Annotated in this window: 108 protein-coding genes, 1 tRNA gene and 1 pseudogene (1 of these 110 cut by a window edge); 49 read left to right on the top strand and 61 right to left on the bottom strand. The window is 69.2% G+C overall.

Going from position 1 to position 112,072, the window contains the following annotated elements; all coding sequences use genetic code 11:
* The 8 genes from ASC98_RS06005 to ASC98_RS05970 all read left to right on the top strand — a co-directional run.
* Window positions 1–176, top strand: the 3' portion of a protein-coding gene (locus ASC98_RS06005) for a VirB4 family type IV secretion system protein (RefSeq protein ID WP_056807538.1). 2,359 nt of this gene lie to the left of the window's left edge; the window shows 176 of its 2,535 coding nt (coding positions 2,360–2,535); its start codon lies beyond the left edge, outside the window; it ends in the stop codon at window positions 174–176.
* Between the two features lie 107 nt (window positions 177–283).
* Window positions 284–1,384, top strand: coding sequence for a hypothetical protein (locus tag ASC98_RS31015; protein ID WP_056819741.1), 1,101 nt, complete (start codon window positions 284–286; stop codon window positions 1,382–1,384).
* A complete protein-coding gene (locus ASC98_RS05995) occupies window positions 1,371–2,366 on the top strand; it encodes a type IV secretion system protein (protein ID WP_056807533.1) in 996 nt (331 codons plus the stop codon). Before ASC98_RS31015 ends, ASC98_RS05995 begins: the two co-directional genes overlap by 14 nt.
* Window positions 2,363–3,367, top strand: coding sequence for a type IV secretion system protein (locus ASC98_RS05990; RefSeq protein WP_056807526.1), 1,005 nt, complete (start codon window positions 2,363–2,365; stop codon window positions 3,365–3,367). Before ASC98_RS05995 ends, ASC98_RS05990 begins: the two co-directional genes overlap by 4 nt.
* Window positions 3,364–4,326: a type IV secretion system protein gene (locus ASC98_RS05985; RefSeq protein WP_056807522.1), complete on the top strand. Its 963-nt coding sequence runs from the start codon at window positions 3,364–3,366 to the stop codon at window positions 4,324–4,326. The genes ASC98_RS05990 and ASC98_RS05985 overlap by 4 nt, the downstream gene beginning before the upstream one ends.
* 138 nt (window positions 4,327–4,464) lie before the next feature.
* Window positions 4,465–4,743, top strand: a complete 279-nt coding sequence (locus ASC98_RS05980) for a helix-turn-helix domain-containing protein (RefSeq protein ID WP_082541713.1) — start codon at window positions 4,465–4,467, stop codon at window positions 4,741–4,743.
* Complete coding sequence (locus ASC98_RS05975; protein ID WP_056807520.1) at window positions 4,743–6,062, top strand: type II toxin-antitoxin system HipA family toxin; 1,320 nt, start codon at window positions 4,743–4,745, stop codon at window positions 6,060–6,062. The genes ASC98_RS05980 and ASC98_RS05975 overlap by 1 nt, the downstream gene beginning before the upstream one ends.
* A gap of 153 nt (window positions 6,063–6,215) precedes the next feature.
* Window positions 6,216–7,016 (top strand): CHAP domain-containing protein, encoded by an 801-nt coding sequence (locus tag ASC98_RS05970; protein WP_056807517.1) that lies wholly within the window; start codon window positions 6,216–6,218, stop codon window positions 7,014–7,016.
* Window positions 7,017–7,140: 124 nt separating this feature from the next.
* Here the strand turns inward: ASC98_RS05970 and ASC98_RS05965 are convergent, their stop codons facing one another.
* The 8 genes from ASC98_RS05965 to ASC98_RS05930 form a co-directional block, all read right to left on the bottom strand.
* Window positions 7,141–8,118 carry an isoaspartyl peptidase/L-asparaginase family protein gene (locus ASC98_RS05965; protein WP_056807514.1) on the bottom strand — a complete coding sequence of 326 codons (978 nt, stop codon included), beginning with the start codon at window positions 8,116–8,118 and terminating at the stop codon, window positions 7,141–7,143.
* A 2-nt stretch (window positions 8,119–8,120) separates the two neighbouring features.
* Window positions 8,121–8,864 carry an amino acid ABC transporter ATP-binding protein gene (locus tag ASC98_RS05960; RefSeq protein ID WP_056807642.1) on the bottom strand — a complete coding sequence of 248 codons (744 nt, stop codon included), beginning with the start codon at window positions 8,862–8,864 and terminating at the stop codon, window positions 8,121–8,123.
* Window positions 8,865–8,869: 5 nt separating this feature from the next.
* Window positions 8,870–9,943 (bottom strand): amino acid ABC transporter permease, encoded by a 1,074-nt coding sequence (locus ASC98_RS05955; protein ID WP_056807511.1) that lies wholly within the window; start codon window positions 9,941–9,943, stop codon window positions 8,870–8,872.
* Window positions 9,944–11,074: an amino acid ABC transporter permease gene (locus tag ASC98_RS05950; protein WP_056807508.1), complete on the bottom strand. Its 1,131-nt coding sequence runs from the start codon at window positions 11,072–11,074 to the stop codon at window positions 9,944–9,946.
* 40 nt (window positions 11,075–11,114) lie between these two features.
* Window positions 11,115–12,137 carry an amino acid ABC transporter substrate-binding protein gene (locus ASC98_RS05945; protein ID WP_056807640.1) on the bottom strand — a complete coding sequence of 341 codons (1,023 nt, stop codon included), beginning with the start codon at window positions 12,135–12,137 and terminating at the stop codon, window positions 11,115–11,117.
* A 20-nt stretch (window positions 12,138–12,157) separates the two neighbouring features.
* On the bottom strand, window positions 12,158–13,081 hold the full coding sequence (locus tag ASC98_RS05940) for a MurR/RpiR family transcriptional regulator (protein WP_056807505.1): 924 nt from the start codon (window positions 13,079–13,081) through the stop codon (window positions 12,158–12,160).
* A 155-nt stretch (window positions 13,082–13,236) separates the two neighbouring features.
* The gene (locus tag ASC98_RS05935) at window positions 13,237–14,343 is read right to left on the bottom strand and encodes a hypothetical protein (protein ID WP_056807502.1); all 1,107 of its coding nucleotides are present in this window, start codon (window positions 14,341–14,343) and stop codon (window positions 13,237–13,239) included.
* A gap of 261 nt (window positions 14,344–14,604) precedes the next feature.
* On the bottom strand, window positions 14,605–15,630 hold the full coding sequence (locus ASC98_RS05930; RefSeq protein WP_157597780.1) for a hypothetical protein: 1,026 nt from the start codon (window positions 15,628–15,630) through the stop codon (window positions 14,605–14,607).
* Window positions 15,631–15,802: 172 nt separating this feature from the next.
* Here ASC98_RS05930 and ASC98_RS05925 point away from each other — a divergent pair, with 172 nt between their 5' ends.
* The 4 genes from ASC98_RS05925 to ASC98_RS05915 all read left to right on the top strand — a co-directional run bounded on the left by ASC98_RS05925 (window position 15,803) and on the right by ASC98_RS05915 (window position 17,565).
* A complete protein-coding gene (locus ASC98_RS05925; protein WP_157597779.1) occupies window positions 15,803–16,054 on the top strand; it encodes a hypothetical protein in 252 nt (83 codons plus the stop codon).
* Between the two features lie 140 nt (window positions 16,055–16,194).
* Window positions 16,195–16,650: a hypothetical protein gene (locus ASC98_RS05920; RefSeq protein ID WP_056807493.1), complete on the top strand. Its 456-nt coding sequence runs from the start codon at window positions 16,195–16,197 to the stop codon at window positions 16,648–16,650.
* Complete coding sequence (locus tag ASC98_RS30120; RefSeq protein ID WP_157597778.1) at window positions 16,647–16,823, top strand: hypothetical protein; 177 nt, start codon at window positions 16,647–16,649, stop codon at window positions 16,821–16,823. Before ASC98_RS05920 ends, ASC98_RS30120 begins: the two co-directional genes overlap by 4 nt.
* On the top strand, window positions 16,795–17,565 hold the full coding sequence (locus ASC98_RS05915; RefSeq protein WP_056807490.1) for a sigma-70 family RNA polymerase sigma factor: 771 nt from the start codon (window positions 16,795–16,797) through the stop codon (window positions 17,563–17,565). The genes ASC98_RS30120 and ASC98_RS05915 overlap by 29 nt, the downstream gene beginning before the upstream one ends.
* Before the next feature lie 120 nt (window positions 17,566–17,685).
* Here ASC98_RS05915 and ASC98_RS05910 read toward each other — a convergent pair whose 3' ends face one another.
* On the bottom strand, window positions 17,686–19,089 hold the full coding sequence (locus ASC98_RS05910; RefSeq protein ID WP_082541711.1) for a sigma-54 dependent transcriptional regulator: 1,404 nt from the start codon (window positions 19,087–19,089) through the stop codon (window positions 17,686–17,688).
* 317 nt (window positions 19,090–19,406) lie between these two features.
* On the opposite strand from ASC98_RS05910, the gene ASC98_RS30115 reads away from it, so the two are divergent.
* The 8 genes from ASC98_RS30115 to ASC98_RS05870 all read left to right on the top strand — a co-directional run bounded on the left by ASC98_RS30115 (window position 19,407) and on the right by ASC98_RS05870 (window position 26,839).
* Entirely contained in the window at window positions 19,407–20,255 is an 849-nt protein-coding gene (locus tag ASC98_RS30115) for a VirB8/TrbF family protein (RefSeq protein ID WP_157597777.1), read from the top strand.
* A 44-nt stretch (window positions 20,256–20,299) separates the two neighbouring features.
* Window positions 20,300–21,319: a TrbG/VirB9 family P-type conjugative transfer protein gene (locus ASC98_RS30110; RefSeq protein WP_056807480.1), complete on the top strand. Its 1,020-nt coding sequence runs from the start codon at window positions 20,300–20,302 to the stop codon at window positions 21,317–21,319.
* Window positions 21,320–21,388: 69 nt separating this feature from the next.
* Window positions 21,389–22,768 (top strand): TrbI/VirB10 family protein, encoded by a 1,380-nt coding sequence (locus ASC98_RS05895; RefSeq protein ID WP_056807477.1) that lies wholly within the window; start codon window positions 21,389–21,391, stop codon window positions 22,766–22,768.
* 32 nt (window positions 22,769–22,800) lie between these two features.
* Entirely contained in the window at window positions 22,801–23,037 is a 237-nt protein-coding gene (locus ASC98_RS05890; protein ID WP_056807474.1) for a hypothetical protein, read from the top strand.
* On the top strand, window positions 23,034–23,519 hold the full coding sequence (locus ASC98_RS05885; protein ID WP_056807471.1) for a hypothetical protein: 486 nt from the start codon (window positions 23,034–23,036) through the stop codon (window positions 23,517–23,519). The genes ASC98_RS05890 and ASC98_RS05885 overlap by 4 nt, the downstream gene beginning before the upstream one ends.
* Window positions 23,516–23,995 carry a hypothetical protein gene (locus tag ASC98_RS05880; RefSeq protein ID WP_082596115.1) on the top strand — a complete coding sequence of 160 codons (480 nt, stop codon included), beginning with the start codon at window positions 23,516–23,518 and terminating at the stop codon, window positions 23,993–23,995. Before ASC98_RS05885 ends, ASC98_RS05880 begins: the two co-directional genes overlap by 4 nt.
* Window position 23,996: 1 nt before the next feature.
* Window positions 23,997–25,067 carry a CpaF family protein gene (locus ASC98_RS05875; protein ID WP_056807462.1) on the top strand — a complete coding sequence of 357 codons (1,071 nt, stop codon included), beginning with the start codon at window positions 23,997–23,999 and terminating at the stop codon, window positions 25,065–25,067.
* Window positions 25,068–25,072: 5 nt separating this feature from the next.
* Window positions 25,073–26,839, top strand: a complete 1,767-nt coding sequence (locus ASC98_RS05870; RefSeq protein WP_162249242.1) for a type IV secretory system conjugative DNA transfer family protein — start codon at window positions 25,073–25,075, stop codon at window positions 26,837–26,839.
* 343 nt (window positions 26,840–27,182) lie between these two features.
* On the opposite strand, the gene ASC98_RS05865 is transcribed toward ASC98_RS05870, so the two are convergent.
* From ASC98_RS05865 to ASC98_RS05815, 11 genes are all read right to left on the bottom strand, one after another.
* Window positions 27,183–27,707, bottom strand: a complete 525-nt coding sequence (locus ASC98_RS05865) for a class IV adenylate cyclase (RefSeq protein ID WP_056807456.1) — start codon at window positions 27,705–27,707, stop codon at window positions 27,183–27,185.
* Entirely contained in the window at window positions 27,707–28,204 is a 498-nt protein-coding gene (locus tag ASC98_RS05860; protein ID WP_056807453.1) for a GNAT family N-acetyltransferase, read from the bottom strand. The genes ASC98_RS05865 and ASC98_RS05860 overlap by 1 nt, the downstream gene beginning before the upstream one ends.
* The gene (locus ASC98_RS05855; RefSeq protein WP_056807450.1) at window positions 28,201–28,590 is read right to left on the bottom strand and encodes a VOC family protein; all 390 of its coding nucleotides are present in this window, start codon (window positions 28,588–28,590) and stop codon (window positions 28,201–28,203) included. Before ASC98_RS05855 ends, ASC98_RS05860 begins: the two co-directional genes overlap by 4 nt.
* An 82-nt stretch (window positions 28,591–28,672) precedes the next feature.
* Complete coding sequence (locus ASC98_RS05850; protein WP_056807447.1) at window positions 28,673–29,155, bottom strand: hypothetical protein; 483 nt, start codon at window positions 29,153–29,155, stop codon at window positions 28,673–28,675.
* A gap of 117 nt (window positions 29,156–29,272) precedes the next feature.
* Window positions 29,273–30,289 carry a DUF4034 domain-containing protein gene (locus ASC98_RS05845; protein WP_056807443.1) on the bottom strand — a complete coding sequence of 339 codons (1,017 nt, stop codon included), beginning with the start codon at window positions 30,287–30,289 and terminating at the stop codon, window positions 29,273–29,275.
* Between the two features lie 99 nt (window positions 30,290–30,388).
* The gene (locus tag ASC98_RS05840; RefSeq protein WP_056807439.1) at window positions 30,389–31,957 is read right to left on the bottom strand and encodes a methyl-accepting chemotaxis protein; all 1,569 of its coding nucleotides are present in this window, start codon (window positions 31,955–31,957) and stop codon (window positions 30,389–30,391) included.
* 108 nt (window positions 31,958–32,065) lie between these two features.
* On the bottom strand, window positions 32,066–33,391 hold the full coding sequence (gene gudD, locus ASC98_RS05835) for a glucarate dehydratase (RefSeq protein ID WP_056807437.1): 1,326 nt from the start codon (window positions 33,389–33,391) through the stop codon (window positions 32,066–32,068).
* Window positions 33,392–33,480: 89 nt separating this feature from the next.
* Window positions 33,481–34,455, bottom strand: coding sequence for a tripartite tricarboxylate transporter substrate binding protein (locus tag ASC98_RS05830; RefSeq protein ID WP_056807432.1), 975 nt, complete (start codon window positions 34,453–34,455; stop codon window positions 33,481–33,483).
* A gap of 83 nt (window positions 34,456–34,538) precedes the next feature.
* On the bottom strand, window positions 34,539–35,555 hold the full coding sequence (locus tag ASC98_RS05825; RefSeq protein ID WP_056807429.1) for a LacI family DNA-binding transcriptional regulator: 1,017 nt from the start codon (window positions 35,553–35,555) through the stop codon (window positions 34,539–34,541).
* A gap of 7 nt (window positions 35,556–35,562) precedes the next feature.
* Window positions 35,563–36,078, bottom strand: coding sequence for a hypothetical protein (locus ASC98_RS05820; RefSeq protein WP_056807425.1), 516 nt, complete (start codon window positions 36,076–36,078; stop codon window positions 35,563–35,565).
* A gap of 52 nt (window positions 36,079–36,130) precedes the next feature.
* A complete protein-coding gene (locus ASC98_RS05815; protein WP_157597774.1) occupies window positions 36,131–36,961 on the bottom strand; it encodes a hypothetical protein in 831 nt (276 codons plus the stop codon).
* A 118-nt stretch (window positions 36,962–37,079) separates the two neighbouring features.
* On the opposite strand from ASC98_RS05815, the gene ASC98_RS05810 reads away from it, so the two are divergent.
* Genes ASC98_RS05810 through ASC98_RS05800 form a run of 3 tightly spaced genes read left to right on the top strand, consistent with a single transcriptional unit; the run spans window position 37,080 to window position 39,252 of the window.
* Window positions 37,080–37,274 carry a type II toxin-antitoxin system VapB family antitoxin gene (locus ASC98_RS05810; RefSeq protein WP_056807420.1) on the top strand — a complete coding sequence of 65 codons (195 nt, stop codon included), beginning with the start codon at window positions 37,080–37,082 and terminating at the stop codon, window positions 37,272–37,274.
* Window positions 37,271–37,678 (top strand): PIN domain nuclease, encoded by a 408-nt coding sequence (locus ASC98_RS05805; RefSeq protein WP_056807417.1) that lies wholly within the window; start codon window positions 37,271–37,273, stop codon window positions 37,676–37,678. Before ASC98_RS05810 ends, ASC98_RS05805 begins: the two co-directional genes overlap by 4 nt.
* Window positions 37,675–39,252, top strand: a complete 1,578-nt coding sequence (locus ASC98_RS05800; protein ID WP_056807414.1) for a DHA2 family efflux MFS transporter permease subunit — start codon at window positions 37,675–37,677, stop codon at window positions 39,250–39,252. The genes ASC98_RS05805 and ASC98_RS05800 overlap by 4 nt, the downstream gene beginning before the upstream one ends.
* Before the next feature lie 63 nt (window positions 39,253–39,315).
* Here the strand turns inward: ASC98_RS05800 and ASC98_RS30105 are convergent, their stop codons facing one another.
* The gene (locus tag ASC98_RS30105; protein WP_157597773.1) at window positions 39,316–39,540 is read right to left on the bottom strand and encodes a hypothetical protein; all 225 of its coding nucleotides are present in this window, start codon (window positions 39,538–39,540) and stop codon (window positions 39,316–39,318) included.
* 17 nt (window positions 39,541–39,557) lie between these two features.
* Here ASC98_RS30105 and ASC98_RS05795 point away from each other — a divergent pair, with 17 nt between their 5' ends.
* Window positions 39,558–40,148, top strand: coding sequence for a helix-turn-helix domain-containing protein (locus tag ASC98_RS05795; RefSeq protein ID WP_056807412.1), 591 nt, complete (start codon window positions 39,558–39,560; stop codon window positions 40,146–40,148).
* A gap of 1 nt (window position 40,149) precedes the next feature.
* Window positions 40,150–40,677 (top strand): GNAT family N-acetyltransferase, encoded by a 528-nt coding sequence (locus tag ASC98_RS05790; protein ID WP_056807409.1) that lies wholly within the window; start codon window positions 40,150–40,152, stop codon window positions 40,675–40,677.
* Window positions 40,678–40,696: 19 nt separating this feature from the next.
* Here ASC98_RS05790 and ASC98_RS05785 read toward each other — a convergent pair whose 3' ends face one another.
* From ASC98_RS05785 to ASC98_RS05770, 4 genes are all read right to left on the bottom strand, one after another.
* Window positions 40,697–41,011: a hypothetical protein gene (locus ASC98_RS05785; RefSeq protein ID WP_056807406.1), complete on the bottom strand. Its 315-nt coding sequence runs from the start codon at window positions 41,009–41,011 to the stop codon at window positions 40,697–40,699.
* Between the two features lie 110 nt (window positions 41,012–41,121).
* Window positions 41,122–43,878 (bottom strand): bifunctional diguanylate cyclase/phosphodiesterase, encoded by a 2,757-nt coding sequence (locus tag ASC98_RS05780; RefSeq protein WP_157597772.1) that lies wholly within the window; start codon window positions 43,876–43,878, stop codon window positions 41,122–41,124.
* 98 nt (window positions 43,879–43,976) lie between these two features.
* A complete protein-coding gene (locus ASC98_RS05775) occupies window positions 43,977–44,279 on the bottom strand; it encodes a DUF1330 domain-containing protein (protein ID WP_056807401.1) in 303 nt (100 codons plus the stop codon).
* A gap of 53 nt (window positions 44,280–44,332) precedes the next feature.
* Complete coding sequence (locus ASC98_RS05770) at window positions 44,333–46,468, bottom strand: metallophosphoesterase (protein WP_056807398.1); 2,136 nt, start codon at window positions 46,466–46,468, stop codon at window positions 44,333–44,335.
* Window positions 46,469–46,600: 132 nt separating this feature from the next.
* Here ASC98_RS05770 and ASC98_RS05765 point away from each other — a divergent pair, with 132 nt between their 5' ends.
* A complete protein-coding gene (locus ASC98_RS05765) occupies window positions 46,601–47,056 on the top strand; it encodes a helix-turn-helix domain-containing protein (protein ID WP_056807395.1) in 456 nt (151 codons plus the stop codon).
* Between the two features lie 304 nt (window positions 47,057–47,360).
* On the opposite strand, the gene ASC98_RS05760 is transcribed toward ASC98_RS05765, so the two are convergent.
* Window positions 47,361–48,743: a glycerophosphodiester phosphodiesterase family protein gene (locus tag ASC98_RS05760; protein ID WP_056807392.1), complete on the bottom strand. Its 1,383-nt coding sequence runs from the start codon at window positions 48,741–48,743 to the stop codon at window positions 47,361–47,363.
* Window positions 48,744–48,891: 148 nt separating this feature from the next.
* Between ASC98_RS05760 and ASC98_RS05755 the strand changes: the two genes are divergently transcribed.
* Window positions 48,892–49,599 carry a glutathione S-transferase N-terminal domain-containing protein gene (locus tag ASC98_RS05755; RefSeq protein WP_056807389.1) on the top strand — a complete coding sequence of 236 codons (708 nt, stop codon included), beginning with the start codon at window positions 48,892–48,894 and terminating at the stop codon, window positions 49,597–49,599.
* A 114-nt stretch (window positions 49,600–49,713) separates the two neighbouring features.
* Window positions 49,714–49,887: a hypothetical protein gene (locus ASC98_RS31245; RefSeq protein ID WP_056807386.1), complete on the top strand. Its 174-nt coding sequence runs from the start codon at window positions 49,714–49,716 to the stop codon at window positions 49,885–49,887.
* On the opposite strand, the gene ASC98_RS05745 is transcribed toward ASC98_RS31245, so the two are convergent.
* From ASC98_RS05745 to ASC98_RS05715, 7 genes are all read right to left on the bottom strand, one after another.
* Window positions 49,888–50,169, bottom strand: a complete 282-nt coding sequence (locus ASC98_RS05745; protein WP_056807383.1) for a DUF3297 family protein — start codon at window positions 50,167–50,169, stop codon at window positions 49,888–49,890.
* 61 nt (window positions 50,170–50,230) lie between these two features.
* Entirely contained in the window at window positions 50,231–50,908 is a 678-nt protein-coding gene (locus ASC98_RS05740) for a response regulator transcription factor (RefSeq protein ID WP_082541709.1), read from the bottom strand.
* Window positions 50,909–51,209: 301 nt separating this feature from the next.
* On the bottom strand, window positions 51,210–52,082 hold the full coding sequence (locus ASC98_RS05735) for an oxaloacetate decarboxylase (protein ID WP_056807376.1): 873 nt from the start codon (window positions 52,080–52,082) through the stop codon (window positions 51,210–51,212).
* Window positions 52,083–52,096: 14 nt separating this feature from the next.
* The gene (gene prpF, locus ASC98_RS05730) at window positions 52,097–53,290 is read right to left on the bottom strand and encodes a 2-methylaconitate cis-trans isomerase PrpF (RefSeq protein WP_056807373.1); all 1,194 of its coding nucleotides are present in this window, start codon (window positions 53,288–53,290) and stop codon (window positions 52,097–52,099) included.
* A gap of 28 nt (window positions 53,291–53,318) precedes the next feature.
* Window positions 53,319–55,949, bottom strand: a complete 2,631-nt coding sequence (gene acnD / locus ASC98_RS05725; protein ID WP_056807370.1) for a Fe/S-dependent 2-methylisocitrate dehydratase AcnD — start codon at window positions 55,947–55,949, stop codon at window positions 53,319–53,321.
* Window positions 55,950–56,070: 121 nt separating this feature from the next.
* The gene (locus tag ASC98_RS05720) at window positions 56,071–56,940 is read right to left on the bottom strand and encodes an NmrA family NAD(P)-binding protein (RefSeq protein ID WP_056807367.1); all 870 of its coding nucleotides are present in this window, start codon (window positions 56,938–56,940) and stop codon (window positions 56,071–56,073) included.
* 41 nt (window positions 56,941–56,981) lie between these two features.
* Window positions 56,982–57,914 carry an NADP-dependent oxidoreductase gene (locus tag ASC98_RS05715; RefSeq protein WP_056807365.1) on the bottom strand — a complete coding sequence of 311 codons (933 nt, stop codon included), beginning with the start codon at window positions 57,912–57,914 and terminating at the stop codon, window positions 56,982–56,984.
* A gap of 103 nt (window positions 57,915–58,017) precedes the next feature.
* Here ASC98_RS05715 and ASC98_RS05710 point away from each other — a divergent pair, with 103 nt between their 5' ends.
* Window positions 58,018–58,893, top strand: a complete 876-nt coding sequence (locus ASC98_RS05710) for a LysR family transcriptional regulator (RefSeq protein ID WP_056807362.1) — start codon at window positions 58,018–58,020, stop codon at window positions 58,891–58,893.
* A 57-nt stretch (window positions 58,894–58,950) separates the two neighbouring features.
* Here ASC98_RS05710 and ASC98_RS05705 read toward each other — a convergent pair whose 3' ends face one another.
* The 14 genes from ASC98_RS05705 to ASC98_RS05640 all read right to left on the bottom strand — a co-directional run bounded on the left by ASC98_RS05705 (window position 58,951) and on the right by ASC98_RS05640 (window position 72,281).
* Window positions 58,951–59,331, bottom strand: coding sequence for an Hsp20/alpha crystallin family protein (locus ASC98_RS05705; RefSeq protein WP_056807360.1), 381 nt, complete (start codon window positions 59,329–59,331; stop codon window positions 58,951–58,953).
* 39 nt (window positions 59,332–59,370) lie between these two features.
* The gene (locus ASC98_RS05700) at window positions 59,371–59,823 is read right to left on the bottom strand and encodes an Hsp20/alpha crystallin family protein (RefSeq protein WP_056807357.1); all 453 of its coding nucleotides are present in this window, start codon (window positions 59,821–59,823) and stop codon (window positions 59,371–59,373) included.
* A gap of 363 nt (window positions 59,824–60,186) precedes the next feature.
* Window positions 60,187–60,759: an outer membrane beta-barrel protein gene (locus tag ASC98_RS05695; protein ID WP_056807354.1), complete on the bottom strand. Its 573-nt coding sequence runs from the start codon at window positions 60,757–60,759 to the stop codon at window positions 60,187–60,189.
* A gap of 51 nt (window positions 60,760–60,810) precedes the next feature.
* On the bottom strand, window positions 60,811–61,956 hold the full coding sequence (locus tag ASC98_RS05690) for a sensor histidine kinase KdpD (protein ID WP_056819734.1): 1,146 nt from the start codon (window positions 61,954–61,956) through the stop codon (window positions 60,811–60,813).
* Window positions 61,947–62,435: a MarR family winged helix-turn-helix transcriptional regulator gene (locus ASC98_RS05685; protein ID WP_056812859.1), complete on the bottom strand. Its 489-nt coding sequence runs from the start codon at window positions 62,433–62,435 to the stop codon at window positions 61,947–61,949. Before ASC98_RS05685 ends, ASC98_RS05690 begins: the two co-directional genes overlap by 10 nt.
* Before the next feature lie 110 nt (window positions 62,436–62,545).
* A complete protein-coding gene (arsH, locus tag ASC98_RS05680; protein WP_056812862.1) occupies window positions 62,546–63,280 on the bottom strand; it encodes an arsenical resistance protein ArsH in 735 nt (244 codons plus the stop codon).
* A gap of 2 nt (window positions 63,281–63,282) precedes the next feature.
* Entirely contained in the window at window positions 63,283–64,362 is a 1,080-nt protein-coding gene (gene arsB / locus ASC98_RS05675; protein WP_056812866.1) for an ACR3 family arsenite efflux transporter, read from the bottom strand.
* Window positions 64,363–64,364: 2 nt separating this feature from the next.
* Window positions 64,365–64,853 (bottom strand): arsenate reductase ArsC, encoded by a 489-nt coding sequence (locus ASC98_RS05670; RefSeq protein ID WP_056812869.1) that lies wholly within the window; start codon window positions 64,851–64,853, stop codon window positions 64,365–64,367.
* A 22-nt stretch (window positions 64,854–64,875) separates the two neighbouring features.
* Window positions 64,876–65,295, bottom strand: a complete 420-nt coding sequence (locus ASC98_RS05665) for a c-type cytochrome (protein WP_235581184.1) — start codon at window positions 65,293–65,295, stop codon at window positions 64,876–64,878.
* 133 nt (window positions 65,296–65,428) lie between these two features.
* Window positions 65,429–66,616, bottom strand: coding sequence for a sulfite dehydrogenase (gene soxC / locus ASC98_RS05660; RefSeq protein ID WP_082541708.1), 1,188 nt, complete (start codon window positions 66,614–66,616; stop codon window positions 65,429–65,431).
* A gap of 2 nt (window positions 66,617–66,618) precedes the next feature.
* On the bottom strand, window positions 66,619–67,113 hold the full coding sequence (locus ASC98_RS05655; RefSeq protein WP_056819730.1) for an arsenate reductase ArsC: 495 nt from the start codon (window positions 67,111–67,113) through the stop codon (window positions 66,619–66,621).
* Between the two features lie 27 nt (window positions 67,114–67,140).
* Window positions 67,141–67,470: a helix-turn-helix transcriptional regulator gene (locus ASC98_RS05650; RefSeq protein WP_056812961.1), complete on the bottom strand. Its 330-nt coding sequence runs from the start codon at window positions 67,468–67,470 to the stop codon at window positions 67,141–67,143.
* Window positions 67,471–67,759: 289 nt separating this feature from the next.
* A complete protein-coding gene (locus ASC98_RS05645; RefSeq protein ID WP_056819727.1) occupies window positions 67,760–69,694 on the bottom strand; it encodes a cytochrome c/FTR1 family iron permease in 1,935 nt (644 codons plus the stop codon).
* 55 nt (window positions 69,695–69,749) lie between these two features.
* On the bottom strand, window positions 69,750–72,281 hold the full coding sequence (locus tag ASC98_RS05640) for a heavy metal translocating P-type ATPase (protein ID WP_157597770.1): 2,532 nt from the start codon (window positions 72,279–72,281) through the stop codon (window positions 69,750–69,752).
* Window positions 72,282–72,364: 83 nt separating this feature from the next.
* On the opposite strand from ASC98_RS05640, the gene cadR reads away from it, so the two are divergent.
* The 6 genes from cadR to ASC98_RS05610 all read left to right on the top strand — a co-directional run bounded on the left by cadR (window position 72,365) and on the right by ASC98_RS05610 (window position 80,050).
* Entirely contained in the window at window positions 72,365–72,817 is a 453-nt protein-coding gene (gene cadR / locus ASC98_RS05635) for a Cd(II)/Pb(II)-responsive transcriptional regulator (RefSeq protein ID WP_056812882.1), read from the top strand.
* Window positions 72,818–72,970: 153 nt separating this feature from the next.
* Window positions 72,971–73,375, top strand: a complete 405-nt coding sequence (locus ASC98_RS05630; RefSeq protein WP_157597769.1) for a hypothetical protein — start codon at window positions 72,971–72,973, stop codon at window positions 73,373–73,375.
* A gap of 216 nt (window positions 73,376–73,591) precedes the next feature.
* Window positions 73,592–74,791, top strand: coding sequence for a TolC family protein (locus ASC98_RS05625; protein WP_235581183.1), 1,200 nt, complete (start codon window positions 73,592–73,594; stop codon window positions 74,789–74,791).
* A gap of 19 nt (window positions 74,792–74,810) precedes the next feature.
* Window positions 74,811–76,475 (top strand): efflux RND transporter periplasmic adaptor subunit, encoded by a 1,665-nt coding sequence (locus ASC98_RS05620; RefSeq protein WP_056812892.1) that lies wholly within the window; start codon window positions 74,811–74,813, stop codon window positions 76,473–76,475.
* Window positions 76,472–79,618, top strand: coding sequence for an efflux RND transporter permease subunit (locus tag ASC98_RS05615; RefSeq protein ID WP_056812895.1), 3,147 nt, complete (start codon window positions 76,472–76,474; stop codon window positions 79,616–79,618). The genes ASC98_RS05620 and ASC98_RS05615 overlap by 4 nt, the downstream gene beginning before the upstream one ends.
* 84 nt (window positions 79,619–79,702) lie before the next feature.
* The gene (locus tag ASC98_RS05610) at window positions 79,703–80,050 is read left to right on the top strand and encodes a copper-binding protein (RefSeq protein WP_056812898.1); all 348 of its coding nucleotides are present in this window, start codon (window positions 79,703–79,705) and stop codon (window positions 80,048–80,050) included.
* A 120-nt stretch (window positions 80,051–80,170) separates the two neighbouring features.
* On the opposite strand, the gene ASC98_RS05605 is transcribed toward ASC98_RS05610, so the two are convergent.
* From ASC98_RS05605 to ASC98_RS32295, 3 genes and pseudogenes are all read right to left on the bottom strand, one after another.
* Window positions 80,171–80,512 carry a Mor transcription activator family protein gene (locus ASC98_RS05605; RefSeq protein ID WP_056812900.1) on the bottom strand — a complete coding sequence of 114 codons (342 nt, stop codon included), beginning with the start codon at window positions 80,510–80,512 and terminating at the stop codon, window positions 80,171–80,173.
* A pseudogene (locus ASC98_RS32300) lies at window positions 80,509–81,166 on the bottom strand (terminase gpA endonuclease subunit); the annotation flags it as partial. The gene ASC98_RS05605 and the pseudogene ASC98_RS32300, both read right to left, overlap by 4 nt.
* Window position 81,167: 1 nt before the next feature.
* Window positions 81,168–81,592, bottom strand: a 425-nt coding sequence (locus ASC98_RS32295; RefSeq protein ID WP_369821157.1) for a terminase gpA endonuclease subunit, incomplete at its 3' end; no start/stop codon positions are given.
* Window positions 81,593–81,944: 352 nt separating this feature from the next.
* On the opposite strand from ASC98_RS32295, the gene ASC98_RS05590 reads away from it, so the two are divergent.
* The 5 genes from ASC98_RS05590 (at window position 81,945) to ASC98_RS05575 (ending at window position 85,040) form a co-directional block, all read left to right on the top strand.
* Window positions 81,945–82,343 (top strand): hypothetical protein, encoded by a 399-nt coding sequence (locus ASC98_RS05590; protein WP_056812909.1) that lies wholly within the window; start codon window positions 81,945–81,947, stop codon window positions 82,341–82,343.
* Window positions 82,340–82,549: a hypothetical protein gene (locus tag ASC98_RS05585; protein ID WP_056812912.1), complete on the top strand. Its 210-nt coding sequence runs from the start codon at window positions 82,340–82,342 to the stop codon at window positions 82,547–82,549. The genes ASC98_RS05590 and ASC98_RS05585 overlap by 4 nt, the downstream gene beginning before the upstream one ends.
* A gap of 38 nt (window positions 82,550–82,587) precedes the next feature.
* A complete protein-coding gene (locus tag ASC98_RS05580; RefSeq protein WP_056812915.1) occupies window positions 82,588–83,187 on the top strand; it encodes a hypothetical protein in 600 nt (199 codons plus the stop codon).
* Between the two features lie 22 nt (window positions 83,188–83,209).
* Window positions 83,210–83,557, top strand: coding sequence for a hypothetical protein (locus tag ASC98_RS30095; RefSeq protein WP_157597767.1), 348 nt, complete (start codon window positions 83,210–83,212; stop codon window positions 83,555–83,557).
* A gap of 307 nt (window positions 83,558–83,864) precedes the next feature.
* The gene (locus ASC98_RS05575; RefSeq protein WP_056812919.1) at window positions 83,865–85,040 is read left to right on the top strand and encodes a site-specific integrase; all 1,176 of its coding nucleotides are present in this window, start codon (window positions 83,865–83,867) and stop codon (window positions 85,038–85,040) included.
* A gap of 40 nt (window positions 85,041–85,080) precedes the next feature.
* On the opposite strand, the gene ASC98_RS05570 is transcribed toward ASC98_RS05575, so the two are convergent.
* The 5 genes from ASC98_RS05570 to hemC all read right to left on the bottom strand — a co-directional run bounded on the left by ASC98_RS05570 (window position 85,081) and on the right by hemC (window position 89,307).
* Window positions 85,081–85,157 (bottom strand) — tRNA-Arg (locus ASC98_RS05570).
* 27 nt (window positions 85,158–85,184) lie between these two features.
* Window positions 85,185–86,438 (bottom strand): heme biosynthesis HemY N-terminal domain-containing protein, encoded by a 1,254-nt coding sequence (locus ASC98_RS05565; RefSeq protein WP_056812922.1) that lies wholly within the window; start codon window positions 86,436–86,438, stop codon window positions 85,185–85,187.
* Window positions 86,439–86,457: 19 nt separating this feature from the next.
* The gene (locus ASC98_RS05560; RefSeq protein ID WP_082541706.1) at window positions 86,458–87,591 is read right to left on the bottom strand and encodes a uroporphyrinogen-III C-methyltransferase; all 1,134 of its coding nucleotides are present in this window, start codon (window positions 87,589–87,591) and stop codon (window positions 86,458–86,460) included.
* Window positions 87,588–88,376 (bottom strand): uroporphyrinogen-III synthase, encoded by a 789-nt coding sequence (locus ASC98_RS05555; protein ID WP_200952975.1) that lies wholly within the window; start codon window positions 88,374–88,376, stop codon window positions 87,588–87,590. Before ASC98_RS05555 ends, ASC98_RS05560 begins: the two co-directional genes overlap by 4 nt.
* The gene (gene hemC / locus ASC98_RS05550; protein WP_056812925.1) at window positions 88,354–89,307 is read right to left on the bottom strand and encodes a hydroxymethylbilane synthase; all 954 of its coding nucleotides are present in this window, start codon (window positions 89,305–89,307) and stop codon (window positions 88,354–88,356) included. The genes ASC98_RS05555 and hemC overlap by 23 nt, the downstream gene beginning before the upstream one ends.
* A 117-nt stretch (window positions 89,308–89,424) precedes the next feature.
* On the opposite strand from hemC, the gene ppc reads away from it, so the two are divergent.
* Window positions 89,425–92,298 (top strand): phosphoenolpyruvate carboxylase, encoded by a 2,874-nt coding sequence (gene ppc / locus ASC98_RS05545; RefSeq protein WP_056819721.1) that lies wholly within the window; start codon window positions 89,425–89,427, stop codon window positions 92,296–92,298.
* A 468-nt stretch (window positions 92,299–92,766) separates the two neighbouring features.
* Here the strand turns inward: ppc and ASC98_RS05535 are convergent, their stop codons facing one another.
* The gene (locus ASC98_RS05535) at window positions 92,767–93,681 is read right to left on the bottom strand and encodes a glutaminase (RefSeq protein ID WP_056812975.1); all 915 of its coding nucleotides are present in this window, start codon (window positions 93,679–93,681) and stop codon (window positions 92,767–92,769) included.
* A 20-nt stretch (window positions 93,682–93,701) separates the two neighbouring features.
* Between ASC98_RS05535 and ASC98_RS05530 the strand changes: the two genes are divergently transcribed.
* On the top strand, window positions 93,702–95,003 hold the full coding sequence (locus ASC98_RS05530) for a glycerate kinase (RefSeq protein ID WP_056812934.1): 1,302 nt from the start codon (window positions 93,702–93,704) through the stop codon (window positions 95,001–95,003).
* Between the two features lie 37 nt (window positions 95,004–95,040).
* Here ASC98_RS05530 and ASC98_RS05525 read toward each other — a convergent pair whose 3' ends face one another.
* The 5 genes from ASC98_RS05525 to xdhA form a co-directional block, all read right to left on the bottom strand.
* On the bottom strand, window positions 95,041–95,601 hold the full coding sequence (locus tag ASC98_RS05525) for a bacterioferritin (protein ID WP_056812979.1): 561 nt from the start codon (window positions 95,599–95,601) through the stop codon (window positions 95,041–95,043).
* A 118-nt stretch (window positions 95,602–95,719) separates the two neighbouring features.
* Complete coding sequence (xdhC, locus tag ASC98_RS05520) at window positions 95,720–96,508, bottom strand: xanthine dehydrogenase accessory protein XdhC (RefSeq protein ID WP_056812937.1); 789 nt, start codon at window positions 96,506–96,508, stop codon at window positions 95,720–95,722.
* Between the two features lie 76 nt (window positions 96,509–96,584).
* Window positions 96,585–97,838 (bottom strand): GNAT family N-acetyltransferase, encoded by a 1,254-nt coding sequence (locus ASC98_RS05515; protein WP_157597766.1) that lies wholly within the window; start codon window positions 97,836–97,838, stop codon window positions 96,585–96,587.
* A 189-nt stretch (window positions 97,839–98,027) separates the two neighbouring features.
* On the bottom strand, window positions 98,028–100,415 hold the full coding sequence (gene xdhB / locus ASC98_RS05510) for a xanthine dehydrogenase molybdopterin binding subunit (RefSeq protein ID WP_056812943.1): 2,388 nt from the start codon (window positions 100,413–100,415) through the stop codon (window positions 98,028–98,030).
* Complete coding sequence (gene xdhA / locus ASC98_RS05505; RefSeq protein ID WP_056812946.1) at window positions 100,412–101,962, bottom strand: xanthine dehydrogenase small subunit; 1,551 nt, start codon at window positions 101,960–101,962, stop codon at window positions 100,412–100,414. Before xdhA ends, xdhB begins: the two co-directional genes overlap by 4 nt.
* A gap of 135 nt (window positions 101,963–102,097) precedes the next feature.
* On the opposite strand from xdhA, the gene guaD reads away from it, so the two are divergent.
* From guaD to ASC98_RS05470, 7 genes are all read left to right on the top strand, one after another.
* Complete coding sequence (guaD, locus tag ASC98_RS05500; protein ID WP_056812948.1) at window positions 102,098–103,396, top strand: guanine deaminase; 1,299 nt, start codon at window positions 102,098–102,100, stop codon at window positions 103,394–103,396.
* A gap of 10 nt (window positions 103,397–103,406) precedes the next feature.
* Window positions 103,407–104,942, top strand: coding sequence for an ABC transporter ATP-binding protein (locus tag ASC98_RS05495; protein WP_056812982.1), 1,536 nt, complete (start codon window positions 103,407–103,409; stop codon window positions 104,940–104,942).
* Window positions 104,929–106,074, top strand: a complete 1,146-nt coding sequence (locus ASC98_RS05490; RefSeq protein ID WP_082541705.1) for an ABC transporter permease — start codon at window positions 104,929–104,931, stop codon at window positions 106,072–106,074. The genes ASC98_RS05495 and ASC98_RS05490 overlap by 14 nt, the downstream gene beginning before the upstream one ends.
* Window positions 106,074–106,994, top strand: a complete 921-nt coding sequence (locus tag ASC98_RS05485; RefSeq protein WP_056812951.1) for an ABC transporter permease — start codon at window positions 106,074–106,076, stop codon at window positions 106,992–106,994. Before ASC98_RS05490 ends, ASC98_RS05485 begins: the two co-directional genes overlap by 1 nt.
* A 35-nt stretch (window positions 106,995–107,029) precedes the next feature.
* The gene (locus ASC98_RS05480) at window positions 107,030–108,196 is read left to right on the top strand and encodes a BMP family ABC transporter substrate-binding protein (protein ID WP_056812953.1); all 1,167 of its coding nucleotides are present in this window, start codon (window positions 107,030–107,032) and stop codon (window positions 108,194–108,196) included.
* A 128-nt stretch (window positions 108,197–108,324) separates the two neighbouring features.
* Window positions 108,325–109,302 (top strand): aromatic ring-hydroxylating dioxygenase subunit alpha, encoded by a 978-nt coding sequence (locus ASC98_RS05475; RefSeq protein ID WP_056812985.1) that lies wholly within the window; start codon window positions 108,325–108,327, stop codon window positions 109,300–109,302.
* Window positions 109,299–110,330, top strand: coding sequence for an adenosine deaminase (locus ASC98_RS05470; protein ID WP_056812955.1), 1,032 nt, complete (start codon window positions 109,299–109,301; stop codon window positions 110,328–110,330). Before ASC98_RS05475 ends, ASC98_RS05470 begins: the two co-directional genes overlap by 4 nt.
* Window positions 110,331–112,072 lie beyond the last annotated feature (1,742 nt).

The following is a 112,072-nucleotide window of genomic DNA, read 5'->3' as shown; positions in this document are numbered from 1 at the left end:
AGCAGGAGCTGGGCGTCGCGAAGATCGTCAACCTGGTGGTGGAGCCGGAGCAGTACGTGATGAACACCTCGCACCCGCGCGAGGCGGCGATCCGCACCGCGCTGATCGAGGAGCACGGCTACCAGCGCGGCATGCAGCTGACGCTGGCCCGCTTCAAGGAAGAGGGGATCCTGTGATGGACAGCCCACCCCCGCAACGCCTTCGGCGCTCCCCCTCAAGGAGGCGTCGCCAGCGGCCCGGCGAAGCCGGTTCCGCGGCGACCGCCTGGTTGCTCGCTGCGGCCATGATGGGTGCCTGCGTCGGCGCGCGCGCGGCCGCCGACCCGGAGATCGACGCGCTGGTGCGCGAGATCGAGGGCCTGCCGCCGCAGGCCTTCGAGCAGGACCCGCAGGGCTGGCAGGAAGTGCTGGAGCTGCTGGAGAACTACGCCGCCTCGCAGGCCGGCAGCCCGAAGGCGGCACCACGCCGCGCCGCCGCCGCGAACGGCGCTGCCGGCATGACGGCCGCCCAGCAACGCGATGCGTTCGGCCAGTTGCTGGCCGGCGTGCGCGAGCTGCCGGTCAGCGACCTGGCGAGCCTGATGGTGTCGGCCGGGCTCGCGCAGGTGGACCCGCCGCGCGGTCCGAACGAGGCGATCGACCCGCGCGCCGCGGTGCAGCTCGGCCGCTGGGCCGAAGCGGCGCGCGGCGTGCCGGCAGGCGCCGCATCGTTCGCGGTGCTGCCGCTGTTCCAGCCGGATGCGCTGCGGCTGCTGGCGCGCCGCGTCGAGCTTGCGAACGCCGGCCAGCCGCGCGCGGCCGCGTTGAACGACACGATGCAGGCCAGCATCGCGACGCTGAGCCGCCGCGCTGATGAAGAAAGCCGCACGCTGCTCGAGCTGCGGCGCGCCGGCCAGGCCAGTGCGCAGCGGCTGGGCGCGCTCGACGGGCTGATGCAGGCCGCCACCGCCGCGCCGCTGGCCGATCCCGCGGCCGAATCGGCCCAGCTGGCCGGCCTGCGCGGCACGCTCGCCGGCGTGCAGGCGCAGCAGACGCAGGCGCTGATGCAGCTCGGCGGACCCGATTTCAGCGGCGGTGCCGCGCCGCTGGCGATGCCGCGCAGCGCGCTCGCGTCGCGCGCCGCGGCGTCGGCGCTGGCCGACGACCTGAAGCGCCGCATCGCCGCCGGCCAGGTGGTCGGCGACGAACCGCAGCGCCAGGCGGCGCAGCTCGGGCGCGACACGCTGGCGCTCGCGCTGCTCGATGCGCTGGCGCGCGAAGAGGCGGTCAAGGATGCGGCGCTGCGCTACGGCTGGCAGCTGCAGGCCCAGCTGCTGCAGACCGGCGCCGAGATGCGCCGCCTGGCCGACGCGGTGGAACGGGCGCCCGGCCATGCGGCGCTCTGAGCGCGCGGCGCTCGGCCTCATCGGCGCGCTGCTGCTCGCCGGCTGGGCGCTGCCGGCGCACGCCGCATCGCTGCCGGCGCTGCACGAGGTGTTCCTGGTGTTCGACACCGTCACCGAGCAGATCACGCAGAAGATCGGCGACGCGCTCGGCACGCACGAGATCGAGATGGTCGTCAACGTGCTGTTCTCGGCGCTCGCGCTCGGGCTGTTCGTCTGGAAGTTCAGCGGCTACGCGCTGCGCGGCTTCGACCTGCTCGACATGATGGCGCTGATGATGACGCTGTTCTTCGTGTACCTGATCCTGAGCGCGTACAAGGCGATCTTCCCGGCCATCTTCGGCGCCGGCCGCTACGTGTCCGACGTGCTGGGGGCCGGCATCTCCGGCCGCGACCCGAAGGTGAGCCTGGCCGAGAACATCTTCGGCATGGTGGTGCAGGTCGACTTCCATTCGTCGTGCGACCTGTTCGACTGCCTGGGGCCCGGCATCATGTCGTGGATCGCGGCGATCTTCGCGTACATCATCGTGATCGCGCTCGGCGTCATCGCGACGCTGGTCGAGCTGTGGACGATGTGGGGTTTCCAGATCGCCTATGCGATCGGCTGGCTCACCGTGCCCTTCCTGCTGTTCGAGCGGCTGTCGTTCCTGTTCGACGGCTGGCTCAAGTTCTTCTTCGGCATGGTGGTCTACGTGATGGTCGCCAAGGTCAACCTGGCGCTGGTGCTGCTCGGGCTGGAGATCATGTTCGGCATCGCGCACGGCGGCGGCATCCCGGATTCGCAGACGGTCGACGTCGACGGCTTCTTCTCGATCGTCGGCATGCTGGTGTTCCTCGCGGTGGGCATCGCGACGCTGTACAGCACCGGCCGCTTCGCGTCGGCCATCGTGCAGAACGCGGCCGGCGGCGGGGTCGGTGACGTCGTGCAGCGGGCGGCGAGCGCCGCCGCCACCGCGGCCGGAACGGTGATGGCGGTGGCGCTGTGAAGGCGGCCCCCATCGCCCGGCGGCTGGCCGCGCTCGCTTTGCTGCTGGCGACGCCGCTTGCGCATGCGGCGCTCAGCGACGCGTTCAAGCGCATCGGCCAGTTCGAGGATGCGATCGTCGACCGCGTCAGCGCCGTCGTCTCGGGTGGCGCGATGCACTACGTCGCGACGCGGCTGTTCTTCGTGCTGGCGCTGGCGCTGTTCGTGCTGAAGTGCACCTCGTGGGCGCTGCGCGGCTTCAAGCTCGGCGAGATGGTCGAGACCGCGGTGCAGATCATGTTCACCGGGCTGATGCTGAGCATGTTCACGACGGTGGTGCCGGCGATCTTCAACGCGGCGCTGTTCGTCGGCGCGGCGCTGCTGGCCGGCATCATGGGGCTGGGCGGCGGCACCGCGGCGGCGATCAGCACGCCGGCCTCGCTGGTCGACATGCTGGTCACCTACGGCACGCAGATCTCGCCGAACTGCCACCTCGGATGGAACCCGCTGAACATCCTCGACTGCGTGCGCGGCGGCGCGGTGCAGATCGTCGCGGCGCTCGCGATCTCGCTGCTGCTGGCCGGGCTGTGCGTCGCGGTGCTGCTGGTCGACGTGTGGGGCTTCTGGCTGTACGGCATCGCGCTCGCGACCGGGCCGGTGCTGCTGCCGTTCACGCTGTACAAGCGGCTGTCGTTCCTGTTCGAAGGCTGGCTGCGCTTCTTCTTCGGCGCGGTCATCTACCTGATCCTCGCACGCGTCAACCTCGCGCTGGTGGTGGTCGCGCTGATGACCTACTGGGGCTCGACCGCGGCCGCGCTGAGCGGCGGCGGCTTCACGCCGCCGACGCTGGCGCCGATCGACGACGTGACGCAGGTGCTCGGGCTGATGCTGTTCGCCGGCGTCGGCATCTTCACGCTGCTGGCCACCGGCCGCTTCGCGAACGCGGTGGTGGCCGGGGCCGCGGCCGGCGGCATCAACTTCGGGCAGATGGCGCGCACCGTGACGCGCTGGGTGACGAAGTGAACCGGCGGACGTGGCTGGGAGCGGGCGCGCTGCTGCTGTGCGCCGCGCTGCCGGCCCATGCGGCGCCGCCGGCCGACATGCCGTGGCTGCACGACATCTTCGTCACGCTTCGCGAGGCCAACGACGCGATGACGGCGCATGTGTCGGCGGCGCTGACGTCCGACCGCATCGGCATGGTGGTGCACGTGCTGTTCGCGTCGCTGTCGCTGTTCCTGTTCGTCTGGAAGTTCATCGGCTTCGCGCTGCGCGGCTTCGACATCGTCGACCTGCTGGAGCTGAGCTTCACGGTCGGCTTCGTCTACCTGCTGCTGACCGGCTACGGCGGGCTGATGCCGGCGATCGCCGCGGCGACGCGTTTCGTCGGCGACCACCTGGGCGGCAGCATCGCCGGCATCGGCACCGACCGCACGCTCGCCGAGGAGATCTTCACGACCGTGCTGCAGCTGAGCCTGCACCCGGTGTGCGACGGCTTGATGGACTGCATCACGAACCGCGCCTACGCGATCTTCACGACGATGGTCGCAAGCCTGGCGATCCTGTTCCTCGGCGCGGTCGCGACGGTGGTGGAGCTGTGGATGCAGTGGTGCTTCGAGATCGCGTTCGGCATCGGCTGGTTCACGATCCCGTTCCTGCTGTTCCGCAAGCTGTCGTTCCTGTTCGACGGCTGGCTGAAGCTGTTCTTCAACGTGATGATGTACGACCTGATCGCGAAGGTGACGCTGTCGATGGTGCTGCTCGGCTTTCGCGCGATGAGCGCCAGTGCGACCGGCTCGATGGGCGCGACGATCGACGTGCACGGCCCGTACGACCTGGTCGCGCTGTTCCTGTTCCTGGTGCTCGGGATGCTGGCGATGGCCTGCACCGGGCGCTTCGCGACCTCGGTGGTGGCGGGAATGTCGGGCACCGGGGGATGGCTGCAGGATGTGGCGCGCGGCAGCGCGCGGGCAGCGGCCCGCTGAGCAACGCCGCGACGAGGTCGACGACACGCAGGTCTCAACGTCGATCGGCGATATTCTGGAAACATCGTCGATTGGCGATGTATTGACGATATTGCTGATGAGCGTTACTGTGCAACTATCGTCGATCGGCAATATCCCATGGACTTCCACATCGCCACCCTCGCCCAGTTGCCGGCTCAGCTGCGCGCCCTTCGCAAGGCGCGTCACCTGACGCAAGCCGAACTCGGTCGCCTGCTCGGGGTCAAGCAGTCGCGCATCGCCGACATCGAAAACGACCCGGGCTCCATCAGCGTCACCCAGTTTCACAAGCTGCTGTCGGCGTTGGGGACGCAACTGGTGCTGCGCGACTCGGGAGAAGGCTGGCAACCGGTGCGTCGCGATGCCGCGACGGCCCGGAAACCAGGTGGGAGCTGGTGATGGGGCAGTTGGCCGTCTGGATGAATGGCGAGTTCGTGGGCGTCTGGTCCAACGACCATGCGCACAGCTTCGAGTACGCCGCGAGCTGGCTCGAGTCCGAACGCGCCCGGCCGCTGTCGTTGTCGCTGCCGCTGACGTCCACGCGGCAATTGCGCGGCGCGATGGTGGAGAGCTATTTCGACAACCTGCTGCCCGACAACGACGCCATCCGCAAGCGCATCCGGGCGCGCTTCGGCACCCGCTCCACCGATGCCTTCGCGCTGTTGAGCGCCATCGGTCGGGACTGCGTCGGGGCCGCGCAGCTGCTGCCGGTGGGCCAGCAGCCGCACGACATCCGGCGTGTCGAGCACGAAGCGCTGAGCGAAGACGACATCGCGCGCCTGCTGCGCGACGTGCCGGTGATGCCGGCCTTCGGTGCCGCGGCCGACACCGACGACTTCCGGATCTCCATCGCCGGCGCGCAGGAGAAGACCGCCTTGCTGCGGTTCAACGGCCAGTGGTGCAAACCGCTGCACGCCACGCCCACCACGCACATCCTGAAGCTGCCGCTGGGCAAGGTGTCCCGATACAACGCCGACTTCGGCACCTCGGTCGAGAACGAGTGGTTGTGCGCACGGATTCTTCGAGAACTCGGCTTGGAGGTGGCGGACACCGGCATGGCCACCTTCGGCGACCAGCGCGTGCTGGTCGTGGAGCGCTTCGACCGCACATGGGTCGACACCGATGACGGCTCCGGGGCCTACCTCATCCGGCTGCCGCAGGAGGACATGTGCCAGGCCACCGGCACCGCGCCGGCCCGCAAGTACGAGAACGAAGGCGGGCCCGGCATCGACGCCTGCCTCGCGGTGCTGGGCAACAGCGAGACGCCGTGGCAGGCGCGCCGGGCCTTCGTGCTGGCGCAACTCGCCTTCTGGCTGCTGGCCGCGCCGGATGGCCACGCGAAGAACTTCTCGATCTTCATCCACCGCGGCGGCGCCTACTCGATGACGCCGCTGTACGACGTGCTGTCGGCCTGGCCCCTCATCGGCAAGGGCGCCAACCGCATGCCGTATCAGGACGCCGGGCTGGCGATGGCGCTGCGCTCGAAGAATGCGCACTCCAAGTTCGGCGAGATCGAAACGCGGCACTGGCACCAGCTGGCGCACGTGACGGCCGCGGATCTGTGGGTCGACATGATCGCCATGGTCGAGAGCGTCGGGCCGGCACTCGACCGGGTGCAGGCGGCGCTTCCTGGGGAATTCCCGGGCCGTGTCTGGGAGCCCATCGCCGCGGGGATGCGGCGCCACGCCCGGAAGTTTCTCCAGACAGCAGCGCCCTAGCGTGCGGTTGACCGCCCGCAGCCGAACGCCCATTGCGCCAAGCCGCACGCCGGGTTGAACCGGCACCCGGCAAATCAAGCACTTGGGGTCGAACGCCGCTGGCATGCGCCTCGCGATGCCTTCCGGCATCGACGACCGTTCACAGGAGACCCCATGGCGCTTTCGCTTGCCCACCGGTTCGCGCGCATCGTTGCGCTGCTGTCATTCGCCGCGCTGCCGCAGTTCGCATCCGCGTTCGCGTGCGGCGCGCCGCCGTCGGCCTACATCGATGGCCAGCGCGGCGGCTTCACCGACTTCACCGATTCGACCGGCTTCCCGATCTTCAACAAGGAGCACTGCTACGGCAACCCGATCTTCAGCACTAACGGGCACGACACCTACACCAGCAACCCGTTCAACAACCGCACGATGACCAACAGCGGCTTCGGGTACCAGTGCACCGAATTCCCGCAGCGCTACTACATCTTCCGCTTCCACAAGCGGCTGGTGGTGCCATCGGCGGCCGACCTGTGCACCTTCAACCTGCCGCAGGGCGTGTCGCGCTTCAAGCCCGGCCAGGGCACCCCGGTGCCGGGCGACATCTTCGTGTTCGGCCGCGGCATGTGCGGCGCGAGCGGGGAGCACGGGCACGTGTCGATCGTCACCAAGGTCTACAACCCGACGTCGATCCAGATCGCGCAGCAGAACATGCGCAGCGAGCGCTCGACGATCGCCAACGTGAAGACCAGCTGCGGCTGCGGCTTCCTGCATGCCGAGGACAACCTGGCCGCGAACATGCCGTGGACCGACACGCCGAGCGATGCGTGGGACCCGGACAACTTCCCGTGGGACGACCGGCCGATGGACACCAACGGCGGCAGCCTGATCGGCGACCCGGCCGACATGTGCACCTGCCGCTCGGACGACCCGACGCAGATCTGGCCGCTGTGCTGCAAATTTCCGAAGGAGAAGTGAGCCTTCCACCGGTCGAGCGCCTGCCCATCTCCGTTCGCCCTGAGCTTGTCGAAGGGCCTGCGCGCGGGGCACCAGGCTTCGACAAGCTCAGCCCGAACGGGCGGGGTGGCCGGGGCGGGCCAGCTCACTCGAACACGGCCGTCGCCTGCGGCACGCCCTCGCGCACCCAGGCCCGGTACATGCCCTGCGAATTGAACGGCATCGCGAGGCTGCCGTCGGCGCCGAGCGCGACCACGCCGCCGCGGCCGCCCAGCGGCTCCAGCGACTGCAGCATCGCGCCCTGTGCCGCCGCACCGACCGCCTGGCCGAGGTAGCGCATGCGCGCATGGATGTCGTGCGCCAGGCAGGCGCGGATGAAATGCTCGCCGCTGCCGGTGCACGACACCGCGCAGCTCGCATCGTTCGCATAGACCCCGGCGCCGACGATCGGCGAATCGCCGATGCGGCCCGGCGCCTTGTTGGTCATGCCGCCGGTCGACGTGGCCGCCGCCAGGTGCCCCTGCCGGTCGAGCGCGACCGCGCCGACCGTGCCGAACCGCGGCGCGTCGGGCGACAGCGGCACCGCGTCGTCGGCCAGCGCCGCCGCGTCATGGTCGAGCGCCGTCGCACCGGCCGCCTGCATGCGCAGGCGTCGCCATTGGGCGAGCCGCTGCGGCGTCGAGAAATAGCCGGGATCGACCATCGCCAGGCCGCGCGCTTCGGCAAAGCGATCGGCTCCATCGGCCCCCAACAGCACGCTGCCGCCGTCGCGCAGCAGCTCGCGCGCCGCCTGCACCGGATTGCGGGTGCGCCGCACGCCGGCCACTGCACCCGCCGCCAGCGTGTGGCCGTCCATCACGCCGGCGTCCAGCGTGTGGCGGGCATCCGCATCGAACACCGCACCATGGCCGGCATTGAACAACGGGTTGTCTTCGAGCGCGCACACCGCGGCCACCACCGCATCGAGCGCGCTGCCGCCGCGCGCCAGCACCGCCTGCCCGGCCGACAGCGCGGCGCGCAGCCCGGCGTGGTACGGCAGCTCGGCCTGCCGCATGTCGCGCGCAGGAGCGCGGGCGATGGTGCCGGCGCCGCCATGCAGCGCGAGAACGTAGGTCCGCTCCATGCTCAGTGCGCCATCAACTGGCCGAGGAAGGCACGCGTGCGCTCGTTCTGCGGCTGGTCGAAGAAGCGCGCGGTCGGCTGCAGCTCGACGATGCGCCCGGCTTCCATGAAGGCCACGCGGTCGGCCACCCGCCGCGCAAAGCCCATCTCGTGCGTGACGACGATCATCGTCATGCCGTCGCGCGCCAGCACCTGCATCGTCTCCAGCACCTCGCCGACCATCTCGGGGTCGAGCGCCGAGGTCGGCTCGTCGAACAGCATCAACCGCGGCTTCAGCGCCAGCGCCCGCGCGATCGCGACGCGCTGCTGCTGCCCGCCCGACAGCTGGCCGGGGAACTTGTCCGCCTGCTCGGCGATGCGCACCCGCGCGAGCAGGGCCTGCGCCTGCGCCCGCGAGGTCGACGCCGCCTCGCGCTGCACCAGTTGCGGCGCGAGCATCACGTTGTCGATCACGCTCAGGTGCGGGAACAGGTTGAACTGCTGGAACACCATGCCGATGCCCAGCCGCGCACGCGCCGCCTCGCGCGAATCGTCGAGCAGCGTCCCGTCGAACACGATGCGGCCGCGCTCGGGCCGCTCGATCGCGTTGATGCAGCGGATCAGCGTCGACTTGCCCGAGCCGGACGGCCCGCAGACCACGAGCTTCTCGCCCTCGGCCATCTGCAGGTCGCAACCGGCCAGCGCATGGAACGCGCCGAACCATTTGTGGAGGCCCGAGATCTCGAGCAGCGGAGTGGATGCAGTCATCAGGTTCACCTCACGGCATGGCGGCGGCCGAGCCAACGGCCGTACTGCGCGATCGAGATGCCGATCAGCAGGTAGACCGCACCGACCATCGTGTACATCTCGACGAAGAAGGGTTGCCACTGCGGATCGCCCATCGCGAGCCGCAGCGTGCCGGTCAGGTCATAGACATTGACGATCGCGACCAGCGAGGTGTCCTTCACCGCGCCGATGAAGTGGCTCATGGTCGGCGCGATCGTCACGCGCAGCGCCTGCGGCAGCACGATGTGACGCAGCCGCTGCCAGCGCGACAGCCCGAGCGCGTGCGCCGCCTCCAGCTGGCCGCGCGGCACCGCCTGCAGCCCGCCGCGGAAGATCTCGGCCAGGTAGGCGGCGCCGAACAGCGTCAGGCAGGCGGCGATGCGCAGCATCGGGTCGAGTCGCCAGGCCGGCGGCAGCAGCAGCGGCAGCACGAAGGCACCGAAGAACAGCAGCGTGATCAGCGGCACGCCGCGCACCGCCTCGATGTAGGCACCGCACAGCCAGCGCAGCAGCGGCAAGCCGGAGCGCCGGCCGAGTGCCAGCGCGATGCCCAGCGGCACGCCGAGCAGGCAGCCGGTGACGGCCAGCAGCAGCGTCAGCGGCAGCCCGCCCCACAGGTCGCTGCCGACCGGCGTGAGTCCGGCCACGCCGCCGGCCATCAGCACGCCGAACAGCAGCAGCGCGCCGGCCAGCAGCGCGACGCCGACGCGCCCGAACAGCCGCGGGTGCGCGGCACCGCACACGCCGATCAGCAAGGCTGCGCTGCCGAGCACCGGCCGCCATTGCTCGCCCTGCGGAAAGCGGCCCAGCAGCACCAACCGCGCCTTCTCGGAGACCACGCCCCAGCAGGCGCCGGCCGCCGCGCGGCAGGCTTCGGGATCGGGCTGCACGACGGCATCGAGCACGCCCCAGCGCAGCAGGCTCCAGCCGGCCCAGCCGAGCACCAGCAGCAGCGCGGTCGACACCAGCGAGGACAGCAGGTCGGCGAACAGCATGGCGCGCAGCCGCTGCACCGCGGGGGGTTGCGCCGGCGGGCGATCGAGATCGAGCGTCGCGTCCATCTAGCGCTCCTTCAGTTGCACCGCGGCGTTGACCGCGCCCATCGCCAGCGCGATCAGCAGGTTCAGCAGCAGGTAGACGCTGGCGATGATCGCGATGCATTCGATCGCCTGGCCGTTCTGGTTCAGCGAGGTCGTCGCGACCGAGACCAGGTCGGGGTAGCCGATCGCGACCGCGAGCGACGAGTTCTTGATGGTGTTCATCACCAGGCTCGCGAACGGCGGCACGATCACCCGCAGCGCCTGCGGCACGATCACGCGGCGCAGCGTTTGCGCCCGCGTCAGGCCGAGCGCATGCGCCGCCTCCCACTGGCCGCGCGGCACCGCCTGCAGGCCGGCGCGCACGATCTCGGCCCCGTAGGCGCCGGCGTAGACCGTCAACGCGCCGACCAGCGCCAGCCATTCGGGGCTGAGCGTCGCGCCGCCGGTCACGCCGAACGTGCCGAGCACCGGCCGGTCCCAGCTGCCGGGCTGCAGCAGCCACAGCGCCGCGACCAGCACCGGCGCCAGCGGCCAGGCCGCGGCACGCCGGCCGAGCAGCCGCCAGGTCATCCACGGCAACAGCAGGCTCAGCGCGAGCAGCCCGGCGGCCAGCAGCGCATCGAGCTGCGGCACCGCCACCGCCAGCCCGCCCTTGCTCAGGAAGACCAGGCCGCTCCACTGCATCGGTGCATCGGGCGCCGGCAGCAGCATCGTCAATGCGAAGTACCAGAGCAGCACCTGCACCAGCAGCGGCACGTTGCGCACCAGGTCGACGTAGGCGATGGCGCTCCAGCGCAGCAGCGCATGGCGGCTGAGCTGCGCGATGCCGACCGCGAAGCCGAGCAGGCTGACCAGCAGCACCGCCGGCAGCGCGGCGCGCAGCGTGTTGGCGATGCCGGCCGCGAAGGCGCGGGCGTAGGTGTCGCCGGCGTCGTAGGGGATGACGCCTTCGGAGATCGCGAAACCGGCGCTGTCGTCGAGGAAGCCGAAGCCCGATGCGACATGCCGCGCGGCGAGGTTCTGCGCCGCGTTGTGCGCGAGCCAGCCGGCGAGCAGGAGCACCGCGAGCAGCGCGATGAACTGGGGCACGACCGTGCGCCAGCGCAGCGGCGGGCGCGGCGGCGCATCCGCGACGACTTCGGGGACAGCCACGAGCGGTCCGAGGGGTGGGAATGCAGCGGACATCGCGACCTCAGCGCAGCGGCGGCGACATCAGCAGGCCGCCCTGCGTCCACAGGCCGTTGCGACCGCGCGGCAGCTTGACGGACGAGCGCGCGCCGAGGTTGCGCTCGAAGCTCTCGCCGAAGTTGCCGACCTGCTTGACGATGCGGTAGCTCCAGTCCTTGTCGAGACCGAGGAAACGCCCGAGGTCGTCGCCGCTGCCGGCGAAGCGGCGGACCGCCGGGTCGCTGCTGGTGGACTTGAGGCCGTCGATGTTGGCCGACGTGATCGCGAGCTCCTCGGCCTCGATCATCGCGTTGAGCGTCCACCGGGCCACCGCGAACCATTCGTCGTCGCCGCGCCGCACCGCCGGCCCGACCGGTTCCTTCGAGACCAGCTCGGGCAGGATCACGTAGTCGTCCGGGTTCTTCAGGTGCGTGGCCTTCAGCACCGCGAGCGCGCCGCTGTCGCCGGTGAAGGCCTGGCAGCGGCCGCTCGCGAAGGCCTGCTGCGCCGCCTCGGCCTGGTCGAACACGACCGCCTTGTACGACAGCTTGTGGGCGCGGAAGTAGTCGGCGAGGTTCTTCTCGGTGGTGGTGCCGGCATCGACGCAGATGGTGGCGCCGCCGAGCTGCTTCACGCTCGCGAGCCCGGGCTTCTTCTTCGCGATGAAGGCCTGGCCGTCGTAGAAGTTGATGCCGACCCACGCGAGGCCGAGCGACGCATCGCGGGTGAAGGTCCAGGTGGTGTTGCGCGACAGCACGTCGATCTCGCCGCTCTGCAGCGCGGTGATGCGCGTCTGCCCGCTGGTCGGCACGTACTTCACCTTCTCGGCGTCGCCGAGCACGGCGGCGGCCAGCGCGCGGCAGTAGTCGACGTCGAGCCCGCTCCACTTGCCGCTGCCGTCGGCCAGCGCGAAGCCGACGCGGCCGGTGTGCACGCCGCAGGTGACGACGCCCTTCTGCTTGATGCCGTCGAGCACCTTGCCGGCGTGGGCGGCCATCGGCAGCGCGAGGGCTGCAGCACCGATGGCGCACCGGGCGACCAGTGACATGAACGGGGCGGCGTACTGCTTCATATCTCGTCCTTGTTGCGGAAATTGCCGGATTGACCGGGGAATTGCGCGTCGGTGGTCAGGTGCGACAGCACCGATTCGGACAGCTCGCGCGCGATGCGCAGGCCGTCGGGATTGAGCCGCATCACCGCGGCGACCAGCGCCTCCATCACCGCCAGCGCGCCGAGCGCGGAACTCGGCAGCACCGCGTGCTGCGCGGGTGCGAGCAGCAGCGTGTCGGCCATCGTCGCGAGCGGCGCGGTGGGGCTGTCGGTGATCGCGATGACATGGGCGCCGCGCTTGCGGGCGAACTCGGCCAGCCGCACGGTGGCGATCGAATAGCGCGGCAGCGAGATCGCGATCAGCAGGTCGGTGTCGCTGCAGCGGGCCAGGCGGCGCGCCGCGACCTCGGTGCCGCCGCTGCCGGCGATCGCCCACACCTGCGGCAGGTAGGGCATCAGCACGTGCGCGCCGTAGCCGGCGACGAAGCTGCTGGTGCCCAGGCCGAGCAGCCAGACGTTGCGCGCCTTCAGCAGCCGGCCGGCGGCGCGCTGGATCTGCGGCACGCTGCCGGCCTGCGCGAGGGCGTCGCCATCGATCGGCGCGTCGCCATTCTTCGTCTTGCCGGCCTTGACCGGGCGGCCGGTGGCACCGCTGCGCGCGCCGTCGAGCTTGCGCACCGGATCGACCACCGATTCGAGCTCGCGGCCGAGCTGGCCCTTCAGGTGCGTGAAGCCCTCGAAGCCGGCCGCGACCGAGAAGCGGTTGATCGCCGCGACCGAGGTGCCGGTCAGCGACGCGATCTCGTCGGCGCTGCACGACAGCGTCTGGATCGGGTGCGCCGCCATCCAGTGGCCCACTCGCGCGAGCGACGGCGAGGCCTCTTGCGCGGCGGCGGCGATGCGCTGCTGCGCGGAAGCTTGTGAGGACGATGACGACGGCATGAATGAATGATGACATTCAATAAGTCATTTGTAAATCGTTTCATTCACTCAGGACTTTCCCTGAATGCACGCCCCAAAAGGAAACCGGGAGACAGTGCAGAAGCACTGTCCCCCGGTCTTGGTGCGGACGTGATGAAGCGTGTTGAACCGCGGAACTACGCGGCGAGCAGGATCCTGCTCACCTCGTCGTACCGTGCCCGGGCGTCGTCACCGTAGATGGCGATCCCGAGAGTGCGACCGGTCTTGAACCAGCCCCACAGGTAGGCGACAGCGCCGCCCGTGGAGTCCAGCTCGTGCCCGGTGTTCTTCAGCCGGTCGAGCGCCTGCGTGAGCGACAGCCTCGGGTTCACCTGGGTCTCCCGGATCAGGAAGACCTTGTCGAATCCGAACTGCACGCGCAGGTACTCCGGCACCGACGAGCCGTTGACACGGAGGTTGAACTCCGTGACACGCCCCGTCAGACCGTTGACGCGGAAGTCGATCCCGAAGAAGCCGCGCAGCCCGAGGGCCACCAGCTTCTGTGCGATCGCGTGGGTCAGCGGGCCCCAGTTGTCCGAAGACGTCTCGTTGCCCGCGTGGTGACCGTTGATCACCACCTGCTCGGTCGTCGCCAGGAAGCGCAACGTACCGTCGAACTCGGCGAAGTACTGGTTCGAGTAGTCGTCGCCGGGGACGTGCTCCTGCACCTGGAACGCCTCGTCGCGCCGCTGGAAGCGGCGGACGGTGGCGTCCAGATCGGCACGCCCGACGGGACCCTCGACGTTGATTCCGCCGGTGGTCTCGACGGTGCGCTTGAACCACACCGAGTCCATGTCCTGCGGGATGTCGACGGTGTCCCCGGGCCGGCACACCAGGGACCTCGGGATCAGACCCGAGAACCCCCAGTCCTTCATGACACCGGGGAACTCCGACTTCATCGACGCGGCCTCGATCACCATCTGCCAGTCCCGGGCCCAGTCGAGCTCCCGGACGTTCGGCGGAGCGTACGCGCGCTCGAACATGCAGGGCACGTACGTTTCGCGGCGCAGCATCGGAACCGCGCCCTGATTCCAGACGACGTTGGTCGTCGGGTTCAGGCCGCAGCGCCGCAGGTGGGCGATGGCCGGGCGGAACAGGGACCTGACGCTCGGGTCCAGCTGGATCCGGTCGCCGTTGGTGGAGATGGCGAGGTACTGCGTTCCGCCACCCTTCATGCGCTCCGGGTTGTCGCTCTGGAACCCCTGTCCCAGATACCCGTTGAGCAGTGCTCGTGCACCCTTCATGTTCCCTCTTCTCGTCCGTGAAGCGGCAACCACCCAGAGGGCGGACGCCGCTTCAACCGTGCGAGCCCCAACCGGGGTTCGCCTGCTGGGTGTAGGGCAGGCGGGGCGGCTGTCAAGTGCGCAGGCCCAAAAGGAGGAAGCGCCGGACGATCGAGCAGCGAGAGCTGCAGGACCGAACCGACGCTTCCGGGGTCGCGATGCGGCGCGCCAGGTGGACGACCACCCGGCGCGACCGCATCGCATCCGATTCAGGCCGACGTGCTACTGCACACCGGCGCCTTCATCGGGATTCTTCTTGGTGGTCGTCAGCAACCATCCGGCCCACATCGCGACCGGGACCAGCAGCAGTGCCTTGATCTGCACGGGCCCGGGAACGTCGTGGAACAGCCAGATGTCGAGCGCGGCGCCGAACATCACCTGGAAGCCGCGCAGCGTGTTGAGCCGCGCGACGGTGATGCCGGTGCCTTTGCTGGTGACGTAGGCGAGCTGCATCGCGAGTTGCTGCAACAGCGAGAACCCCGCGACACCGAGAACCAGCAGCACCCCCAGCAGCGACGACGGAACGGTGGCCCGCTCCAGCGACACCACCGGCACCGCCGTGAACCACAGCGGCACCGCCAGCACCGCGGCAGGACCGTTCTGCCACAACGCCTGGGTGAGCTTGCTCTCTTCGCGCCCGTCGCCGGCCGCCGCGTCCTTCTTCGACACGTCATCGGTCAGGTAGTGCAGCACGGTCGTGAACAACCCGCTGCCCAGCATGTACGCGATGCCGTGCCAGATCGAGCCTTCGGCCCTCGGAGCTTCCGAAGCCAGCAGGCTGGCCGCGATGGCGTAGATCGCCGGAGCGACCCACGCCGACGCATTGATCCGGTCGTGCTTGCCGAAACGGGAGAGGATCCCGCCGACCAGCAACGTCCAGACCGGCACCACAGCCATCGACACCGCCGACTGCAGCTGCCCCGCCATCTCGACCGACGCGAACAGGATGCAGACCGTCTGACCGGTCTGCGTGATCGCCTGCCCCACCCGGTTGACCAGGTAGTGCGGGCGGAACACATCCAGCGAACGCTTCCGCCAAGCCCTCTCGAATGCCACCACGAGCACCGCCAGGGACACACCCTGGAAGCGCACGGCCAGCACCGTCGAGTCGCCCGCGAGCGACAGCACGCCGATCGCGCGGCTGGACGTCTGCACGGCTTGGACACCCGCGCAGTACAGGACGAAGAACATCCCCGCGATCAGGACCTTGCGGCCCAGCAGTCCACTCAAGACTGCCACCTCCTCCATGTCAGGCGAGCCGGAGTTTCCGGACCCGCAGATTCCCGCGTGAGGTGCGGCGACCTTCCGCCTTTCACGCGTGCGGAATCGCCTGCTGGGTCTAGGGCGGCGCGCGCCCTTGTCAAGGCCGGCCCGGGGCTTGCACTGCATTCCCGGTTCATCACAGCGAGGCACACCGACCATGACACCCCCCACCTCCTCCACCGGGCGGCGCGACACGATGCGCTGGGTCCCGGTCCCCGAAGACCTGTTCCAGGCCGCGCTGAAGCTGCGCATGCAGGTGCAGAAGCAGCTGCAGATGCGCCCCGACCTCTCGGTGGTGGTCGGCGCGATGCTGGCCCGCGCGCTCGAAACCGAAGGCCTGGCCGACGCGGTGACGCGCCATGCGGTGGCGCAGCTGCAGCGCAGCGTCGACGCGACCGTCGAGCCCTGAGCGGTGTGTGGCGTGGCGCACGCCCGATGGCACCGAGCGCGACGTGCCGCACACGGCCGCGCGGTTCTGCCCCGGTGGCACGCTGCACGCAACGATGGCACGGCCATTGCGCAACACAGCCGCCACTGCCAGGAGTGCCGATGATGAAGATTCCGCTGCGCTTCCACCCGCTCGCGCGTTCGCCGCAACTCACCGCGTTGCTGCGCTGGTGCGTGCTCGGTCTCGTGTGTGCGCTGCTGCTGCTCGCGATGCTGCCGCAGCCGGTGCTCGCCGCCGGCGCGCCGCCCGGGGCCGCCTACCGGCTGAAGGTCGGCACGCTGGTCGAGTTCGATCCGCGCAGCGGCACCGTCGGCGATGCGATCAAGTCGCTGCTGGAGCCGGTGCAGTACCGCATCACCTACCGCACGGTCGACCCGGTCGACAGCGCCGCGGTGCTGCAGCGTCGCATCCCGGCGATCGCCGCGCATGCCGGCGTGATGAGCATCGAGCAGGCCTTGCTGCTGCTGATCGGCGAAGACAACCGGCTGGTCGTCGACCACGTGAACCGGCTGGTCGCGGTGGAACGCCTGCCGTACGACGCGAAGGAGACACCATGATGCCCGCTGCCCGCCGCCTGCTGCCCGTCCTGCTGGGCTTGTTGCTGACGGCCTGCGCCGCGACGCCGCGCCAGGCTGGCCACGCCACGTCGAACCCACGCATCGTCGAGCGCGACCTCGGTGCCGACGCGCTCACCAGCACCGATGAGCGCAAGCCCGCCGCCACGCGCTGACGCGTCGGCGCGCCGCGATGCGGCACTGCCGACGCTGATGACGCTGTACATGCGCGAGGTGCGCCGCTTCGCGCGGCTGCTGCCGCAGCACGAATCGGAGCTGCTGGCCGGCATCGACCGCGGCGACGGCGACGCCCGCGACGCGCTGATCTGCCACCACCTCGGCTTCGTGATCTCGATGGCACGCGGCTTCTCGAACCGCGGGCTGGAGCTGCTGGACCTGATCGAGGAAGGCAACGTCGGCATGCTGGTCGCGCTGCAGAAGTTCGAGTCCGCGCGCGGGCTGCGCTTCTCGACCTATGCCGGCTTCTGGATCCGCCACCACCTGCAGACGGCGCTCGCGATGCAGGTGCCGATCGTGCGGCCGCCGCTGCGGCTGCAGATGGCGCACGACGCGGCGCCGGTGACGCCGGTGCCGATGGACGACGAGGACGTCGAGCAGCAGCTGTCGGACGCCGGCTTCAGCGAACGTGACGTGGCCGACGAGGTGGCCGAGCAGCGCGATGCACCGCGGCTGGCCGAGTTGCTGCGGGCGCAGGTGGCGCAATTGCCGGAACGCCAGCGCGACATCATCGTCGCGCGCTTCGGGCTCGACGGCGGCGATGAATGCACGCTGCAGCAGCTGAGCAGCGAGCGCGGCGTGACGCGCGAGCGGATCCGCCAGCTGCAGGTGACGGCGCTGCAGACGCTGCGCGAGGCGCTGGAGAGCGCGGGGGTGACGCGGGATGTGGCGTTGATGTGATGGCACGCTGCGGAACCGACCCTTCGACACGGGCCTTCGACAGGCTCAGTCCCTGCTCAGGGCGAACGGAAATGATCCGTTCGGGCTGAGCCTGTCGAAGCCCTGGTCGCCGTGAGCCAGCTACACCGCGGCGAAATCCGACTGCGTCATCGGCGCGAAGCCCGACACCGCCGGCCCGTCGCCGCGGTAGTCCTGCGGATCCACGCTGAAACGCGTCAGCTTGTCGTACAGCGTCTTGCGCGGCACGTGCAACACCTCGCAGGCCCGCGTGACCGAGCCGCCGCACATGCGCAGGCATTGCTCGATCACCGTGCGCTCGAACGACGCCACCAGCTGCGGCAGCGACTGCTGCGGCGCGTCGTCGCCGCCCGCCAGCTCGGGCATGCCCAGCACGTGCCGCTCCACCGCATTGCGCAGCTCGCGCACGTTGCCGGGCCAGTCGCGCACCATCAGCCGGCAGACGAACTCGATGTCGAGCTCGGCGTCGGTCAACCCGTGGTGCTCGGCCGCCTCCAGCGCGAACGCATGCGCCAGCAGCGGGATGTCGTCGCGCCGCTCGCGCAGCGGCGGCAGCGACAGCTCGATCACGTTGATGCGGTAGTACAGGTCGATGCGGAAGCGCCCGGCACGCGACAGCTCCAGCAGGTCGTCCTTGGTCGCGGCGACCACGCGGCAGCTCAGCCGCACCGGCTCGTTGCCGCCGACGCGCTCGATCGTGCGCTGCTGCAGCGCGCGCAGCAGCTTCACCTGCATCGCCATCGGCATGCTCTCGATCTCGTCGAGGAACACCGTGCCGCCGGCCGCGTACTCCAGCTTGCCGATGCGCCGCTTGGTCGCGCCGGTGAAGGCGCCGGCCTCGTGGCCGAACAGCTCGCTCTCGAAGATGTTCTCGGGGATCGCGCCGCAGTTGATCGCGACGAAGCGCTTGTCGGCACGCGGCCCGTAGTCGTGCAGGCAGCGCGCGACCACCTCCTTGCCGCAGCCGGTCTCGGCCTTCACCAGCACGTCGGTGTCGACGCGCGCGAGCCGCAGCAGCACCTGGCGCAGCTTGCCGACCGCCGGGTGGTTGCCGCGCAGCACGTCCTGGATCGGCACGATGCCGCGCCGCACCGGTGCCAGCTCGCCATCGTGCAGCAACTCGGCCGCGCGCGTCTGCAGCGTCAGCTCGCGCGAGCGGATCGCCTGCCGGCACGCGGTGGCCAGGCGCGGCAGCCGGTCGGGCGCCAGCACGTCGCGCGCGCCGCGGTGCACCGCCTCGACCGCGGTCGCGGTGTCTTCCTGGTCGCTCAACGCGATCACGGTGAGCTGCGGGTCCATCGCATGGCACTGCGACAGCAGCTCCATGCCTTCGTGCACGCCGGGCAGGCGCAGGTCGGTGACCACCACGCCGGCCGCGCCCGACGCGATCAGCGTCAGCAGGTCCTCCGCGTTGGACACCGCGTGCACGTCGAGGCCACCGTCACGCAAATGGGCCGCGAGTTGTGCGCGGGTGCTGCCGAACAAGTGAAGCAATGCGACTTTCATGATGGGGTCTAGCGTAGTGATCTGCGGCCGGCGCGCAAGCTACGAGAACTCGTAGGGGCCATGCAGATCGCGCCAACACCCTCGGATCCGGCAGGTCGTCGTGCGTGCGGATTGCCGCCAGCACCGCCGCATGCCTTGCGGCATCGCGCACAGTCGCGGCGCGATGGATGCGGCCCGCGACGGCGCCGCGAGAAGGTCTAACTGCTTGGCGCGATTGAGATTTCGCGCCGTGCGACGGCGCGCCGCGCAAGCTGGCATCGGGGTTGCGCTGTTCAGGGCACGACCGCCCGCCACGACCGCCCGCGAGACCCACCACCATGACGCCTCTGCTGAAGAAGCCCCGATCCCCGAAGGACAGCGTGCGTGCCGGCGGGCCGCGGCCCGCCCACGACACCGAGCAGGGCCTGATCCCCGATGCGGTGATCACGAAGCTGCGCGCGCAGTCGCGCTTCGACCTGCTGGCCGCCGCGTCGGCCGACCGCGCGCGCTGGTTCGTCGCGTTCCTGCTGCTGTCGGGCATCACGCTGTTCTCGGCCATCGGCTGGTACACCGCCGACCAGCGCTTCGCGTCGAACGTGCGCGTGGCCTGGGTCAAGCTCGACCCGTCGGGCGCGTACACGGTGGAGTTCGCCGACCAGGCGCGGCCGGTCGAGTTCTTCCAGACCACGCTCGAATCGAAGCTCAGCGAATTCGTCGAGAAGCGCTACCGCAAGAATGCCGCGACCATCACCGGCGACTACCGCTTCGTCGGCTTCTTCCTGTCGCCCAAGCTGGTCGCGCAGTTCCTCGGCGCCGACGACTACCACGCGGCGCGCGTCGCCGCGGAACTGACCGACTGCAAGCAGCGCTGCCTGGAACGCGACGTGCGCGTGCGGGTGGTGCAGCACCGCACGCAGATCCCGTCGGTGATCCCCGACCAGGGCCGCACCACGCTGTACGAGACGCTGGTCTTCACCACCTTCACCGAACGCAAGCCCGACGGCACCGTCGTCGACCGGCGCAATGCCATCGTGCAGATGGGCTGGCGCATCAAGGGCAAGGACGAGATCGCCGCGAACAAGGGCGCGCTGATCGCCAACCCGCTCGGGCTGGAGATCCTGTCGCTCGACCTGAAGGAAGACCCGACGCCGGTGCCGCGCGACGACAAGGTCGCGCAAACCGGATGAGCGACCGGTTGAACACGTTGAGACCCGCCCGCAACCAGATTCCCATGGAGCCACGCGCCACGATGAACACCTTCACGCTGAACCGCGCCCCCCTCACGCTGGCCGGCCTGGTCGCTCTGGCGCTCGTCGCCGGCCCGGCCTGCGCGCAATCCACGCCGTTCGACGGCCCGGGGGATGCGCCGCGCAATGCGGTGTCGTCCGCCAATCCGGCAGCACCCGCCGCATCGGCCGCGGCGCCGGCCCCTGCACGCCGCGTGGCAGCCGCCACCCCGCGCATCCAGGCGCGCGCCGCCAACCAGGCGCGCCCGGGCGAGCCGGCGCTGAGCTGCCGCACGATCAACTGGCAGCGCGGCGACATCATCCGGCTGCAGGCGCAGCCCTTCAAGCAGATCCACGTCGCGCTGCCCGAAGCCGGCATCGACGTGATCATGGGCGACAAGGAGCTGTGGGCGCTCGACTGGATCAACAGCCGCATCTTCATCAAGCCGACCAGCCGTTCCAGCGAAGGCCGCTCGACGACGATTTCGGCCATCGGCCAGAGCGGCAACGCCTATGAGTTCCTGGTGACGCGCGTGCCGGAGAACCTGGAGATCTCGCACTGCGTCTACATCCAGGCCGACCCGGGGCTGATCTCGCGCGGCGCCTGGGCGCGCGCCGGCGAGCAGCGCAGCGACGGCTCGTACTCGCAGGACGCGCGGCAGGAGGTCAGCGCGCTGCGCGAGCGCAACGCCGGGCTGGAGCGCCAGGCGCGCGATTCGATGAAGGCCTACCGCAAGAAGCTGAACAGCAACTACGGCTGGGAGAGCGGGCTGTTCTCGCGCTGGACCGCCGGCGAGATCGAATCGGTGTACGACGACGGCCGCTTCACCTACGTGCGCATGAAGGAAGGCGCGCAGGGGCTCGCGTCGATCATGGCCGAGCTGGACGGCAAGGCGGTGCTGCTCGACTACGCCTACGACGAGCCGACGCGCACCTACCAGATCAGCGGCCTGTTCCCGAAGTTCACGCTGTACTCGGGCAAGCAGACCCTCAGCATCACCCGCAAGGGCGAACGGGAGTCGTGATGAGCCAACCCCCCACCCCCCCCTCGCAACACGCCGGCCGGCGCCCCTGCGCAAGCCTTCGACGACAGCGTGCCGCCGACCCAGCCGCCGGGTGCCGACGAGCAGGTCTCGCAGCACGGCAAGCGCGTGGTGATCGTCGGCGCGGTGCTCGGCGGCCTGATCGTCGGCGGGCTGCTGGTCGATTCGCTGCGCAGCCCGCCGAAGCCGGTCGCCGCGGTGGCCGATACCGGCAAGCCGCCGCCGCAGGATCCGTTCGTCGACTTCGAGGCCAAGCAGCGCGTCGAGGCGGCGCGGCTGGAGACCGAGCGGCAGAAGAAGCTCGCGCTGGAGCGCGCCCGCGCCGAAGCGCAGCGCGAGGCGCCGCCGCCGTCGTCGGCCGCCGCGCCGCGTTCGCCCGAGCAGGACCTGCGCGAGACCGCGCGCATGGAAGACCTGAAGCGCTCGCTCGCCGCGGTCAGCTCGCACGAGATGCTGGTGTCGAACCCGCGAGCGCCGCGCGATCCCCGTGACCCGAAGGACGCACCGCGCCGCACGGGGGCCACCACCGGATCGGGCGCCGGCCTGCCGTCGACCGGCACCGCCGCGGCCGGCAGCGTGGCCGCCGCCGCGGTGGGAGCCGATGCACAAGGCAGCCAGCCGCAGTCGACGCTGACGCGGCTGCGCCAGGCGATTGACCGCGTGCGCGGCGGCAGCGGTGCCGGCGACGAGGCGGCGCGCTACGTGCGCGACCTGGCCGGCGCGCAGGCCTCGGGCGCGATCGTCGGCCAGACGGCCACCGCGCGCCGCGAGAAGGGCGACGCGCAGCGCGAAGGCGAGTACCTGGTGCCGGTCGGCACGGTGATGGCGGCGGTGCTCGACATCGAGGTCAACTCCGACTGGGAAGGCCGCTGGCGCGCGCTGATCGCCCGCGACATCTACGACCTGAACCAGGACGTGATCCTGATCCCGAAGGGCACGCGCGTGCTCGGCAGCTCGGCACGGCCGAAGCCGGTCAATGAGGCGATCAACGAGCGCATGGCGCTGATCGCGCAGTGGCTGGTGCTGCCGAACGGCGCGCGCATCGACCTGTCGCGCAGCGCGATGCTCGACGGTGCCGGCGTCGCCGCGCTGGAGGGCGACGTGAACCGGCATTTCCTCGCGACGCTCGGCGGCGTCGCGGCCTACGGCGTGATCGGCGGGCTGGCCGCGACGCGTGCCGTGCGCTCGACCAGCAACGACACCAACCTCGCGGTCAGCGTGCTGGCCGGGCGCGACGCCGGTGCCGAGATCGCCGCCGGGCTGGCCGACGTGGGCCGGCGCGTCGCGTCGCGCTACCTGAACCTGGTGCCGACCATCGTCGTGAAGCCGGGCACGCCGATGAACGTGTTCCTCGACGACGAACTGTTCCTGCGCGCCTGGGCACCGATCGACGAGTTCGCGCCGGCGGTGGCACCGCAGTCGATGCGCTGAAATGACGGCTCCCACCTCGGTTCGCCCTGAGCATGTCGACGGGCCTGTGCACATCGAGCCAGGGCTTCGACAGGCTCAGCCCGAACGGGATGCGTTGCCCGTTCACCCTGAGCCTGTCGAAGGGCCCGATCATCCTGAGCTTGTCGAAGGACCTGAGCTTGTCGAAGGGCCCGATCATCCCGAGCTTGTCGACGCGCCTGCGCACATGGAACCAGGGCTTCGACAAGCTCGGCCCGACCCTTCGACAGGCTCAGGGCGAACGGGGGTGAAGCACCTGCGTGAGCTGCTGCTGCGCCTGGCCGACGGCGACTTCGCGCAGGCCCGCCTGCGCTGGTCGCTGCTGCCGTACATCACCGCGTGCGCACCGCTGATCGTCACGAGCGTGCTCGCACCGGCCTGGCTCGCGTGGCTGATGGCGCTGCCGTCGGTGCTCGCGCTGTACCGCGTCACGCAGGTCCTCGACCCCGGGTTGTTCGAGGTCGGTCCGCAACGCGGCGCGCTGGCCTATGCGCTCGCGCTGAACGCGCTGCTGGTGGTCTGGTGCCTGGCGCTTGCGCTGGCCGGGCGCGGCATCACCGTGCCGACCACCGCGTTCGCGCACGCCGCGCTGCTGGCGCTGGCCATCGCCCCGGCCTGCCGGCGCGATCGCGCGCGGCACACCCGCCGCTGGCCGCTGCAGTACACCTTCATCCCGCTCGCGGTCGTGGTGCTCGCGCTGCAGGGCGTGGCCACCTGGCGGGCCCCGTCATGAGGCCCGTGCTGCGCCTGTCGTGCGCGCTGTCGTGCGTGCTCCCCTGCCTGGCGTGCCTGCCGGCCCACGCCGCGCTGTACCGCTGCCCGTCGCTGCAGGAGCCGGGCCGCAGCATCGTCACCAACCTGGTCGGCGACGCCGAGGCCCGCCAGCGCGACTGCACGCCGCTCGCGACGCGCGCCTCCGCACTCGATGCGCCGGTGAAGCCGCCGCCGGCCGCCGCGCCGTCGCGCGTACAAGTCGCCCCGGCCGACCGCCGCATTCCGGTGGCGCTGCAACGCGAGCGCGACACCGACCGCCGCGCGATCATCGACGCCGAGCTGCGCACCGAACAGCAGCTGCTGGAACGCGCCCGCGAGATCGTGAAGGCCGCGCCGGCCGGCGATGCCGAGGCGCAGACCCAGGCCCGCCAGGCCGCGGCCCGCCACGCCGACAACGTCGACGCGCTGCAGCGAGAGCTGCAACGCCTGCGCTGACATGTCGGCCAACGACCCGCAAAGCCCGCAGGCGCAGAGCGCCGTCAAGCTCCAGTGGGAGCTGGTGCGGCACTACCTGAGCCCGATCGAGCCGTACTTCCGGCTCGAGGGCGTGACCGGCATCTTCGTGAACCGCTTCGACAGCGTCTACATCATGCGGTACGGCGAGTTCGCGCCGGTCGACGCGCGCTGGAGCAACGAATTCCACTTCGTCACCGCGATCGAGCAGATCGCCAACGCGCTCGGCCAGGAGGTGCACCCGACCGAGCGCCCGCTGCTCGACGCGCGGCTGGACGACGGCTCGCGCATCAACGCGGTGCTCGCGCCGACCGGCGTCAGCGGCAGCAACATGACGGTGCGGCTGTTCCCGAAGACCCGCTTCACCGCCGAGGCGCTGCTGGCCAGCGGCTCGTTCAACCGCGAGATGTTCCGCTACCTGCGGCTCGCGATGCTGAACCGCTTCAACGTGCTGGTCTCCGGCGGCACCGGCAGCGGCAAGACGACGCTGCTGAACGCGGTGTCGAACTTCATCCCGCCGGAGGACCGCATCGTCAGCATCGAGGACACCGCCGAGCTGCAGATCGACAGCCGGCACTGGGTGGCACTGGAGGCGCCGCACCGCTTCGCGAAGGACGTGGAGCCGCTGACGATGAGCCGGCTGGTGAAGAACGCGCTGCGCATGGAGCCGCAACGGCTGATCGTCGGCGAGGTGCGCGACGGCGCCGCCGCCGAGGCGCTGCTGACGGCGGCCAACACCGGCCATTCCGGCATCCTGTCGACCATCCACGCCAACAGCGCGCTCGACACCATCGACCGGCTGACCAACCTGGCCGCGGCCGGCTTCTCGGCCATTCCGTACGAGCACGTGCAGCGCCAGGTGCGCAACAACCTCGACGTGATCGTGCATGCGCAGAAGACGCCGCACCACGGCCGGCGCATCGTCGAGATCGCCGAGCTGGACGACGGCGAGTTCCACCTGCTGTGGCGCTGGAACCACCTCGAAGGCCGGCACGACCAGGTCAAGGCGCCGTCGATGCGCCGCATGCTCTACACCCGGGACGACGACGCATGAACGGCATGAACGGACTGCAGGATGCATTGAACGGCACGGTCTCGCAGGCGGTGATCGCGGCGATGCGCTGGTCCACGCCCTGGTGGTGGGTGTGCACCGCGGTCGCGCTGACGACGCTCGCGCTGATCAACGTGCTGCCGTGGCGAGTGCCGCCGGCCAAGGAGGCGGAGTACGGCATCTGGGAGGTGCTGAAGATCGCGCTGCGCCGCGCGGCGGTGTATGCGCTGGTCGCGCTGGTGCTGATCTTCTGGCCGGGCATGTACTTCGCCACCGTGGCAGCACTCGGCAACGCGCCCGGCCAGGGCCATGTGTGGTTCGTCGACTACGTGTCGCGCCAGGCCTGGCGCTGGGGCTGGCTGCTGCCGGCCGGCCTGCTGCTCGGCTGGACCGGGCGCATCGCGTCGGCGCGCTACCTGACGCCGAAGATGTCGCGCCTGGTGCAGCGCCTGGTGGTGCGGCAGGAGGACCACAAGCAGAGCGACATCCGCAACGAGGTCGGCCGGCTGAAGGCGCGCGATTTCGACCCGCGCCGCCACCGGCGCGATGGGCAGGTGTTCATCGGGCTCGATGCCGGCGGCAAGCCGATGTTCCTCGCGGCCGAGACCTTCCGCGCGACGCACATGCAGATCGTCGGCCCGACGCGCTTCGGCAAGGGCGTGGTGCTGGGCGTGACGCTGGAGCAGGCGATCGAGCAGGGCCATTCGGTGGTCTACATCGACCCGAAGGCCGATGCCTTCATCCCGTACATCATGGCCGAGGCCTGCGAGCGGGCGGGCCAGCGCTTCATCTACATCGACCTGGGCAACGAGGACACGCGCTGGGCGCCGTTCGAGGGCGGTGCGCCGCGCGACCGCCGCTCGCGCATCTGCGCCTGCTTCGGGCTCAACAACACCGGCGACGGCTCGGACTTCTACAAGTCGCGCGAGCGGGCCATCCTCGACACCATCATGCCGCGCTCGGGCACCAGCATCGCCGGGCTGCGCGCCGCGCTGGAGCAGCGCGGAGAAGACGGCAAGCCGCTGAAGGAGAGCGCGAGCCGGCTGTACGACAACCTGGTGGAGTTCGGCATGCTGCCGTCGCTGAACCCGAAGAAGGGCGGCGGCAACAAGATCGGCGAGGCGCTGAAGGCGGGTGCGACGATCTACGTGCGCGGCTCGCTGGACGACCCGACGATCCGGCGCGCGACGCAGGCCTTCGTGACCGAGGTGATCCAGGAGGCGCGGCGCCTCGCGCCCGAGCGCACGCGCCAGCTGACGCTCGCGATCGACGAGCTGAAGTTCATGATCTCGCAGGAGGTGAGCGACGCGCTCGCGACGATCGCCGGCTTCAAGGTGAACATGGTGTTGCTGCACCAGTCGATCCATGACCTGCGCAGCCCGGAGGACCGTTCGCTGAACGTGCAGGCGATCGAATCGGGCGTGTTGGTGAACTGCCAGGTGAAGCTGCTGTACCGCGCGAGCGACCCGGAGACCGCCGAATGGGCGAGCCTGTTGTCGGGCACGAAGATCGTGCGCGTGACCAAGTCGGCCAGCGTCGAATACAACCGTTTCGGTGGCGAGGCCTACACGCCGAAGCGGATGCTGTCGGACCTGGAGGTGCCGGTGATCTCGCCGAACGAGATGCTGAGCCTGTCGCCGCGGGTCGGCGTGCTGTATGCGCCGGAGCGGCTGGCCGAGGTGGTCTACACCTGCTTCGTGAAGGCCGACACGGCGCGCGTGCTGTACCGCAAGCCGGTGGCGAAGGCGGCCGAGGAGAGCGCGGCCGACGCATGAGCTGCACCTCGTTCATCGGTCGGTGCGGCAAAGGCGCGTGTGGGAGGCTGTAGCGCGCCGTCGGGGGCGGTCCTCGGCCCCTCCTTATTGGCGCGCCACAGCCTCCCACACGCGCCTTTGCGGCACCCCCACTCTGTTGCGAGGAAAGATTGAACAGACCGACGAATCCGTAGCCCGGATGGCGCGCAGCGGAATCCGGGGGGCGAGGTTCGATGTGATCGACCATTCACGGATTGGCATTCGGGCTACGACCAAAGGGACCAAGCAATGCCCAGGGAACCGGCTTCGCTGAGCCTTTGGTCCAGCCTCGCAGCGGCTGTCTGCGCGCACCACACCAGCCCCCTCAACGAAGAGGCGCCCGGTCGGCCAGCAGGTCGACATACGCGTGCTCGACCAATTGCCCGGCCGACACCTGCAGCTGCGCCATCAATGCATGCGCCTCGGCCACGCCGGCTTCGGCCGGCTCGCCGTCGCGCAGCACGACCTCCAGCTCCAGGAATTCGCCCAGCCCCTCGACGCGGTCGAGGTGCACCCGCGTGCGGCCCACCAGGTACAGCGTGCGCTGCTTGCGCACCCGGCCCGCCTGGCCGTGGGCCAGCGTCAGCAGGTCGCGCAGCACCGCCGGCTCGGTGGTCGTCGAGCGGACGTAGAACGATTCCTTCGGCCCGGCCTGGTCGGCGCGGCGGTAGAAGATCAGTTCTCCCGCGGTGTCGCTGAACGCGCGCAGCTTCAGCCGGCCGTTCGCGCATTGGAAGAAGGTGTCGTCCTGCGCGATCGGCTCGGGGCCGTGCTGTGCCAGCGTGGCCACGAGCGGCTCGATGCGTTCGATGCCGTCGATCCGCGCCTTGATCTCGATGTTGCGTGCCATCAGCCGGTCAGCACCGTCGGGTCCAGCGCCTTGTGCATGTTGACGCCGGTGACACCGTAGCCGAGCGACTCGTACAGGGCGCGTGCGCCGGCGTTGTGGGCATGCACATGCAGGCCGATGCTGGTGGCGCCGAACGCCGCGGCGAACGGCTCCATCGCGATGAAGGCCCGCCGCGCATGGCCCTGGCGGCGGTGCTCGGGCAACACCTCGATGTCGAACACATACGCGCCGACACCGGCGGGGTGGCGCTGCAGCGCGATCCACAGCGCGCCGACCGCTTGCGTGCCGTCGGCGGACCAGATCTCGCAGATGTGCTGGTCGGGCGTCGCGAGGCCCTGCGGCAGCAGCCGTTCGAACTCGGACCGCGAGCGCTCGACGGCACCGTCCGACGGCCAGCGGCCCGACGCGACGTTCAGTTCGGCATAGCCGCGCACGCTCGCCGCGACCCAGTCGGCATAGCGGTGCGGGCGCATCGGCGCGAGCGTGGCGGGCGTCATGCCGCCACCTCGCCTTCGGGACCGGCCAGCACCACGACGTAGCCGTCGGGATCGCGCAGCCAGATCTCGCGCTGGCCGACGTTCGGGTTCAGCTCGGGCCCTTCGAGCACCTGGGCGGCCTGCTGGCGCACGCGCAGCACGGCGGCGTCGAAATCGTCGGTGCGGAACCACAGCAGCATGCCGTTGCCGCGCGCGCGGACATCGGGCCGCCCGAGGTGCGGGTGGTGGCGGGTGTCCCAGGGGCGCAGCCGCATCACGACGCACTCGCCGCTCAGCAGCTTTTCATCGTTGACTCCGGCGGCACTGCTGCGCAGCCCCAGCACGGTCTGGTACCAGTGGCGACTCGATTCGAGATCGCGCACGGCGATCAGGGGCTCAGGAGACATGGGGAACGACGGGGCTGGCCTCGATCGGGTCACTATGTCACAGCCGTTCCGCCGGGGTCATGCGGATTTCGCAAGCCGCGCGTCAAAAGTAGTGCAGCGCGGCCCAGCCGAGCACCGCCGGCGCGGCCACCAGCAGCGCGGCCAGGCCCAGGCAGCCGCGCTTCGCGGCGGCGCCCGCCGACGCCGGCGCAGGCGGCTGCACGCGCTTGGCGGCTTCGGCCAGCTGTGCCTGCTTCGCGTGGTGGGCGTCGCGGCGGGCCAGCATCTCGCCGGGCCCGTGCGTGCGGTTCTGGATCACCGATTGCGAGCCGCGCCAGCGCGTGTGGCAGGCGCTGCAGAAGAACTGCCGGGCGCCTTGCTCGTAGGCGAGCAGCGTGCGGCGAGAGTGCGTGAACTGCTTGGTGCAGTTGGCGCAGGTGAAGCGCAGGTTGGCCGGGCCCCGGGCCGCACGGCCGCTGCCGCCGCGGGTGCGGGTCTGGCGGCGGCGGGCCCGCACGTACCACAGGCCGGCGGCAAAGGCGACTGCGGCGACCACCGCCGCGAACAGTTCGGGACTGAATTCCATGACGAACGCGATGCTAGCGGCTTGCGGGGCCGCGCGGCGCCACCGCGGGTTCGCACCGGTAAGGGGCGTGTCGAAATGCCTGCGGATGTGGCCCGGATGACTCGAACGCCTGTGCGATCAGCCTGCGCAGGCGGCCGGACTGGTGCCGCGTATCCACGCCGCTGGCCGCGCCTCGGCCGCCGCAATGCGACGCATCGACGCCTGGTGGTAAGCCACGTCGCCGTAGACGCAGGCGATGCTGGCCGCGGCATTCTTGAAGGCCGGGTCGGGGTATTGCCCAACCAGTTCTTCGAGGCCGGCTTTCATGCGCGGCCATGCAAGCCGAGTCTGCCGAGGGTCGGTGCCGGTGGTGTCGAGCACGCTGAGATAGAGCTGCGCATAACGGGCGCCGCCCGGCGCGGTGCCCGATGCCTTCGCCCAGCGATCGATGGCTGCATCCACCGTCTCCCAGCTGCCGCCCCATCGCGGAACGAGCCGTGTCAGCCGAAGTTCGTGGAGGTCGTAGAAGTCGGGCCACTTGCCGATGCCCTCCTGGAACACCGCGTCGGCCGTGCGGCGCGGAGAGCGCATGTCTTGCACGACGGCGAGCAGCAGGGTGTGCCAGATGGGTGTACCGCGCAGTTCGGCGCTCGCCTCGAGCATGCCCGCTTCCGCCTGCGTCAGCTGAGCGTCGAAGGACGCCCATGCGGTTTGCCCGACACGGTCTGCGGTGCTCATGCCACGTGCATCCCAGGCATTCGCGTACTGGAGCCGGTAGCCGGCGAACTCGGCGAACATCGACGCGGGAAGCTGCTGGCGCCAGCGCGCAATGCGGGCGGCCTCCATCGGGTCGGCTCCGGGCGCCGGCATCTGCCGGCGAAACATCCAGTAGACCGCCGCGCCGCCCGGCTTGCCGGAACTGAACCCGGCCGGCGCCGTCATCAGGCAGGCCATCGCCGCATCGAGCTTCGCGAACTGCTCTTGCCGGTAGAGCGTCTGCAGGCGTTGCAGCGCCTGATCCTGCTCGGCGGTTCCCATGCAGTCCGCGACCGCTTCGGCACGCGCGGTCTGTGCCGTCAGGCCGAACACGCACCCCACCAGCGCCAGCGCGCAGGCCCACGCATCCGCGCGTTGGCGAAATCTTCGTGCCGTCATTCGTTCTCTCCCGGTCCGGTCGATATGGATCGGCGCGATTCTGCCGCACGGCACGTCAGGGCCGGCGCATTCCATCAGGTCGTCGAAGCCCTGCCGCAATCACACCGTGGCCATTCGCGGCCCCGCCAGCCGGAACGTCCCGATGATCCCGCTCAGCCGCAGCGCCTGGTCCTTCAGGCTCTCGGCCGCGGCGGCCGACTCCTCGACCAGCGCGGCGTTCTGCTGCGTCATCTGGTCGAGCTGGTTCACCGCGACATTGACCTGGCCGATGCCCTGGCTCTGCTCGTTCGACGCGGCGCTGATCTCGCTGATCATGTCGGTCACCCGCTTCACGCTGACGACGATCTCGCCCATCGTGCTGCCGGCGTCCTGCACCAGCCGGCTGCCGGCCTCGACCTTGTCGACGCTCTGGCCGATCAGGCCCTTGATCTCGCGGGCCGCCTCGGCGCTGCGCTGCGCGAGGCTGCGCACCTCGCCGGCCACCACCGCGAAGCCGCGGCCCTGTTCGCCGGCGCGGGCCGCTTCCACTGCGGCGTTCAGCGCCAGGATGTTGGTCTGGAACGCGATGCCGTCGATCGTGCCGATGATGTCGGCGATCTTCTTCGAGCTGGCGTTGATCTCGTCCATCGTCGAGACGACCTGCGACACCACCGCGCCGCCGCGCTCGGCCACCTGGGCCGCCGACGACGCGAGCTGCGACGCCTGCGAGGCCGAATCGGCGCTCTGGCGCACGGTGCCGGTCAGCTGCTCCATCGACGCGGCCGATTGCTGCAAGCTGCTCGCGGCCTGCTCGGTGCGCGCGCTCAGGTCCTGGTTGCCGGTCGCGATCTGCGTGCTGGCGGTCGAGATGCCGTCGGCCACGCCGCGCACCTCGTTCAGCGTGCGCGTGAGCGCCGTGCGCATCGCGTCGATCGAGCGCAGCAGCTGGCCGGTCTCGTCGGGCGCGTAGCGGCTCTGCGCCGCGGCGCTCAGGTCCATGCGGGCGATCGCATCGGCCATCGCCACCGCACGGCGCAGCGGCGTCGTGATGCTGCGCGCCAGCGACACGGCCAGCGTCACGCCGACCAGCAGCGACAGCACCGCGCTGACGATCAGCAGCGTGGTCGCGCCGGCGCGGCGCGCTTCGGCGGCACGGCCGTTGGCGTCGAGCTGCTCCCGCTGCGCATTGCACAGCGCCTGCACCGCGGCGATGTACTCGCGCGCCTTCGGCTCGAACTGCTCGTTGAACGAGCGGCTCGCGCCGTCGGCGTCGCCGGCCTTCTTCAGCCTGCTGACCTCTTCGCGCGCGGCGAGGTAGCCCTTGCGCAATTCGCCGACCTGGTCGTACTGGCGCCGTTCGTCGGCCGTGTTCATCTGCGGCTCGATCTGCTTCTGCAGCTCGGTGGTCTGCTTGATCGACTCGGCGGTGGCGCCGGCGAAGTACTCGATCAGGCTCGGGTCGCTGCTCTTCGCGATCGCCGCGGCGCGCTGCACGCCGGAGGTGGTGAAGCGCAGCCAGTCCGACAGCGCGCGCTCGGTCTTCACGTTGTCGGCGATCATCACGTCGATCTCGGCGCTGGTGCGGTGCAGCGCGTGCACCGCATACAGGCTGCTCGCGACCGACAGCCCGAGGATCAGGCCGAGGACGACGGTGAGGCGCTTGCCGATGGAGAGGTTGTCGAGGAGCATGGTGCGTCGGATAGAGGAAGACGCTGGCTTATCGGCAACCGTTTGCGCCACTTGAGCGGAACCGGTCTCCCGGGCAGGCCGCGACGGGCCGCCCGGTTCGTGACATCTTCAACGATCCAGTGCGGGCCGCTTCGGGTCGAAGGTCCAGCCCGGCAGCAGGTACTGCATCGCGACGGCGTCGTCGCGCGAGCCCAGGCCGTGCTGCAGGTACAGGCGGTGCGCCTTGTCGACCTCGTCCATGTCGAGCTCGACACCGAGGCCGGGCTGCTTCGGCACCTGCACATGGCCGCCTTCGATGCGCAGCGGCTGTTTCGTCAGGCGCTGGCCGTCCTGCCAGATCCAGTGGGTGTCGATCGCGGTGACCTTGCCCGGCGCGGCGGCACCGACCTGCGTGAACATCGCGAGCGACACATCGAAGTGGTTGTTCGAATGCGAGCCCCAGGTGAGCCCCCAGTCGCGGCAGGTCTGCGCGACGCGCACCGAGCCGGCCATCGTCCAGAAGTGCGGGTCGGCCAGCGGGATGTCGACCGACTGCAGCGCGAGCGCGTGGCTGAGTTGGCGCCAGTCGGTGGCGATCATGTTGGTGGCGGTCGGCAGGCCGGTGGCGCGGCGGAATTCGGCCATCACCTCGCGGCCGGAGAAGCCGCCTTCGGCACCGCACGGGTCCTCGGCATAGGCGACCACGCCGCGCATGTCGCGCATCAGCCGGATCGCATCCTTCAGCAGCCAGCCGCCGTTCGGGTCGAGCGTGATGCGCGCGGTCGGAAAGCGCTCGTGCAGCGCGCGGATCACCTCGACCTCTTCATCGCCCCGCAGCACGCCGCCCTTCAGCTTGAAGTCGTTGAAGCCGTAGCGCGCCTGCGCGGCCTCGGCCAGGCGCACGATCGCGTCGGCGTCCATCGCCTTCTCGTGGCGCAGCCGGAACCAGTCGTCGGCGGCGTCGGGTTCTTGCGCATACGGCAGGTCGGTGCGCGTGCGGTCGCCGACGAAGAACAGGTAGCCGAGCATCTCCACCGCATCGCGCTGCTGGCCTTCGCCGAGCAGCGCCGCCACCGGCACGCCCAGGTGCTGGCCCAGCAGGTCGAGGAAGGCCGACTCGATCGCGGTGACCGCATGGATGGTGGTGCGCAGGTCGAAGGTCTGCAGCCCGCGGCCGCCGCTGTCGCGGTCGGCGAAGCCCTGCTGCACGCGCTGCAGCACCTGCTGGTGGTTGCCGATCGGTTGGCCGACGACGAGCGGCGCGGCGTCTTCGAGCGTCTGGCGGATCTTCTCGCCGCCCGGCACCTCGCCGACGCCGGTGCGGCCGGCACTGTCGGTCAGGATCAGCAGGTTGCGGGTGAAGAATGGGCCGTGCGCGCCGCTCAGGTTCAGCAGCATGTCGTCGCGGCCGGCAACGGGGATCGCGCGCAGCGCGGTGATGATGGGTGTTTGCATGATGAAGAGGGAATGTCGGTGGGCCACAGACTCCGTTCGCCCTGAGCCTGTCGAAGGGTCCGGCTGAGCCTGTCGAAGCCGGCGAATACTCAATCTGCGGTGATCTTGCCCGTCTCGATGACGCTCTTCCAGCGCGCGAATTCCTTCTGCTGGAAGGTGGTGAACTGTGCCGGCGTGTTGCCGACGATCTCCATGCCGACCGACACGAACTGCTGTCGGACCTGCGGGTCGTTCAGCGCCGCGACGATCGCCGCGTGCGCTTTCGCGCGCACGTCGGCCGGCAAGCCCTTCGGCGCGGCGATGCCCTGCCACGAGTAGACGGCGAGGTTCTTCACGCCGGCCTCGTCGAAGGTCGGCACCTCGGGCAGCACCGCCGATCGCTTGTCGCCGGTGACGGCCAGCGCGCGCAGCTTGCCGGCCTTGATGTGCTGCAGCACCGCGTTGACGTTCTGGAACGAAGCCTCGACCTGTCCGCCGAGCAGGTCGGAGATGGCCGGCGCGCCGCCCTTGTACGGGATGTGCGACCCGCTCGTGCCGGTGAGCTGCCAGAACAGCTCGGCCGTCAGGTGGTCGCTCGATCCGTTGCCTGACGACGCGAAGGTCATCTTGCCCGGGTTGGCCTTCTCGAACGCGATGACGTCGGCCACGCTCTTGTGCGGCGACGCGGCCGGCACCACCAGCACGTTGGGCGCCTGCACGGCAATCGTGATCAGGTCGAAATCCTTCAGCGCGTCGTACTGCACGTTCTTGATCAGGTGCGGCGCGATCACCAGCGGGCCGAGCGAGGTGACCAGGAAGGTGCTGCCGTCGGCCGGCGCGCGCTTGACCAGCGCCGCGCCGATGGTGCCGGTGGCGCCGGCCTTGTTGTCGACGATGAAGGTCTGGTGCAGCGCCTCGTTGAGCTTGGGCGCGATGGCCCGCGCGACGGTGTCGGTCGATCCGCCGGGCGGGAACGGCACCAGCAGCGTGACGGGCTTGTCGGGCCAGGGTTCGGCATGCGCGCCGGCAAGCGACGCGACGGTCAGGGCCAGCGACAGAGGCAATGCAGTGAACAGCTTGTGCACGGTTCGTCTCCGGTATTGTTAACGTTAACAATACGCGCTGAATCAGCCGACCGGGATGCGGGTTTACCCCAGCAATCGACGGATCAGCTGCTGTCCCGCTCGATGAGCGAAAAGCCGACATCGACCACGCGAGACGCCAGCGCCTCGCCATTGGCACGCGTGACGATGCACTGCGCCGCGAGGTCGCCGATCTGCCGCGGGTCGACGCGCACGCTGCTGAGCGCCGGCTCGAGATCGGCGGCGAAGTTCAGGTCGCCGAAGCCGACCACGGCGAGTTGCGACGGCACGCCGATGCCGCGCGCCAGCGCCTCGGTCAGCACGCCGAGCGCGACCAGGTCGGAGCTGCAGAACACCGCATCGACCTGCGGCTGCACCCGCAGCAGTTCGCGCAGCGCGGTACGGCCATGGCCCAGCCGCGTGGGCGCCGGCACGTACTGCAGCGCCGGCGCGGCGAGCCCGTGCGCCTGCGCCTCGGCGGCAAACGCCTCGGCACGACGCCGCGCGCGCGGGTCGTCGCCGCCGATCACCGCGAGCCGCTGCCGCCCGCGCCGCGCGAAGAACGCGGCCACCGCGCGTCCCACCGCCTCGTGCGAGAAGCCGACCAGCACGTCGATCGGATCGGGGATCAGGTCCCAGGTCTCGACGATCGGGATGCGCGAGGCGAGCAGCCGCTGCCGGCCCTGCGCGGTGTGCAGCACGCCGGTCAGCACGATGCCGTCGGGGCGGCGGCCGATGATGTCGGCCAGCAGCTCGTCCTCGCGCGCTTCGCTGTAGCCGCTCTGTCCCACCATCAGCTGGTAGCCGCGCTCGGCCAGACCGGTGGTCAGCGCCTCCAATGTCTCGAGGAACATCGGGCCCGACAGCGTCGGCACCACCGCGGCGACGAGCCGGCTGCGGCTGGAGCGCAGGGCGCCGGCCGCGCGGTTCGGCACGTAGCCGGTCTGTGCGACCGCGGCCCGCACCTTCTCGACGGTGCCGGCCGGCACGCTCTCCGGCCGGTTCAGCACGCGCGACACCGTCATCGCCGAGACGCCGGCGACGCGCGCCACGTCGTTGACGGTGATGCTGAGGTGCGAGGCCGCGGCGCGCTGCAGGGTCATCGGCAGGTCAGGCCGCGGGTGTGGCGGCCGCGAGGCCCGGGCGGCTGCGCGCGCGCAGTTGCAGGCACTGCCAGCCGGCGCCGATCACGAACAGCAGGAACAGCACGCCGGCCGCGGCCTGCAGTTCGGGCGCGTCGGCATTCGGAAGCAGCGGCTTGCCGAGCGGCAGCCGCGTCGTCGTCTCGGTGACGCCGGGGATCATGTGGAAGAAGAAGGTGAGCGAATAGCCGACGGTCTCGACGTAGGGCGACACGCCGCCGAACAGCTTGCGCCCGCCGGCCAGCGCCGCCACCGCCAGCACGACCAGCGTGAGGATGCCCAGCATGTGCGGCTTGCCGAAGCCGCCGTGCTGGAAGATGCCGAAGCCGGTGAGGCAGGTCAGCGCCGTCGCCCAGATGTAGACGCGGCCGGTGGTGTTGGTGGCGACGATGCGCTTGTCCTTGAAGAACGCCACCAGGCCGGCCGCGACCGCGACGAGCGAGATGACCGTGTGGATGACGCCTAGGGATGTCAAACCGAACATGGGTTCCTCCTGGGGTTTGTTGGAGCCCGAACAGTACACGCGCGGGCTGCGCTCAACAACCGCCAACCGCTTGCGCGTGCACCGCGGTCCAGCCGCCGGCATGGCGCTTCAGCACGCCGTAGCCCGTCCACTCGTAGCCGGCGTAGGCGTAGACGAGTTCGGCGATGCCGTCGTCGTCGAGATCGGCGTGGTCGACGAAGTCCATCTCCATCAGCGCGGACGCGCCGGCACCGCCGCGGAAGAACTCTTCGTAGGTCGCCGCATGGGTGCCCTGCGGCGTGCGCTCGGCGACGAAGAACAGGGTCTGCACGTTGTCCTGGTTCTCGATGTGCGACGACGCGACGAGGACCGGCGGGCCTGCGCGCTCGATGCGCACGACCGACACCCGCAGGGCCGCGAGCGTGTCGGCCAACGCAGCGGCCGGCGCCTGGTGGCGCGCCAGGATGGTGCGTGCCAGGTCGCGGGCAGCGGCCCGATCGGCGTCGGTGACGGCAGCACCGCGCTCGACGCCGAGGTCCTTCAGGGGCCGTGTCGTCACCAGTGCGGGCGTGCCGTTCGCCACCGGCAACGGCGTTGCGAGCACCGCATGGCTGCCTTCGGAACAGCCCTGCCGTTCCTCGACCTGCAGGCGATCGACGCGCGCCTCGCCGACATGTGCGCCGGCCTGGTGAAGCTGCACGCGCTGGCCCGGTTGCAGCGACTCCGCGGTCAGCTCGAACGGCGAGAACGCGCCGGCACGCACGAGGGTCAGCGGAAAGGCGCGGTCGGGCGCTTGCAGCACCAGCACGAGGTTCGGCGTCGCGGTGGAGCGGGCCGTCTGCGCAACGCCCGCGGTCGCGATGAGCAGGGACGTGAGGGCGAGCAGGCAACGGATGGGCGTCATGCGGGGATTGTCGGGCAGCGTGCCGCCGGTCACCGCCTGCATCCAGAAGTGCCTCGCAGAACCCATCTGCGCGCCAAGCATAGAATGTGTACGCATCGATTCCGAGATACACATCATCATGCGCACGAACATCGTGATCGACGACAAGCTCATGCGGGACGCGCTGCGGGTCAGCGGCGCGAAGACAAAGCGCGAGGTCGTCGAGCTGGCATTGCAGACGCTCCTGCAGCTGAATCGCCAAGCACAGGCACGGCAATTCAGGGGAAAGCTCCAGTGGGAGGGTGACCTCGACACGATGAGGACCGACAAGTGATCCTCGTCGACTCCAGCGTGTGGGTCGACTACTTTCGAGGCGCGCCGACACCCTCGGCGCAGACGCTCGATGCACTGCTGGATACCGAAAAGCTCGTTGTCGGCGATCTGATCCTGACGGAAGTCTTGCAAGGCTTCCGCACGGATGCCGACTTCAAGGCGGCAAGAAAGGCCCTGTCCGCCTTCACTGTGATCGAGATCTGCGGACGCGACATCGCGGTCCAGGCAGCCCAGAACTTTCGCAAGCTCCGAGCGCTCGGCGTGACGGTTCGCAAGACCATCGATACGCTGATTGCGACCCGGTGCATCGAAGACGGCCTGCACCTGCTGCACGCCGACCGCGACTTCGAGCCTTTCGAGAGACACTTGGGCCTCAAGGTCGTACAGAACCGATCATTGCCATGAACCCAGCCGGCCAGACCCCTTGCGACAAGGTCGCCATCCTGCATGGCGCGCCCTGCGCCGGCGCGTCGGCCGGTGGCCAGCGCTGGACGCTCGCCGCCGCGATCCTCGGCTCGGGCATGGCCTTCATCGACGGCAGCATCGTCAACGTCGCCTTGCCCGCGATCCAGCGCGAGCTGAACGCCAGCGCCGCGCAGCTGCAATGGATCGTCGAGGCCTATGCGCTGTTCCTCGCGTCGCTGCTGCTGGCCGGTGGCGCGCTCGGCGATCGGCTCGGCCGGCGGCGCATCTTCATGGCCGGGGTCGCGTTGTTCACCATCGCATCGGCCGCCTGCGCGCTGTCGCCGTCGGCCGACCTGCTGATCGCGGCGCGCGCGGTGCAAGGGATCGGCGCGGCCCTGCTGGTGCCGGGCAGCCTGTCGCTGATCGGCGCCAACTTCACGCAGGCCGACCGCGGCCGCGCGATCGGCACCTGGTCGGCGCTGAGCGGCGTCGCGGCCGCGATCGGCCCGGTGCTCGGCGGCTGGCTGGTCGAGCACTACCGCTGGACCTGGGCCTTCCTGGTGAACCTGCCGCTCGGCGCCGCGCTGCTGCTGATCTGCGCCACCCGCGTGCCCGAGAGCCGCAACACCGCCGACACCTCGGCGATCGACCTGCCCGGCGCCGCGCTCGCGACGCTCGGCCTCGCCGGCGTGGTCTTCGCGCTGGTGCAGGCGCCGTTGAACGGCTGGCGCTCGGCCGACGTGCTGGCAGCGCTCGCGATCGGCATCGCTGGCCTGGCGGCCTTTTTGCGTGTCGAGGCCCGCAGCGCCGCGCCGATGGTGCCGCTGCGCCTGTTCCGCATCGGCGACTTCGCCGGTGCCAACCTGCTGACGCTGCTGCTGTACGCCGCGCTTGGCGGCGGGTTGTACTTCCTGCCGCTCAACCTGATCCAGGTGCAGGGCTACGGTGCAGCGGCGGCGGGTGCCGCGATGCTGCCGTTCATCGCGATCATGTTCGCGCTGTCGCGGGCCGCGGGGCACCTGGTCGACCGCACCGGGCCGCGGCTGCCGTTGATCGTCGGTCCGCTGGTCGCCGCCGCCGGCTTCGCGCTGTTCATGCTGCCGGCGGTCGGCAGCGGCTACTGGACGGGCTTCTTCCCGGCCACCGTGGTGCTCGGCCTCGGCATGGCCATCACGGTGGCGCCGCTGACGACCACGGTGATGAACGCGGTGGGTGCCGAAGCGGCCGGCGTGGCCTCGGGCGTCAACAACGCGGTGTCGCGCGCGGCCGGCCTGCTGGCCATCGCCGGCTTCGGCGTGCTGATGGCGCATGGCTTCAACCACCACCTCGCCGAATCGCTGCAGGCCTTGTCGCTGCCGGCCGGCGTGGCCGATGCCGTGCGGCAGCAGCAGGACCGGCTCGCCGGCATCGCACTGCCCGACGGTCTGGACGCCACGCTGAAGGCGGCCCTGCAGCACGCCATCGGCGGTGCCTTCGTGGCCGGGTTCCGGCAGGTGATGGGCGTGTGTGCCGCGCTCGCGCTGCTCAGTGGCTTGAGCGCCGCCTGGATGATCGGCCGCGGGAAGCGCGGATGAACGTGCTGCGCGGCCTTGCCGGCTTGCAGGTGGTGCTGGCGGCCTGGGTGATGCCGCAGGTGTTCAGGTTCGTCGCGGGCTGAATTCGCGCTTGCGTGAACGCAGCAGGAGCATCGCCACGGCACCGGCGACCATGCCGGCCATTCCCGACGCATAGTCGGCATGCACCAGCGCGCACGACCCGCACATGAAGCCGGCGCTGAGGTAGAGGTTGTCCTCCTCGCGCCACTGGGCCCACAGCCCTGCTGCCGCGCCTGTTCTTCGATGCTTGACACATCCATCCAACATATTGGATGATTATTCCAATGGAAGACACACCGGCCGTTTCGCTCTCCGACCGCATCGCGCAGAACGTGCGCGAGCTGCGGGCCGCACGCGGCCTGTCGCTCGACGAGCTGGCCACGCAGTGCAGCGTCAGCCGCTCGATGATCTCGCTGATCGAGCGCGGCGAGAGCAGCCCGACCGCCGTGGTGCTGGAGAAGCTGGCGACCGGGCTCGGCGTGCCGCTTGCGTCGCTGTTCGAGGCGCCGGGTGCTGCACCCGCGCCGGTGTCGCGGCTGGCCGACCAGCTGCTGTGGCGCGACCCCGCTTCGGGCTATGTGCGGCGCAACGTCTCGCCACCGGGCTTCGCGTCGCCGATCCAGATCGTCGAGGTCGCCTTCCCCGCGGGGGCGCGCGTCAGCTACGAGACCGCCGCCCGCACGCCGCGCGTGCACCAGCAGGTCTGGGTGCTCGAAGGCAGCATCTCCATCGCGCTCGGCGACGAGCGCCACCGGTTGAATGCCGGCGACTGCCTCGCGATGGTGCTCGACCGCCCGATGAGTTACCACAACCCGACGCGCAAGCCGGCCCGCTATGCCGTCGTGATCACCACCGACACCGCCCCCTGGAGATGAGATGCCCTCCCCTGACCTGACCGTGCGCCGCCTCGCCGCGCTGACGCCGGCCGACATCGATGCGCTGTCCGCGGTGCTGATCGACTGCGTCGACGGCGGCGCCTCGGTCGGCTTCATGCAGCCGTTCGATCCGGCGCGCGCGCAGGCCTTCTGGCGCCGCGTGGCCGACGGCGTCGCCCGCGGCGAGCGCGCGCTGCTGGTCGCGGAAGACGCGCTCGGCATCGTCGGCACCGTGCAGTTGGTGCTCGACCAGCCGGACAACCAGCCGCACCGCGCCGACCTCTGCAAGATGCTGGTGCACCGGCGCTCGCGCCGCCAGGGCACCGGCGCCGCGCTGATGCGCGCGGCCGAAACGCTGGCACGAGAGAACGGCAAGACGCTGCTGGTGCTCGACACCGCGAACCCCGATGCCGAACGGCTGTACGAGCGCGAAGGCTGGCAGCGCGTCGGCACGGTGCCCGACTACGCGCTGCTGCCCGAGGGCGGGCTGTGCGCGACGACGTATTTCTATCGCCGCCTGAGCGCTTGAACAGCCAGCGGCTGAACGGCTAGCGCCCGACCGCCGCGCACAAGCGCGCCGACTGCCGCACATGCGGCGCAAGCAGCTGCGTTTCGGCGGCCTCGTCGCGCTTCAAGGCGTGCGACGCCGCGGCCTGCCATTCAGGCTCGGTCACGCTCTGCGCAAGGCTCTTGCTCCAGCAGCCGCACATCGCCTGGGCGTTCGACGGGGTCAGCCCGCCCGCCTTCGCGTCGGTCACGCAGCCGGCTTCGAGCTTCTGCCGGTAGGTGGCGATCTGATCGGGACGCAACTCGGCGGGCACCGGCTGCGCGCTCGCGCCACCGATGAAGAGCACTCCCGCCATCGCCAGAAGAATTCGGTTCGTCACCCGGCGATTGTGCGTGTCGATGCGGCGCCGGAGAAGCGCTGCATCCCCCCGAGTTCAGGGTGCCCCGGTCCACCGGAGTGAAACCCTCAGGCCGCGACCAGCGCCGGCTGCCGGTCGCCGACCAGCAGCGTGGTCGCTGTGGCGGCCGGCGCGGGCCGCGAGTGCAGGAAGCCCTGCACGATGTCGCAACCCCAGCCGTCGAGCAGGCTCTGCTGCGCCGGCGTCTCGACGCCTTCGGCGGTGACCGACAAGCCGAGGCTGTGCGCCAGCTCGATCACCGTGCGCACGATGGTGTCGTCCTGCTCGCTCGCGCCGAGCTGGCTGATGAACGAGCGGTCGATCTTCAGCCGGTTCAGCGGGAAGCGGCGCAGGTACGACAGGCTGGCGTAGCCGGTGCCGAAGTCGTCGATCGCCAGCTGCAGCCCGAGCGCGCGCAAGGCATGCAGCCGCGCGACGCTGGCCTCGGCATCGTCCATCACGCTGCCCTCGGTGATCTCGAGCTCGATCTGCGCCGGGTCGACCCCGGTCTCGGCCAGCGTTTCGCGCACCGTCGTCATGAACTCCGGGTGGTTGAACTGGCGCGGCGAGATGTTGACCGCGACCACCGGCGAGCCCAGCCCCGCGTCGGCCCAGGCCTTGGCCTGCAGGCACGACTGGCGCAGCACCCAGGTTCCGATGCGCACGATCAGCCCGGTCTCCTCGGCCAGCGGAATGAACTGCGCCGGCGACACCATCTTGCCGTCGTCGTGCCAGCGCAGCAGCGCCTCGAAGCCCTTGATGCCGCCGCCGCGCGCGCGCTGCCCCTGGTAGAAGACCTCGAAGTCGCCCGACTCCAGCGCCTTCTTCATGCGCGATTCCATGCGCAGCTTGTCGCGCTGGCCTTCGCCGATGCATGCGTTGTAGACCACGTGGCTGTTGCCCGGCTCGGCCTGCGCCTGCAGCTTGGCCAGCTCGGCCAGCCGCGCCACCTCGTCGTGGTTGCTCGCGTCCTTCGGGTATTCGGACGCACCGACGCCGATCGACACCATCAGGTCCTGGTGGCCGATCTCGAACGGCATGTCCATCGCCTCGGTCAGCGCTTCCAGCGAGCGGTGCAGGCGCGGCACGTCGGCGCCGAAGCGGTAGATCGCCGCGAAGGTCACGCCGTCGATGCGGTACAGGCGGCCGGCGTGGCGCGTCGCCGCATCGTCCAGCCGGGTCGCGATCTGGCACAGCAGCGTGTCGCCGAGCTGGTGGCCGACGCTGCCGACGATCAGGCCGAACTGCTTGACCGACAGCGTCACCGCGCAGTACGGCTGGCCGGCCATCGACGCGATGTCGGCCTCCATGGCGCGCCGGTTCAGCAGGCCGGTGACCTTGTCGTGCGTGCTCGCGAATTCCAGCGCCTCGTTGTTGAGGGCGAGCCGGCGGTTCGCGTCGAGCGAGCGCAGGTAGAGCCGCCAGGCCGCGACGACGCCGATCGCCATCGCCGCCACCAGCAGGAAGCCGAGCGCGCGCTCGTTCTTGCGCCGCGAGATCTCGACCGCCTGCAGTTCGTTGTCGTGTTGCAGCTGCTCCAGCTGGCGCTGGCGCTGCTGGAAGCTCGACTCGCGCTGCAGCGCGACGACGGTGCTGTGGCGGTCGCGGCGGTCGAGGTCGGTCTCGAGCAGCAGCGCTTCGCGCAGCCGGTCGAGCGCCAGCGTGGCCTGCCCGGCCCGCTCCAGTGCGGCGGCATAGCGGTTCAGCTGGATCAGGTATTCGGCATTGCGCCCGGCCTTGCCGAGCATCGCCAGGCCCTGGTCGGCGAGCTGCCGGCCGGTCAGCAGGTGACCGGCGCCGAGTTCGGCCAGGCCCTGGTTGACGAGGGCGCGCGCGGCGGTGCCGGTGTCCTGGCGGACGTCGGCCAGGCGCTGCGCCCGCAGTGCGAATTCGCGCGCCACCGGGTAGTCGCGATGGCCGAGGTACAGCGTCGACATCGTCAGCAAGGTGTCGAGCTCGGTGCTGAGCCAGCTGGAGCCGCCCATCTGCGAATTGACGCCCGACGCCGGCCGCAGCACGCTGCCGGTCAGCGCGGCCTGCTGGCGCGCGCGGTCGGCACGTTCGGGCTCGTGCGCCGCTTCGGCGGCCAGCGCCTCCATGATCCACCCCGACGTGATCAGCCCGACGTCGCCGGCGCGGCTGGCGAGCTCGCGCACCCGGCGCGATTCCGCCAGCGCCGAAGCGATGTCGCCCTTGACGATGCGCAGCGGCGTCAGCGCCTGGAAGGCCTGGGCCTCGCGGCGCGGGTTGCGGCCGGCGCGCGCGGCCTGCGCCGCGGCTTCGAGCAGGCGGATGCCTTCGTCGATCTGCCCGTTCGACGTGGCCAGGTCGCCGGCGGTCATGTCGACCCAGTAGCTGAGGTCGGGGCTGCGGACCTTCTCGGCCAGCGGCACCGCACTCTCGATCCAGCCGAATGCCGCGCGCACCTGGCCGGAGAACTGCAGCACGCTGGCCTTCAGCGTGTAGGCCGACGCGAGCGCCGCGGCGTCTTCGGTGCGGCGGCCGATGTCGGTGAGTTCCTCGATCGCGGCCTCGGCCACGGCCGGCTTGTCGATGGCGGCGTGGGCATAGCCCCAGGCGGCCAGGAAGATGCGCAGGTCGTCGCCACCGCTCGCCCGCGCCTGCGCCTCGATCGGGCGCAATTCGGTGATGACCGAGTTGGGTTCGTTGCCGTGGCGGGCTTCGATCGCGAACACCGACGAGCCGATCTCGCCGGCGTGTGCCGGGCGGGCCAGCATCAGCGCACCGCCCGCCAGCAGCCACAGGCAGCCGGCCACGACACAGCGTTGCCAGGGGGTGTTGTTGAAGCAGGCGAAGGAGACCACACGGTCTTATCGGCCCCGCCGGCGAGCGGCTTGAGATGGCCGGACCCGCGGCCGAAGCCGCGTGCCGTGTGCTAAGTCGCGGTTCGGCCGCCGCGTGCTCAGGGCTGCGGGCCGTCGTACCCCTCGATCACGACGATGTCGAGCGTCGACACCTTCTCGCGCAGCCGGATCGCGGCCTGGTAGTCCTCCGACTTCCAGCAGGCGAGCGCCGCTTCGTAGGTCGGGAATTCCAGGACGACGTGCCGGGCGCGGCTGCTGCCCTCGACCACCTCAAAGCCGCCGGCGCGCACCAGGAAGCGCGCACCGAAACGCTTGAACGGCGCGGCATTGGCCGCCTGGTAGGTCTTGTACACCTCGGGATCGGTGATGTCGGCACGCACGATCCAGTAGCCCTTGGGCATGGCAATCTCCAGAGTCTCGGGAAAGACCGGGAGCTTGCCACCAAACGACGCCGTCAGTTGAAAGTCACCGCCGCCGCGTCCGCATTCACCAGCTTCCTGTTCCTGAAGTCGATCGTGAAATGACCGCTCGGCTTGCCCGAGCCCAGGCCCTTGAAGATCGCGAAGACCTGCTTGAACTGGTTCTGGAACAGCACCTGCACCGCGTTCTGGTCCGACGGCTTGTCGGCGACCTTGACGATCGCCGCCGGTGCCGCCGGGAAGGCAGACATCAGCAGCTTGTACTGCCTGACCCGCAGCTCGCCCATGTCGCGCAGCGCCAGCTCGCCGGCATACACCGTGCGATGGAAGTCGCCGTAGAACTCGTACGGCGTCACCTTGGCCAGTGCATCGAAGTCGAGGCCGGCGGCGGTGGCCAGCGCGCGGGCCTTGGCGGCCGCGGCGGCCCAGTCGGCGGCCAGTTGCGTGGCCGGCGGCGTGCCGGCCGCGGCGCAGGCGGCGCTCAGCGGCACGATGCCCGGCGCGTCCTTCAGCTGGGCCAGCGTGACGGCGGTGTCCAGCTGCGACAGCACCAGCATCTGCTGCAGCGTCAGGCCGGTCGCGGCTTCCTTCATCTCGCACGGCCAGTACTCGTCCATGAAGCGCAGGCGCGACAGCTCGCCGAAGTAGTAGCGGGTGAACTCGCCGTAGCTCTTCGTGTCGAGCACGCCGTGGTTCCAGCGCTTGGCGATGTCGGCCGCCGCGGTGCTGGCCTGCAGGTAGTCGTACTCCACCTGGTACTGCGGGAACAGCTCCTTGAAGCGCGGCACGTCGTTCAGCGCGACGGTCTGCACGTCGGCGACGTCGGCGCTCTTGTAGGTGACGATCTTGTAGGCCGCGCCGTACACCGCGAGCGACGGCGACTGCACGTTGGCCAGGTAGCGGCCGTTGGCATCGGTGTACTCGTTGCTGCCGTTGAAGTGCATGTGGCCGCCGACGTGCAGCTGCAGCCCGGTGGCGGCCAGCGCCTGGGTGGTCGCCGATTCGGGCACGCGCGCCGTCTGGAACGCGCCCGACTTGAACACCGCCTTCATCGCGTCGGTCTGGTTCGCGTAGAAGTCCATCGTCGGGTAGTGCGAGAACGCGATCAGCTGCTTGCCCTCGGCCTTGGCGCGCGCGCTCACCTTGGTGATCCACTCGAGCAGGTGCTTCTTGTGCGTCAGCACCTTGTTCCAGCCCGCGTTGCCGGCGCCGTCGTAGCCCTTGAAGCTCTTCGGGTTGGCCGGGTCGAACCTGGCATTCGGGATGTAGACGTTGGCATCGATCGACAGCAGCCACAGGCCCTTGGTCGGCTCGACCAGGTAGCTCGCATCGACCAGGTTGCCGCACCTGGTGTAAGTGGTGCCGGCGACCTTGTAGGCACCGCCCTCGCCTTCGGCACAGATCTCGAACTGGCGGTTCGCGAGGGCCGACTGCGTCTTCGCGTCGGTGTAGTTGTAGCCATTGGCGTACTGGCTGAACGGCGTCTCCCACAGCACGTCGGTCGAGGTCGGCATGAAGCCGAAGTCGCCGAGGCGCGCGATGATGTTCTCGTAGCCGAGTTCCTTCAGCTGGTCGGTGCAGACCACGGTCGGGTCGGCGGCCTTGCAGGCGGCGTTGCCGGTGGCGAACACCTTCTGCTCCTTGCCGTCCTTCGTCAGGAAGTCGTTCTTGCCGGCCTCGTCGTCGTCGAACGGCTCGTTCGGATCGTGGTTGCCCGGCGCGATGAAGAAGCGCATGCCCTTCGCGCGGTACTCCTGCAGGATCGCAGCGATGCCGTCGACGTTGACCGGCTGCGCGTCGTCGGTGTAGTCGCCCGGCAGCGCGACGTACTTGATGCCCTTCGCGAAGGCATCGTCGAGCGCGGCGCGGAAGGCGAAGTAGTTCTCGTTGAACAGGCGCGTCGACGTGAGCTGCGCGTACATCGTGCGGATCGTCGCGTTCTTGCCGCTGGTGGTCGGGATGCCGCTGAAGCTGCTGCTCTTGAAGTCGCCGTACACGTCCTCGAAGTGCACGTCGGTCATCAGCGCGACCGACGGCGAGAACGCCGCCGGCGGGGCCGGCGCCGGCGCGGGGCTGCCGCTGTCGCCACCGCCGCAGGCCGTCACGGCGGCGAGGACGGCAAGGGTCGCGAACGCGGAAGGAATCAGGGTGTGGCGCAGGGAATGCGTCATGGGGAACAGCTCGTCGGTTGCGAAGCCGTCGATGGTGATGTCGGATGGTGACGCGAGCGTGACGCTGGATGTCTGTCGAAAGTGTTTCTCATGCTGGACAAATTTTAGATTTTGATCAGAATGAGAAACACCATGCCAGCGCGTGCACCCGCTCCCAGGCTTGCCAGCGCCGCCTTACTGAAGACGCTGGGCGCTAGCATCCGCGTGCATCGGAAGGCGCTGCGCATCAGCGCAATCACGGCAGCCGAAACCGCAGGAATGTCTCGCGTCACGCTGCACCGCATTGAGCTCGGAGAACCGTCGGTCTCGATCGGCGCCTACATCAACGCCTTGACCGCGCTTGGCTTGTCATTGGAGGTGAAGGACGCCGTCACCCCGCTCGACCGTCCGATCAAGCTGGCGCATTACCCGCAACTGGCTGCATTGACCTGGAGCACACCGCACCTCACGGAGTTGCGGCCGCAAGAAGCGATCGCGCTGTATGAGCGCAATTGGCGTCACGTCGATCCGACGACTCTGGAGTTGGCCGAGCGACGACTGATACGCCACCTGTGCCGCACATTCGGAGTTGGCCCGCTCATCGAGTAGCTCCCCACGTGTCCGCAAAGGCGGGCGCGGGGAGGCTGTGGAGCGCCAATCAGGACGGGGCGCCGGAGCTCGCTGGCTTCGTGGCCCGCGTGCGCAGCACGCTTCGTGATCTGACTGTCGCCGACTGTTTGACCACAGCGAGCGAAGCGAGCGGAGGGAGTTTCGGCGACGGGCCATGAAACCAGTCAGCGCAGGGCAGTCGTCATCCCGCCAGGGACGACGACCGCACCGGCCGGCGAGCCACAGCCTCCCCGCGTCCGCCTTTGCCGCACCGATGCGGGCACAACAAGGCGGGACCCAAGAATCAGCGCCCCAGCTCCTTCAGGTACGCCGCGCGCGCCGCGACGCCGGTGCCGGCGAAATCGGTGAACACGCCATCGATGCCGGCACGGAAGTACGGCAGGTACTCCGCGACCGGGTCGCCGTTGTAGAGGCCCGGCAGGTACTGCTTCTCGTTGCGGAAGGTGTAGCTGTGCACGAACAGCCCGGCCTTGTGCGCATCGGCGATCAGCGCGGTCGGCGTCACGCTGTTGATGTCGGCCATCTTCGTGCCGCCGGCATAGGGCACCTGCTTCCAGGCCATCACCTGCGGTTTCCACGGGCCGATGCCGTCGGCGTAGGTCTTGATCTCGGCCAGGCCGGCGGGCGTCAGCATCGCATCGAAGTAGCGGCCGTCGCCGTTGATCGTCCAGCTGTACGGGCGGCCGTCGACGAAGGTGTAGGCGTCGACCGTCGAGTAGGTGACGACGCCGGTGTCCAGGTGCGTGTCGTTGCCGTCGATCAGCTGGATCACGCGCGACTTCAGCCCGATGCTGCGCAGGTACTTCAGGCTGGCCGGGTCGAAGCTCTGCACGAAGATCGGCGCAGTTGGCGTGTTGAGGTTGTTGTCGACGACGAACTTCAGCACCGCGTCCTCGAACGGGTGGCCGGTCTTCGCGGTGTCGCAGCCGTTGGCGATCGCCTGCTGGTTGTTCCAGTACGGGTTCTTGACCTCCGGGTACACCGTCAGCGCGCGGCCGGTCGACGTGCTCTTCGCCTTCGCGATGGCCAGCACCTCCTGCATCGTCAGCACCGGCTGCGTGCCGTTCTCGGCGGTCGGCCGGTCGGCGCGCGCGTCGTAGGTCGTGCCCTTGATCCACTGCTTCAGCTCGGCCACCGTGAAGTCGGTGATCGACCAGTCGTTGGTGTGGTCCTCGCCGTCGACGACCAGCGACTTCAGCACCGACTTCGGATCGGCCGGGTCGGTCAGGTCGCTCAGGTACTGCTTCGGCTCGCTGGCGCTGGCCACCGTGTAGGTCACGTTGACCAGGCGACCCGGCACCGTGCGCTTGCGGGCCATGACCTCGGGCACGCTGGCGGCGACCGTGGCCACGGTGGTGTTGTCGCTCAGCCAGGGGTTGTGGCGCGCGACCAGCACGCAGTCCTTGCTGAGGTGCAGGTCTTCCTCGAGCGAATCGGCACCCACATCGGCCGCGGCTTCGTACGCCACTTGCGTCTCTTCCGGGTGCAGGCCCGGCAGGCCGCGGTGGCCGATCACCAGCGGCGCCTTGCCGTCCAGCGTCGCGAACGGCTTCGCGGCCGGTGCCGGGTCGTCATCGCTGCCGCCGCAGGCGGACAGCGCAGCGCCGGCGAGCAGCGTCAGCGCGAGGAGGCGGGCACGGGTGGGTCGAACTGCGGTGTGGGGCATGGCGTGTCTGGGTTTTGTCGTGACAGATGAGCCGCCGATGTTCGGCGGGGCGGGTGACAGCGCTGTGACCAAGATAGTTCACCCACCGGCACACGGAAAGCCGGACCGGGGCAGAATCGCCCGCTGCCCCCACTTCGCCCCCCGCGCCATGTCCGACCTGTCCGCCTTCCCGATCACCACCAAATGGCCTGCGCAGCACCCCGAGCGGCTGCAGCTCTATTCGCTGCCGACGCCCAACGGCGTGAAGGTGTCGATCATGCTGGAGGAGACCGGGCTGCCGTACGAGCCGCACCTGGTGCGCTTCGACACCAACGACCAGCTGTCGCCCGAGTTCCTGTCGCTGAACCCGAACAACAAGATCCCGGCGATCCTCGACCCGAACGGACCGGACGGCCGGCCGCTCGCGCTGTTCGAATCGGGTGCGATCCTCGTCTACCTGGCCAGCAAGACCGGGCAGCTGATGCCGGCCGACACCGCCGGCCGCTTCGAGACGCTGCAGTGGGTGATGTTCCAGATGGGCGGCATCGGGCCGATGTTCGGCCAGCTCGGCTTCTTCCACAAGTTCGCCGGCCGCGAGTACGAGGACAAGCGCCCGCGCGACCGCTACGTGGCCGAATCGAAGCGGCTGCTGAAGGTCGTCGACGACCGGCTGAAGGGCCGCGACTGGATCCTCGGCGATGCGTACACCATCGCCGACATCGCGATCTTTCCGTGGATCAACAACCTGTTCGGCTTCTACGAGGCGGGCGACCTGGTCGGCATGGCCGATTTCCCGGAGGTCGCGCGAGTGCTGGCGGCGTTCAAGGCGCGGCCGGCAGTGCAGCGCGGGCTGGGCATTCCGAAGCGGCCGGCCTGATCGCCCGGTAGGAAGGAGACTACGCGCAGCGACGGGGTCTTCCGATCGGCAGTGCGCGCGCCGGTGACTAGAGTGGCTCGAACCGGGCAGTGGTTGCCCGCAAGGAGCAACACCATGTCGTTCGCGCTCTACCTTGTCGGCCTCGTGCTGCTCGTCGGCGGCCTCGCCTGGGGCCTGGTGACCGCCGGGCTCGCGCCGGTCTATGTGGGCATCACCTGCCTGATCGTGCTGGGCATCGGCATCATGATGGCGGTGTCGCGCACCCGCACCAAGGACCCGTCGAACTGATCAGGCGCGGTAGAACGCCTCGACCTGGCCCTTCAGCTTCAGCATCAGCGGCTGGCCCTTGCGGTCGACCTTGCGGCCGGCGGGCACGCGGATCCAGCCTTCGCTGATGCAGTACTCCTCGACGTCGCCACGCTCCTTGCCGTTGAAGCGGATGCCGATCTCGCGCTCGAAGATCGCAGCGACATGGAACGGGCTGCGCGGATCGACCGACAGGCGGTCGGGCAACGCAGGGGGTCCGGCGGGAAGGTCGGCGGGAAGGTCGGCGGGATGGGCCTCGGTCATGGGCAGGTTCCTGTTCTGGAAAGGGAGAAACCCCGCATTTTGCGGCACGCGCCGACGCGGATCACGCCCGCAGCCGGTACCCCGAGGCGTAGACCGACTCGATGTGCAGCGGCGTGCCTTGCTGCTTCGAGACGAGCACGCACTTCTGCCGCAGCTTGTACAGGTGCTGCTCAATGGACCGCTTGTTGGCGAGCTCGGCGTTGCCGAACAGCGCGGCCGACAGCATCTCCACCGTCGCGAGCCGGCCCGGGTGCTCGAACAGCACCTGCGCGAGGCTGCATTCGCGCGCGGTCAGGCGCACGCGGTGGTTCGGTGACGCCAGCGTGGCCTGTGCCGTGTCGAGCGAGTACAGGCCGACCCGCAGCACCAGCCCCTGCGCCGGCGACGCGCCGGCACGCACGCGCGCCAACACGCGCTGGACCAGGCCGGTCGCACCTTCGGCCTCGGTGGCGTAGTCATCGGCACCGCGCATCAGGGCCTGCGCGATCGAATAGGTGTCGCCGGCACCGACCGCGACGATCGGCGCACGCGACGCGCCGCGCGTGCGCAGCACGTCGAGCCAGCCGCGGCTCAGCGCGGTGTCCCCCTGCACGAGGATCGCATCGAAGTCCGTCTCCTTCCAGGCCTCCAGCAAGGTCTCGGGTTCGCTGAACTGTTCGACGTCGATGGAACGGGAAGCAAAGGCGGTCGTCGCGCGGAGACTCTCCGCGCGAAGGGCCCACAGTGCGGCAATCCTCATAGGTCCGTTCGGTTTTTCGGGGGTGCGTGGTTCGGCAGCGGCACGCCTGTCGCTGCAGCTTCAATGCAGCGCAGGTTGCGTGCCCGTTGCCGAAAGGCTGGAACCGTTACCAGCTTCACGCCAATTCGATCGGCGGCCGACCAATCGCGTCAGATGCGGAAACGGGAGCGGTATCTGCCGGACAAAAATTGACGGAATCATGACCAAGCCGGTCGGGTGGTTCATCTCACGACAGTGTCTGTCGACCCATCGTGGCGCGCCATCGGTCGAATGACCGATACCCACCCAGGGCCTGTTGACACTACGGGCCCTGGCGCGCGTACCGCTTCTCCAACTCATCCCACCGCGCCTTGTCGACCAGCCGCTGCCGTTCTGCGAACGGCACGACGAGCGTCGGATCTTCATCGACGCGCCCGGCCTGCTGCAGCGCGCCCAGCACGCGCTGCATGCCGGCCACGGCGCCTTGCAGCGCGGCGTTGGCATACAGCACGAAGCCGTAGCCCAGTGCCTTCAGTTCCTCGGCGCCGACGATCGGCGTCTTGCCACCAATCACCATGTTGACCAGTTGCGGCGTGGCCAGCCGCCGCGGCAGCGCACGCACCTCGTCGGCCGTCGTCACCGCCTCGACGAACAGGATGTCGGCGCCCGCTTCGGCAAAGCGCTGCGCGCGCTCGACCGCCGCATCGAAGCCCTGCGTGGCCGCCGCATCGGTGCGCGCCATGATCAGCAGGTCCGGGTCGCGCCGCGCGTCGACGGCCGCCTTGATCTTGTCCACCGCTTCGTCGAGCGCGATCACGTCCTTGCCGGCGAAATGGCCGCAGCGCTTCGGCGCCACCTGGTCTTCGAGCTGGATGCAGTCGGCACCGGCGCGCTCCAGCGTGCGCACCGTGTGATACACGTTCAACGCATTGCCGAAGCCGGTGTCGGCGTCGACGATCAATGGCAGCTCGACCGCATCGCGGATGCGCGCCGTGTGGTCGGCGATCTCGGCCAGGCCCATGAAGCCCTGGTCCGGCATGCCGAACCACATGTTGGTGACGCCGGCGCCGGTGACGTAGATCGCCTCGAAACCCGCGTCGGCAATGACCCGGGCCGACAGCGCGTTGAACGCGCCGGGAACGATCACGCCGCGCCGGGCGGTGGCCAGGGCCTTGAGGTGTTGACGGGTCGACATGAGGATGCTCTCGTTCAGAAACTGTCGCCGGGCACGCGCACCCAGCCTTCCATCAGCACGCGGGCACTGCGGCTCATCAGGGCCTTCGTGACGGTCCAGCGCCCGTCGGCCTCGCGCGCTTCGGCACCGACGCGCAGCGTGCCCGACGGGTGGCCGAAGCGCACCGCGTTGCGCCTGCCGCCACCGGCCGCCAGGTTCACCAGCGTGCCGGGGATCGCCGCCGCGGTGCCGATCGCGACCGCGGCCGTGCCCATCATCGCGTGGTGCAGCTTGCCCATCGACAGCGCACGCACCAGCAGGTCGATGTCGGCGGCACGCACCAGCTTGCCGCTCGATGCCAGGTAGTCGGCCGGCGGCGCGACGAAGGCGATCTTCGGCGTGTGCTGGCGCGTCGCCGCATCGGCCGCGTCATCGATCAGGCCCATGCGGACGGCGCCCCAGGCGCGGATCGCCTCGAAGCGGGCCAGCGCCTGTGCATCGCCGTTGATCGCGTCCTGCAGTTCGGTGCCGGTGCGGCCGATGTCGCCCGCGTTGACGAAGATGGTCGGGATGCCGGCGTTGATCAGCGTTGCCTTCAGCGTGCCGACGCCGGGCACATCGAGGTCGTCGACGAGCCGCCCGGTCGGGAACATCGCCCCGCCGCCACCTTCGTCCGGCCCTTCGGCCGCCGGGTCCAGGAATTCGAGCTGCACTTCGGCCGCCGGGAAGGCGACGCCATCGAGCTCGAAGTCGCCGGTCTCCTGCACCTGCCCGTCCGCGACAGGCACGTGCGCGACGATGCTCTTGCCGATGTTGGCCTGCCAGATGCGCACGGTGCACAGTCCGTGCTCGGGCACGCGTGCAGCAGGCAGCAGGCCCTGCGCGACCGCGAACGGGCCGACCGCCGCCGACAGGTTGCCGCAGTTGCCCGACCAGTCGATGAAGGCCTGGTCGATGGACACCTGGCCGAACAGGTAGTCGACGTCATGGCCGGGCCGTGTGCTCGGCGACAGGATCACCACCTTCGAGGTCGACGAGGTCGCGCCGCCCAGGCCGTCGATCTGCTTGCCGTAGGGGTCGGGGCTGCCGATCACGCGCATCAGCAGCCGGTCGCGGGCCGGGCCCGGCACCTGGCAGCGCGACGGCAGGTCCTGCAGGCGGAAGAACACGCCCTTGCTGGTCCCCCCACGCAGGTAGACGGCCGGAATCCGAATCTGGGGAATGCTCATGCGCGTAGCCCGGATGCCCATCCGGGGATCAATGCTGCCTCGCGAGGAAATCCTGCGCAAACCGCTGCAGCACCCCACCCGCCCCGTAGACAGACACCTCCTCAGCGGTGTCGAGCCGGCAGCTGACGGCCACGTGCAGCGTCTCGCCATTCTTGCGCAGCACGCGCAGACCCAGCGCTGCGCGCGGTGCAGGTTCGCCCAGCACGTCGTACACCTCGGTGCCGTCGAGCCCGAGCGTCAGCCGGCTGGTGCCGGGCAGAAACTCCAGCGGCAGCACGCCCATGCCGATCAGGTTGGTGCGGTGGATGCGCTCGAAACCTTCGGCCACCACCACCTCGACGCCGGCGAGCCGCACGCCCTTCGCGGCCCAGTCGCGCGAGCTGCCCTGGCCGTAGTCGGCGCCGGCGATGATGATCAGCGGCTGCCGGCGCGCGAGGTAGGTCTCGATCGCCTCCCACATGCGCACCACGCGGCCTTCCGGTTCGATGCGGGCCAGCGAACCGGTGCGCACCATGCCGTCGTCGCCCCGCACCATCTCGTTCTTCAGCGAGGGGTTCGCGAAGGTGGCGCGCATCGCCGTCAGGTGGTCGCCGCGGTGCGTCGCGTACGAGTTGAAGTCGTCCTCCGGCACGCCCATGCGCGCGAGGTACTCGCCGGCCGCCGAGTCGGCGAGGATCGCGTTCGACGGCGACAGATGGTCGGTCGTGATGTTGTCGGGCAGCAGCGCCAGCGGCCGCATGCCGGCGAGCGTGCGCGGGTTCGCGGCGAGCGCGCCCATGCCGTCGCGGTCCCAGTACGGCGGGCGGCGGATGTAGGTCGATTGCGGCCGCCAGTCGTACTGCGGGTTCACGGGTCCGCTGCCGGACTCATGCACCGCGAACATCGGCTCGTAGACCTGCCGGAACATCGCCGGGCGGACCGACGACTGCACCAGCGCATCGATCTCCGCATCGTCCGGCCACAGGTCCTGCAGCCGGATCTCGCGGCCATTCACGACGGCCAGCACATCGCGCTCGATGTCGAAGCGGATCGTTCCGGCGATCGCATACGCCACCACCAGCGGCGGCGACGCGAGGAAGGCCTGCTTCGCCTGCGGGTGGATGCGGCCGTCGAAGTTGCGGTTGCCCGACAGCACCGCGGTGGTGTACAGGTCGCGCTCGACGATCTCGCGCCGGATCGCCGGGTCGAGCGCGCCGCTCATGCCGTTGCAGGTGGTGCAGGCGAAGCCGACGATGCCGAAGCCGAGCGCTTCCAGCTCGGACAGCAGCCCGGCCTGCTGCAGGTACAGCGCCACCGTCTTCGAGCCCGGCGCGAGCGAGGTCTTCACCCAGGGCTTGCGCACCAGGCCCAGCCGGTTCGCGTTGCGCGCCAGCAGCCCGGCGGCGATCACGTTGCGCGGGTTGCTGGTGTTGGTGCAGCTGGTGATCGCGGCGATGATCACCGCGCCCTCGGGCATCAGGCCTTGCGCCTCGTGCGCGCGGGCCTGGTCGAGGTTCGCCGCGATGCCGCGCTCGGCCAGCAGGCGGGTCGGCAGCCGGCGGTGCGGGTTCGACGGCCCGGCGAGGCTGCGCACCACGGTCGACAGGTCGAAGCGCAGCACCCGCTCGTAGCGCACATCGGCCAGCGTGTCGACCCAGAAACCGGCCGTCTTCGCGTAGGTCTCGACCAGCGCCACCTGCTCGCGTTCGCGCCCGGTCAGCCGCAGGTAGTCGAGCGTCTGGCCGTCGATGCAGAACAGCGCCGCGGTGGCGCCGTACTCGGGGCACATGTTCGAGATCGTCGCGCGGTCGCCGATGGTGAGGCCGCGCGTGCCGTCGCCGAAGAACTCGAGGTAGGCGCCGACCACCTTCTGCTGGCGCAGGAATTCGGTGAGCGCGAGCACGATGTCGGTGGCGGTGATGCCGGGCTGGCGGCGGCCGCCCAGCTCGACACCGACGATGTCCGGCAGGCGCATCCACGACGCGCGGCCGAGCATCACGTTCTCGGCCTCCAGCCCGCCGACGCCCACGGCGATCACGCCCAGCGCGTCGACATGCGGCGTGTGGCTGTCGGTGCCGACGCAGGTGTCGGGGTACGCCAGGCCGTCCTGCACCCACACCACCGGCGACATCTTCTCCAGGTTGATCTGGTGCATGATCCCGTTGCCCGGCGGGATCACGTCGACATTGCGGAAGGCGCGCTTCGTCCATTCGATGAAATGGAAGCGGTCTTCGTTGCGGCGGTCCTCGATCGCGCGGTTCTTCGCGAAGGCCTGCGGGTCGTCGCCACCGCACTCCACCGCGAGCGAATGGTCCACGATCAGCTGCACCGGCACCACCGGGTTCACCGCGGCCGGGTCGCCGCCCTGCGCGGCAATGGCATCGCGCAGGCCGGCCAGGTCGACCAGCGCGGTCTGGCCGAGGATGTCGTGGCAGACCACGCGCACCGGGTACCACGGGAAGTCGCGGTCGCGGCGGCGCTCGACGATCTGCAGCAGGCCTTCGTCGCGCAGCGCCGGGTCGCAGCGGCGCACCAGGTTCTCGGCATGCACGCGCGCGGTGTACGGCAGGCCGGCCCACGCGCCGGGGCGCAGCGCGTCGACGGCGGCGCGGGCATCGATGTAGTCGAGCGCGGTGCCGGGCAGGCGCTTGCGGAAAGACTCTGGAGAATGCGACGTCATGCGAAGGTGGCGGGGCGGCCGGGCCACGCGCTGGAGGACCCGTTGCGCAAGCCGCCGGACAGTGTAGACCCGGTGGCGCAGGCCGACGGCCGCTTGCGGCCTGCGCCACTCGGTCCGGCGATCAACCCGCCGCGGCGAGTTCCCGCACCAGCGCCGCGTAGCGCCGCAGCGGTCGGCCCAGCAGTGCCTCCAGCTGCCGCACCGTGCCGGCCGCCGGCTGCATGCCGTGCCGCTGGATCCGGCTCATCATCAGCCGCATGTCGTAGGCCATCCAGCCCGGCGCGGCGGTGGCCAGTTGCGCCTCGAAGGCCTGCAGGTCGTCGCCGCCGTAGCGGATCTCCCGCCCGAGCACCTGGCCCCACACCGCGGCGGCGGACTCGCCGGTGAACGCGTCCGGGCCGACCACCTCCAGGGTCAGGCGCGGCAGCGGCTGCTGCGCCCGATCGCGGCGCTGCAGCTCCGCCACCGCCACATCGGCAACGTCACGCGTGTCGACCATCGCCACGCCGGCCGACCCGATCGGCATCGGATAGACGCCGTAGCCTTCGATGACCGCCTGCACCTGCCGGTCGTTCTGCATGAAGTAGGCCGGCCGCAGCACCGTCGCCGGCAGGTCCAGGTCGTCGATCATCCGCTCCACCGTGTGCTTGCCGGTGAAGTGCGGCACGTCGGTGAACCGGTCCGCGTGGATCACCGACAGGTAGACGATGCGCTCGATGCCGGCCTCGCGGGCCAGGCTGAGCGCCAGCACGGCCTGGGTGACTTCGTCCGGCGTGACCGCATTGAGCAGGAACAGCGTGCGCACGCCGGCCAGGGCGGCACGCATGGACGGCACGTCGGTCATGTCGGCGACGACCTCGGTGACGCCGGCCGGCAGCGCGGCCTTGCCCGGGCTGCGGACCAGCGCCCGAACGGCGGCGCCATGGCGGGCGAGGCCCTGGACGACGAGGGAACCGATGGCGCCCGTGGCGCCGGAGACGAGGATGCTCATGGAAAACTCCTTGGAAGGGTGGGGACAGTGAGAAAGGGGATTCAGGCGGTGAAGTCGACGACCGCCTTGCCGCGGCTCGCGCCGGTGCGATTGCGCTCGATGGCGGCGGGCAGGTCCGCGAAAGGCACGACCTCGCCGACGCGGCCCTGCAGTTCGCCCCGCGACACCTGCTGCGCCAGCCGCTCCAGCAGCGCGGCGTCGGGTTTCATGACGAACCACAGCCCTCGCCGGCCCGCCGGTGTGCGGGCCAGGATCTCGGGCGACGTGGTCGCGACGACCACGCCGGTGCCGGACAACACCTGCCAGCTGCGGTCGAGGACCTCGCCGCCGACGTAGTCGAGCAACAGGTCGATGTCGTTCACCGCGGACTCGAAGCGCTGCGTCTGGTAGTCGATGACCAGGTCGGCACCCAAGGCGCGGACCGCATCGGCATCGCGGCCCGCGGCCGTGGCCACCACGAAGGCACCGGCCTGCTTCGCGAACTGCACCGCAAACGCGCCCAGGCCACCGGCAGCGCCGTGCACCAGCACGCGCCGGCCCGGCCCGATCGGGCCGGCCAGGTACAGGCTCTGCCACGCGGCCAGGGCGGCCACCGGCAGCGCGGCGGCCTGGACGTCATCGAGCGCATCGGGTGTCGGCGCCAGGTTGGTTTCGTCGACGGCCACCAGGTCGGCATAGGCGCCCAGGCGGCCAAGCGGACCCATCACGCGGTCGCCGGGCTGGAAGCGGGTGGCGCCCGGGCCGACCGCCGCCACGACGCCGGCGAGCTCGATGCCGAGCACGGCCGGCAACGTGATCGGGAAGGCGTCGCGGACGTAGCCCTCGCGAACCTTCCAGTCGATCCCGTTGACGCCGGCGGCGCGAACGCTCACCAGCACCTGTCCCGGCCCGGCCACGGGCGCCGCCAGCGTCGAGAGGCGAGCGGCATCGATGCCGCCATAGGTTTCGAGGCTCAGTGTGCGAACGGTTTTCATCTCGGTTCCTTTCCATCTGGGTTGCGATGGATGAACGATAGGCCGTTGCATTCAATAAACACAGACGCCAAACTCGAGACCTACCGTCTCAAATGTGGAACACATGGATCTCAATGCGCTGGCCGACTTCAACCTGGTGGCAACCCACGGCGGCTTCGGGCGTGCGAGCCGGGCCAGCCGCCGCTCGAAGGCCACGCTGTCGCGGCGCATCGCCGACCTGGAGGAGCAGCTGGGTGTGCGGCTGATCGAGCGCAGCGCACAGGGGCTGGAGCTCACCGAAGCGGGCCAGCTGCTGCTCAGCCGGACCGAAGGCCCGATGAACGAGGTGGCGGATGCCGTCACCTCGACGAAGGAGGGAAGCGGCCAGGTCCGCGGGCAGCTGCGCATCGCCGCGCCGCTGCTGTTCTCGCAGCTCGCGATGGGCCGCCTGTGCGCCGACTTCCGAAGCGTCTATCCCGACGTCACGCTGGAGGTGGTGTCCGACGACCGGATGGTGAGCTTGGTCGACGAACGGTTCGACGTGGCGATCCGCGTCAATCCCCCGCCCGACACGGCGCTCGTCGGGCGCTGCTTCGCGAAGGACCGGCTCGTCGTGGTGGCCGCGCCGTCCATCCCGATGCCCGCCGTGGGCGAACAGCCGGTGCGCGTGCCCGCCGTGATGTCGTCACGCGCCAGCGAGAGCTGGATCATCGACGGCGGCAGCCTGAAACTGGAACCGATTCCGGTGCTGCGGCTGTCGTCGATGCTGACGCTCAGGGATGCCGCGATCGCAGGGGCCGGCGCGGCCTTGCTGCCGCAGTCCATCGTCTGGAACCAGCTGACGCGCGGCGAACTCGTGCAATGGGGCGCGGTGGGCGGCGACGACGTGGCGCTGTGGGTGCTCCACGCGTCGCGCCGCCTGGCCAGCCCGAAGGTCAAGGCCTTCGTGGATTTCATCTGCGCGCGCTATCCCGACGGTTCGCTCGTGCTGCCCGGCTGACGCGGCGATGAATACGGCGGCAGGCCGTTGCGCACCTGCCGCCGCGTGCCGCGCGCGTCAGGCGGCGCTCACCTCGATGCGCCGCGGTTGCGCATGGGCCTGCTTTGGCACGCGCAAGGTCAGCACGCCGTCCTTCAGGTTGGCCTCGATGCGGCCGGTGTCGAGCTCGCGGCTCAGCGTGAAGTTGCGGCGGAAGCGCGGGACGCTGACCTCGGCCCACAGCGCACGCATGTCGGACGGCATGTCCAGCTCGACCCGGCCCTCGACGGACAGGGTGTCGCCGTCGAGCTTGACGTCGAGCCGGTCCTTCGACACGCCGGGCATGTCCGCCAGCAAGGTGATGCCGCCTGCGTCTTCGAAGATGTCCACCGCCGGCGACACCGGACGCTCGTTCGCGCCGGCAGACGTGGCAGTCGTCAGTTCAGTGTGGTCAGCCATGTCGGTACTCCTCGATGTTCGAGCCAGATGGAAATCGCGTCACTGCACGGCGATGCGTTGCGGCTGCGCCGCTGCACTCAACGCGATGCTGACGCGCAGGATGCCGTCGCGGTACTTCGCCTGGACCTTCAGCGGGTCGACGTCGTCCGGCAAGGTGACGGCGCGCGAAAAGCGCCCCTCGGGCCGCTCGTTCGCATACAGCTGGATCTGGACGTCGCGCTGCGGAATCGCAGAGGCCCTCGAGCCCGAGATCTTCAGCACGTTGCGCTCGATGGTCACGTCGATCGATGCGGCGTCGATGCCCGGTGCGAATGCGAACACCTCGATGCTGGTCGGCGTGCGCCCGACGTTGATCTCGGGAAACGCGCCATAGGCGACCGACCGGATGCTGCCCGGTGCTCCTTCGAGGCCGAACGACCTCGACAGCAGCCGCTGCATGGTTTCGAGTTGCTCCGACAGGCGCTGAGGCCGCGTGTGCATGTTTTCAAGCATGGTGAGCTCCTTCAGGTTGGGTTGATCCGGCTGCGAGGCAGCCGGGCGCGGAGGCAGAGGTCGCGCGGACGCGCCGCAAGGTGTCCCGCGTCAGCAGGTAGGCCGTCCACTGGCGTTCGCTCATCGCGGGCGACCGTCGAGTCGCGACGCGACGCGGGGAATGCGGTTGGCGATCAGGTGCGTGCGTATGAGCCATGATTCAGTCCTCTTCCGAATCGGTGGGTGGCGTGGGCTACGACGCATCAACTAGGAGCGCGGTTGACGCCTTTCAAGGCGCGGAAAAGTCAGTGAAAACCCTGATTCGCCGGTCGTGCGGTGCCCCCGGGCGTTGGATCGTTTCCGGCTCCAGGGTCCGCGGCCGCGCTAGAACTTGAAGACCAGGCCCACCTCGGCCTTTTGTTGCGTGAAGCGATCGCGGCCACTGCCGCGCGCGCCGTAGTGGGCGTACTCGACCGTTGCCGAGACCTGCGACGCGAGCTTCCATTCCAGGCCGCCGCCGACCATCGGCCGAACATACGTCTCGCGATCGGACTGGCCTGACGAGTCGTGCACGCCCAGCCGGTTCAGCGCCACGCCGAACTTGCCGAACAGCGCGAACGATTCGCCCAGGGGCATCTGGGCACGGGCGGCTGCATAGACGAGATCGGCGGAGAGCCTGACCTGGTAGGTCGAGCCTGGCGTGGGGTCGGCCGCGTGCCAGCTGCCGAAAGCGCCGTAGCCGAGCTCGGCCGCCCAGGTGGGCGTGAACTGCAGGCCGGCGTAGAGCTTCATCGCGCGCGGGTGGTTGTCGTTGGGCACGCTGCGGCCGTTGATATCGAAGTTCGCTTCGCCCGGCGTGGCGAGGTTGATGCCGACATAGTGGGCGGGCGAGGGGTCGGCGGCGTGGGCCGAGGCAGCAGCTGCGAGGACGGCAGCGGCAAGAAGCGGGGTTCTCAAGAAGGGCTCCGGTCGGTTGAAAGTGACCGGTCCATTGTTGAAAACCGCGCCTTAAGGGACGCCCAAGGCCGAGGCCGGCAGGTGCAGCTCGAAGCGCGCACCGTGGCCGTCCGGCCGCGCGAGACCGTCGCCGACCGTGACCCGCGCCCCGAGCCGCTCGGCAGCCCGCGCCACGATGGCGAGGCCCAGGCCGGTGCCCTGCACATCGTGACTCGCGCCGCGCCAGAAGCGCTCGAACACCAGGGGGCGGTCGGCCGGCGCGATGCCTGGGCCGTCGTCGGCCACACCGAGACGCGGACCGTCGGGGGCCAGCTGAAGGCTCACCTCGACACGCCCGCCCGGGCCGACATAGCGCAAGGCGTTGTCGAGCAGGTTCTGCAGCACCGAGTGCAGCGCTGCCGCGTCGACGCGAACCGGCATCTGCTCGGGCGCGGCCAACGCCAGCGCAATGCCGCGCCCGCGCGCCGCGGCGGCCTGCTCGGCCAGCCGGTCCGCGCAGAAGTGGGCCAGGTCGAGGGCGGCCGGCACGGCGGGACGGTCGTTGTCGAGGCTGGCCAGGTCCAACAACTGGCGCGACAGATGGGCGCTGCGCTGGATGGCCTGCTGCAGCGCGGCCGCGGCCTGGGCGCGCGATGCGGCATCGTCCGCCTGCACCAGCGCGTGGGCCTGCGTTGCCACCACGGCCAGCGGCGTGCGCAACTCGTGCGCGGCTTCGTGGACGAAGGCCCGTTCGCGTGCGCGGTGCTGGCGCAGGCGTTGCAGCAGCGCGTCGAACGCCTGTCCCAACGGGCGAAGCTCACCGTAGCGGAAGTCCACGTCCAGCGGTGCGAGGTCTTGCTTCAGCTCCAGTTCGTGCAGCCGGCGCGCAAACCGGCGCAGCGGCGCCAGGCCCGTGTGCACGGCCACCCACAGCGGCAGCAGCATCAGCGGGAAGCCCAGCAGCAGCTGCTTGCCCAGTTCCCAGCTGGCAAAACCCAGCAGGCTGGCCCGCGACAGGGCCGGCTCGGCCAGGCGCAGCGACCAGCGCGGGCTGTCCTGCCGGTAGGTCCAGTAGGTCTTGCCGGCGATCGCGTGTTCGCCGACGCCCGGCTCACGCGCACCATCGGGCGGCAGCTTGTTGGCAAGCAGGAGAGCCTCGACAGCGGGCCAGTCGGCGGAAGTGGCCTGGCGGATGGAGACGGAAGCGTTCAGCAGCATGATTTCGATTCCTTGGCGGGCTCCCGCGCCTCGGGCGGCAAGCAGCACATGGCGGCCTGGTCGTCGCGCAACGCGCGCAGGAGCAGCAACAACGATTTCTCGACGGTCGTGCGATCACGATCACTCAAGCTGCCCAGCAGCTGCTGGGCATGCGCGTCGAGGGTCTGGTTCAGCTCAATGACCGTCCGCTCGCCTTCGGCGGTGAGCGTGACGAGCCAGCTCCTTGCGTCGGACGGATTCGGTTCCTTGGTCACCAATCCACGCTCGACCATCGCGTCGACCGCGCGTGACACCCAGCTCTTCTCCAGCGTCACCCGTGTGCCAAGTTCGGACAACGGCAAAGGCCCCGATCGCCCCAGCTCGGTCAGCAGGTGGCACTGCGTGTTGGTGGTGCGGCAGCAATCGGCGACCACGCGTTGTGCTCGCGTGTACATGCGGGCGACCTCGCGCAGCAGCGCACCGGGATTGGCTTCGGACATTTGGGTGTGGATAGCAACTATTTGCTCGCACCTTAGGCTCCGTCGACTAGGTTGTCAATAGCAACTACCTGGACCAAAGAAACGGGGCGCCGCCCCGCTCGCTGCCACCCTCAGATTGCTCGCTGGTTCACCCGCTTCGAGAGAGCTTCCGCGCTCTCCTTGCGTTCGCTGTAGCGGTCGACCAGGTACGGCCCCAGGTCGCGCGTCAACAGCGTGAACTTGAACAGCTCTTCCATCACGTCGACCACGCGGTCGTAGAACGCCGAGGGTTTCATGCGTCCGTCGTCGTTGAACTCCAGGAATGCCTTCGCCACCGACGACTGGTTCGGGATCGTCAGCATGCGCATCCAACGCCCCAGCACGCGCATCTGGTTGACCGCGTTGAAAGACTGCGAGCCGCCGGACACCTGCATCACCGCCAGCGTCTTGCCTTGCGTAGGTCGTACCGCGCCAGAGGTCAGCGGGATCCAGTCGATCTGCGACTTCATGACGCCCGACATCGCACCGTGCCTCTCGGGCGACGACCACACCATGCCCTCCGACCAGGTGGCCAGCTCGCGCAGTTCCTGCACCTTGGGATGGCTGTCCGGCGCTCCATCGGGAAGCGGCAAGCCCGCAGGATTGAAGATGCGAACTTCGCCGCCCATGGCTTCGAGCAGGCGCGCCGCCTCGAAGGCCAGCAGCCGGCTGTATGAGCGCTCACGCAGCGACCCGTAGAGCATCAGGAACCGCGGACGGTGCTGCGATGGCGCGTCGGCGCGCAGACGCTCATGCGTCGGGATGTCAAAGAGCGCGGCATCGAGTGCCGGGAACACGTCCCGCGTGCCTTCCGGGATATCGCTCATGCCTAGCCCTCGCTGTGCTCGTACCAGTGCTGACTGCGATTCACGACCGCCACGACCGCCAGCATCACCGGCACCTCGATCAGCACGCCCACGACCGTCGCGAGCGCCGCGCCGGACTGGAAGCCGAACAGGCTGATCGCGGTGGCCACTGCCAGCTCGAAGAAGTTGCTGGCGCCGATCAAGGCCGACGGTCCAGCCACGCAGTGCTGCACTCCGAGCTTGCGGTTCAGCCAGTACGCGAGACCGGAGTTCAGCACGACCTGGATCAAGATGGGCACCGCCAGCAAGGCGATCACGAGCGGCTGCTTGATGATGGCTTCGCCCTGGAAAGCGAACAGCAGCACCAGCGTCAGCAGCAGCGCGGAGATCGAGTACGGTCCGAGGCGAGAGGCAACGGCTTGGAAATGCCCTGTGCCGCGCCTGAGCAGCGCCTTGCGCCAGGCCTGTGCGATTACCACCGGCACCACGATGTAGAGGCCGACGGAGGTCAGCAGGGTGTCCCACGGCACGGTGATCGACGAGAGGCCCAACAGCAGCGCCACGATCGGTGCAAAGGCCACCACCATGATCGCGTCATTGAGCGCGACTTGCGACAGCGTGAAATACGGGTCGCCCTTGCACAGCTGGCTCCACACGAAAACCATCGCGGTGCATGGCGCCGCCGCCAGCAGGATCAAGCCGGCGATGTAGCTGTCGAGCTGCGCTGCCGGCAACCATGGCGCGAACACGTGGCGCACGAAGATCCATCCGAGGAGCGCCATCGAGAACGGCTTGACGGCCCAGTTGATGAACAACGTGACGCCGATGCCGCGTGCGTGCGCCTTCACCTGGCCGAGCGCCGCGAAGTCGATCTTGAGCAGCATCGGGATGATCATCACCCAGATCAGCACACCGACGGGCAGGTTGACCTTCGCGACCTCCATCGCGGCGATGCCCTTGAACAGACCCGGCAGCAGTTGGCCCAGCGCGATGCCGGTGACGATGCACAGCGCCACCCAGACGGTCAGGTAACGCTCGAAGAAGGAGATGGCTGGAGCCGCGGCCTTGGCCTCCGATCCATTCGCCAGTGGTGATGCGCTCATGCTCAGCTCTCCGCGATGGAGGTCAAGGCGCGCTGCAGATCAGCGTCGCTCATCGTGCCCAGTGGGAGCTGCAGCAGCTGCAGCATGCGATAGCCGATCGCCTGGCGGGTCAACTCGAAAGCCCGGGCCTTGTCCGCCTCCGGGGCATTGGAGGGATCAGGGTAGCCCCAGTGCATCTTGACCGGGCTCCCGGGCCAGTAGGGACACTGTTCCGCCGCCGCGCTGTCGCACACGGTGATCACGATGCGCATCTTCGGAGTGCCCTCGCCCACGAATTCGTCCCAGCTCTTACTGCGGTAGCCGCTCGTGTCGACGCCGGCCGAACCGAGCGCCTCGAGCGCGAAGGGGTTGATGCGGCCACTCGGCGCGCTGCCGGCGCTGAATGCGCGCACATCCTTGCCCAGCTTGTGCGCCCAGTGATTCAGCATGCCCTCGCCCAGCACGCTGCGCGCCGAGTTGTGGGTGCAAAGGATCAGGATGTTGGTTGTCATGTCGAAGCGGAGCAGATGTCCGTCATGGCCGTTTAGGAGTGAAGTCCGGACGCGAGTCACGGACGAAGCCGTTCTTGTTGGGCATGTCGATCTTCGGCAACGACCGCTCATCGAGCACTGTCGACTCGCTGACGATGGCGTTCAGATACAGCACGTACGCCGTCACGGCGTAGACCTCGCCGACGCTCAGCGAGCCAGGCTGCGGATACGGCATGGCTCGTCGGGTGTAGTCCCACAGCGTCGTGGCATGCGGCCAGTAGCTGCCGATAGTGAGTTCGGGCCGGGACGAACGCAAGCTCCCTCGCCCGCCGGCCAAGGCGGGATAGTTGTCGTCACCCTCCCCCTTGGGACCATGGCAACCCGCGCAACGCAGTGCATAGACGTCGCGACCTTCTCGGACGCTGCCGCTGCCTTTCGGCAAGCCGGCGCCGTCCGGGAACACGGTGAGATCCGATTGCGCAACCTCGCTGCGAGGGACCTCTCGGCCGACTCCGAATGGCCGATCATTCGCGCGTGTTCCCGCGGTGCCTGATATCAAGAATGCCCAGGCGAAGGCCAAGACGGCGGCGCGCCTCCTAGACATGGGACACCTCGCCACCGGGCAAGACATGCCAAGCCTTGATGCCGTTGTAGTGATTGAACCCGTCCGGCCCTTCGTTCATCCCGCGCACTGCGATCACCTCGTCCCGCGCAGGCTGGCGATCGCCCGTTTCATCTGTCGCACGAGACAGAAGATGAGCACCTCCGCCGTCCCATTGCCACGGCGCGGTAAAGCGCGTGAGCGATCTGTCGAGCACCGGTTGCTGCAGCGTCGCCAGGCGCCAAGATAGCCCGCCATCAGCGGAAACTTCGACCTTCGCCACCTTGCCTCGGCCGGACCAAGCAAGGCCGGATATCTCGTGAAAGCCTGGCCCTGACAGACGTTGCCCACCACTGGGCCGCAGGATCACAGATTTCACGTCCATCTCGAAGCTGAACTGCCGCGCACGACCGTCGGGCATCAGGTCTGTGTAGCTTGCCGCCTCGTCGCGGGACATCGCTGGCGTAGTGGCCAGCTGCAATCGCTGCAGCCACTTGACGTTCACGTTGCCTTCCCAGCCCGGGACGACCAGCCGGACCGGGTACCCCTGTTCTGGCCGAATCGGTTCACCGTTCTGCGCATACGCCACGAGCACATCAGTCATGGCCTTCTCAAGCGGAATGCTGCGCGAATGACGCCCTGCATCGGCACCTTCTGCGACTACCCAACGAGCCTCGGAATGCACTCCCGCTTCAGTCAGCAAGGTGCTGAGCAGGACGCCCGTCCACTCACTGCAGCTCACGAGGCCGTGGCTCTTCTGAGCAGTCTCCCCTGGATTCCCTTTGTGCTCACGACCACTGTTCCCAGCGCATTCGATGAAGTGGATGCGCGATACCGAAGGCAGTCGGCGCAGGTCTGCCACGCTGAAGCTCAGAGCCCGATGCGTGAGGCCATGGATCATGATCGCGTGCCGATCGGCGTCGATGTCCGGCACACCCGAATGGTGGCGCTCAAAGTGCAGCGCCGACGGCGTGATGATCCCGTGCGTGTCCTGCAACGGCGTTCGACTGGCGCCGGTCCCTGGTGTGATGCTGGACGCGAAGTAGCGCTGCGAGCGCACTGCAACCGCGCGTTCCCCGTATGCTCGCCGTCCCTCGCCCAAAGCTCGCTCGTCCTGGCCATGCGCTGATGTCACCGATGCAGGTGCAGCCAAGATTCCCGCGAGGAGTCCGCGACGGTTCATGTTCAGCGGGCTCCGATGTTTCGAACCTCGCGCTGGATGGCCATGGCATCGAGCGACGTCAAGGGCAATGCCAACATCAGCTCAATACGGCGCTTCAGGGTGACAGTCACGTCCTTGAAGGCTTGCAACTTGGCATCCTCGGCGCCGATGGCTGCCGCCGGGTCCGGCACGCCCCAGTGCGCCGTCACGGGTTGGCCCGGCCAGACGGGGCAGACCTCGCCGGCTGCGTTGTCGCAGACGGTAAACACGAAGTCCATCGGGACCACACCGGGCGCTGCGAACTCACTCCAGTTCTTGCTTCGGAATCCGTCACTGGGTATGCGCAGTTGGGCCAGTGCCCTCAACGCCAAGGGGTTCACGACGCCCGTTGGGTGACTTCCCGCTGAGTAAGCCTTGAAGCGTCCTACGCCCAGGCTGTTCAGCAGGCCCTCAGCAATGATCGAGCGCGCAGAGTTACCTGTGCAGATGAACAGCACGTTGTAGATCTTGGAGGTCATGGTCTTGCCCGGTTTGGTGGAAGCTGCTCAGCAGGCGCACGTGCCAGAAGTGGCACCTTCAACCGCACAGGCGACGCCCTGGCAGCAGTTCTCAGTGAGATAGGTCAGGAGCGAATTCATCTCGCCGTAGTTCGCGCGGTAGATCAGATTGCGACTCGCCCGCTCTTGCGACACCAGCCCGGCATTGACCAACTCCTTCAAGTGGAAGGACAGAGTTGCGGCAGGAACCCCAAGTGCTTCCTGGATTGCGCCAGGAGTGAGCCCAGTCTCGCCAACGATGACCAGCGCCCGGAAAACACGCAGTCGCAATGGCTGCGCCAAGGCAGATAGCGCTTTGATCACTTCATTTTCTTCCATCATTCTACTTTATTGGAATTAATGAATAAATGCAAGTCGATGATCAAGGCAACCCTCCTGCAGGGAAAACACCGGAGTCGACGCAACTTGCGGGCCGAGCGACGGAAATGCTGCGGTTGCTGCCGTTGGCGCTATGTCGTCGACTGTCTGCAGCTAGCCTGAAGCGGCCGGCCGGGCCTCGCTCAAAAGTGCGACTCCCAAGTAGCCAAGTACGTTAGCTGTGCCCACCGATCAAAGCGCGAGATTCGATCGGCGCTTGAAGGGCATCAAGCCTGATTTCCCCAGGACATCATCCCCCGCGCACTCGCGCAGCACGTCCGTTCCCAATGAACATACCCAAGATCAGCGCCAGCACCGCGGCTTGGGCCAGCAGCCCGACGGCAGACGGATAGATCCCTAGTAGCTCGAACCTCGGCGCAGACAGCCCACTAGGCGCAATCCATCCTGCCTCCTGCAACGCGGCGATCCCCTTGCCGGTCAGGACAACCGCCAGGACGGCCACCAGCCACGAACTCGCTGAGAAGAACTTCCCGATGGGCATCTTCGCGCTGAATCGCAGCATCACCACCGTGACGAGCACCAGGCAGGCCACACCAGCGGCCAAGCCTGCGAGGATCGCCCCGTTGTTCCCTTGCCCCCACAGCGCTGCGTAGAAAAGGATGGTCTCGAACACTTCGCGGTACACCGCCACGAAGGCCAGTCCGAACATGAAGAACGCGGACTTGCGGTTCAGTGCCGCAGACATCCGCTCCCGCAGGTAGGCCTGCCACTGACCTGCGACGCTCTTCTGATGCATCCAGACGCCCACGCTCAGCAGAACCGCCGCCGCGAACAGGCTGGACAGGCCTTCGGTCACCTCGCGGTTGGCGCCACTGATGGTCACCAGGTAGGTGGCTGCGACCCACGTCACGCCTCCGGCCGCCAAAGCAGCGATCCAACCTGCATGGACGTATGCCAACGCGTCCGGGCGTTCCGCCTTGCGCAGAAACGCGATCATGGCGATCACGACCAGCAGCGCCTCGATGCCTTCGCGAAGGAGGATGGTCAAGCTGCCGAAGAAGGCAGCAGTCGAATCGGCCTGGGAGGCTGCTAGCGCCTTGTCGGCGTTGATGAACAGCTGCTCGATGGATGCGGCGGCTGCCTTGGTTTCGTCCTGCGATCCTGCGCCGGCCAGCAATGAGCGGTAGCGGCCCATCTGGACTTCGATGCTGTCCTTCAGCGCGCTGTCGCGGGCTGCCAGTGCCTGCTCATACGGCTCGACACCATCGAGGTAGGAGGACAACGCCAAGTCCTGGGCCTTCTTGGCGTCTCCACCCTGGTAGGCGAGCAGGCTTTCATGCAGGCGCTCACGGGCCAACGCCAGGCTGCTCGAGCTTGCTTTCGAGAGCGCCTGCGGCTGCAAATGCAGATACGCCATGACAGCGCCGGCATCACTCGCGCCCAGAGCCCGGCCCAAGTCGTCCTCGGTGAGGCTGACGAAGTGCTCGACGCTGCTCACCTCGGCTGCGACCTTGCCTCCCGCGGACCAGAGCTTCTCGCCCTGTTCAACCTGCTGCCTGTCATGGGAGAACGACCCCGCGTAGATCGCAAGCGCCCAACGCTCCTGGTCGGACAGCTGGCCAAACGCCGGCATGGACGTGCCCGGAATCCCCTGGGTCACGGCCTGGTACAGCGCGAAGACGCTGCGCTGGCGAGCACGTTCCTTGTCCGTGAATGCGATGGGCGGAGGATCCAGCGCCTTCCCGACCGGCCCATCACCGTTGCCTGTGGCGCCATGACAGCTCGCGCAATTGGCGGCGTACAACTTGCCGCCGACTTGGACATCGGGAATGCTCGTCGGCGACAGCGGAACCGGATAGGCCGCGAGCAAATGCGCACCGAGCGACTTCGCTCGCGCCGCCACATCTGCAGGATCTGCCTTTGCCTTGATCGCGGCTTCGAGCTGCGTAGCCTGAGTCACGAGTTCGGCCTGCGGGGGCTTGGCATCGAGCGTGGAAATCTTCGTGCGCGCGGTCCGTGCGAACTCGGTCATCTCCGCGTACTCGGACTCCGAGACCACCTTCCCGTCCTTGACCGCACCGGCGTAATCGACCGCGAGGTAGTCGAGGATCTGCCAGACGCGTTTCACGTCCGCTTCGCTGGCATGGGCGGACGGCAGGAAGGCCACCACGAAGCCCAACAGAAGGGTCGAGGCGAAGCGCCGGATGAAGATAGTGAGACTCATTCTTGATTCTGGATAAAAAACAAGGCCCGCGCAGAGCAGCGGACCTTGGGTGGTTTCAGCGAGGGGTTTTCAGCAGACGCAGGCCATTGAACACCACCAGCAGGCTGGCGCCCATGTCGGCAAACACAGCCATCCACATGGACGCACTGCCGAAGACTGCCCAGCCGAAGAAAACAACCTTGATGCCCAGCGCGATGGCGATGTTCTGCCAGAGGATGGCGTAGGTCCGCTTGGACAGGCGGATCGACTCGGGCACCTTGCGCAGGTCATCGTTCATGATGAGGACGTCGGCTGCCTCCTTGGCAGTGTCAGTTCCGGCCGCACCCATCGAGAAACCGATCTCCGCGGCCGCCAGGGACGGACTGTCGTTGACGCCGTCGCCCACCATGCCGACCTGCTCGCCGTCGTTCTTGAGCGCTTCGACCACCTTCTGCTTGTCCTGGGGCAGCAGCCCCGCGCGAACGTCTTCGATGCCAAGCTCCTTGGCGATGGCCTGCGCCGTGGACGGGTTGTCGCCAGTGAGCATGATGGGCCGCACACCCAGCGCTTTCAGTTCTGCCACGGCCTGCTTGCTGCTTTCCTTGGTCGTGTCGGCGACCGCGAAGAGCGCCAACGCGCCACTGTCACTGGCCAGCACCGACAGCGTCCTGCCGCGGGATTCGTGATCTTGCATGAGGGCCTCAAGCTCCGGCGAGCACTGGCCTCGCTCATGGATCCATCGATGGTTGCCCAGTACATAGCGCTGCCCGTCGACTGTCCCGTGCACCCCCTTGCCGAGTTCCGCACCGAAGTCGAGCACGTCCGAGGTCGACCCGCTCAGGCCAGCCGCGACCGCCTTGGAAACCGGGTGGTCGGAGCGCGCAGCAAGGCTTCGGGCGATGCGCACGACACGCTCTTCGACCACCTCTTTGGCCACGATGACATGGGCAACAAGTTTGGGCTTGCCTTCGGTCAACGTGCCTGTCTTGTCCAGACACAGAACCGTCAGCTTGCGTGCCTGCTCCAGGTACACACCGCCCTTGATCAGGATGCCGCGGCGCGCCGCGGCTGCCAGCCCACTCACCACGGTCACCGGCGTCGAGATGACCAGTGCGCAGGGGCAAGCGATGACGAGCAGAACCAGCGCCTTGTAGACGGCATCCATCCAGGCCCAGCCGAGGAGCATTGGTGTGCCGATGGCGACCGCAAGCGCGAGGAGGAACACACCCGGCGTGTAGACCGCGGCGAAGCGGTCGACGAGCCGCTGAGTCGGCGCCCGTTGCCCCTGTGCTTCCTCCACGGCGTGGATGATGCGAGCCAGGACGGTGTCAGTGGCATCGCTCGTCACCTCGAACTCCAGCGAGCCGCTCTGGTTGATGGTTCCAGCGAACACGGTATCGCCCGGCCCCTTGTCCACCGGGATGCTTTCGCCGGTGACGGGCGATTGGTCCACCGCACCTTGGCCGGTGGTCACCCGACCGTCCAGGGCGAATCGCTCACCGGGCTTGACCCGCGCAACCGCTCCAACATTCACCGAGTTGGCGGGTGTGGTCAACCAGGTCCCGTCTGCTTGCCTAATCTCGGCCTGAGGCGGCGATAACGCGAGCAGGCCTGCGATCGCGTTGCGTGCCCGGTCGACCGAGCGCGCCTCGATAAGCTCGGCCAGCGAGTACAAGGCCATCACCATCGCCGCTTCCGGCCACTGCCCGATGACGAACGCCCCGATGACAGCGACGCTCATCAGCGCGTTGATGTTCAGCTGCCCACGCAGCAACGCCGACAAGCCCTTCCTGAAGACCATCAGTCCGGACAGCGCAATGGCAAGCGCTGCAACGCCCATTCCCGCCAGCTTCCAGAAGGATGTCTCCGGCGCAAAGTAGTTGACACCCTCCGCGGCGGTGGCAATCACAAGCGCCGCGATGAGTCTGATGAACTCGGTCCGCTGCGCTTTGGCGGTCTCCGCAACGGCCGGTGGAGCGGACAGCGTCTCGGTGGTGAATCCAAGCGCCTGGATTGCCGCGATGACGGGCTCCTGCGACGCCGACGGCACCTCCAGGCTCAACGTCCGCCCAGGTAGGTTGAACTGCAGGCGGCCCACCTGGGGAAACCGTTCCAGCGCGCGCCGGATCTGTCCTTCTTCCGTGGGGCAGTCCATCTGCGGGATGCGCAGCAACAGCCCACCCGCGATCTCGGCCGGTTCCCGGGCCACGGCCGTTGCCGGAGCGGCCAAGACCGGGCTGCAGCAGGCGTCGACGGGCGGCAACGGCGCCGCTGCGCTTTTCGGCGCGCTGCCAGTGAACGGCTGCGTGGCAAAGCCCAATCCCCGGACGGCCGCGATCACCTGATCCCAGATGGATTCGGGCGCCTGGACGGCCAGGGTTCCCTTGGCCAGGTCGAACGTCACCCCGGTCACACCGGGGACGCGTTCAATCGCTGCCTGGATGGGGCGTGCTTCGTTTGGACAATCCATCTCCGGGACATGGAGGCGCAGCGTCGGCGGCGGCACGTCCACGGTGGCATGGGAACCGCAGCAGCTGGAACCGCTCGAAGCGCTGATGGGCTGGGGTTCAGGGTTCGGGACAACGCTCACCGGATCATTTCTGCTCATGAGCAGGATTTGAAACCCTGAAGTGACTACAGAGTCAAGCGGCGAGACCTTAAACTGCACGTAGGCATTTCAGGAGGCTGTCCATGAAGATCGGCGAGTTGGCTGCGTCGTCCTCGACCGCTGTCGAAACCATACGCTTCTACGAGCGAGAGGGTTTGCTGCCTGCACCGCCTCGCTCTCAGGGCAATTTCCGGCAGTATGAGCACGAGCACCTCGAGCGTCTCCAACTCATTCGCTACTGCCGAGGACTGGACATGTCCCTGAACGAAGTCCGAGCATTGCTCCTGGTGAAAGACACCCCCAGCGCGGCATGCTCGGACGTGAACGCATTGTTGGACCAGCACATCCAGCATGTCTCGACCCGGATCAGTGAGCTTCGGCAGCTCGAATCCCAGCTCATCGAACTTCGCCAACGCTGCGGCACGGAGCGGACCGTCGACCAATGCGGTATCTTGGCTGGAATCTCCGAGGCATCTCGGGACCTGTGCGGAATGTCCAGAGAACGCAGCCACCTGCGATCGGTTCACGAGCACTGACGGAGGACTGATGCGGGCGATGGCGTTCACCTCTGCTTGACATTCCCACGGGGGTAACGTTTAGAGTTCGCGAAGATCTCGGTCCTTGGTTGTGATGCAACTGCATTCCGATGGCGTAAGACCGGATCGACTCCCTCGACTTAGACTATGACCATGAAACTGTCCCGCAAGAACCGCATCCTGACGGCGCTCATCGCGCTGTTCAGCATGCTGTTTATGCAGGCGGCAGTGGCGTCGTACACCTGTCCCGGGTTGCCAAGCGGTGGCGACCTGGACAGCATGGTCGTCGATGCGCCGTCGATGGCTGCGATGCCTGGATGTGATCAGCCCGACGCCGGCAACCCTGCCCTATGTCATGCGCATTGCGTAGACGGCAAGTCGTCGCTCGACAAGCCCCAGGCGCCCACGGTCACACCCGCGGTCGTTCTCATTTCGACCATCCTCTTTCCGCTGGAACCGCTCCTTGCCTCGCCGCAACCGGTCGCCGAGCAGCCGCCGTTCCTGCGGCGCACCACGGCACCGCCCATCGCGATTCGGCACTGCTGTTTCCGCATTTGATCTCCTGCCGCTGCGCGCGCTGAGCTGACTCGTCGTCGGCTCGGCCGCAGGCTGCGCTCGCCACCGAGCGCAGCTTCGACCCCACGTCGTTCGCTCGGAGATCTCATGTTTCTTGTCCCACCCCTACGGACCTCGTCCGTCTGGCGCCAGCTCGTCGGCGCATCAGTTGCTTTCGCCCTTGGCCTCGCGGCGCTTCCCGCGCGTGCTGAAGGCGTCTTGACCCTGGACACCGCGCTGCAGCTGGCTCGCGACCGATCCCGGCAGTTGCCGGCTCAGGACGCCGCCGCCGATGCCGCCCGCCAGATGGCGGTCGCCGCCGGGCAGCGTCCGGACCCCACGCTGAAGGCCGGCATCAACAACCTGCCGATCAACGGACCGGACGCGTTCAGCACGACCCGCGACTTCATGACGATGCGCTCCATCGGCGTCATGCAGGAGCTCACGCGAGGCAGCAAGCTGAATGCCCGGGCAGCCCGCTTCGAGCGCGAGGCTGAAGTGGCCGAGGCGAACCGCGCGCTCGCCCTGACCACCCTCCAGCGCGACACGGCGGTGGCGTGGCTGGATCGCTTCCATCAGGAGCGCATGCGCCAGGTGCTCGTCAGCCAGCGCGACGAGGCCAGACTGCAGATCGATGCAGCCGACGCTGCCTATCGTGGCGGTCGCGGCGCCCAGGCCGACGTGTTCGCCGCCCGCGCGGCCGTCGCGCTCATCGAAGACCGCATCGCCCAAAGTGAGCGGCAGGTCGCCACGGCCAAGACACAGCTCGCGCGCTGGATCGGCGCCGCGGCCACCGATCCCTTGTCCGCGGCACCGGCGATGGAGACGGTGAGCTTCCATCCGGACGAACTCGAGACGCGCCTCGCGCACCACCCCGACATCGCGGTCATGGCCAAGCGTGAGGAAGTGGCCCAGGCCGAGGTCGACGTCGCCCGCGCCAACAGGAAGACCGATGCGAGTGTCGAGCTGATGTACAGCCAGCGCGGGCCAGGCTACTCGAACATGGTGTCGGTGAACCTGGCGATTCCCCTCCAGTGGGACCAGAAGAACCGCCAGGACCGCGAAGTCGCGGCCAGGCTGGCCGCACTGGAGCAGGTGCGCGCCGAGCGCGAGGAAGCCACACGCATGCACGTGGCCGAGTTGCTGGCCATGTGGCAGGAATGGCAAGGCAACCGCGAGCGGCTGACCCGCTACGACAGCGCCATCCTCCCGTTGGCCACCGAACGAACGCGCGCCGCTGTCGCTGCCTACCGCGGCAGCACGGGCTCGCTGGCCGCCGTGCTGGAAGCGCGCCGCAACGAGATCGACACGCGCATCGATCGGCTGCGCATCGAGATGGACACGGCACGCCTGTGGGCGCAGTTGAACTACCTCATCCCGGCCGCCCATGACGCCGCAACCACGCCTGCATCACGCTGAACATCCGAAGAAGCACGCCATGAAAACCAGACCCCTTTTGATCTCTCTCGCGATGGCTGCGCTCTTCGGCGCCGGCGGCTACGGCCTCTACGTGCTCGGCATGCAGCGCGGCATGGGCATGAGCGCCGGTGAGGCGACTTCTCCGGCCTCGACTGGCTCCACGGGAGGCACCGTCTCGGGCGGTCCTCCCAGCGCGGCTGAAGGCGAAGAAGCAACCCGGCGCCACATGCAGGCCGGCCTGAAGGCCGGCGACACCGACCCGATGACGGGCAAGAAGATCCTCTACTACCACGACCCCATGGTGCCGGCCAGTAAGTTCGACAAGCCGGGCAAGTCGCCGTTCATGGACATGATGATGTCGCCGGTGTACTCGGACAGCGACAGCGACCAGGGCAAAGTCACCGTCAGCCCGCGTGTCCAACAGAACCTTGGGGTGCGCACGGCCCAGGTCGTCGAGGGCCTGCTGTCACCGCAGGTCTCCGCGGTCGGGAGCATCGCCTTCAACGAGCGCGACCAAGTGATCGTGCAGGCGCGGGCGACCGGGTATGTCGAGAGACTGCATGTCCGGGCGACGCTCGATCGCGTCGGCAAGGGGCAGCCGCTAGCCGAGCTGTACGTGCCGGACTGGATTGCAGCGCAGGAGGAATACCTGTCGGTGCGGCGGATGCAGGGCACGGAGCTGGCGCCGCTGATCGATGGCGCACGCCAGCGCATGCGCCAGGTCGGCATGAGCGACGAGCAGATCCGCCTGGTCGAGAGAACCGGCACGACGCAGCCGCGCACCACGCTGGCAGCCCCCATCGATGGCGTGGTCGTCGAGTTGATGGCGCGGGAAGGCATGACGGTGGTGGCCGGCACGACGCTGTTCCGCATCAACGGCTTGTCGAGCGTGTGGGCGAACGCCGAAGTCCCTGAAAGCCAATCGGCGCTGCTGCGCATCGGCGCCAAGGTGACGGCCAGGAGCCCCGCGGCACCGGGTGAAAGCTTCGAAGGCAAGGTGCAGGCCATCCTGCCAGAGGTGAATGCCTCGACCCGCACGCTGAAGGCACGCATGGAACTCGCGAACCCGAAGAGCCGCCTGGTGCCTGGCATGTTCGTGCAGATGCAGTTCATGGACATGCGCCCGGAGAAGAGCCTGCTGGTGCCCACCGAGGCGGTGATCCAGACCGGCAAGCGCACGGTCGTGATGCTGGCAGAGGAGAACGGCCGCTTCCGACCGGTCGACGTCGAGGCGGGCATCGAGAGTGGTGGCCAGACCGAGATCAAGCGCGGCTTGCAGGCGGGTCAACGGGTGGTCGTGTCGTCGCAGTTCCTGATCGACTCCGAGGCGAGTCTCCGAGGGATCGAGTCGCGCTTGAACGGCGCGCCAGCCAGCCCCGCTGCGAGCGCTGCTGCAGCGGCGGCGAGTGCTCCCAGGCACAGGGCCGAGGCCAAGGTCGAGAGCATCGGCAAGGACGCGTTGACCTTGTCACATGGCCCGATCGAGAGCATGAAGTGGGGACCGATGACGATGGACTTCAAGGTGCCTCCTGGTGGCGTGCCTCGCAACGTCGAGGCAGGCGATCGCGTCAGCTTCGAATTCTTCATCGACTCTGAAGGCTTACCGCAATTGACGACGGTGACCCCCCTCGCGTCCGAACCCAAGGCTGCGAAAGCGCCGACACAGGCGGGGAGCAAGCCATGATCGCCAGGCTCATCCGCTGGTCCATCGCGAACCGCTTCCTGGTGCTGCTCGCGACACTGATGGTCGCCGCATGGGGCATCCACGCGGTGACGAAGACGCCGCTGGACGCGCTGCCGGACCTGTCGGACGTGCAGGTCATCATCCGCACGACCTATCCCGGCCAGGCACCGCGCATCGTCGAGAACCAGGTCACGTACCCGCTGACGACGACGATGTTGTCGGTGCCCGGCGCGAAGACGGTGCGCGGCTACTCGTTCTTCGGCGACTCGTTCGTCCATGTCCTGTTCGAGGACGGTACCGATCCCTACTGGGCGCGGTCCCGGGTGCTCGAGTACCTGAACCAGGTTCAGTCGCGCCTGCCCCCACAGGCCAAGGCATCGCTCGGACCGGATGCGACCGGCGTCGGCTGGATCTACCAGTACGCGCTGGTCGACCGCGGCGGCACCCAGGACGCCGGCCAGCTGCGCGCGCTGCAGGACTGGTTCCTGAAGTACGAACTGAAGACCGTGCCCAACGTGGCCGAGGTCGCCTCGGTCGGCGGCATGGTGCGGCAGTACCAGGTCGTGCTCGACCCGGACAAGCTGGCGGCCTACGGCATCCCGCACACCAGGATCGTCGACGCGATCCAGAAGGCCAACCAGGAGACCGGCGGATCGGTGCTCGAACTCGGCGAAGCCGAGTACATGGTGCGCGCCTCCGGTTACCTGCAAGGGCTGGACGACTTCCGCAAGATCCCGTTGACCACCTCGCAGGCCGGCGTGTCGGTGCGCCTGGGCGACGTCGCGCGCATCCAGGTCGGCCCCGACATGCGCCGCGGCATCGGCGAACTCGACGGTGAAGGCGAAGCCGTCGGCGGCGTGATCGTGATGCGCTCGGGCAAGAACGCGCTGGAGACGATCGCCGCGGTCAAGGACAAGCTCAAGGCGCTGCAGGCCAGCCTGCCCCAGGGCGTCGAAATCGTCCCGACCTACGACCGTTCAAGCCTGATCGAGCGCGCCGTCGAGAACCTCACGCACAAGCTGATCGAAGAATTTGTCGTCGTCGCCGTGGTGTGCTTCATCTTCCTCTTTCACCTGCGCTCGGCCTTCGTCGCGATCGTCTCGCTGCCCCTGGGCATCCTGGCCGCGTTCATCGTGATGCACTACCAGGGCGTCAACGCCAACATCATGTCGCTCGGCGGCATCGCGATCGCGATCGGCGCGATGGTGGATGCGGCGGTCGTGATGATCGAGAACGCGCACAAGCACATCGAGCACTGGCGGCACCAGCACCCCGGCCAGTCCTTGCGGGGCGATGAGCATTGGCGGGTGATCGCCGAATCCGCGGCGGAGGTGGGTCCGGCGCTGTTCTTCTCGCTGCTCATCATCACGCTGTCGTTCATTCCGGTGTTCACGCTGGAGGCCCAGGAGGGGCGGCTCTTCGCGCCGCTCGCCTTCACCAAGACCTATGCGATGGCGGCCGCCGCCGGCCTCTCGGTGACCTTGATCCCGGTGCTGATGGGCTACCTGATCCGCGGCAAGATTCCCGACGAGCAGAGCAACCCGCTGAACCGCCTGCTGATCGCGGTGTACAGGCCCTTGCTCGACGTGGTGCTGCGCCGGCCCAGGCTCACGATCGCGGGCGCCGCCATCGTGCTCGTCATCAGCCTGTGGCCGCTGCAGCACATCGGTGGCGAGTTCATGCCGCGGCTGGACGAAGGCGACCTGCTGTACATGCCCTCGGCGCTGCCGGGCCTGTCAGCCGGCAAGGCGGCCGAGCTGCTGCAGCAGACCGACCGGTTGATCAAGACCGTCCCCGAAGTCGTCAGCGTCCACGGCAAGGCAGGCCGCGCCGAGACCGCCACCGACCCGGCGCCGCTCGAGATGTTCGAGACGACGATCCAGTTCAAGCCGCGCGACCAGTGGCGTGCCGGCATGACGCAGGACAAGCTGGTCGAGGAGCTGGACCGCATCGTGCGCGTCCCCGGTCTCTCGAACATCTGGGTGCCACCGATCCGCAACCGCATCGACATGCTGGCCACCGGCATCAAGAGCCCGGTGGGCGTGAAGGTGGCGGGCACCGACCTGGCGACGATCGACCGGCTGACCGGCGAGATCGAGCGCGTGCTGAAGGACGTGCCCGGTGTCACCAGCGCGTTGGCCGAGCGGCTCACGGGCGGTCGCTATGTCGACGTCAACATCCGGCGCGACGACGCGGCGCGCTTCGGCATGAACATCTCGGACGTGCAATCCGTCATCTCGTCGGCCGTGGGAGGCGAAAACATCGGCGAGACCGTCGAGGGCCTGCAGCGCTTCCCGATCAATGTGCGCTACCCGCGCGAGCTGCGCGACTCGCTGGACAAACTGCGCACGCTGCCGATCGTCAGCGAACGCGGCGCCCGGCTGCTGCTGTCCGATGTGGCCGACATCCGGATCACCGACGGCCCGCCGATGCTGCGCAGCGAGAACGCGCGGCTGTCGGGCTGGGTCTACGTCGACATCCGCGGGCGCGACCTGAGCGGTGCCGTGCAGGACATGCAGCGCGCCGTGATGAAGGAGCTGAAATTGCCGCCGGGCTACTCGATCTCCTGGTCGGGCCAGTTCGAGTTCCTCGAACGCGCCACGGCCAAGCTGAAGATCGTCGTGCCGTTCACGTTGCTGATCATCTTCGTGCTGCTGTACCTCACGTTCAGGCGCTTCGACGAGGCGCTGCTGATCATGGCGGCACTGCCGTTCGCGCTGGTGGGCGGCATCTGGCTGCTGTACCTGCTCAGCTACAACCTGTCCGTGGCCGGGGCGGTGGGCTTCATTGCGCTGGCCGGCGTGTCGGCCGAGTTCGGCGTCATCATGCTGCTGTACCTCCAGCACGCCTGGCAGGATCGCGTCGACGCCGGCCAGACGAGCACGGCCGACCTGCTCGACGCGATCCGCGAAGGCGCGGTGCTGCGCGTGCGGCCGAAGGCGATGACGGTCGCGGTCATCCTCGCCGGCCTGTTGCCGATCATGACGGGCAACGGCACCGGCTCCGAAGTCATGCAGCGCATCGCCGCGCCGATGGTGGGCGGGATGATCACCGCGCCGCTGCTGTCGATGTTCGTGATCCCGGCCGCGTACCTGCTGATGCGGCGCGCGCGTGAACGCAAAGCGGCAGACCCGGCGCCCTGAACGATTCGCCCAACCCACCCGGCGGACGTGACGTCTTCCGTCGGGTCACCGATTTCCCTCAACCGCTCTCACCAGGAGTTTTCAATGATCAAAGTTGCCACCACCCCCATCATTCTCGCCACCATGCTGACGGGATCCGCTGCATTCGCGCAGCAGAAGATGGACGACATGAAAGGCATGGGCGCACCGAAGGCAGCAGCCCCGAGCGCTCAGGTGACACATATGGCCACTGGCGTCGTCAAGAAGGTTGACGTCCAGGCCGGCGTGGTCACCTTGGCGCACGAACCGGTCAAGACCATGAACTGGCCGGCCATGACGATGGGCTTCCAGGTCAAGGACAAGATGCTGTTCGACAAACTCACCATCGGCAAGAAGGTGGACTTCGAGTTCGCTCAGGGCAGCAAGGGCTATGTCGTGACGTCCGTCAAGTAGGCGAAACTTTGGCCACGCTTTCGTCTTTGTGGCGGGTGATCACCGCCCGTGGAGCGCACCCCGGCACCGGCCGCATTCCGGCCTCCGAATTCCCGGCCGGCTGTCCATGCAACCCTGCGCTCATGGCCGCCCCCGCTGACCGACGATGCGATAGACCGTAGACCGTGCCAGCCCGAAGAGCTGCATCAGTTCCTTGATGTTCCGGCCGTTGAACATCTCGCGCACGCGCTCGTCTCGCGCTGACTTGTCCGGCGCCGGCACATAGACATCGTCACCACCGAACCGCGCACGCATGCCCTGCACGATCTCATGCGCGATGGCACTTGCCCATGGTTCCTGGAAGGCCAGGTCATCGCGCAGGATCTCGGTCATGTCGAACACCCATTGCGTGGCGGCATCGGCCTTGATCTCGTGTGCATCGGGAAGGGGTTGCTGCTGGTGCTGGAAGAGGGGTTGGCTCACAGGCGGCTGCTCCAAGAATCGCTGACGATGAAGGTGTTCGGGACGGTGGAACGGACGGCGGGTGGTCGAGCGGTCGGCGGCGCTGGTAGAGGCGGTGCCGCTGCCACTGCGCTCGGTGGTTCAGACGTCTGCACTGGCGCAGGATCGCTCTCCGCATTCGGCGCGGGTACCCCGCCGCCAGCGAACAGGTCGGGCTCCAGCCCGGCTTCAAGCCGCGCCCACAGCTTGTCGCTGAGCGTATGCAACCCCAGCATCTGCGCGCAGAACAGCGCGTATACCGTGCAGTCGAGCTTCTCGTTGCGCTTGCCGGCAGGCTTCAACCAGCGGTGTTCTTCTCCCCTGCCCGTCTTCACCAGCATCCGGCTCTCGGCCGTGAGCTGGTCGTAGAACTCGGCCATCAGCTCGCGCGCGAAGTGCACGTAGCCCGGCCCTGGCTGGCTGACCTGCAGGCGGCCGTACAGCAAGTCCTTCGCGGTGTCGGTGCCTACGTGCCACAGCCGCACGCCCTTGCGGATCGTCTTGCCGCGCTCGTTCACGTCGACCAGCACGCTCGCGCTCTTGATCGGCCGGCCCAGCCGCGTCTCGCCCTTCACCGCGTACAGGTTCTGGTTCGGCCGGTTGCGCACGAAGACGTAGCACTGGTGGGTGAAGTGGNCTCTTGATCGGCCGGCCCAGCCGCGTCTCGCCCTTCACCGCGTACAGGTTCTGGTTCGGCCGGTTGCGCACGAAGACGTAGCACTGGTGGGTGAAGTGACCACCCGTGTCGATGGCGACCGCGTCGGCCGACATCTCGACGCCGCACACGTGCCGATAGGTCGCCTTGATCGCCGGGTCCAGCTTCAGATCCCACTCGCGCTGGTCGGCCGGGTTGCCATAGATGACCAGGTCGTCCACCACCCACATCTCCTCGCCACGGCCGAAGCCCCACACCACCAGTTCCCAGCGGTCGCCCTGCACGTCCACGCCGATCGCCAGCTTGACGGCGCCGCGCGGCACAGCGCGCAGCGGGTGACCGTGCTTGCCGCGCAGCGCCAGTTGGCTAGCGTCAGTCTTCTCCAGCTCTTGCTCGTAGGTCTCCAACGGCGTCCCTTGCGCGGCGTTGCGCTAATGGACGATGCCTCGCGCCATGCCTACCTGGCCAAGGCCCATGAGCAGAGCGGACGCTACATCCGGTACACATCCTCGGAGGCGCGCGAGCATCGCTGCAAGGCAACAGCACTTCGCAAACTGGTGCCGGGGCCTCTACGAGTCTGCGCCGGCTGCAGTCAGGAGTTCCAGCAGCGTTTCGCGTCTGGGCGAGCGCTGTACTGCACTGCCAAGTGCCGCGACCAAATCTACGCAGCCAAGAAGCGGCGGGGCGGCGAGCCAAGGCAGCGCGACGGCTACGGTCGCTACATCTGATCGAACCTGACTTTCCAACAGCCGAGATTTCATGAACGCCATCGCCCCTATGGAGTCGCTCCATGCTGCGCCCACAACCACGCGCGCCGGCCAACTCCACATCCAATCACTCCCCACATCCTTCGACCCGTTCTCGGGCGGATTCCCCGACGCCGCCGCAGCGCAGCGCCAGGCCGACCGCGCTGCTGCCGCACGGCTCACCTATGAGGCGCGCCTCTCGCGAGAGCGCAGGGAACAGGCGCGCACAACGCGCGTCGCTGCATTCGCACGCGAGGAAGGGCGCGCCGAAGCTGCCGCCCAGATTGACGCCCAACGCCGCGCTGGCTTCTGGTCGGGCTGGCGGTGGGGCCTCGTTTGCGGCTTCCCTGTGAGCGGGCTGTTCTTCATTGCCGTGATCTCGGCCGGCGCCCAATGGAAGGGACTCGCATGAAGCCCGGAGACAGCTGGATCCAGGTTCCGCCGCTTCGGGGCTGCGTGCTGTGTCGCTACGGCATGTACGACGCCGCTGGCGACCGCAAATGCATGTGTCCCGACGCGGGCCTTCGTGAGCCCACGTCGGTGGAACTGATGCGCGGTGCGCATGGCCTCTGCGGCCCCGACGCGCGGTACCTCGACTTCGCCGGCCTGCGCAGCTGAAGCCCGCACCGCCCTCGCCCACTCACCAAAGACAACCCATGACCTGGATCACCACCGCCAGCGGCGCCGAGGTCTCGCTGCAGCATCCGCAGCCCGGCTCCATCAACCTGCGCACGATCGCGCACCACCTCAGCCTCATCAACCGCTTCACGGGCGCCACCTGCAGGCCGTACAGCGTCGCCGAGCACTCGCTGCTCGTCTGCAAGATCGTCGAGCGCGAGTTCAACCTCGACGTGCACGGCCAGTTCGCCGCGCTGATGCACGACGCCCACGAGGCCTTCGTCAACGACCTCTCAACGCCGGTGAAAGACGAAGTCGGCGCGACCTGGCACACGCTGGAGAACAGATTCGCACGCGTCATCCGCAATGGCTTCGCGCTCAACGTCGCCAACGCCACGCATGCCAAGGCGATCAAGCAGGCCGACCTGATGGCGCTGGCGACCGAGCGCACCCAGCTGCTGCCGGCGTCCACCACGCCATGGCCGGTACTCGTCGGCGTGCAGCCCGTCACCTGGGTGAACCTGATGTCGCCGGCCTGCCGCGACACACCCTGGAGCGCCTGGCGCAATGCGTTCATCGAGCGCGCCGACTCCCTCGACTTCCAACGCCAACAACACGCGCGCCAACTCGGGCGCTGAGCACCAGTCCCCGACCAAAACCATGAAACCCATCCGCGGCAGCACGCCCAACGGCACGCCCAAGAACCTAGCGCCCCTATACCAGACCAGCATTCGAGACCCAGTGCTGCGCCGCCAGCGCAAGGCACCCATCGTCGCGTCGCGTGTAGCCGGGCATCAATCCGACGTGAAGAACGATTTCGATCTCATCTATTTCGGACCGACGAGCGACTTCGGTCGCCTCAACGGCCACGTCTGGTATCGCATGCGCGGGTCATCACTTTCATCACGTCCAGATGCATGGCGGGTGTGCATGGACGCATGCGGGCGTCAGATCTATCTCGACGCCTACATGGACGATTTCGGAAACCTCGTTGCGACCTCTCAATGATCACTGAGCAACCGACCAGAGTGCGGGCAGTTGGTATTTCGATGAAGCGCGGCTTCACCTACGAACAGGCGATCGCATACGTCGGTGTGAAGCGCCGAACGTTCGACGACGTCTGGAGACCGCGGCTCGTCTGCATGCCCCAAGGCTCGTGCCTCATCTTCGACCTCGAAGACCTGGATCGAGTCTTCGACGAGCTGAAAGCGGAGTTCCAGCAGAAGCACGCTGCACACGCACCGACCGCGACATCCCTCGCATCGCGCGTCGCCTCGACGAGCACACGACAACAAAGACCACACGGAAATCAAGAATGGGAAGAAAAACGACCGGGATCTACCTCGGCGAGAACGGAAGCTGGCAGGTCGATCGCTGGTATGCCACGACTCGACTTCGCCAGCGCGGCTTCGGAAGTTTTGAGGAGGCGGAAGGCTGGCTGATCAAGCGCCTCGAACAACTGCGCGCCACCGAGCTGCACGGAGAGCGTCCAGAGCGCCGGTTCAGCGAAGCCGCCGCGTACTATTTGCTCAAGCATAAGGACAAGGCCTCCATCGTCAGCGAGGCCTATCACCTGCAAAGCGTCATGCCAACGATCGGCGACTTGCCGATCAACCAGGTGCACGACCGCACCCTGGCACCTCACGTGCAGCTGCGCCTCGCCGCCGGCCGGAAGCACAAGACCATCAACCTAGAACTGGGGATCGTTCGCAGGATTTTGAATCTGTGCGCCATGAGCTGGCGTGACGAGAACGGCAACACCTGGCTCGAACAGGCACCCCACATCACCATGCTCCCCCTCGTCGGTCATCAACGCGAGCCGACGCCGATCAGCTGGCATCAGCAGGCCATTCTCTTGCGCCACCTGCCGCCACATCTCGTCCGCATGGCACTCTTCACCCTGAACTGCGGAGTTCGCGATGACGTGGTGTGCAGCCTGAAGTGGGAATGGGAAATCCGCATCCCAGAACTGGGCATCAGCGTGTTTGAAGTGCCCGCGGGGCATGTGAAGGGTCGCAGACGCTCACGCGTGCTGGTTTGCAACTCGGTCGCGCAGTTCATCATCGAATCGGTGCGCGGCCAGCATCCGGAGTACGTGTTCGTCTATCAACGGCTCAAGAAGGACGGCAGCCCCGGCAAGGGAATGCCGCACCCGATCGAAACCATGAACAACACGGCGTGGCAGCGGGCACGGTCTGAAGCCGGCCTCGGGGACCTGCACGTCCATGACCTGAGGCACACCACGGGCATGCGGCTGCGCGAGGCCGGCGTGTCCGAGGCCAGCTGCGCCGACATACTGTGGCACTCCAGCCGCTCGATGACGCATCACTACAGCATGGCCCAGGTCGTGGAGCTGCATGCGGCGCTGGAAAAGATCAAGGAGGATTCGGGGCGCTGGAACAAGAGCCTGGCCACGCTGCGGATGGAGCAAGAGGCAGCGCGCTCGGCGGCCACTCCCCCAAAAGTCCCCCGGCAAGAAAAAACGCCCTAGAGGCGTAAACCTCTAAGGCGTTGAATCATTTCTTGTTTTTTGGTGCGGCTGGCAGGATTCGAACCCACGACCCCTTGGTTCGTAGCCAAGTACTCTATCCAACTGAGCTACAGCCGCTGAGCCTCGCAGTGTAGCACGAGTTTTTCAGTTCTCGGTCAACGTTGCAGCGTGTCGATAGCAATCGGCGGTGCGCTCGACATCGCCCTGCTGCTCCGCCAGGTGCGCGAGCAGCACCCAGGCGTCGCGGCGCGCGGCGAGCGGCAGCTCTTCGGCATCGGCCGCCTGTTGCAGCAGCAGCCGCGCCTTGCCCCACAGTTCGCGCTGCGCCAGCGCGCGGCCCACCGCATGGGCGAGTGCCGGCTCGCGCGGGAACGCCTGCAGCGAGGCCTCGAGCCGCGGCAGCCAGTCGGCGCCGATGCCGTCGATCGATGCGACCAGCGCCTCGGCCAGCGCACAGCGCTCGTCGATGCCCAGTTCGCCGAGCCGCTCCCAGAACGGCCGCAGCGCATTGCGCGCATCGGCCTGCGCGCCGAACTTCGACAGCCGCGTCGCGGTGCGGGCCGCGACGAACGGGTCGCGCCGGTCGACCGCCTCCAGCGACAACCACACCCGCCGCACCTGGTCGGCATCGCGCGCGCCGTCGAGCGACTCGAACGCCAGCGAACGCAGCAGCCCTTGCGCCGCCTCCTTCGAGAAGGCCTGGTGCTTGGCCAGCAGCCGCGCGGTCTTCAGCGCCTCGTGCGGCTGGCGCGCCAGCCGCGTAGCCTGCAGGCGCAGGCGCAGCGCATGCGTGCGGCGGGCCACCCCCGGCGGCAGCTCGCCGAGCAGTTCAAGCGCACGCGCGGCATCGCGGTCGTCGAGCGCCCATTCGGCGGCCAGCAGGCGCGCGCCTTCTTCGGCCGGCCGCGCGAGGCCGCTGCGGCTCGACAGGTCGAGCGCCAGCCGCAGTTGCTCGTCGCGGTGCACCCGGTCCTGCAGCTTGTGCAGGCTGCCGGCGGCCAGCAGGTGGCCCAGCACGGTGAATTCGTTGTCCTGCACCAGGTCGGGCGTGTCGCTCTGGATCAGCAGCGCGCGCTGTGCCGACTTCTGGGCCCGGCTGTAGCGCCCACCGAAGTACTGCGACAGCGCATCGCGCAGCGCCGCCTGCGCGGTGCGGTCGCGGCGCGCGACCCGCCATTCGTGCGCCCTGCGCGGCAACCCGATCAGCGCATTGACCGCCTGGATCACCGCGACCAGCGCGAAGCAGGTCGCCAGCAGCGCGATCAGGAACAAGTTCAGCGAGACGTCGAGCCGCCACGAACCCCAGTAGAACGATGCCAGGCCGTCGTTGGTGCCCAGCACCGACGCGCTGACCACCGCCAGCGCGAACAACAGCACGAACCAGATGACAGCACGCATCGGCAGCCGGTCGCTCAGGTCAACGTCCGGCCGCCGCGGTGGCCAGCGCCGCGAGCGTGTCGTCGGGGCGCGGCAGCACGACCTGGCGCGCGCCGCCCGCCACCTGCTTCACCAGCTCGATCGCCACCGTCGTGCGGCGCGAACTGCGGTCGAAGTAGCGCTCCAGCGCCTGCTGCGCGCTCTGCAGGTCGGTCTGCGCCGCATCGAACTGGCGGCTCAGCACCGCCAGCCGCGCGTTCAGCAGCCGCAGCTTCAGGTTCTCGCGCAGGAAGAAGGCCTGCTCCGGCGCGAGCCACATCGCGTCCGGGTTGTCGACCCGGCTCACGCGCACCAGCGAACGGGTCTCGCCCCAGACGCGGTCGAACAGCGCGCCCAGGCGATCGGACAACTCGGCCAGCCCGCCGCCCACCGGCGTCGGCGCGCCCTGCGCGACCGGCGACGCACTGCGCGCACTGGTGCGGGGTGCCGCGGCAGCCGGCTTCGGCGCTTCGCGCCGCGGCTCGGCCTGCGCCAGCAACGGCAGTTCGTCGACCAGCCGCACCACCTCGTCCACCTTGATCGACAGCCCGCCGATGTCGGCCACGCCGACCGCCTTGACGCGATCGATGTCGCGCGCAATCGCGCGGCGCACGCCGTCGAGCCGCGGCTGGCTGTAGCGGGCGAGGCGCTCGTCGGCCTGCTTCAGCGCGGCCACCAGCGGCTCGGCGCTGCCGGTGATCGCCGCCTGCTGCTGCGCCACGCGCAGGCCGGCGTCGATGTCGACCAGCACGTTCTCGTCGCGCGAACGCGACAGCGACTGGATCAGGTCTTCGAGCTGGCTGCGCTGGATCGCGACCTCGGCCAACTTGGCCTCGAGCAGCGCGACCTTGGCCGCGCTGTCGCGCGCGACCTCCTGGGCCTGGCGCGCCATCATCTGCGCTTCGCCGGACTGCCTGCCGCTGTCCTGCTGGCGGCGCACCAGTTCCTGCTCCAGCGTGCGCACGCGCTGCTGCGCCGACCAGGCCTGCACCAGCGCGATGACGATCAGCAGCACCAGCAGTGCGAGCACCGCCGGCGCGAGCCAGCCGGGCAGGCGGCGCACGGCCACGACCGGCACGGGCGCGGTCTGCACCGGTTCGGCGAGGGCGTTGGGGGAGGAGACGGGGTCGGTCACGATGCGATCGATTGTATGCAGGCCACCACTTCCGCGAGAGACGGCCGGGATTCGAGCACCTGCCCGAGGCCGAGCGCCCGAGCGCGCGCCGCGATCCGCGGGTGCGTGGCCAGCGCACGGCCAGCGGCCCAGCCGGCCGACGGCGCCAGGGCTTCCAGGTGGTCGACCGCTTCGGAACTGCTGAAGAACCACAGGTGCCGCGCCGGCCGCTCGAGCGCGGCCTGCAGCAGCGCACGGCCGGCGTCGTCGAGCCGCGGCGCGCTGCGGCCGTAGGCGCACACCAGCGACACCGCGGCGCCCTGCTCGCGCAGCCGGTCGGCGATCCAGTCGCGCCCGCTGGTGCCGCGCACCACCAGCACGCGGCGGCCCGACCAGTCCTGCGTGCGCAGTTGCGCCCACAGCGCCTCGGAATCGAACTGCGCCGCATCAGTTGACGGCTCGACCACCTGCGCCACGCCCAGCGCGCGCAGCATGCGCGTCGTGCCGGGGCCGGGCGAAGCGGCCTGCAGCGCGGTGGGCCAGGTGGCGCCGGCAGGGCGATGCGCAAAGAACTGCTCGGCCGCATTCGGGCTCACGAACATCACCAGGCCAACGTCGGCCAGCCGATGCCAGGTGGCGTGCAGCTCGGCGGGATCGTCGACCGGCCGGATGTCGATCAGCGGCAGCGCCTGCGCATCGATCCCGGCCGCGCGCAGCCCGTCGACCCACTCGCGCGCCTGGGCCGCAGGCCGCGTGACGAGCACGCGCAGCGCGGCGTCGACGTCAGCCGGCACCGAGGTAGGCATCGGCACCCGCGGCACGCAGTTGCGCCGCGGCAAGCTCGCCGAGCGCGCGCGCCGAGCGGTCGTCGGCCACCGTGGCGGCGGCCACCGTGTGCAGCAGCGGGCGCGCCGGGTCGTCGACATGCCCGAGCGCCGCGGTGATGCGCAGCTGCGCGCCGTCCCACACCGCATGCGCGGCCAGCGGCATGCTGCAGCTGCCGCCCAGCGAGCGCGACACCGCGCGCTCCGCCTGCGCGACCCACCACGTCGGCCGGTCGCTCAGTTGCGCCAGCAGCTCGCGCAGCGCCGGCTGGTCGCTGCGGATCTCGATGCCGAGCGCGCCCTGCCCGGCCGCCGGAATCATCTCGTCGACCGCGAACACCGAACGGATGCGCTGCGCGAGGCCCAGCCGCTTCAGCCCGGCCGCAGCCAGCACGATCGCGTCGTACTGGGCGTCGTCGAGCTTGCGCAGCCGGGTGTCGAGATTGCCGCGCAACGGCTCGATGCGCAGGTCGGGCCGGCTCGCGAGCAGTTGCGACACCCGCCGCAGGCTGGAAGTGCCGACACAGGCGCCCTGCGGCAGCTCGGCCAGCGTCGCGAAGCGGTTCGAGACGAAGGCATCGCGCGGGTCCTCGCGCTCCAGCACCGCGGCCAGCTCGAAGCCGTCCGGCAGGTCCATCGGCACGTCCTTCAACGAATGCACCGCGAGGTGCGCGCGGCCGTCTTCGAGCGCCGCTTCCAGTTCCTTGACGAACAGGCCCTTGCCGCCCACCTTCGACAACGTGCGGTCGAGGATCTGGTCGCCGCGGGTCGTCATGCCCAGCAGTTCGACGCGCAGCCCGAAGCGTCGTTGCAGCAGGTCGCGCACATGTTCGGCCTGCCAGAGGGCGAGGCGGCTTTCGCGCGTGGCGATGACGAGGGGGTCGGGCAAGGCCGATGACTGCAGGGAAGACATCGGCAAATGCTATCAGGCCCGTCTCTTGCCTGACGGCAGGGCCGATCCCCGCGGCCGCGCTGATACCATCGCGGTTCGTAACCAAGTTACAGCCTCGACGAGGCCCTGAGGACAAAGATGCCACGCGCCACACCTGCCCCCAAGCCCGCCGTCCGCAAGCCCGCTCCCTCCACCGGAGCGCGCAAGTCCGCCTCGAAGGCGGCCCCCGACGTCACCCGCCGGAACGCTGCCGAGGCCGCCGACAAGAACCGCCCGCTGGTCGACGACATCCGCCTGCTCGGCCGCATCCTCGGCGACGTGATCCGCGAGCAGGAAGGCCAGGGCGCGTTCGACCTGATCGAGCGCATCCGGCAACTGTCGGTGGCGTACCGGCTGAAGCGCGACGCGCAGGCCGGCAAGACCTTCGACCGCCTGCTGAAGAGCCTGAGCGGCGACCAGACGGTCAGCGTGATCCGCGCCTTCAGCTACTTCTCGCACCTGGCCAACATCGCCGAAGACCGCCACCACGTGCGCCGGCGCGAGCACCACGAGCGCCAGGGCCACCTGCAGGAAGGCTCGCTCGCGATGAGCTTCGAGCGGCTGGCCGAGGCCGACGTGCGCGCCGCCGACATCGCCGGCGTGCTGCAGCGCGCCTTCATCTCGCCGGTGCTGACGGCCCACCCGACCGAGGTGCAGCGCAAGAGCATCCTCGACGCCGAGCGCGCCATTGCCGAGCTGGTCGGCCAGCGCGACGAACTGCGCAGCGCGCGCGAGTTGGCCGACAACGAGGCGCTGCTGCGCGCCCGCGTCACGCAGCTGTGGCAGACGCGCATGCTGCGCTACACCAAGCTGACGGTGGCCGACGAGATCGAGAACGCGCTCAGCTACTACCAGGCGACCTTCTTGCGCCAGATCCCGAAGCTCTACCAGGAAATCGAGGAAGCGCTGCCCGGCCACCCGGTCGCACCGTTCTTCCGCATGGGCAACTGGATCGGCGGCGACCGCGACGGCAACCCGAACGTCAGCGCCGAGACGCTGCAGATGGCGCTGCGCCGGCAGAGCGAGACGGTGCTGCGCTTCTACCTGACCGAGGTGCACGAGCTGGGGGCCGAGCTGTCGATCTCGGCCACGCTCGCGCCGGTGACGCCCGCGATGCAGGCGCTGGCCGAGCGCTCGCCCGACCACAACGCGCACCGCGAAGACGAGCCCTATCGCCGCGCGCTGATCGGCATGTATGCGCGGCTGGCCGCAACGCTGCAGGCCTTCACCGGCACCGAGGCATTGCGCCACGCGGTGGCGCCGCAGGACCCGTACCGGCGCAGCGACGATTTCCTCGCCGACCTGCAGGTGATCGAGGCCTCGCTGCGCTCGCACCATGCCGACGCGCTGATCGCGCCGCGGCTGCGCCCGCTGATGCGCGCGGTGCAGGTGTTCGGCTTCCACCTGGCCACCGTCGACCTGCGCCAGAGCTCGGACAAGCACGAGGCGGTGGTCGCGGAGCTGCTGAAGACCGCGAAGATCGAGGCCGACTACAGCGCACTCGACGAGCCGGCGCGCCGCATGCTGCTGGTGAAGCTGCTGAACGACGCGCGCCCGCTGCGCGTGCACGGCGCGGCGTATTCGGAGCACAGCATCGGCGAGCTGGCGATCTTCGAGGCGGCGCTGAAGATGCTGGACCGCTACGGCCGCGAGGCGCTGCGCCACTACATCATCTCGCACACCGAAGACGTCAGCGACCTGCTGGAGGTGCTGTTGCTGCAGAAGGAAACCGGGCTGATGACCGGCACGCTCGACGACGGCGCCGTGTGCCAGCTGATCGTCTCGCCGCTGTTCGAGACCATCGGCGACCTGCGCAATGCCGAGCCGATCATGCGTGACTACTACGCGCTGCCAGGCGTCGCCGACCTGATCAAGCGATCGGGCCAGGAGCAGGACGTGATGCTCGGCTACAGCGACAGCAACAAGGACGGCGGCTCGTTCACCAGCAACTGGGAGCTGTACCGCACCGAGATCGCGCTGGTGGCGTTGTTCGCATCGCTGGGCGAAAAGCACGGCATCACGCTGCGCCTGTTCCACGGCCGCGGCGGCACCGTGGGGCGAGGCGGCGGCCCGAGCTACCAGGCGATCCTGGCGCAGCCGCCGGGCACGGTGAACGGCCAGATCCGGCTGACCGAGCAGGGCGAGGTGATCTCGTCGAAGTACGCGCACCCGGAGATCGGCCGGCGCAACCTCGAGACGCTGGTGGCCGCGACGCTGGAGGCCACGCTGCTGCACCCGACCAAGAGCGCGCCGAAGAGCTTCCTGGACGCGGCCGCAGCGATCAGCGAGGCCAGCATGGCGGCCTACCGCAAGCTGGTCTACGAGACCCCGGGCTTCACCGACTACTTCTTCTCGGCCACGCCGATCCGCGAGATCGCCGAGCTGAACATCGGCTCSCGCCCCGCTTCGCGCAAGGCGACGCGGGCGATCGAGGACCTGCGCGCGATCCCGTGGAGCTTCAGCTGGGGCCAGTGCCGCGTCGCGCTGCCCGGCTGGTGCGGTTTCGGCTCGGCGATCGAGAGCTTCCTCGGCAAGTCGCCGGCCGAGCGCAAGGAGAGGCTGGTGCTGCTGCAGCGCATGCACAAGCAGTGGCCGTTCTTCCGCACGCTGCTGTCGAACCTGGACATGGTGCTGGCCAAGAGCGACCTGGGCATCGCCGAGCGCTATGTCGACCTGGTCGAGGACCGGAAGCTGGGCCGGAAGATCTTCGGGCTGATCCAGGCCGAATGGCAGCGCACCAGCGACGCGGTGTCGCTGATCACCGCCGAGAAGCAGCGGCTCGCGTCGAACCCGTCGCTCGCGCGCTCGATCGAGCACCGCTTCCCGTACCTCGATCCGCTGAACCACCTGCAGGTCGAGCTGATGCGGCGCTACCGCCAGCGCCGCGAGGGCGACCCCGCGAACGAGCGGGTGCAGCGCGGGATCCACATCTCGATCAACGGGGTGGCGGCGGGGTTGCGGAACACGGGTTGAATCGGCGGAATTCGCGATTCGCGAATAGCGAACAGGGCTTCCTCGTCACACGCGCTCACTTCCCGAGAAACAGCACACAACGCCGTTCGCCCTGAGCCTGTCGAAGGGCCCGCTCATCCTGAGCTTGTCGAAGGACCTGAGCCTGTCGAAGGGCCCGATCATCCTGAGCTTGTCGAAGGACCTGAGCCTGTCGAAGGGTTGCGTCCGAAGCGTGCCGGCCTTCGACAAGCTCAGTCCGAACGGTTTCTTTGTGCCCCGCTGTCCAATTTTGTCAGCAGCCTGCTGACCCATTGATCAGCACGAAATCCGTTCGCCCTGAGCAGGGACCGAGCCTGCCGAGGGCCCGTCCGTCGAAGGGTTGTGCCCGAAGCGCACAGGGCCTTCGCCAAGCTCAGTCCCACCCTTCGACAAGCTCAGGGCGAACGGGGTTCTTTGCTGCCGTCCGGTCCCTTCATGGGCTTGGGATTCTCAGAACAACGACTGCCCGATCAGCGACGTGAACCGCTCCAGCGCAAAGCTGCCCGCGAGCGAGTTGCCGCTGTGCTCCAGTCCCGGCGACCAGACGCACACGCCCAGCGTGCGCGGAATGTGCGCGACGATGCCGCCGCCGACGCCGCTCTTCGCCGGGATGCCGACGCGGTAGGCGAAGTCTCCAGCCGCGTCGTAGGTGCCGCAGGTCAGCATCAGCGCCGACAGCCGCTTGGCCGAGCTCGCGTCCAGCACCTGCTCGCCGTTGACCGGGCTCACGCCGCCGTTCGCGAGAAAGCCCACCGCCCGCGCCAAATCGACGCAGTTCATGCGGATCGCGCAGTGCCGGCAGTAAGCCTCGATTACCGCGTCGACCGGGTTCTTCAGGTTGCCGAAGCTGTGCATGAAATGCCCCATCGCGCGGTTGCGCGAACCGGTGGCCAGCTCCGAACGCGCGACCGCATCGTCGTACTGCAGCGCCGGGTTGCCCGACAGCCGCCGCACGAACTCCACCAGCGCCATCTCCGGCTGCACGAAGCGGGTGCTCAGCACGTCGGTGACGACCAACGCGCCGGCGTTCAGGAACGGGTTGCGCGGCCTGCCCTGCTCGGTCTCGAGCTGCACCAGCGAGTTGAACGCGGTGCCCGAGGGCTCTCGCCCGACGCGCTCCCACAGCGTGTCGCCGACCAGCTGGAACGCGAGCGTCAGCGAGAACAGCTTCGAGACCGACTGGATCGAAAAGTCCTCGCGCGCATCGCCGACGGTGTACAGCCGCCCGTCGAGCATGCTGACCGCCATGCCGAAGCGGTGCTTCGGCACCTTCGCGAGTTCGGGGATGTAGCGCGCCACCTCGCCCTGCTCGAGCAAGGGCTGCGCTTCGTCGTGGATGCGGTCGAGCACCGCCTGCATGTCGATGGCCATTCGATAATTGGGCCATGACTGCACCTTCTCCGCACACCGACCCCCGGGGATTTCTTCGCGCGCTGTACGACGCCGCCGTCGCGCGGGCGCTGCCGGCGCAGACGCTCGGCGCCTTCCTGCCGCCGCCGCCGCGCGGGCGCACGCTGGTGCTCGGCGCCGGCAAGGCGGGCGGCGCGATGGCGCAGGCACTCGATGCGCTGTGGCCGCAGGACGCGCCGCTGTCGGGGCTGGTCGTCACGCGCTACGACCACGTGCCGCCGGCCTACCGCGCAAAGCCGGGGCGCATCGAGGTCGTCGAGGCCGCGCACCCGGTGCCCGACGCCGCCGGGCGCCAGGCGGCGCAGCGGATCGCGGCGTTGACCCACGGGCTGAGCGCCGACGACCTGGTGCTGTGCCTGGTGTCCGGCGGCGGCTCGGCGCTGCTGGCGCTGCCGGCCGACGGCGTCACGCTGGAAGAGAAGCAGGCGATCAACAAGGCGCTGCTGAAGAGCGGCGCCGCGATCGACGAGATGAACTGCGTGCGCAAGCACCTGTCGGCGATCAAGGGCGGGCGGCTGGCAGCGATGTGCGCGCCGGCGAAGGTGCTGACGCTGCTGATCTCCGACGTGCCGGGCGATTCGCCCGAGGTGATCGCCAGCGGCCCGACCGTGCCCGATGCAACGACCTGCGCCGATGCGCTGGCGGTCCTGGCGCGCTACCGCATCGAGGTGTCGGCGGCGGTGCGCGCCGGGCTGGAGAGCGGCGCGTTCGAGACGCCGAAACCGGGCGATGCGCGCTTCGCCGGGCACGAGGTCCGGATGATCGCGACGCCGCAGCAGTCGCTGGAGGCCGCCGCCGCACTCGCCCGGTCCGCGGGCCTGGAGGCGCACATCCTCGGCGACGAGATCGAAGGCGAGTCGCGCGAGGTCGGCAAGGTGCATGCGGCGCTCGCGCGGCAGGTCGCGCGGCGCGGGCAGCCGTTCGCGAAACCGTGCGTGATCCTGTCGGGCGGCGAGACGACCGTGACGGTCGCGGGCAAGGGTGGCCGCGGCGGACGGGCCACCGAATTCCTGCTGGGTTGCGCGATTGCGCTGCAGGGCCAGCCTGGCGTGCACGTGCTGGCGGCCGACACCGACGGCATCGACGGCGTCGAGGACAACGCCGGCGCGATCGTCGCGCCCGACACGTTGGCGAGGGCGGGTGCGCAGGGCCTGAGTGCCCGGGACTGCCTCGACCGCAACGACGCGTACAACTTCTTCGCGCCGCTCGGCGACCTGGTGGTGCCGGGGCCGACGTTCACGAACGTCAACGACTTCCGGGCGATGCTCGTGATGTGAGTCCCCGGATGGAGCGCGGCGGCATCCGGGAGCCGCCTCACTGCTCCAGCAGGTCCCTCATCTCGTCCGCATGCTCTTCCTCGTCGGCGAGGATTCCTTCGAGCATGCGGCGCGTCGTCGGGTCCTTGTCGCCGATCAGCGCAATCATCTGGCGATACGCCTCCACCGCGACGCGTTCGGCCACGAGGTTCGCGCGGATCATCGCCTTCAGATCGGACGAGTCGTCGTACTGCGCGTGGCTGCGCTCGAGCAGCGTGTTCGGCGCGAAGTCGGGTTCGCCACCGAGCTGCACGATGCGCTCGGCGATCAGGTCGCCATGCGCCGCCTCTTCGTTCGCATGCACCATGAATTCGGCTGCGATGGCCGGCGACGACATGCCGTGCGCGGTGAAGTGGTGGCGCTTGTAGCGCAGCACGCAGACCAGCTCGGTGGCCAGCGCGTCGTTCAGCAGCTTCACGATGTCGTCGCGCCAGGGCCCGTAGCTCGGCGTCACGGCCCCGTCCTCGGCGCGCGTGCGGGCCGCCTCCAGCGCGGTCTCGTCCAGGCGCAGGGACTTGCCGTCGCGCGCGTTCTTGTCGTTGTCGCCTTTCTGAAGCATGGCCATCTCCGTTCGGGGTCAGGGTTGCGGATCCCTTCACTGTAGGAAGCATCCACCCCGGCCGACATCGGAAGGCAGCGGCCCTGCCTGTAGGACACTGCCCCGCCGGCCGCCTGCGTCAGTGCTGCAGCAGCTGCGCCACCACCGCCACCGCGATCACCTCCGGCTCCTTGCCGGCGATGCCCGGCACGCCGATCGGGCAGGTCAGCCGCGCCAATGCGTCGGCCGGCACGCCACGTTCCTCGAAGCGATGCACGAAGCGCGCGCGCTTGGTGCGACTGCCGATCAGGCCCAGGAACGCGAAATCGCCGCGGCGCAGGATCGCTTCGGTGATGCGCAGGTCGAGGTCGTGGCTGTGGGTCAGCACCAGGTAGTGCGCGCCGGCGGGTGCCTGCGCGACCTCGGCTTCCACCGGCTCGACGCAGACGCGCTCGATGTGCGGCGGCAGCGATGGCGTCGGGATTTCGGACTCGCGCTCGTCAATCCACTGCACCCGGCAGTCGATGCCCGACAGCAGCGCGACGATCGCCCGGCCCACGTGACCGGCCCCATACAACTGCAGGAAGAAGCGCGGGGCGGGCGCTGGCCAGGCCGCCAGCACCGCGTCGCCGAGGCGCTGCGTGCGCAGCGTCAGCGCACCGCCGCAGCATTGGCCGAGCGTCGGCCCGAGCGCGAACGGCACGTCATGAGGATGGGGGTCGCCGGCATCGAGCCACTGTCGCGCCTGCGTGATCGCCGTCAGTTCCAGGTGGCCGCCGCCGATGGTGCCGAGCACCGCATCCGGCGTCACCAGCATGTGGGTGCCGGTTTCGCGCGGCACCGAGCCGCGGTGCGACAGCACCTGCACGTCCATTGCCGGCACGCCGGCGTCGAGCAGCGCACACGCCGCGTCGCGCAGCGCGGTCATCGACGACCTCGTGCGTGCGCGGCTTCGACAGGCTCAGCCCGACCCTTCGACAGGCTCAGGGCGAACGGGGTGGGGGTCAGCCCGCCAGCACCGGCAGCGAGGTGTTGACCACCGTGCCCACCAGCTCGTACACCGCCTCGTGCGTCAGCGCGCCGGCCAGCACCAGCTTGGGCCGGCGCAGCAGCGGCTTGACCCGCGCGAGCAGCCCGCGCCAGCCGCGGTGCAGCCCGACGCGCAGCCGGTTGCGCAGCGTGTCGCGCAGGATCAGCAGCGAGGTCTCCTCGCGCACCTCGGTCGCGAACTGGCGCTTGTATTCCGACACGCCGATGCCGAAGTTCAGCGTCTGCGGCCGCTGGTGCGCGATCAGGTCCTCGATCAGCCGGTACAGCAGCACGGTGCCGGGGCTGAACTTCGAAAGCTCGGCGTCGTGGCCGATGTCGGCGTAATGGAACACCCCGCGGCCCTGGTAGCCGAGCACGAAGGCGAGCGCCCGGCCGCCGCTGCGCAACACGTAGCTGCGCAGCAGCCCGCGGCGCGCCAGGTCGGCCAGCCGCACCGCGATGTCGTCGCGCTCGATGCCCAGCGGGCCGATCGCCTGGTGCTGCCAGGTGCGTTTCGCGATGTGCTGTGCCTGCCGCACGAACTCGGCGACCTGCTCCTCGGCATCGACCCGCACCAGCTCCAGCCCCGGCATCTGCTCTTCGAGCACCCGCACCTGGCGGCGCAGGTTGTAGCGCTTCTTGCTGCCGAAGCGCGCCAGGTAGGCGTCGAAGCTGTCGGGCAGCGCGATCGTGTACAGCGGGCGCCTGCCGTGCTCGCTGTACAGCAGCGAGCCGCCGCGCTGGCGCAGTTGCGCCTCCCAGCCGGCCCAGGCGCTGCAACCGGCCGGAATGCCCTTCAGGAACAGCGCGTCCAGGTCGGGGCGCTCGCGCCACAGCCGCTCGACCACGTCGGCCAGCGCCTGCGGCCGGCCGGCCACCAGCGGCGCACCGCCCAGCAGGTGCGCGGCACGCAGCTTCAGCGACGCGAAGGTCCAGCGGCCGAGCGAGAACGCGAGCGGGTAGCGCTGCACGTCCATCGGCACCACGCCCACCTCGGCGCCATCGGCCGCCGGCAGCACGCCCAGCAGCAGGTCGTCGGCCGGGCGCGTCGCCACCAGGTGGTTCCACCACTCCGGCGACTGGTAGATGCGGTAGACATGCCCGCTGTCGCTGAGCAGGCCGTCCCAGCCTTTCATCAGCTGGCGGTCGGTGGCGGCCGCCCGCGAGAACACCACCGGCGAAGCGGGCAGCGTGGCAACGGGGGCGAAGGCTGATGAAGTGACGCTCATGAAGACGGCTGGAGCTCGCGAAGGATCGACCGGACAACGGCGCCCGGTGGGGACGCCTGCGAATCGAACTGAAGGATATCGACGGCGGTGCTTCCGCCGTCTCCCTCGCCCCGGGGGTTCGTGCGTGAATACCGCACGAATCGGAGCCCTCTTGCGCTGTTTCGCCGGCTCCGTTGCGTTCGGTTGCGTTCAGGGCAATCCGCATGCCGCGCGCACCGCACCGATCGCGTCGAGGATCGCTTCCGGCGTCGCCGGCGCGCGCAACGGCGGGTCGACCCGGTGCCCGCCGACCGCCGACACCGCATCGCGGATCGCGAAGAACACCGAGAACGGCAGCAGCAGCGGCGGCTCGCCGACCGCCTTGCTGCGGTGGATGCTGTCCTCGACGTTCTCGCCGTCGTACAGCCGCACGTTGAAGACCGCCGGGCAGTCGTTCGCGGTCGGGACCTTGTAGGTGCTCGGCGCATGCGTCGCGAGCGCGCCGGTCTGCGGGTGCCACACCAGCTCTTCGCTGGTCAGCCAGCCCATGCCCTGGATGAACGCGCCCTCGACCTGGCCGATGTCGACGGCCGGGTTCAGCGAGCGGCCGGCGTCGTGCAGCAGGTCGGCGCGCAGCAGCTTCCATTCGCCGGTCAGCGTGTCCACCACCACCTCGCTGACCGCGGCACCGTACGCGAAGTAGAAGAACGGCCGGCCGGTCAGCGTCGCGGCGTCCCAGTGCAGGCCGGGCGTCGCGTAGAAGCCGTCGGACCACAGCTGCACGCGCGCCAGGTAGGCCTGCATCACCAGCTCGGCGAAGCCGATGCGCCCGGCCGGGCCGGTCACCTCGTCGTTCGCGAAGCGCAGCTCGCCGGCGCGGCAGGCGAGCCGCTGCGCGGCCACGTCGGCCAGCCGCTCGCGGATCTGCCGCGCGGCGTCCTGCGCCGCCTTGCCGTTCAGGTCGCTGCCGGTGGAGGCGGCGGTGGCCGAGGTGTTGACGACCTTGTGCGTGTCGGTCGCGCTGACGCGCACCCGCTCGAAGCCGACACCCAGCTCGTGCGCCACCACCTGGGCCACCTTGGTGTTCAGCCCCTGGCCCATCTCGGTGCCGCCGTGGTTCACCAGGATCGAGCCGTCGGCATACACGTGCACCAGCGCACCGGCCTGGTTCAGGTGCTTCACGTTGAACGAGATGCCGAACTTGACCGGCGTGAACGCGATGCCGCGCTGCAGCACCGGGTTCGTGCGGTTGAAGGCCGCCACCCCATCGCGGCGCGCGCGGTAGTCGCTGTCTGCTTCCAGCTGCGCGCACAGCTCGTGCAGGATGTTGTCGTCGACCGACTGGCCGTAGGGCGTGGTCCGGTGGGTCTCGGTGCCGTAGAAGTTGGCGCGCCGCACATCCAGCGCGTCCTTGCCGAGCGCGCGCGCGACGCTGTCCAGGATGTTCTCGATCGCGATCGCGCCCTGCGGCCCGCCGAAGCCGCGGAACGCGGTGTTGCTCTGCGTGTTCGTCTTGCCGCAGTAGCCGTGCACCGCGACATCGGGCAGCCAGTAGGCGTTGTCGAAGTGGCACAGCGCGCGCGTCATCACCGGGCCCGACAGGTCGGCCGAATGGCCGGCGCGCGACACCATCGTGACCTCGCTGCCGAGCAGGCGGCCGTCGTCGTCGTAGCCGGCCTCGTACTCGTACCAGAAGCAGTGGCGCCGGCCGGTGATCAGGAAATCGTCGTCGCGGTCGACGCGCAGCTTGACCGGCCGGCGCAGCTGCTGCGCCGCCACCGCGGCCACGCAGGCGAACAGCGCCGACTGCGATTCCTTGCCGCCGAAGCCGCCACCCATGCGCCGGCATTCCACCTGCACATGGTGCGCGCTCAGCTGCAGCGCCTGCGCCACCAGGTGCTGCATCTCGCTCGGGTGCTGCGTCGAGCAGTGCAGCAGCAGCCCGCGGTCCTCCTTCGGGATCGCGTAGCTGATCTGCCCTTCGAGGTAGAACTGCTCCTGGCCGCCGACCTCCAGCGTGCCGCGCAGCCGGTGCGGCGCCGCGTCGATCGCGGCCCGCGCGCCGCCCTCGTGCGTGCTGCGCACCAGGTGCATCGGCGGCAGCACGTAGGCGCCCGCCGCATGCGCGGCCTGCGGCGTCAGGATCGGCGGCAGCGGCTCGACCTGCAGCACCGCCTTCGCGCGGGCCGCGGCCCGGCGCGCCGCGTCGCGCGTCAGCGCGATCACCGCGAACACCGGCTGGCCGACGTAGCGCAGCTCGCCATCGGCCAGGATCGGATCGTCGTGCAGGATCGGCCCGCAGTCGTTCGCTCCGGGGATGTCGGCCGCGGTCAGCACCGCGACGACGCCGGGCTGAGCGCGCAATACCGCGAGGTCGATGCCCAGCAGGCGGCCGTGCGCCACCGGCGACAGCCCGAGCGCCGCATGCAGCGTGCCGGCGAGCTCCGGCAGGTCGTCGATGTAGGCCGCTTCGCCGGCGACGTGCAGGTGCGCCGATTCGTGCGGCCGGCTGATGCCGACGCGCGCACCCTCGCGCAGCGCGATCGCTTCGGCCTCGGGCCCGGCTGCCTGCAGGAACGGATCGAGCGGCTTGTTCATGCAGTGAGGCTCCAGGCCCGCGTCGCCTCGCGCGGCAGCGGGTCGACCGCACGCGTCTCCAGCCAGAAGCGCCGCAGCAGGTTCTGCGCGACCTGCAGCCGGTAGGCCGCGCTCGCGCGCATGTCGGTCAGCGGCGTGAAGTCGTTGGCGAGCGCCGCCTGCGCGGCCTGCAGCGCCCGCTCGTCCCAGGCCCGGCCTTGCAGCGCCGCCTCGGCCTGCGCGGCGCGCTTGACGATCGCCGCCATGCCGCCGAACGCCAGCCGCACCTGCGCGACCGTGCCGTCGGCCGCGAGCTGGATCGACAGCCCGGCGCACACCGCCGAGATGTCGCAGTCGTAGCGCTTGCTGATCTTGTAGGCGCGGATCTGCCGCTGCGCCGCCGCGAGCGGCACGACGATCTCCTGCACGAACTCGCCCGGCTGCAGCTGGTTCTTCATGTAGTCGACGTAGAAGGCGGCGAGCGGCACGCGCCGCGCCTTGGCACCGCGGCGCAGCACCAGTTCGGCGTCGAGTGCCAGCAGCACCGGCGCCGAGTCGCCGATCGGCGAGCCGTTGGCCACGTTGCCGCCCATCGTGCCGGCATGCCGGATCGGCGGCGATGCGAAGCGCAGCCACACCTCGGTCAGCGCCGGCATGCGCCGGGCCAGCGCCGACCAGGCATCTTCGAGCGACGCACCGGCGCCGATGTGCAGGTGGCCGTCGCGTTCGTCGATGCGCTTCAGCTCGGCCACGTCGCCGAGGTAGATGATGTCGCCGAGGTCGCGGAACTGCTTGTTGACCCACAGCCCGACGTCGGTCGAACCGGCCAGCAGCGTCGCCTTCGGGTGCTGCTCGCGCAGCGTCGCCAGCGCCTCGAGCGTGCGCGGCGCGAACCAGTCGTCGACGCGCGGGCCGCCATCGCGCTGCCGGTTGAAACCGGCGTAGTGCAGGCCGGCATGGTTGAGGCCGTCCTTGCCGCTGGCCAGCGCCTTCAGCGCGGCAACCGCCGGCGCGGTGTCGAGCGCGACCGGCGGCAGCTCGAACATGCGCTCGCCGGCATCGAGGATCGGCCGGTAGCCGGTGCAGCGGCACAGGTTGCCCGACAGCTCGTCGGCGAGCTGCTGGCGCGTCGGCACCTCGCCGCAGGCGCGGTGCCCCTCGTAGCCGGCCCACAGCGACATCACGAAGCCGGGCGTGCAGAAGCCGCACTGCGAGCCGTGGCACTCGACCATCGCCTGCTGCACCGGGTGCAGCGCACCGCCGGCCTGGTCCTTCAGGTCCTCCACCGTGAACAGCGCCTTGCCGGCCAGCGCCGGCAGGAACTGGAGGCAGGCGTTGACGGTGCGCAGCGCAAGGCCGCCGACGCGCTGCGACGGCGGGGTCTGCTCATCCACGAGTTCGCCCACCACCACCGTGCAGGCCCCGCAGTCGCCCTCGTTGCAGCCCTCCTTGGTGCCGGTGCAGCGCGCATCCTCGCGCAGCCAGTCGAGCACCGAGCGCGTCGGATGGACGCCGCCCACCTCGACGACCTGGCCGCGGTGGAAGAAGCGGATGGCTTGAGTGGTCATGGCACACCGGGAGTTGCAGCACAAGCATAGGACAGACCGAGCCAGGGTAAACCTTGCCCGCGGTCGGGATACGATGGCGTCCGACCCCTGTGGCAATGCAATTCGTGGGCCCAGCCGCAGCCCGAGGACCACCGAATGACACCCCGCCGCATCGCGCTGCGTGCCGACCTGCTCGACTTCACCGCCGCACCCGACTGGGGCGACACCGGGTCGCCGGCGGTGCGCTTCCGCCCGGACCACTGGCTGCTGGTCGAAGACGGCCGCATCGCCGGCGCGCAGTCCGACACGCCGGACGCCGGCTGGGAGCGCCACGACCACCGCGGCCGGCTGCTGATGCCGGGCTTCATCGACACCCATGTGCACAGCCCGCAGCTCGACGTGATCGCGAGCTACGGCACCGCGCTGCTCGACTGGCTCGACACCTACACCTTCCCGGCCGAGCGCCGCTATGCCGACGACGGCGGGGCCGAGCGCGGCGCGGCACGCTTCCTCGACGCGCTGCTGGCGCACGGCACCACCAGCGCGGTGGTGTTCCCCACCGTGCACAAGGTCAGCGCCGACCGGCTGCTGGCCGGTGCGCAGGCGCGCGGCATGCGGCTGATCGCCGGCAAGGTGCTGATGGACCGCCATGCGCCGGACGGGCTGCGCGACGACGTCGAGCAGGCCGAGCGCGACTGCATCGGGCTGATCGAGCGCTGGCACGGCAACGGCCGGCTGGCCTATGCGGTGACGGTGCGTTTCGCGCCGACCAGCACGCCGGCGCAGCTCGCGATGGCCGGCCGGCTGTGCGCCGCGTACCCCGGCGTCTACATGCAGACGCACGTGGCCGAGAACCGCGACGAGGTGCTGTGGGTCGCCGAGCTGTTCCCCGAGGCGCGCAGCTACCTCGACGTCTACGCCCGCGCCGGGCTGCTGAACGCGCGCAGCGTGCTGGCGCACGGCATCTGGCTGGACGACGCCGACCGCGCGGCGATCCACGCGGCCGGCGCGCAGATCGCGCACAGCCCGTCGTCGAACCTGTTCCTCGGCAGCGGGCTGTTCGGCTGGCGCGCGGCCGAGGCCGCCGGCTGCGCGGTGAGCCTGGCGACCGATGTCGGCGGCGGCACCAGCCTGTGCCTGCTGCGCGCCGCGAGCGACGCCTACCGGGTGCAGGCGATGGCCGGCGAGCGGCTGACGGCCTGGAAGGCGCTGCATGCGGCGACGCGGGGCGCGGCCCATGCGCTCGGGCTGGCCGACGAGATCGGCTCGCTGGAGGTGGGGCGGGTGGCCGACCTGTGCGTCTGGGACTGGGCCGTGGGACCGGTCGCCGAGCGCCGGATGGAGGTGGCGCGGGGCTTGCATGAGCGGGTGTTTGCGTGGATGACGCTCGGCGACGAGCGCAACCTGGTGTCGACCTGGGTAGACGGAGTTCAGCGGTATGACCGAAGTGCGTGAGGAAGACCCGATGCTGCGCCTGGAGTTGACCGACATCAGCAAGCAATACCCCGCCGTCAAGGCCAACGACCGGGTCAACCTGCGCGTCAAGCCCGGCGAGATCCATGCCGTGCTCGGCGAGAACGGGGCCGGCAAGTCGACGATGATGAAGATGATCTACGGCGCGGTGCGGCCCGATGCCGGCGTGATCCGCTGGAACGGCCAGCCGGTCGAGATCCGCAACCCGCAGGAGGCGCGCGCGCTGGGCATCAGCATGGTGTTCCAGCACTTCAGCCTGTTCGACACCCTCACCGCCGCCGAGAACGTCTGGCTGGGCCTGGACAAGTCGCTGTCGCTCGCCGCGGTGACGCAGCGCATCGCCGAGGTCGCCCGCGTCTACGGCCTCGACGTCGACCCGCTGCGCCCGGTGCACACGCTGTCGGTCGGCGAGCGCCAGCGCGTCGAGATCGTGCGCGCGCTGATGACGAACCCGAGGCTGCTGATCCTCGACGAGCCGACCTCGGTGCTGACGCCGCAGGCGGTCGAGACGCTCTTCATCACGCTGCGCCAGCTCGCCGCCGAGGGCTGCAGCATCCTCTACATCAGCCACAAGCTCGACGAGATCCGCGCGCTGTGCCACCACTGCACCGTGCTGCGCGGCGGTCGCGTCACCGGCGAGGTCGACCCAACGCAGCAGACCAACGCCAGCCTGTCGCGACTGATGATCGGCGCCGAGCCGCCGCAGCTGCAGCACGTGCAGGCGCGGCTCGGCGACGTCGCGCTGTCGGTGCGCGAGCTGGCGCTGCCCCGGCGCGACCAGTTCGGCGTCGACCTGCACGGCATCAGCTTCGACGTGCGCTGCGGCGAGATCGTCGGCATCGCCGGCGTCTCCGGCAACGGCCAGCAGGAGCTGATGACCGCGCTGTCCGGCGAAGACCCGCGCGCCGCGCCCGACAGCATCGTGCTGTTCGACCGGCCGGTGGGCCGCCAGTCGCCGCGCCGCCGCCGCGCGCAGGGCCTGAACTTCGTGCCCGAGGAACGCCTCGGCCGCGGCGCGGTGCCATCGCTGTCGCTCGCGCAGAACACGCTGCTGACGCGCACTGCCGCGGTGACGGCGCAAGGCTGGATCCGCACCGGCGAGGTCGCGGCGCTCGCGAACCGGCTGATCCAGCGCTTCAACGTGAAGGCCGGCGGCCCCGACGCGCCGGCCAAGAGCCTGTCCGGCGGGAACCTGCAGAAGTTCATCGTCGGCCGCGAGATCGATGCCGCGCCGCGGCTGCTGATCGTCTCGCAGCCGACCTGGGGCGTCGACGTCGGCGCGGCCGCGCAGATCCGCGGCGAGCTGCTGAAGCTGCGCGACGACGGCGGCGCGGTGCTGGTGGTCAGCGAAGAGCTCGACGAGCTGTTCGAGATCTGCGACCGGCTGGTCGTCATCGCGCAGGGCCGGGTGTCGCCGTCGATCGCGACCGCGCAGGCCACCGCCCCGCAGATCGGCGAATGGATGAGCGGGCTGTGGAGCCCGCGCGGCGCCGCGTTCCACCCGGAGGCGACGCATGCTGAAACTTGAGCCGCGCCCGGCGCCGAGCCGCGTGATGTCGGTCGCCTCGCCGCTGCTGGCGCTGGCGATCACGGTGCTGATCGGCGTCGTGCTGTTCCTGCTGCTCGGCAAGGACCCGCTGCGCGGACTGCAGGTGTTCTTCGTCGAGCCGCTGAAGAGCGCGCAGGCGCTGTCGGAGCTGGCGGTGAAGGCGGTGCCGCTGCTGCTGATCGCGCTCGGCCTCGCGGTGTGCTTTCGCTCCAACGTGTGGAACATCGGCGCCGAGGGGCAGTTCGTGCTCGGCGCGATCGCCGCCGGCGGCGTCGCGATGCTGGCCGAGCCGGGCACGGGGCGCTGGATCGTCGTGCCCATCCTGCTGGCCGGCGTACTCGGTGGCATGGCCTGGGCCGCGATCGTCGCGCTGCTGCGCGACCGCTTCAACGCCAACGAGATCCTGGTCAGCCTGATGCTGGTCTACGTGGCCGACCAGGTGCTCGGCTACCTGGTCTACGGGCCGTGGAAGGACCCCGACGGCTACAACTTCCCGCAGACCATCACCTTCCTCGCGGCGACCAAGATCCCGCGCCTGTTCGACGGCCTGCGCGTCAACATCGGCCTGCCGATCGCGCTGCTGGCGGTGGCCGGGTTCTGGGCCTTCCTGTTCCGCACTTATGCCGGCTTCCAGCTGCAGGTCGGCGGGCTCGCGCCGGCGGCGGCGCGCTATGCGGGCTTCTCGTCGCGGCGCGCGCTGTGGACGGCGCTGCTGCTGTCGGGCGGCATGGCCGGCCTGGCCGGCGGCCTGGAAGCCGCCGGCCCGCTCGGCCAGCTGACGCCGCACGTGCCGGCGGGCTACGGCTTCGCGGCCATCATCGTCGCCTTCGTCGGCCGGCTGCACCCGGTCGGCATCGTGTTCTCGGCGATCCTGATGAGCATGTTCTACATCGGCGGCGAGCTGGCGCAGTCGCGCCTCGGGCTGCCCAAATCGCTGACCGGCGTGTTCCAGGGGCTGCTGCTGTTCACGCTGCTCGCCTGCGACACGCTGATCCACTACCGCCTGCGCTGGAAGCCGGCGCACGTGCCGGCCGAAGCGCCGCCCACCGGCACCGGCACCGGCACCGACACCGGCACCACGCAGCCGGCCCCGGCCGAAGGACAAGCCTGATGGACGCCATCGCCCTGCTGATCGCCGCGACGCTGAACTCCGGCACCGTGCTGGCGCTGGCCGCACTCGGGCTGCTGATCAACGAGCGCGCCGGCATCGTCAACCTCGGGGCCGAAGGGATGATGCTGATCGCCGCGATCGCCGGCTTCGCGACCGCGGTGCACACCGGCAACGACTGGCTGGCATTCGCCGCCGGGGCCGGGGCCGGCGCGCTGCTGGCCGCGACCTTCGGCGTGCTGGTGATCTGGCTCAACACCAACCAGTACGCGACCGGCCTTGCGCTCAGCCTGTTCGGCAGCGGCTTCTCGGCCTTCGTCGGCATCAACTACGTGCAGGCCAAGCTGAGCGAGCGGCCGCACTTCCAGGTGCCGTGGCTGGCCGACATCCCGCTCGTCGGCCCGGCGCTGTTCCGCCAGCACCCGATGGTGTATGCGGCGATCGCGCTGACGGCCGGGCTCGCGTGGTTCCTGTACCGCTCGCGCGCCGGACTGGTGCTGCGCGCGGTCGGCGAATCGCCCGAATCGGCGCATGCGCTCGGCTACCCGGTGCGCCGCATCCGGCTGGCCGCGGTGCTGGCCGGCGGCGCGCTGTGCGGGCTGTCGGGCGCGTACATCTCGGTGATCTACACGCCGCTGTGGGTCGAAGGGATGATCGCCGGCAAGGGCTGGATCGCGCTGGCCCTCACCACCTTCGCGACCTGGCGACCGGCACGCGTCTTGCTCGGCGCCTACCTGTTCGGCGGCGTCACGATGCTGCAGTTCTTCCTGCAAGGCGAAGGGGTGGAGGTGTCGGCGCAATTGCTGACGATGCTGCCCTACCTGTCGACCATCGTCGTGCTGGTGCTGATCTCGCGCAATGCGGGCTGGATCCGCGTCAACATGCCGGCGTCGCTCGGCAAGCCCTTCTTCCCCGGCAGCTAGCTGATAAATTCCTGCGTTCCTCACCTGGAGTACCCATGACCTCATTTTCCAAACGTGCCCTGCTGAAGCTCGCAGGGTGGAGCACGCTGGCGGCCGGCACCGCGCTGGTGGTGGGCTGCGGCAAGAAGGAAGAGGCGCCCGCGCCGGCACCGGCCCCGGTGGCCGCCGCGTCGGCCCCCGCGCCGAAGGCCGAGCCGCTGAAGATCGCGTTCGCCTACGTCGGCCCGGTCGGCGATGGCGGCTGGACCTTCGCGCACGACAACGCGCGCAAGGCGCTCGAGAAGGAATTCGGCGACAAGATCGCCACCAGCTTCGTCGAGAAGGTGCCCGAGGCGGCCGATGCCGAGCGCGTGTTCCGCGACATGGCCGGCCAGGGCAACAAGCTGATCTTCGGCACCACCTTCGGCTACATGGAGCCGATGCTGAAAGTGGCGGCCGACCTGAAGGACGTCAAGTTCGAGCATGCCACCGGCTTCAAGCAGGCCGAGAACATGCGCACCTACGACAGCCGCACCTATGAAGGCGCGTACATGGCCGGCGTGATCGCCGGCGGCATGACCAAGACCAACACGCTGGGCGTGGTCGGCTCGATCCCGATTCCGGAAGTCATCCGCAACATCAACAGCTTCACGCTCGGCGCGCAGTCGGTGAACCCGAAGATCAAGACCAAGGTGGTCTGGGTCAACGAATGGTTCAACCCGCCGAAGGAGACCGAGGCCGCGCAATCGCTGATTGACGGCGGCGCTGACGTGCTGATGCAGAACACCGATTCGAGCGCGGTGCTGCAGACGGCCGAGAAGGCCGGCAAGTATGCGTTCGGCTGGGACAGCGACATGACGGCCTACGGCCCGAAGGCCCACCTGGCCTCGAGCATCATCAACTGGGCGCCGTACTACATCAAGGCGACGCAGGATGCGCTGGACGGCAAGTGGACCGGCAACAGCGCGTCGTGGTGGGGCGTCAAGGAAGGCGCGATCGACCTGGTGTCGGTCTCCGACAAGGTGCCGGCCGAGCTGAAGGCCAAGGTCGAGAAGGTCAAGGCCGGCCTGAAGGACGGCAGCTTCACGATCTGGAAGGGCCCGATCGTCGGCAGCGACGGCAAGGACGTGCTGAAGAAGGACGAGGTCGCCGATGACAAGTTCATGAGCGGCATCAAGTTCTTCGTCAAGGGCGTCGAAGGCAAGGTCCCCGGCGGCAAGTGACACACCCCCCCGAGGCGCTTCGCGCCTCCCCCTCAAGGGGGCGCCGCCAGTGGCCCGGCGGAGCCGGTTCCACGGCGGCCGCTTGATGGATCGCGCGCTGGCGCGGCGATATGCATGCTGAGAATGGCTTGGTAGAGGCGACGCTCTGGCATCCGGTGGCCGACAGCATCGCGCTGACCGACGGCCCGCTGGCCGCGTGCCTGCTTGGACGCGACTTGGTGCTGTGGCGGGACGAGAGCGGCCACGCCCGCGCGTTCACCGACCGCTGCCCGCACCGCGGCACGCGGTTGTCACTGGGCCGCGTCGTGCAGCACGACGGGCGGGCCGCGCTCGAATGCCCGTACCACGGTTGGCGCTTCGCGACGGATGGCGCGTGCGTGCTGATCGCATCGCAGCCGTCGTTCTCACCGCCCTCTTCCCACGCCGCCTGCGCGCATGACACGCAGGAGGCGCACGGCCTGGTCTGGGTGCGGCTGCAGCCCGGCACCACGGCCCTGCCCGCCTTCGAGGCCGAGACCGACCCGCGGCTGCGCAAGCTGCTGTGCGGCCCGTACGACGTGGCGACCAGCGCCGGCCGCATCGTCGAGAACTTCCTGGACCTGTCGCACTTCGGCTTCGTGCACGACGGCTGGCTCGGTGAGCGCGCGCAGCCGCAGACCACCGACTACACCGTCCAGCCGACGCCGACCGGCTTCGTCGCGACCGGCTGCAAGGCCTGGCAGCCGCAGAGCAACCGGCTGTCGACCGAAGGCAGCTGGGTCGACTACCGCTACGAACTGACGGCACCGTTCAGCGCGGTGCTGACGAAGCTGCCGCAAGCGCAAGACGGCTACCGCGATGTGATCGGCCTGTTCGTCTGCCCGCTCGACGAGGAGCACAGCCGCGTCTGGTTCCGCCTCGCGGTGACCGACCACGATTCCAGCGACGACGCGTTGCGCGCGTTCCAGCACACCATCTTCACGCAGGACCAGCCGGTGCTCGAGTCGCAGCAGCCCCGGCGGCTGCCGCTCGCGGGCGGCGAGGTCCATTGCGCGGCCGACCGCAGCTCGGCCGCCTTCCGCCGCTTCCTGAACGAACGCGGCATCCGTTTTGGAGCCCTGACATGAACCTCGACGCCATCCCCCGCGACCGCCTGCCCGCGCTGCTGTGTGCGATGCCGAAGGCCGAGCTGCACATCCACATCGAAGGCTCGCTGGAGCCGGAGCTGATCTTCGCGCTGGCGCAGCGCAACGGCGTGTCGATCCCGTATGCCAGCGTCGAGGCGCTGCGCGAGGCCTATGCGTTCACCGACCTGCAGAGCTTCCTCGACATCTACTACGCCGGCGCCAGCGTGCTGCTGAAGGAAGAAGACTTCTTCGACATGGCGATGGCCTACTTCCGCCGCGCGGCGGCGGACAAGGTCGTGCATGCCGAGCTGTTCTTCGATCCGCAGACGCACACCGAGCGTGGCGTGAGCTTCGAGACGGTGATCGACGGGCTGACGCGGGCCGGCGAGACGGCGCAGCGCGAGCTGGGTGTCAGCAGCGCGCTGATCCTGTGCTTCCTGCGGCACCTGAGCGAAGAGGCGGCGTTCGCGACCTTGGAAGAAGCCTTGCCGTTTCGCGAGCGCTTCATCGGCGTCGGCCTCGACAGCAGCGAGCGCGGCCACCCGCCCGAGAAGTTCGCGCGGGTGTTCGCGAAGTGCCGCGAGCTCGGGCTGCGGCTCGTCGCGCATGCCGGCGAGGAAGGCCCGCCCGCCTACATCTGGAGCGCGCTCGACGTGCTGAAGGTCGAGCGCATCGACCACGGTGTGCGCTGCGTCGAAGACCCGGCGCTGGTGAAGCGGCTGGCCGCCGAGCGCGTGCCGCTGACGGTGTGCCCGCTGTCGAACGTGAAGCTGTGCGTCTACCCCGACATGGCGGCGCACCAGCTGGGCGCGCTGCTCGATGCGGGGTTGTGCGCGACGGTCAATTCGGACGATCCGGCGTACTTCGGCGGGTACATGAACGCGAACTTCCTCGCGACCTTCGACGCGCTGCCGGCGCTGGGGGCGCGGCAGGCGTACCAGCTGGCGAAGAACAGCTTCGAGGCGAGCTTCGTGGATGAGTCTGCGAAAGCGGCCTGGGTCCGCCAGCTGGACGAGGCGTTCTCTTGAGGGCAGTCACGGACAGACCCGTTCGCCCTGAGCCTGTCGAAGGGTCGTGCTGAGCCTGTCGAAGCGCTGTTCGCAGGCTTCGACGAGCTCAGCCCGAACGGTGAGGTGTGGACAGGCGATTCACTCTCGCCACATCCGCCCCGCCCAATCCGAGAACGTCTTCAGCCGCTGCGCCTCCGCGCCATGGTTGCGCGCCGACATCACGCTCCAGGTGATGTACTGCTCGCCGGTCCAGTCGACCCAGCCGCCGACCAGGTGCGGCTGCCCCTTGCCGTTCAACGGCAGCGGCGTGCGCTTCGGATCGAGGCAGAAGCGGAANGATTGGCATCCGGGCTACGTCAGGCGGATACCACCGTCGCGCTGACCCGGAACACCGCCACATCCGCCCCGCCCAATCCGAGAACGTCTTCAGCCGCTGCGCCTCCGCGCCATGGTTGCGCGCCGACATCACGCTCCAGGTGATGTACTGCTCGCCGGTCCAGTCGACCCAGCCGCCGACCAGGTGCGGCTGCCCCTTGCCGTTCAACGGCAGCGGCGTGCGCTTCGGATCSAGGCAGAAGCGGAAGCCCGACTTGAYCTCCGGCTCRCTGCCGAACAGCGCATTCGGATCGCAACGCCGCCACTGCTCGTAGGTGGTGTTCGCATACAGCGCGTTGTACAGCGAGATCGAGCTGTTGATGAACATCAGGTGCAGCCCCGGCGTCACCGCGTCGAGCTGGCGGAAGCGTGACTTCTCCCARTCGTCCGGCCCGCGGTCGACCACCTCGCCGACRCCCAGCTTGTGGATCGCCAGCGACGCGCGGCTCTGGTGCCCCTTGTTGCGGAACAGGTCGCTCGGCGCSGCCGGGTCCGGCTGGTTGAACGGCAGGTCGGTGTTGGCCAGTTGCGCGAGCTTGGTKCGCACCTGGAAGTAGCGCGCCAGGTGCGAGGCCGACACCGCCGCCGGCGCCTTCGCGGTCATCAGGTCGTCGACCACCGCGGTCGTGAAGCCCATGTGGTACGGCCAGTCCATCGGCCCTTCGGACGCACCCGGCCAGCCCGGGTTCACCGTCATCTGCAGCTGGTACCACTGGTTSGTGCGGTAGAACGACACCAGCCGCGGCTCCCACGAGAAGTAGTTCTCGCGGCCGTTGGCCGGCGCAAACAGCATGTGCGGCGCCATGTAGAACACGCTCGGCCAGCTGAAGGGCCAGCCGCGCTTCTCNGTGCGGTAGAACGACACCAGCCGCGGCTCCCACGAGAAGTAGTTCTCGCGGCCGTTGGCCGGCGCAAACAGCATGTGCGGCGCCATGTAGAACACGCTCGGCCAGCTGAAGGGCCAGCCGCGCTTCTCRCCGATGCCGACCCACTGCCCGTTGGCGCCGCGCGAGCCGTGCAGCCAGTCCTGCCGGCCTTCGAGRCCATGGGTGTGGGCCAGYTCCCACTGCTTGACACCCATCCAGCGGATCACGCCGAACAGCGCGCGTTCGATGAAGGCTTCCTTCGTGAACGCCGCCGGCAGGTTGGCCGCGCTCGCGGTCTGTGCCGACATCAGCGCCTGCAGCTTCTTGCCGCCGACTTCACCGCCATACGGGTTCGACGGGTCGCCCGAAACGCGCGAGCCGCGGCCGCCGCCGGCGAACGCGATGGTCTTGCCGCCGACGTCGTTGAGCCAGGCCTGCGCACGCTCGCGCAGCTCGGGCGTCAGGTGGCTCCAGTCGCCGTAGACGCCGTTCGGGTTCTGGTTGGCCTTCAGGAAGTCG

Source organism: Rhizobacter sp. Root1238 (assembly GCF_001425825.1).
GTDB lineage: Bacteria > Pseudomonadota > Gammaproteobacteria > Burkholderiales > Burkholderiaceae_C > Rhizobacter.
Note: the sequence above shows the minus strand (reverse complement) of the source record. Positions and strands in the feature narration are given on the sequence as shown.

Bases quoted from the DNA above. Each gene is read 5' to 3' on its own strand.
- arsH (WP_056812862.1), bottom strand. From the start codon at position 63,280: ATGAGCGATATCCCGGAAGGCACGCGGGACGTGTTCCCGGCACTCGAT.
- ASC98_RS05795 (WP_056807412.1), top strand. From the start codon at position 39,558: ATGGAAGACACACCGGCCGTTTCGCTCTCCGACCGCATCGCGCAGAAC.
- ASC98_RS05915 (WP_056807490.1), top strand. From the start codon at position 16,795: ATGAGCGCAAGCCCGCCGCCACGCGCTGACGCGTCGGCGCGCCGCGAT.
- ASC98_RS05875 (WP_056807462.1), top strand. From the start codon at position 23,997: ATGTCGGCCAACGACCCGCAAAGCCCGCAGGCGCAGAGCGCCGTCAAG.
- ASC98_RS05470 (WP_056812955.1), top strand. From the start codon at position 109,299: ATGAACCTCGACGCCATCCCCCGCGACCGCCTGCCCGCGCTGCTGTGT.
- ASC98_RS05700 (WP_056807357.1), bottom strand. From the start codon at position 59,823: ATGCTTGAAAACATGCACACGCGGCCTCAGCGCCTGTCGGAGCAACTC.
- ASC98_RS05655 (WP_056819730.1), bottom strand. From the start codon at position 67,113: ATGACCTCCAAGATCTACAACGTGCTGTTCATCTGCACAGGTAACTCT.
- ASC98_RS31015 (WP_056819741.1), top strand. From the start codon at position 284: ATGATGGGTGCCTGCGTCGGCGCGCGCGCGGCCGCCGACCCGGAGATC.
- ASC98_RS05515 (WP_157597766.1), bottom strand. From the start codon at position 97,838: ATGAGCGTCACTTCATCAGCCTTCGCCCCCGTTGCCACGCTGCCCGCT.
- ASC98_RS05790 (WP_056807409.1), top strand. From the start codon at position 40,150: ATGCCCTCCCCTGACCTGACCGTGCGCCGCCTCGCCGCGCTGACGCCG.
- ASC98_RS05585 (WP_056812912.1), top strand. From the start codon at position 82,340: ATGAAGCCCGGAGACAGCTGGATCCAGGTTCCGCCGCTTCGGGGCTGC.
- ASC98_RS05880 (WP_082596115.1), top strand. From the start codon at position 23,516: ATGAGGCCCGTGCTGCGCCTGTCGTGCGCGCTGTCGTGCGTGCTCCCC.
- ASC98_RS05980 (WP_082541713.1), top strand. From the start codon at position 4,465: ATGGACTTCCACATCGCCACCCTCGCCCAGTTGCCGGCTCAGCTGCGC.
- ASC98_RS05610 (WP_056812898.1), top strand. From the start codon at position 79,703: ATGATCAAAGTTGCCACCACCCCCATCATTCTCGCCACCATGCTGACG.
- ASC98_RS05810 (WP_056807420.1), top strand. From the start codon at position 37,080: ATGCGCACGAACATCGTGATCGACGACAAGCTCATGCGGGACGCGCTG.
- hemC (WP_056812925.1), bottom strand. From the start codon at position 89,307: ATGTCTTCCCTGCAGTCATCGGCCTTGCCCGACCCCCTCGTCATCGCC.
- ASC98_RS05850 (WP_056807447.1), bottom strand. From the start codon at position 29,155: ATGGAATTCAGTCCCGAACTGTTCGCGGCGGTGGTCGCCGCAGTCGCC.
- ASC98_RS05765 (WP_056807395.1), top strand. From the start codon at position 46,601: ATGCCAGCGCGTGCACCCGCTCCCAGGCTTGCCAGCGCCGCCTTACTG.
- ASC98_RS05870 (WP_162249242.1), top strand. From the start codon at position 25,073: ATGAACGGACTGCAGGATGCATTGAACGGCACGGTCTCGCAGGCGGTG.
- arsB (WP_056812866.1), bottom strand. From the start codon at position 64,362: ATGAGCGCATCACCACTGGCGAATGGATCGGAGGCCAAGGCCGCGGCT.
- ASC98_RS05720 (WP_056807367.1), bottom strand. From the start codon at position 56,940: ATGAGCATCCTCGTCTCCGGCGCCACGGGCGCCATCGGTTCCCTCGTC.
- ASC98_RS05690 (WP_056819734.1), bottom strand. From the start codon at position 61,956: ATGCTGCTGAACGCTTCCGTCTCCATCCGCCAGGCCACTTCCGCCGAC.
- ASC98_RS05575 (WP_056812919.1), top strand. From the start codon at position 83,865: ATGGGAAGAAAAACGACCGGGATCTACCTCGGCGAGAACGGAAGCTGG.
- ASC98_RS05755 (WP_056807389.1), top strand. From the start codon at position 48,892: ATGTCCGACCTGTCCGCCTTCCCGATCACCACCAAATGGCCTGCGCAG.
- ASC98_RS05960 (WP_056807642.1), bottom strand. From the start codon at position 8,864: ATGACTGCATCCACTCCGCTGCTCGAGATCTCGGGCCTCCACAAATGG.
- ASC98_RS05620 (WP_056812892.1), top strand. From the start codon at position 74,811: ATGAAAACCAGACCCCTTTTGATCTCTCTCGCGATGGCTGCGCTCTTC.
- xdhC (WP_056812937.1), bottom strand. From the start codon at position 96,508: ATGACCGCGCTGCGCGACGCGGCGTGTGCGCTGCTCGACGCCGGCGTG.
- ASC98_RS05820 (WP_056807425.1), bottom strand. From the start codon at position 36,078: ATGTTCGGTTTGACATCCCTAGGCGTCATCCACACGGTCATCTCGCTC.
- ASC98_RS05640 (WP_157597770.1), bottom strand. From the start codon at position 72,281: ATGAGCAGAAATGATCCGGTGAGCGTTGTCCCGAACCCTGAACCCCAG.
- ASC98_RS31245 (WP_056807386.1), top strand. From the start codon at position 49,714: ATGTCGTTCGCGCTCTACCTTGTCGGCCTCGTGCTGCTCGTCGGCGGC.
- ASC98_RS05930 (WP_157597780.1), bottom strand. From the start codon at position 15,630: ATGGAGGAGGTGGCAGTCTTGAGTGGACTGCTGGGCCGCAAGGTCCTG.
- ASC98_RS30115 (WP_157597777.1), top strand. From the start codon at position 19,407: ATGACGCCTCTGCTGAAGAAGCCCCGATCCCCGAAGGACAGCGTGCGT.
- ASC98_RS05685 (WP_056812859.1), bottom strand. From the start codon at position 62,435: ATGTCCGAAGCCAATCCCGGTGCGCTGCTGCGCGAGGTCGCCCGCATG.
- ASC98_RS05495 (WP_056812982.1), top strand. From the start codon at position 103,407: ATGCTGCGCCTGGAGTTGACCGACATCAGCAAGCAATACCCCGCCGTC.
- ASC98_RS05800 (WP_056807414.1), top strand. From the start codon at position 37,675: ATGAACCCAGCCGGCCAGACCCCTTGCGACAAGGTCGCCATCCTGCAT.
- acnD (WP_056807370.1), bottom strand. From the start codon at position 55,949: ATGACGTCGCATTCTCCAGAGTCTTTCCGCAAGCGCCTGCCCGGCACC.
- ASC98_RS05710 (WP_056807362.1), top strand. From the start codon at position 58,018: ATGGATCTCAATGCGCTGGCCGACTTCAACCTGGTGGCAACCCACGGC.
- ASC98_RS05650 (WP_056812961.1), bottom strand. From the start codon at position 67,470: ATGGAAGAAAATGAAGTGATCAAAGCGCTATCTGCCTTGGCGCAGCCA.
- ASC98_RS05530 (WP_056812934.1), top strand. From the start codon at position 93,702: ATGACTGCACCTTCTCCGCACACCGACCCCCGGGGATTTCTTCGCGCG.
- ASC98_RS05955 (WP_056807511.1), bottom strand. From the start codon at position 9,943: ATGGACGCGACGCTCGATCTCGATCGCCCGCCGGCGCAACCCCCCGCG.
- ASC98_RS05860 (WP_056807453.1), bottom strand. From the start codon at position 28,204: ATGACGCCCGCCACGCTCGCGCCGATGCGCCCGCACCGCTATGCCGAC.
- ASC98_RS05615 (WP_056812895.1), top strand. From the start codon at position 76,472: ATGATCGCCAGGCTCATCCGCTGGTCCATCGCGAACCGCTTCCTGGTG.
- ASC98_RS30105 (WP_157597773.1), bottom strand. From the start codon at position 39,540: ATGTTGGATGGATGTGTCAAGCATCGAAGAACAGGCGCGGCAGCAGGG.
- ASC98_RS05970 (WP_056807517.1), top strand. From the start codon at position 6,216: ATGGCGCTTTCGCTTGCCCACCGGTTCGCGCGCATCGTTGCGCTGCTG.
- ASC98_RS30120 (WP_157597778.1), top strand. From the start codon at position 16,647: ATGATGCCCGCTGCCCGCCGCCTGCTGCCCGTCCTGCTGGGCTTGTTG.
- ASC98_RS05670 (WP_056812869.1), bottom strand. From the start codon at position 64,853: ATGACAACCAACATCCTGATCCTTTGCACCCACAACTCGGCGCGCAGC.
- ASC98_RS30095 (WP_157597767.1), top strand. From the start codon at position 83,210: ATGAAACCCATCCGCGGCAGCACGCCCAACGGCACGCCCAAGAACCTA.
- prpF (WP_056807373.1), bottom strand. From the start codon at position 53,290: ATGAGCATTCCCCAGATTCGGATTCCGGCCGTCTACCTGCGTGGGGGG.
- ASC98_RS05935 (WP_056807502.1), bottom strand. From the start codon at position 14,343: ATGAAGGGTGCACGAGCACTGCTCAACGGGTATCTGGGACAGGGGTTC.
- ASC98_RS05775 (WP_056807401.1), bottom strand. From the start codon at position 44,279: ATGCCCAAGGGCTACTGGATCGTGCGTGCCGACATCACCGATCCCGAG.
- ASC98_RS05855 (WP_056807450.1), bottom strand. From the start codon at position 28,590: ATGTCTCCTGAGCCCCTGATCGCCGTGCGCGATCTCGAATCGAGTCGC.
- ASC98_RS05925 (WP_157597779.1), top strand. From the start codon at position 15,803: ATGACACCCCCCACCTCCTCCACCGGGCGGCGCGACACGATGCGCTGG.
- ASC98_RS05745 (WP_056807383.1), bottom strand. From the start codon at position 50,169: ATGACCGAGGCCCATCCCGCCGACCTTCCCGCCGACCTTCCCGCCGGA.
- ASC98_RS05785 (WP_056807406.1), bottom strand. From the start codon at position 41,011: ATGGCGGGAGTGCTCTTCATCGGTGGCGCGAGCGCGCAGCCGGTGCCC.
- soxC (WP_082541708.1), bottom strand. From the start codon at position 66,616: ATGAACCGTCGCGGACTCCTCGCGGGAATCTTGGCTGCACCTGCATCG.
- ASC98_RS05845 (WP_056807443.1), bottom strand. From the start codon at position 30,289: ATGACGGCACGAAGATTTCGCCAACGCGCGGATGCGTGGGCCTGCGCG.
- ASC98_RS05995 (WP_056807533.1), top strand. From the start codon at position 1,371: ATGCGGCGCTCTGAGCGCGCGGCGCTCGGCCTCATCGGCGCGCTGCTG.
- ASC98_RS05735 (WP_056807376.1), bottom strand. From the start codon at position 52,082: ATGTCGACCCGTCAACACCTCAAGGCCCTGGCCACCGCCCGGCGCGGC.
- ASC98_RS05645 (WP_056819727.1), bottom strand. From the start codon at position 69,694: ATGAGTCTCACTATCTTCATCCGGCGCTTCGCCTCGACCCTTCTGTTG.
- ASC98_RS05865 (WP_056807456.1), bottom strand. From the start codon at position 27,707: ATGGCACGCAACATCGAGATCAAGGCGCGGATCGACGGCATCGAACGC.
- ASC98_RS05760 (WP_056807392.1), bottom strand. From the start codon at position 48,743: ATGCCCCACACCGCAGTTCGACCCACCCGTGCCCGCCTCCTCGCGCTG.
- ASC98_RS05480 (WP_056812953.1), top strand. From the start codon at position 107,030: ATGACCTCATTTTCCAAACGTGCCCTGCTGAAGCTCGCAGGGTGGAGC.
- ASC98_RS05630 (WP_157597769.1), top strand. From the start codon at position 72,971: ATGAAACTGTCCCGCAAGAACCGCATCCTGACGGCGCTCATCGCGCTG.
- ASC98_RS05945 (WP_056807640.1), bottom strand. From the start codon at position 12,137: ATGTCACTGGTCGCCCGGTGCGCCATCGGTGCTGCAGCCCTCGCGCTG.
- ASC98_RS05940 (WP_056807505.1), bottom strand. From the start codon at position 13,081: ATGCCGTCGTCATCGTCCTCACAAGCTTCCGCGCAGCAGCGCATCGCC.
- ASC98_RS05740 (WP_082541709.1), bottom strand. From the start codon at position 50,908: ATGAGGATTGCCGCACTGTGGGCCCTTCGCGCGGAGAGTCTCCGCGCG.
- ASC98_RS05920 (WP_056807493.1), top strand. From the start codon at position 16,195: ATGATGAAGATTCCGCTGCGCTTCCACCCGCTCGCGCGTTCGCCGCAA.
- ASC98_RS05770 (WP_056807398.1), bottom strand. From the start codon at position 46,468: ATGACGCATTCCCTGCGCCACACCCTGATTCCTTCCGCGTTCGCGACC.
- guaD (WP_056812948.1), top strand. From the start codon at position 102,098: ATGACACCCCGCCGCATCGCGCTGCGTGCCGACCTGCTCGACTTCACC.
- ASC98_RS05525 (WP_056812979.1), bottom strand. From the start codon at position 95,601: ATGCTTCAGAAAGGCGACAACGACAAGAACGCGCGCGACGGCAAGTCC.
- ASC98_RS05965 (WP_056807514.1), bottom strand. From the start codon at position 8,118: ATGGAGCGGACCTACGTTCTCGCGCTGCATGGCGGCGCCGGCACCATC.
- ASC98_RS05975 (WP_056807520.1), top strand. From the start codon at position 4,743: ATGGGGCAGTTGGCCGTCTGGATGAATGGCGAGTTCGTGGGCGTCTGG.
- ASC98_RS05590 (WP_056812909.1), top strand. From the start codon at position 81,945: ATGAACGCCATCGCCCCTATGGAGTCGCTCCATGCTGCGCCCACAACC.
- ASC98_RS05705 (WP_056807360.1), bottom strand. From the start codon at position 59,331: ATGGCTGACCACACTGAACTGACGACTGCCACGTCTGCCGGCGCGAAC.
- ASC98_RS05910 (WP_082541711.1), bottom strand. From the start codon at position 19,089: ATGAAAGTCGCATTGCTTCACTTGTTCGGCAGCACCCGCGCACAACTC.
- ASC98_RS05890 (WP_056807474.1), top strand. From the start codon at position 22,801: ATGTCGACGGGCCTGTGCACATCGAGCCAGGGCTTCGACAGGCTCAGC.
- ASC98_RS05565 (WP_056812922.1), bottom strand. From the start codon at position 86,438: ATGCGTGCTGTCATCTGGTTCGTGCTGTTGTTCGCGCTGGCGGTGGTC.
- ASC98_RS05580 (WP_056812915.1), top strand. From the start codon at position 82,588: ATGACCTGGATCACCACCGCCAGCGGCGCCGAGGTCTCGCTGCAGCAT.
- ASC98_RS30110 (WP_056807480.1), top strand. From the start codon at position 20,300: ATGGAGCCACGCGCCACGATGAACACCTTCACGCTGAACCGCGCCCCC.
- gudD (WP_056807437.1), bottom strand. From the start codon at position 33,391: ATGCAAACACCCATCATCACCGCGCTGCGCGCGATCCCCGTTGCCGGC.
- xdhB (WP_056812943.1), bottom strand. From the start codon at position 100,415: ATGAACAAGCCGCTCGATCCGTTCCTGCAGGCAGCCGGGCCCGAGGCC.
- xdhA (WP_056812946.1), bottom strand. From the start codon at position 101,962: ATGACCACTCAAGCCATCCGCTTCTTCCACCGCGGCCAGGTCGTCGAG.
- ASC98_RS05485 (WP_056812951.1), top strand. From the start codon at position 106,074: ATGGACGCCATCGCCCTGCTGATCGCCGCGACGCTGAACTCCGGCACC.
- ASC98_RS05825 (WP_056807429.1), bottom strand. From the start codon at position 35,555: ATGACCCTGCAGCGCGCCGCGGCCTCGCACCTCAGCATCACCGTCAAC.
- ASC98_RS05815 (WP_157597774.1), bottom strand. From the start codon at position 36,961: ATGACGCCCATCCGTTGCCTGCTCGCCCTCACGTCCCTGCTCATCGCG.
- cadR (WP_056812882.1), top strand. From the start codon at position 72,365: ATGAAGATCGGCGAGTTGGCTGCGTCGTCCTCGACCGCTGTCGAAACC.
- ASC98_RS05840 (WP_056807439.1), bottom strand. From the start codon at position 31,957: ATGCTCCTCGACAACCTCTCCATCGGCAAGCGCCTCACCGTCGTCCTC.
- ASC98_RS05555 (WP_200952975.1), bottom strand. From the start codon at position 88,376: ATGCCTACCTCGGTGCCGGCTGACGTCGACGCCGCGCTGCGCGTGCTC.
- ASC98_RS05715 (WP_056807365.1), bottom strand. From the start codon at position 57,914: ATGAAAACCGTTCGCACACTGAGCCTCGAAACCTATGGCGGCATCGAT.
- ASC98_RS05490 (WP_082541705.1), top strand. From the start codon at position 104,929: ATGCTGAAACTTGAGCCGCGCCCGGCGCCGAGCCGCGTGATGTCGGTC.